This window comes from Pseudoalteromonas sp. Z9A5 (assembly GCF_011378875.1).
Classification (GTDB): domain Bacteria; phylum Pseudomonadota; class Gammaproteobacteria; order Enterobacterales; family Alteromonadaceae; genus Pseudoalteromonas.
Map to the genome: position 1 here is coordinate 1 of NZ_WTLC01000013.1, position 105,416 is coordinate 105,416.

108 protein-coding genes, 1 tRNA gene and 1 riboswitch are annotated in these 105,416 nt (G+C 37.5%); of the genes, 76 read left to right on the forward strand and 33 right to left on the reverse strand.

All coding sequences use genetic code 11. The features are described from left to right. Positions 1–106: 106 nt before the first annotated feature. A complete protein-coding gene (locus GQR56_RS08415) occupies positions 107–835 on the reverse strand; it encodes a 3-deoxy-D-manno-octulosonic acid kinase (protein WP_166110334.1) in 729 nt (242 codons plus the stop codon). A 122-nt stretch (positions 836–957) separates the two neighbouring features. Here GQR56_RS08415 and GQR56_RS08420 point away from each other — a divergent pair, with 122 nt between their 5' ends. The 6 genes from GQR56_RS08420 to glpG all read left to right on the forward strand — a co-directional run bounded on the left by GQR56_RS08420 (position 958) and on the right by glpG (position 6,219). Further along, a complete protein-coding gene (locus GQR56_RS08420) occupies positions 958–2,016 on the forward strand; it encodes a glycosyltransferase family 9 protein (RefSeq protein WP_166110337.1) in 1,059 nt (352 codons plus the stop codon). Further along, a complete protein-coding gene (gmhB, locus tag GQR56_RS08425) occupies positions 2,016–2,579 on the forward strand; it encodes a D-glycero-beta-D-manno-heptose 1,7-bisphosphate 7-phosphatase (RefSeq protein WP_121954387.1) in 564 nt (187 codons plus the stop codon). The genes GQR56_RS08420 and gmhB overlap by 1 nt, the downstream gene beginning before the upstream one ends. 169 nt (positions 2,580–2,748) lie before the next feature. Beyond that, on the forward strand, positions 2,749–3,942 hold the full coding sequence (locus tag GQR56_RS08430; protein WP_024611251.1) for a glycine C-acetyltransferase: 1,194 nt from the start codon (positions 2,749–2,751) through the stop codon (positions 3,940–3,942). A 50-nt stretch (positions 3,943–3,992) separates the two neighbouring features. After that, positions 3,993–5,018 (forward strand): L-threonine 3-dehydrogenase, encoded by a 1,026-nt coding sequence (gene tdh, locus GQR56_RS08435; RefSeq protein ID WP_007584716.1) that lies wholly within the window; start codon positions 3,993–3,995, stop codon positions 5,016–5,018. Between the two features lie 68 nt (positions 5,019–5,086). Continuing rightward, positions 5,087–5,404, forward strand: coding sequence for a thiosulfate sulfurtransferase GlpE (gene glpE, locus GQR56_RS08440; protein WP_024611252.1), 318 nt, complete (start codon positions 5,087–5,089; stop codon positions 5,402–5,404). Further along, on the forward strand, positions 5,401–6,219 hold the full coding sequence (gene glpG / locus GQR56_RS08445) for a rhomboid family intramembrane serine protease GlpG (protein ID WP_166110340.1): 819 nt from the start codon (positions 5,401–5,403) through the stop codon (positions 6,217–6,219). The genes glpE and glpG overlap by 4 nt, the downstream gene beginning before the upstream one ends. 10 nt (positions 6,220–6,229) lie before the next feature. On the opposite strand, the gene GQR56_RS08450 is transcribed toward glpG, so the two are convergent. Beyond that, positions 6,230–6,628 (reverse strand): flagellar basal body-associated protein FliL, encoded by a 399-nt coding sequence (locus GQR56_RS08450; protein WP_024611254.1) that lies wholly within the window; start codon positions 6,626–6,628, stop codon positions 6,230–6,232. Positions 6,629–6,782: 154 nt separating this feature from the next. On the opposite strand from GQR56_RS08450, the gene GQR56_RS08455 reads away from it, so the two are divergent. Both GQR56_RS08455 and ubiA read left to right on the forward strand, forming a co-directional pair. Further along, complete coding sequence (locus GQR56_RS08455) at positions 6,783–7,334, forward strand: chorismate lyase (RefSeq protein ID WP_024611255.1); 552 nt, start codon at positions 6,783–6,785, stop codon at positions 7,332–7,334. After that, complete coding sequence (ubiA, locus tag GQR56_RS08460; protein ID WP_166110343.1) at positions 7,331–8,209, forward strand: 4-hydroxybenzoate octaprenyltransferase; 879 nt, start codon at positions 7,331–7,333, stop codon at positions 8,207–8,209. Before GQR56_RS08455 ends, ubiA begins: the two co-directional genes overlap by 4 nt. A gap of 11 nt (positions 8,210–8,220) precedes the next feature. Here the strand turns inward: ubiA and GQR56_RS08465 are convergent, their stop codons facing one another. From GQR56_RS08465 to GQR56_RS08475, 3 genes are all read right to left on the reverse strand, one after another. Beyond that, entirely contained in the window at positions 8,221–8,841 is a 621-nt protein-coding gene (locus GQR56_RS08465; RefSeq protein ID WP_166110346.1) for a 2OG-Fe(II) oxygenase, read from the reverse strand. 95 nt (positions 8,842–8,936) lie between these two features. Next, positions 8,937–9,821 (reverse strand): LysR family transcriptional regulator, encoded by an 885-nt coding sequence (locus GQR56_RS08470; RefSeq protein WP_166110349.1) that lies wholly within the window; start codon positions 9,819–9,821, stop codon positions 8,937–8,939. A gap of 387 nt (positions 9,822–10,208) precedes the next feature. Beyond that, on the reverse strand, positions 10,209–10,631 hold the full coding sequence (locus tag GQR56_RS08475; protein ID WP_024611259.1) for a DUF2721 domain-containing protein: 423 nt from the start codon (positions 10,629–10,631) through the stop codon (positions 10,209–10,211). Positions 10,632–10,716: 85 nt separating this feature from the next. Between GQR56_RS08475 and GQR56_RS08480 the strand changes: the two genes are divergently transcribed. Genes GQR56_RS08480 through tsaD form a run of 3 tightly spaced genes read left to right on the forward strand, consistent with a single transcriptional unit; the run spans position 10,717 to position 12,712 of the window. After that, complete coding sequence (locus GQR56_RS08480; protein ID WP_024611260.1) at positions 10,717–11,085, forward strand: DUF2007 domain-containing protein; 369 nt, start codon at positions 10,717–10,719, stop codon at positions 11,083–11,085. After that, positions 11,069–11,659, forward strand: coding sequence for a YjaG family protein (locus GQR56_RS08485; RefSeq protein ID WP_166110352.1), 591 nt, complete (start codon positions 11,069–11,071; stop codon positions 11,657–11,659). The genes GQR56_RS08480 and GQR56_RS08485 overlap by 17 nt, the downstream gene beginning before the upstream one ends. Positions 11,660–11,698: 39 nt before the next feature. Then, complete coding sequence (gene tsaD / locus GQR56_RS08490) at positions 11,699–12,712, forward strand: tRNA (adenosine(37)-N6)-threonylcarbamoyltransferase complex transferase subunit TsaD (protein ID WP_024611262.1); 1,014 nt, start codon at positions 11,699–11,701, stop codon at positions 12,710–12,712. Positions 12,713–12,723: 11 nt separating this feature from the next. On the opposite strand, the gene plsY is transcribed toward tsaD, so the two are convergent. Beyond that, a complete protein-coding gene (gene plsY / locus GQR56_RS08495) occupies positions 12,724–13,335 on the reverse strand; it encodes a glycerol-3-phosphate 1-O-acyltransferase PlsY (protein ID WP_166110355.1) in 612 nt (203 codons plus the stop codon). A gap of 238 nt (positions 13,336–13,573) precedes the next feature. On the opposite strand from plsY, the gene folB reads away from it, so the two are divergent. Genes folB through GQR56_RS08510 form a run of 3 tightly spaced genes read left to right on the forward strand, consistent with a single transcriptional unit; the run spans position 13,574 to position 15,228 of the window. Beyond that, on the forward strand, positions 13,574–13,933 hold the full coding sequence (gene folB, locus GQR56_RS08500) for a dihydroneopterin aldolase (RefSeq protein WP_166110358.1): 360 nt from the start codon (positions 13,574–13,576) through the stop codon (positions 13,931–13,933). After that, entirely contained in the window at positions 13,934–14,422 is a 489-nt protein-coding gene (folK, locus tag GQR56_RS08505) for a 2-amino-4-hydroxy-6-hydroxymethyldihydropteridine diphosphokinase (RefSeq protein WP_166110361.1), read from the forward strand. It begins immediately after the preceding gene. Then, positions 14,419–15,228, forward strand: coding sequence for an undecaprenyl-diphosphate phosphatase (locus tag GQR56_RS08510; protein ID WP_024611266.1), 810 nt, complete (start codon positions 14,419–14,421; stop codon positions 15,226–15,228). The genes folK and GQR56_RS08510 overlap by 4 nt, the downstream gene beginning before the upstream one ends. 45 nt (positions 15,229–15,273) lie before the next feature. On the opposite strand, the gene GQR56_RS08515 is transcribed toward GQR56_RS08510, so the two are convergent. Next, positions 15,274–16,062, reverse strand: coding sequence for a hypothetical protein (locus tag GQR56_RS08515; protein WP_166110364.1), 789 nt, complete (start codon positions 16,060–16,062; stop codon positions 15,274–15,276). Positions 16,063–16,402: 340 nt separating this feature from the next. Here GQR56_RS08515 and mpl point away from each other — a divergent pair, with 340 nt between their 5' ends. Genes mpl through GQR56_RS08540 form a run of 5 tightly spaced genes read left to right on the forward strand, consistent with a single transcriptional unit; the run spans position 16,403 to position 20,751 of the window. After that, the gene (gene mpl / locus GQR56_RS08520) at positions 16,403–17,758 is read left to right on the forward strand and encodes a UDP-N-acetylmuramate:L-alanyl-gamma-D-glutamyl-meso-diaminopimelate ligase (RefSeq protein ID WP_166110367.1); all 1,356 of its coding nucleotides are present in this window, start codon (positions 16,403–16,405) and stop codon (positions 17,756–17,758) included. A 1-nt stretch (position 17,759) separates the two neighbouring features. Next, the gene (locus GQR56_RS08525; RefSeq protein WP_002961027.1) at positions 17,760–18,380 is read left to right on the forward strand and encodes a flavin prenyltransferase UbiX; all 621 of its coding nucleotides are present in this window, start codon (positions 17,760–17,762) and stop codon (positions 18,378–18,380) included. Next, positions 18,380–19,309 carry an ABC transporter ATP-binding protein gene (locus GQR56_RS08530; RefSeq protein WP_024594076.1) on the forward strand — a complete coding sequence of 310 codons (930 nt, stop codon included), beginning with the start codon at positions 18,380–18,382 and terminating at the stop codon, positions 19,307–19,309. The genes GQR56_RS08525 and GQR56_RS08530 overlap by 1 nt, the downstream gene beginning before the upstream one ends. Then, entirely contained in the window at positions 19,310–20,077 is a 768-nt protein-coding gene (locus GQR56_RS08535) for an ABC transporter permease (RefSeq protein ID WP_024611269.1), read from the forward strand. It begins immediately after the preceding gene. After that, a complete protein-coding gene (locus tag GQR56_RS08540; protein WP_166110372.1) occupies positions 20,077–20,751 on the forward strand; it encodes an SAM-dependent methyltransferase in 675 nt (224 codons plus the stop codon). The genes GQR56_RS08535 and GQR56_RS08540 overlap by 1 nt, the downstream gene beginning before the upstream one ends. On the opposite strand, the gene GQR56_RS08545 is transcribed toward GQR56_RS08540, so the two are convergent. Continuing rightward, positions 20,737–22,623, reverse strand: a complete 1,887-nt coding sequence (locus GQR56_RS08545; RefSeq protein ID WP_166110374.1) for a GGDEF domain-containing protein — start codon at positions 22,621–22,623, stop codon at positions 20,737–20,739. The two genes, GQR56_RS08540 and GQR56_RS08545, sit on opposite strands and share 15 nt — an antisense overlap. A 271-nt stretch (positions 22,624–22,894) precedes the next feature. Here GQR56_RS08545 and panP point away from each other — a divergent pair, with 271 nt between their 5' ends. Then, positions 22,895–24,520, forward strand: coding sequence for a pyridoxal-dependent aspartate 1-decarboxylase PanP (gene panP, locus GQR56_RS08550; RefSeq protein WP_166110377.1), 1,626 nt, complete (start codon positions 22,895–22,897; stop codon positions 24,518–24,520). A gap of 81 nt (positions 24,521–24,601) precedes the next feature. Here panP and argE read toward each other — a convergent pair whose 3' ends face one another. Beyond that, complete coding sequence (gene argE / locus GQR56_RS08555; protein WP_166110380.1) at positions 24,602–25,756, reverse strand: acetylornithine deacetylase; 1,155 nt, start codon at positions 25,754–25,756, stop codon at positions 24,602–24,604. A 223-nt stretch (positions 25,757–25,979) separates the two neighbouring features. Here argE and argC point away from each other — a divergent pair, with 223 nt between their 5' ends. From argC to GQR56_RS08615, 12 genes are all read left to right on the forward strand, one after another. Further along, positions 25,980–26,990, forward strand: coding sequence for an N-acetyl-gamma-glutamyl-phosphate reductase (argC, locus tag GQR56_RS08560; protein WP_166110383.1), 1,011 nt, complete (start codon positions 25,980–25,982; stop codon positions 26,988–26,990). After that, on the forward strand, positions 26,991–27,758 hold the full coding sequence (gene argB / locus GQR56_RS08565) for an acetylglutamate kinase (RefSeq protein WP_166110386.1): 768 nt from the start codon (positions 26,991–26,993) through the stop codon (positions 27,756–27,758). Between the two features lie 7 nt (positions 27,759–27,765). After that, positions 27,766–28,698, forward strand: coding sequence for an ornithine carbamoyltransferase (locus GQR56_RS08570; protein WP_166110388.1), 933 nt, complete (start codon positions 27,766–27,768; stop codon positions 28,696–28,698). Next, positions 28,695–29,897, forward strand: a complete 1,203-nt coding sequence (locus tag GQR56_RS08575; RefSeq protein ID WP_007581653.1) for an argininosuccinate synthase — start codon at positions 28,695–28,697, stop codon at positions 29,895–29,897. The genes GQR56_RS08570 and GQR56_RS08575 overlap by 4 nt, the downstream gene beginning before the upstream one ends. Before the next feature lie 48 nt (positions 29,898–29,945). Then, positions 29,946–31,811, forward strand: a complete 1,866-nt coding sequence (gene argH, locus GQR56_RS08580; RefSeq protein ID WP_166110391.1) for an argininosuccinate lyase — start codon at positions 29,946–29,948, stop codon at positions 31,809–31,811. 284 nt (positions 31,812–32,095) lie between these two features. After that, positions 32,096–32,290: a hypothetical protein gene (locus tag GQR56_RS08585; RefSeq protein ID WP_166110394.1), complete on the forward strand. Its 195-nt coding sequence runs from the start codon at positions 32,096–32,098 to the stop codon at positions 32,288–32,290. A 138-nt stretch (positions 32,291–32,428) separates the two neighbouring features. Next, complete coding sequence (locus GQR56_RS21360; protein ID WP_346775756.1) at positions 32,429–32,839, forward strand: hypothetical protein; 411 nt, start codon at positions 32,429–32,431, stop codon at positions 32,837–32,839. A 456-nt stretch (positions 32,840–33,295) separates the two neighbouring features. Further along, positions 33,296–33,808, forward strand: a complete 513-nt coding sequence (locus GQR56_RS08595; RefSeq protein ID WP_166110399.1) for a hypothetical protein — start codon at positions 33,296–33,298, stop codon at positions 33,806–33,808. Beyond that, on the forward strand, positions 33,801–34,325 hold the full coding sequence (locus GQR56_RS08600; RefSeq protein ID WP_166110402.1) for a hypothetical protein: 525 nt from the start codon (positions 33,801–33,803) through the stop codon (positions 34,323–34,325). The genes GQR56_RS08595 and GQR56_RS08600 overlap by 8 nt, the downstream gene beginning before the upstream one ends. Then, on the forward strand, positions 34,318–34,836 hold the full coding sequence (locus GQR56_RS08605) for a hypothetical protein (RefSeq protein WP_166110405.1): 519 nt from the start codon (positions 34,318–34,320) through the stop codon (positions 34,834–34,836). The genes GQR56_RS08600 and GQR56_RS08605 overlap by 8 nt, the downstream gene beginning before the upstream one ends. Then, positions 34,829–35,356, forward strand: coding sequence for a hypothetical protein (locus tag GQR56_RS08610; RefSeq protein ID WP_166110408.1), 528 nt, complete (start codon positions 34,829–34,831; stop codon positions 35,354–35,356). Before GQR56_RS08605 ends, GQR56_RS08610 begins: the two co-directional genes overlap by 8 nt. A gap of 1 nt (position 35,357) precedes the next feature. Then, positions 35,358–35,876 carry a hypothetical protein gene (locus tag GQR56_RS08615; RefSeq protein WP_024611895.1) on the forward strand — a complete coding sequence of 173 codons (519 nt, stop codon included), beginning with the start codon at positions 35,358–35,360 and terminating at the stop codon, positions 35,874–35,876. A gap of 39 nt (positions 35,877–35,915) precedes the next feature. Here the strand turns inward: GQR56_RS08615 and coaD are convergent, their stop codons facing one another. Continuing rightward, the gene (coaD, locus tag GQR56_RS08620) at positions 35,916–36,410 is read right to left on the reverse strand and encodes a pantetheine-phosphate adenylyltransferase (RefSeq protein ID WP_024611896.1); all 495 of its coding nucleotides are present in this window, start codon (positions 36,408–36,410) and stop codon (positions 35,916–35,918) included. A 198-nt stretch (positions 36,411–36,608) separates the two neighbouring features. Here coaD and GQR56_RS08625 point away from each other — a divergent pair, with 198 nt between their 5' ends. Both GQR56_RS08625 and thiI read left to right on the forward strand, forming a co-directional pair. Continuing rightward, entirely contained in the window at positions 36,609–37,262 is a 654-nt protein-coding gene (locus GQR56_RS08625) for a TetR/AcrR family transcriptional regulator (protein ID WP_024611897.1), read from the forward strand. A gap of 97 nt (positions 37,263–37,359) precedes the next feature. Beyond that, positions 37,360–38,817: a tRNA uracil 4-sulfurtransferase ThiI gene (gene thiI, locus GQR56_RS08630; RefSeq protein ID WP_024611898.1), complete on the forward strand. Its 1,458-nt coding sequence runs from the start codon at positions 37,360–37,362 to the stop codon at positions 38,815–38,817. A gap of 27 nt (positions 38,818–38,844) precedes the next feature. Here thiI and GQR56_RS08635 read toward each other — a convergent pair whose 3' ends face one another. Further along, entirely contained in the window at positions 38,845–39,747 is a 903-nt protein-coding gene (locus tag GQR56_RS08635; protein ID WP_024611899.1) for a 2-dehydropantoate 2-reductase, read from the reverse strand. Further along, complete coding sequence (locus GQR56_RS08640; protein ID WP_024611900.1) at positions 39,740–40,093, reverse strand: VanZ family protein; 354 nt, start codon at positions 40,091–40,093, stop codon at positions 39,740–39,742. The genes GQR56_RS08635 and GQR56_RS08640 overlap by 8 nt, the downstream gene beginning before the upstream one ends. Before the next feature lie 152 nt (positions 40,094–40,245). Here GQR56_RS08640 and GQR56_RS08645 point away from each other — a divergent pair, with 152 nt between their 5' ends. After that, on the forward strand, positions 40,246–40,728 hold the full coding sequence (locus tag GQR56_RS08645; protein WP_024611901.1) for a YajQ family cyclic di-GMP-binding protein: 483 nt from the start codon (positions 40,246–40,248) through the stop codon (positions 40,726–40,728). A 326-nt stretch (positions 40,729–41,054) separates the two neighbouring features. Beyond that, positions 41,055–41,241, forward strand: a riboswitch (cobalamin riboswitch). Positions 41,242–41,277: 36 nt separating this feature from the next. Next, positions 41,278–43,107, forward strand: a complete 1,830-nt coding sequence (locus GQR56_RS08650; RefSeq protein ID WP_166110411.1) for a TonB-dependent receptor — start codon at positions 41,278–41,280, stop codon at positions 43,105–43,107. Between the two features lie 250 nt (positions 43,108–43,357). Here GQR56_RS08650 and msrA read toward each other — a convergent pair whose 3' ends face one another. From msrA to GQR56_RS08665, 3 genes are all read right to left on the reverse strand, one after another. Further along, positions 43,358–43,894, reverse strand: coding sequence for a peptide-methionine (S)-S-oxide reductase MsrA (msrA, locus tag GQR56_RS08655; protein WP_024611903.1), 537 nt, complete (start codon positions 43,892–43,894; stop codon positions 43,358–43,360). A gap of 85 nt (positions 43,895–43,979) precedes the next feature. After that, positions 43,980–47,078 carry an efflux RND transporter permease subunit gene (locus tag GQR56_RS08660; protein ID WP_024611904.1) on the reverse strand — a complete coding sequence of 1,033 codons (3,099 nt, stop codon included), beginning with the start codon at positions 47,076–47,078 and terminating at the stop codon, positions 43,980–43,982. A gap of 3 nt (positions 47,079–47,081) precedes the next feature. Next, positions 47,082–48,134, reverse strand: a complete 1,053-nt coding sequence (locus tag GQR56_RS08665) for an efflux RND transporter periplasmic adaptor subunit (protein WP_024611905.1) — start codon at positions 48,132–48,134, stop codon at positions 47,082–47,084. A gap of 245 nt (positions 48,135–48,379) precedes the next feature. On the opposite strand from GQR56_RS08665, the gene GQR56_RS08670 reads away from it, so the two are divergent. From GQR56_RS08670 to GQR56_RS08695, 6 genes are all read left to right on the forward strand, one after another. After that, positions 48,380–49,087 (forward strand): DUF2982 domain-containing protein, encoded by a 708-nt coding sequence (locus GQR56_RS08670; RefSeq protein WP_166110413.1) that lies wholly within the window; start codon positions 48,380–48,382, stop codon positions 49,085–49,087. Between the two features lie 22 nt (positions 49,088–49,109). Continuing rightward, positions 49,110–49,442 carry a hypothetical protein gene (locus tag GQR56_RS08675; RefSeq protein ID WP_024611907.1) on the forward strand — a complete coding sequence of 111 codons (333 nt, stop codon included), beginning with the start codon at positions 49,110–49,112 and terminating at the stop codon, positions 49,440–49,442. 68 nt (positions 49,443–49,510) lie between these two features. Then, positions 49,511–51,160, forward strand: coding sequence for a DUF1566 domain-containing protein (locus GQR56_RS08680; RefSeq protein ID WP_166110416.1), 1,650 nt, complete (start codon positions 49,511–49,513; stop codon positions 51,158–51,160). A gap of 9 nt (positions 51,161–51,169) precedes the next feature. Then, positions 51,170–51,688, forward strand: a complete 519-nt coding sequence (locus tag GQR56_RS08685; RefSeq protein WP_166110419.1) for a DUF1566 domain-containing protein — start codon at positions 51,170–51,172, stop codon at positions 51,686–51,688. Positions 51,689–51,842: 154 nt separating this feature from the next. Next, positions 51,843–52,760 (forward strand): AAA family ATPase, encoded by a 918-nt coding sequence (locus GQR56_RS08690; protein ID WP_166110422.1) that lies wholly within the window; start codon positions 51,843–51,845, stop codon positions 52,758–52,760. 11 nt (positions 52,761–52,771) lie between these two features. Continuing rightward, positions 52,772–53,890 (forward strand): general secretion pathway protein GspB, encoded by a 1,119-nt coding sequence (locus GQR56_RS08695; RefSeq protein ID WP_166110424.1) that lies wholly within the window; start codon positions 52,772–52,774, stop codon positions 53,888–53,890. A 59-nt stretch (positions 53,891–53,949) separates the two neighbouring features. Here the strand turns inward: GQR56_RS08695 and GQR56_RS08700 are convergent, their stop codons facing one another. Both GQR56_RS08700 and putA read right to left on the reverse strand, forming a co-directional pair. Further along, on the reverse strand, positions 53,950–55,143 hold the full coding sequence (locus GQR56_RS08700; protein ID WP_024611912.1) for an HD-GYP domain-containing protein: 1,194 nt from the start codon (positions 55,141–55,143) through the stop codon (positions 53,950–53,952). 118 nt (positions 55,144–55,261) lie between these two features. Then, positions 55,262–59,065 (reverse strand): bifunctional proline dehydrogenase/L-glutamate gamma-semialdehyde dehydrogenase PutA, encoded by a 3,804-nt coding sequence (gene putA, locus GQR56_RS08705; RefSeq protein WP_024611913.1) that lies wholly within the window; start codon positions 59,063–59,065, stop codon positions 55,262–55,264. Positions 59,066–59,234: 169 nt separating this feature from the next. Between putA and GQR56_RS08710 the strand changes: the two genes are divergently transcribed. Next, positions 59,235–59,717, forward strand: coding sequence for a winged helix-turn-helix transcriptional regulator (locus tag GQR56_RS08710; protein WP_024611914.1), 483 nt, complete (start codon positions 59,235–59,237; stop codon positions 59,715–59,717). Positions 59,718–59,781: 64 nt separating this feature from the next. Here the strand turns inward: GQR56_RS08710 and GQR56_RS08715 are convergent, their stop codons facing one another. The 4 genes from GQR56_RS08715 to GQR56_RS08730 all read right to left on the reverse strand — a co-directional run bounded on the left by GQR56_RS08715 (position 59,782) and on the right by GQR56_RS08730 (position 62,609). After that, a complete protein-coding gene (locus GQR56_RS08715) occupies positions 59,782–60,618 on the reverse strand; it encodes a mechanosensitive ion channel family protein (protein WP_166110427.1) in 837 nt (278 codons plus the stop codon). A 37-nt stretch (positions 60,619–60,655) separates the two neighbouring features. After that, positions 60,656–61,399, reverse strand: coding sequence for an LrgB family protein (locus GQR56_RS08720; protein ID WP_166110429.1), 744 nt, complete (start codon positions 61,397–61,399; stop codon positions 60,656–60,658). Next, on the reverse strand, positions 61,392–61,745 hold the full coding sequence (locus tag GQR56_RS08725) for a CidA/LrgA family protein (RefSeq protein WP_166110431.1): 354 nt from the start codon (positions 61,743–61,745) through the stop codon (positions 61,392–61,394). The genes GQR56_RS08720 and GQR56_RS08725 overlap by 8 nt, the downstream gene beginning before the upstream one ends. 72 nt (positions 61,746–61,817) lie before the next feature. After that, entirely contained in the window at positions 61,818–62,609 is a 792-nt protein-coding gene (locus GQR56_RS08730; RefSeq protein WP_166110434.1) for a crotonase/enoyl-CoA hydratase family protein, read from the reverse strand. A gap of 254 nt (positions 62,610–62,863) precedes the next feature. Between GQR56_RS08730 and GQR56_RS08735 the strand changes: the two genes are divergently transcribed. Genes GQR56_RS08735 through GQR56_RS08745 form a run of 3 tightly spaced genes read left to right on the forward strand, consistent with a single transcriptional unit; the run spans position 62,864 to position 64,554 of the window. Further along, on the forward strand, positions 62,864–63,184 hold the full coding sequence (locus GQR56_RS08735) for an HI1450 family dsDNA-mimic protein (RefSeq protein ID WP_024610599.1): 321 nt from the start codon (positions 62,864–62,866) through the stop codon (positions 63,182–63,184). A gap of 42 nt (positions 63,185–63,226) precedes the next feature. After that, entirely contained in the window at positions 63,227–64,039 is an 813-nt protein-coding gene (locus GQR56_RS08740) for a DUF481 domain-containing protein (protein ID WP_166110437.1), read from the forward strand. A gap of 26 nt (positions 64,040–64,065) precedes the next feature. Continuing rightward, positions 64,066–64,554, forward strand: coding sequence for a hypothetical protein (locus GQR56_RS08745; protein WP_166110440.1), 489 nt, complete (start codon positions 64,066–64,068; stop codon positions 64,552–64,554). Between the two features lie 42 nt (positions 64,555–64,596). On the opposite strand, the gene GQR56_RS08750 is transcribed toward GQR56_RS08745, so the two are convergent. Together GQR56_RS08750 and ygfZ are read right to left on the reverse strand one after the other, a co-directional pair. Continuing rightward, positions 64,597–65,082, reverse strand: a complete 486-nt coding sequence (locus GQR56_RS08750) for a peptidylprolyl isomerase (protein WP_024610596.1) — start codon at positions 65,080–65,082, stop codon at positions 64,597–64,599. Between the two features lie 12 nt (positions 65,083–65,094). Further along, entirely contained in the window at positions 65,095–66,006 is a 912-nt protein-coding gene (gene ygfZ / locus GQR56_RS08755; protein WP_166110446.1) for a tRNA-modifying protein YgfZ, read from the reverse strand. 164 nt (positions 66,007–66,170) lie between these two features. Here ygfZ and GQR56_RS08760 point away from each other — a divergent pair, with 164 nt between their 5' ends. After that, complete coding sequence (locus GQR56_RS08760) at positions 66,171–66,422, forward strand: succinate dehydrogenase assembly factor 2 (protein WP_024610594.1); 252 nt, start codon at positions 66,171–66,173, stop codon at positions 66,420–66,422. A 55-nt stretch (positions 66,423–66,477) separates the two neighbouring features. Next, entirely contained in the window at positions 66,478–66,819 is a 342-nt protein-coding gene (locus GQR56_RS08765; RefSeq protein ID WP_166110451.1) for a hypothetical protein, read from the forward strand. On the opposite strand, the gene nadB is transcribed toward GQR56_RS08765, so the two are convergent. Then, entirely contained in the window at positions 66,800–68,404 is a 1,605-nt protein-coding gene (nadB, locus tag GQR56_RS08770) for an L-aspartate oxidase (RefSeq protein WP_166110456.1), read from the reverse strand. The genes GQR56_RS08765 and nadB overlap by 20 nt on opposite strands. 246 nt (positions 68,405–68,650) lie before the next feature. On the opposite strand from nadB, the gene rpoE reads away from it, so the two are divergent. The 10 genes from rpoE to pdxJ all read left to right on the forward strand — a co-directional run bounded on the left by rpoE (position 68,651) and on the right by pdxJ (position 77,358). Then, a complete protein-coding gene (gene rpoE / locus GQR56_RS08775; RefSeq protein ID WP_024610591.1) occupies positions 68,651–69,232 on the forward strand; it encodes an RNA polymerase sigma factor RpoE in 582 nt (193 codons plus the stop codon). Between the two features lies 1 nt (position 69,233). Further along, on the forward strand, positions 69,234–69,851 hold the full coding sequence (locus GQR56_RS08780) for an RseA family anti-sigma factor (protein ID WP_024610590.1): 618 nt from the start codon (positions 69,234–69,236) through the stop codon (positions 69,849–69,851). 4 nt (positions 69,852–69,855) lie between these two features. Then, entirely contained in the window at positions 69,856–70,806 is a 951-nt protein-coding gene (locus tag GQR56_RS08785) for a MucB/RseB C-terminal domain-containing protein (RefSeq protein WP_166110459.1), read from the forward strand. Between the two features lie 19 nt (positions 70,807–70,825). Then, positions 70,826–71,275, forward strand: coding sequence for a SoxR reducing system RseC family protein (locus GQR56_RS08790; RefSeq protein WP_166110462.1), 450 nt, complete (start codon positions 70,826–70,828; stop codon positions 71,273–71,275). A 275-nt stretch (positions 71,276–71,550) separates the two neighbouring features. Continuing rightward, complete coding sequence (gene lepA, locus GQR56_RS08795; protein ID WP_024610587.1) at positions 71,551–73,338, forward strand: translation elongation factor 4; 1,788 nt, start codon at positions 71,551–71,553, stop codon at positions 73,336–73,338. Between the two features lie 15 nt (positions 73,339–73,353). Beyond that, entirely contained in the window at positions 73,354–74,289 is a 936-nt protein-coding gene (gene lepB / locus GQR56_RS08800; RefSeq protein ID WP_166110465.1) for a signal peptidase I, read from the forward strand. Positions 74,290–74,291: 2 nt separating this feature from the next. Continuing rightward, the gene (rnc, locus tag GQR56_RS08805; RefSeq protein ID WP_024610585.1) at positions 74,292–74,969 is read left to right on the forward strand and encodes a ribonuclease III; all 678 of its coding nucleotides are present in this window, start codon (positions 74,292–74,294) and stop codon (positions 74,967–74,969) included. Further along, complete coding sequence (gene era / locus GQR56_RS08810; RefSeq protein WP_024610584.1) at positions 74,959–75,891, forward strand: GTPase Era; 933 nt, start codon at positions 74,959–74,961, stop codon at positions 75,889–75,891. The genes rnc and era overlap by 11 nt, the downstream gene beginning before the upstream one ends. 20 nt (positions 75,892–75,911) lie before the next feature. Further along, entirely contained in the window at positions 75,912–76,604 is a 693-nt protein-coding gene (recO, locus tag GQR56_RS08815; protein ID WP_166110468.1) for a DNA repair protein RecO, read from the forward strand. Positions 76,605–76,626: 22 nt separating this feature from the next. Next, complete coding sequence (pdxJ, locus tag GQR56_RS08820) at positions 76,627–77,358, forward strand: pyridoxine 5'-phosphate synthase (RefSeq protein WP_166110471.1); 732 nt, start codon at positions 76,627–76,629, stop codon at positions 77,356–77,358. A 26-nt stretch (positions 77,359–77,384) separates the two neighbouring features. Here the strand turns inward: pdxJ and barA are convergent, their stop codons facing one another. Then, a complete protein-coding gene (gene barA / locus GQR56_RS08825) occupies positions 77,385–80,171 on the reverse strand; it encodes a two-component sensor histidine kinase BarA (RefSeq protein ID WP_166110474.1) in 2,787 nt (928 codons plus the stop codon). Positions 80,172–80,295: 124 nt separating this feature from the next. Between barA and rlmD the strand changes: the two genes are divergently transcribed. From rlmD to eno, 5 genes are all read left to right on the forward strand, one after another. Beyond that, positions 80,296–81,621, forward strand: coding sequence for a 23S rRNA (uracil(1939)-C(5))-methyltransferase RlmD (gene rlmD / locus GQR56_RS08830; RefSeq protein ID WP_166110477.1), 1,326 nt, complete (start codon positions 80,296–80,298; stop codon positions 81,619–81,621). Between the two features lie 8 nt (positions 81,622–81,629). Continuing rightward, complete coding sequence (gene relA, locus GQR56_RS08835) at positions 81,630–83,786, forward strand: GTP diphosphokinase (protein ID WP_166110480.1); 2,157 nt, start codon at positions 81,630–81,632, stop codon at positions 83,784–83,786. A 2-nt stretch (positions 83,787–83,788) separates the two neighbouring features. Continuing rightward, positions 83,789–84,586 carry a nucleoside triphosphate pyrophosphohydrolase gene (mazG, locus tag GQR56_RS08840; protein ID WP_166110483.1) on the forward strand — a complete coding sequence of 266 codons (798 nt, stop codon included), beginning with the start codon at positions 83,789–83,791 and terminating at the stop codon, positions 84,584–84,586. A gap of 634 nt (positions 84,587–85,220) precedes the next feature. Then, positions 85,221–86,855 (forward strand): CTP synthase, encoded by a 1,635-nt coding sequence (locus tag GQR56_RS08845; RefSeq protein ID WP_166110486.1) that lies wholly within the window; start codon positions 85,221–85,223, stop codon positions 86,853–86,855. A 113-nt stretch (positions 86,856–86,968) separates the two neighbouring features. Further along, on the forward strand, positions 86,969–88,267 hold the full coding sequence (eno, locus tag GQR56_RS08850; RefSeq protein WP_024610627.1) for a phosphopyruvate hydratase: 1,299 nt from the start codon (positions 86,969–86,971) through the stop codon (positions 88,265–88,267). Between the two features lie 196 nt (positions 88,268–88,463). Here the strand turns inward: eno and mutH are convergent, their stop codons facing one another. Then, on the reverse strand, positions 88,464–89,135 hold the full coding sequence (gene mutH, locus GQR56_RS08855) for a DNA mismatch repair endonuclease MutH (protein WP_024610626.1): 672 nt from the start codon (positions 89,133–89,135) through the stop codon (positions 88,464–88,466). 563 nt (positions 89,136–89,698) lie between these two features. On the opposite strand from mutH, the gene rppH reads away from it, so the two are divergent. The 13 genes from rppH (at position 89,699) to GQR56_RS08920 (ending at position 100,647) form a co-directional block, all read left to right on the forward strand. Next, entirely contained in the window at positions 89,699–90,217 is a 519-nt protein-coding gene (gene rppH / locus GQR56_RS08860; protein WP_024610625.1) for an RNA pyrophosphohydrolase, read from the forward strand. 30 nt (positions 90,218–90,247) lie between these two features. Next, positions 90,248–92,512 (forward strand): phosphoenolpyruvate--protein phosphotransferase, encoded by a 2,265-nt coding sequence (ptsP, locus tag GQR56_RS08865; protein ID WP_024610624.1) that lies wholly within the window; start codon positions 90,248–90,250, stop codon positions 92,510–92,512. 87 nt (positions 92,513–92,599) lie between these two features. Beyond that, the gene (locus tag GQR56_RS08870) at positions 92,600–93,409 is read left to right on the forward strand and encodes a sulfite exporter TauE/SafE family protein (RefSeq protein ID WP_024610623.1); all 810 of its coding nucleotides are present in this window, start codon (positions 92,600–92,602) and stop codon (positions 93,407–93,409) included. Positions 93,410–93,422: 13 nt separating this feature from the next. Beyond that, positions 93,423–94,226: a prolipoprotein diacylglyceryl transferase gene (gene lgt, locus GQR56_RS08875; RefSeq protein ID WP_024610622.1), complete on the forward strand. Its 804-nt coding sequence runs from the start codon at positions 93,423–93,425 to the stop codon at positions 94,224–94,226. 13 nt (positions 94,227–94,239) lie between these two features. Further along, positions 94,240–95,091 (forward strand): thymidylate synthase, encoded by an 852-nt coding sequence (locus GQR56_RS08880; RefSeq protein ID WP_024610621.1) that lies wholly within the window; start codon positions 94,240–94,242, stop codon positions 95,089–95,091. A gap of 25 nt (positions 95,092–95,116) precedes the next feature. Then, on the forward strand, positions 95,117–95,995 hold the full coding sequence (gene galU, locus GQR56_RS08885) for a UTP--glucose-1-phosphate uridylyltransferase GalU (protein ID WP_166110489.1): 879 nt from the start codon (positions 95,117–95,119) through the stop codon (positions 95,993–95,995). Positions 95,996–96,339: 344 nt separating this feature from the next. Continuing rightward, positions 96,340–97,023: an SPOR domain-containing protein gene (locus GQR56_RS08890; protein ID WP_166110492.1), complete on the forward strand. Its 684-nt coding sequence runs from the start codon at positions 96,340–96,342 to the stop codon at positions 97,021–97,023. Positions 97,024–97,148: 125 nt separating this feature from the next. Then, complete coding sequence (locus tag GQR56_RS08895) at positions 97,149–97,739, forward strand: SPOR domain-containing protein (RefSeq protein WP_166110494.1); 591 nt, start codon at positions 97,149–97,151, stop codon at positions 97,737–97,739. Between the two features lie 59 nt (positions 97,740–97,798). After that, a complete protein-coding gene (locus GQR56_RS08900) occupies positions 97,799–98,392 on the forward strand; it encodes a FlgO family outer membrane protein (RefSeq protein WP_166110497.1) in 594 nt (197 codons plus the stop codon). A 13-nt stretch (positions 98,393–98,405) separates the two neighbouring features. Then, complete coding sequence (locus GQR56_RS08905; RefSeq protein ID WP_166110500.1) at positions 98,406–99,104, forward strand: FlgO family outer membrane protein; 699 nt, start codon at positions 98,406–98,408, stop codon at positions 99,102–99,104. 11 nt (positions 99,105–99,115) lie between these two features. Beyond that, a complete protein-coding gene (locus GQR56_RS08910) occupies positions 99,116–99,793 on the forward strand; it encodes a FlgO family outer membrane protein (protein WP_166110503.1) in 678 nt (225 codons plus the stop codon). 69 nt (positions 99,794–99,862) lie between these two features. Further along, positions 99,863–99,937, forward strand: a tRNA-Arg gene (locus GQR56_RS08915). Positions 99,938–100,086: 149 nt separating this feature from the next. Next, complete coding sequence (locus GQR56_RS08920; protein WP_166110507.1) at positions 100,087–100,647, forward strand: sce7726 family protein; 561 nt, start codon at positions 100,087–100,089, stop codon at positions 100,645–100,647. On the opposite strand, the gene GQR56_RS08925 is transcribed toward GQR56_RS08920, so the two are convergent. From GQR56_RS08925 to GQR56_RS08955, 7 genes are all read right to left on the reverse strand, one after another. Next, positions 100,637–101,698, reverse strand: a complete 1,062-nt coding sequence (locus GQR56_RS08925; protein WP_166110510.1) for a hypothetical protein — start codon at positions 101,696–101,698, stop codon at positions 100,637–100,639. The two genes, GQR56_RS08920 and GQR56_RS08925, sit on opposite strands and share 11 nt — an antisense overlap. A gap of 2 nt (positions 101,699–101,700) precedes the next feature. Continuing rightward, positions 101,701–102,546 (reverse strand): ImmA/IrrE family metallo-endopeptidase, encoded by an 846-nt coding sequence (locus GQR56_RS08930; protein ID WP_166110513.1) that lies wholly within the window; start codon positions 102,544–102,546, stop codon positions 101,701–101,703. After that, entirely contained in the window at positions 102,546–103,229 is a 684-nt protein-coding gene (locus GQR56_RS08935) for a GNAT family N-acetyltransferase (RefSeq protein WP_166110516.1), read from the reverse strand. Before GQR56_RS08935 ends, GQR56_RS08930 begins: the two co-directional genes overlap by 1 nt. Before the next feature lie 351 nt (positions 103,230–103,580). Next, the gene (locus tag GQR56_RS08940) at positions 103,581–103,856 is read right to left on the reverse strand and encodes a hypothetical protein (RefSeq protein WP_166110518.1); all 276 of its coding nucleotides are present in this window, start codon (positions 103,854–103,856) and stop codon (positions 103,581–103,583) included. A 72-nt stretch (positions 103,857–103,928) separates the two neighbouring features. After that, entirely contained in the window at positions 103,929–104,423 is a 495-nt protein-coding gene (locus GQR56_RS08945) for a replication endonuclease (RefSeq protein WP_166110527.1), read from the reverse strand. Between the two features lie 44 nt (positions 104,424–104,467). Continuing rightward, positions 104,468–104,734 (reverse strand): hypothetical protein, encoded by a 267-nt coding sequence (locus GQR56_RS08950; RefSeq protein ID WP_166110521.1) that lies wholly within the window; start codon positions 104,732–104,734, stop codon positions 104,468–104,470. Between the two features lie 97 nt (positions 104,735–104,831). Continuing rightward, positions 104,832–105,116: a hypothetical protein gene (locus tag GQR56_RS08955; RefSeq protein ID WP_166110524.1), complete on the reverse strand. Its 285-nt coding sequence runs from the start codon at positions 105,114–105,116 to the stop codon at positions 104,832–104,834. Positions 105,117–105,416 lie beyond the last annotated feature (300 nt).

Here is a 105,416-nt window from a genome sequence, read left to right on the forward strand (position 1 = left end):
AATATGCACGAAGAGCGAACCCAAAAAGAGATAAAGAAAAAGGACGATTAAAATGCGGCCTGAATCCAATTATCTCTTAATGTCTAACCTATGAACTTATATTAGGTTAACTTATATTAGCGAGTGTTTTGAGGTAGTTGCTATGCAGGGTTTGCCAGTCACTCGCTTGCCAATTAAATGGCTCGTTTCGACCTTGTTCTTTTAAAAACGAGCGCTCAAGGCGTGCCATATTACTTTGTTGCCACTGTGGGTTAGGCGCTCTTATTTCACCTCTATCAAAGTCGATAATATACACATCACCAGTATCATTAAATAAAATGTTATTAATGTTTAAATCGGCGTGGTACACACCTTTTGAATGAAATAGCGCGATTGTTTTAGCTATTCCCTCTAACTCATCTTCAGTCAATGAGCGTTCAATTAATATGTCGAGTACACTTTTAGCGCCTTTAACAGCTTCTGTAATAATATCACCACGATAAATTAATCCGCTACGCGTTACTTTAGCTGCAATAGGGGTTGGTACGTTTAAACCAAGCTCTATAAGTTTACTCATTAAGCTAAACTCTTTATACACACGGGTTTGTTCAAGCCCAGGGTATAAATACTGATCGCTTAGCAATTTACCCACTAAGCCACCGCGCCAATAATGCCTAAGTACGGCTGTTAATTCGTCTTGCTTAAAAAACCACGCAGTTGCTCGACCTTTTTTAGCGCCCACAATTTTATTTTGTTGTTGCCAATAATTTGCATCAAACCAATCGAGGGTAATTTGGCTTGTGTATTTAGGGTGGCTTAATAGAGTGTGGTTGCCTTGCACGTGTTGTTTAAACATAGCTCTGCGTAATTGCTAAATAATGTGCCTATATTAGCGCGTTTTAAAGCTGAGGATAAGTGCTTGCAATAGCGTGATTATAATTTAAGATCGGCTTTTGTATTTAATACCTAAGGGAATGCGTGACTCAAGCTCCTAATTATTCATCTATTTGTATATTAAGACTCTCAGCCATTGGTGACGTATGTCATGGTGTGAGTGCTGTACAAGCTATTCAAAAAGCACACCCTAATGCAAAAATTACGTGGGTTATTGGCAAAATAGAAGCCATGCTACTTGCCGATTTACCGGGTGTTGAGCTGGTGGTATTTGATAAAAAACAAGGCAAAGCAGCGCTTAAAAGCTTAAAGCAACGCTTTAAAGGTCAACAGTTTGATGTACTACTTAACATGCAAGTTGCATTAAGGGCTGGGTTTGTAGCGCGCTGTATTCCGGCAAAAGTAAAAATAGGCTTCGATTGGGCGCGTTCAAAAGAATTACATAGCTTATTTATTAATAAACGAATAGCCCCAGAAGCTCAGGCGCATGTGCTTGAGGGCTTTAAAGGTTTTGCAAAAGCCATTGGTGTAGCTGATTATAAACCGAGTTGGAACATGCCATATACAGAGCAAGACCAAGCGGTTGCAGATGAGTTACTAACACCAGAATACCTAACTAATAAACTATTAGTAATATCGCCAGCAGCAAGTAAAGCACAGCGCAATTGGCTCGCTGATCGTTATGCCACATTGGCTGATTATGCAAGCGAGCAAGGCTTTAAGGTGGTATTGACGGGTGGTCCAACAGAGCTTGAAATTAACCTAGCAAATAGCATTGTAGAGCATAGCAAAACACCTATTTTAAATTTAGTGGGCAAAACGAAACTCAAAGAATTGTTGTGCGTGTTAAAGCGTGGCAGCTTAGTGCTCGCGCCCGATACAGGCCCTGCACATATGGCGGTAACTGTTGGTACGCCGGTTATTGGTTTATATGCACATTCAAACCCAGCACGAACAGGCCCTTACTTATATCAAGATTACGTGGTTGAGGTTTATCATCAAAATTTGCTTAAGCAAACAGGTAAAAAAGCTAAGCAAGTACCGTGGGGTACGCGCGTAAAAGGCGATGACTTAATGAGCCAAATTACGGTTGATGATGTAAAAGCGATGTTTAACCATGTTGTACAAAAAGAGTCTTTGTAATGAATGTACAACAAAAAAATAAAGCGCTTTTTTTAGATCGAGATGGCGTGGTAAACGTTGATCATGGTTATGTGTATCAAAGCGATAAATTTGAATTTATTGAAGGTGTTTTTAGCACTTGTAAAGCATTTTATGATGCGGGCTATAAAATCATAATCGTCACTAATCAATCTGGAATTGGTCGAGGTTATTACACCGAAGCTGATTTTTTAGCACTAATGCAATGGATGAAAGCCCAATTTAGCGATCACAGTATTGAAGTTACCGATGTGTACTTTTGCCCTCATCACCCTAAAAAAGCGCACCCTGAATATTTGAAAGAGTGCAGTTGCAGAAAGCCTGCGCCAGGTATGTTATTGCAAGGCATACAAGAGCATAACATCGACCCTGCTTGCAGTATTATGGTGGGCGATAAACTCAGTGATATGCAGGCTGCGAAAAAAGCAGGGATCACTACCCGCGTTTTAGTGCGTTCAGGTCAAAGCTTTGATGAAAGTGCCAAGCAAGAGGCTGATTTAATTATCGATTCTATAAACAGTTTACCTGCGCTTTTAAAGACATAAATAAACTAAACAGATTAGCCTGTAAACTGGCAGGAATTCCTTCCAGTTTAGGGCGTTTGCGACGAACTGCAAACCGTGCATTTTCCCCATTAAACTTTTACAATACCCCCCATAATAAACAGTCGCTTAAATGTGGTTGTTTACCCGTTCAAATAAATGGAGAACACAGATGAGAGCATCTGCTTTTTTTAGCCAGCTACAACAGCAAATTGAAGACGTAAAAACCGAAGGTTTGTATAAAAGCGAACGTATTATTAAATCTCAGCAGCAAGCTCAAATCGAAGTTGCGTCAGGTAAAGTAATCAACTTTTGTGCTAATAACTACTTAGGTTTAGCTAATAGCCCAGAGCTAATTGAAGCTGCGCAAAACGGTTTAAATAATCATGGTTTTGGTGTTGCGTCTGTTCGTTTTATTTGTGGTACGCAAGATATTCATAAAACACTAGAGAAAAAAATCAGTGAGTTTTTGGAAACTGAAGACACGATTCTATATTCTTCGTGTTTTGATGCAAACACCGGTTTGTTTGAAACTATTTTAGGCGCAGAAGACGCTATTATTTCTGATTCATTAAACCATGCATCAATTATTGATGGTGTACGTTTGTGTAAAGCCAAGCGTTTTCGTTATGCAAATAACGATATGGCTGATCTTGAAAAGCAACTTATTGCAGCAGATGAAGCCGGCGTTAAAACTAAGCTAATAGCTACTGATGGCGTGTTTTCTATGGACGGCGTTATTTGTAATTTAGAAGCAGTGTGCGACCTAGCCGATAAATACGATGCACTTGTAATGGTTGATGACTCTCACGCAGTTGGCTTTGTTGGCGAAAACGGTAAAGGTACACCTGAGTACTGTAATGTATTAGACCGTGTAGATATTATTACCGGCACATTAGGCAAAGCGCTAGGCGGCGCTTCAGGTGGTTATACTTCAGGTAAAAAAGAAATTGTTGAATGGTTACGCCAACGTTCGCGCCCATACTTGTTCTCAAACTCATTAGCGCCTTCAATTGTTACTGCATCAATTAAAGTACTTGAAATGCTAGAAAGTGGCGGCGAGCTTCGCGCTAAACTTTGGTCAAATGCTAAATATTTCCGTGAGCAAATGGAAGCTGCTGGTTTTACGTGTGCAGGTAAAGATCATGCAATTATTCCAGTAATGCTGGGAGATGCAAAAGTAGCCTCGTTAATGGCTGATAAGTTACTTGTTGAAGGTATTTACGTAACCGGTTTTTCATTCCCAGTAGTACCAAAAGGGCAAGCCCGCATTCGTACACAAATTTCAGCGGCGCATAGCATTGAGCAACTCGATATTGCTATTGATGCATTTACCCGTATTGGTAAAGAAATGGGCGTTATTTAATTTTATTTTAAACCGAAGCCTCGCTTCGGTTTTTTAGTTGAGTGTGAATTATGAAAGCATTATCTAAATTAAAAGCAGAACCGGGCATTTGGATGACAGATGCGCCAAAGCCAGAAGTGGGTCATAACGACTTACTGATTAAAATTCGTAAAACAGCTATTTGTGGTACCGACGTACATATTTACAAATGGGATGAATGGGCAAGCAAAACGATTCCTACTCCTATGGTTGTTGGTCACGAATATGTTGGTGAAGTCGTTGATATGGGCCAGGAAGTTCGTGGCTTTAAAGTAGGCGATCGCGTATCGGGTGAAGGTCATATTACATGTGGGCATTGTCGTAACTGTCGTGCTGGGCGTGTACATTTATGCCGTAATACAACGGGTGTTGGCGTAAATCGTGAAGGTGCATTTGCAGAGTATTTAGTTATTCCTGCATTTAATGCATTTAAAATTCCAGATAATATTTCTGACGAACTGGCTTCAATTTTTGACCCGTTTGGCAATGCAGTTCATACCGCATTATCGTTCGACTTAGTTGGCGAAGATGTACTTATTACTGGTGCCGGCCCAATTGGTATTATGGCTGCGGCTGTAGCAAAACACGTTGGTGCTCGCCACGTCGTTATTACCGACGTAAACGAATATCGTCTAGACTTAGCCCGCAAAATGGGTGCATCACGTGCTGTAAACGTGGCAAGCGAAAAGCTTGAAGACGTAATAAAAGACTTAGGTATGACAGAGGGCTTTGATATTGGTCTTGAAATGTCAGGTGTGCCAAGCGCTTTTAATTCAATGCTTAATAACATGAACCACGGCGGTAAAATTGCCATGCTAGGTATTCCACCATCTGATATGGCGGTTGATTGGAACCAAGTTATTTTTAAAGGTTTAGTGATTAAAGGTATTTACGGTCGCGAAATGTTCGAAACGTGGTACAAAATGGCAAGCTTGATTCAATCTGGTCTTGATTTAAACCCAATCATTACACATCAGTATTCTGTGGATGACTTCCAAGCTGGCTTTGATATGATGATTTCAGGTCAGTCAGGTAAAGTAATTTTAAACTGGGATTAGTTCCTCACTAAATTACAAGAAGGGCGGCTTTAGCCGCCTTTTTTATACTATTAATTAAAGAGACTTCAATGGCATTTAAATATATTTCTATAGCGCAAACGTTAGAGCTTCTAGATAAAGAAGACGTTGTAATTGCAGATATTCGCGATCCTAATTCGTATCAAGCTGGTCGTATTCCTGGTTCAGAAGCACTTTCTAACGGTAATATTGCACAATTTATGATGGAAAAAGAATTCGATCAGCCAATTATTATTGTGTGTTACCACGGTATGAGCTCTCAAGGCGCAGCTAGTTATTTAGTTGAGCAAGGCTTTGAAGATGTTTACAGTATGGATGGCGGTTTTACTGCTTGGGAAGCGGCTTATAGCGAGAAAGTAGAGCGATGATAGAGCTTGGCAGTTTAAATAACCCGCGCGCCGCACAGGGCTTTATAGATTATTTAAAAAGCCAAGGTTTGAAAGGGCAATTACATTCAGCAGATGGCAGTAATGTCATTGTTAGTGTGCTTGAAGAGGATTTTCATCAAGTTCAGCCCTTATGGATTGAATTCACACAAAACCCTAATCATGAAAAATACCAGCAAGCATCTTGGGATGTAGGTGGCACACAGTCGCCACTTAAGTATCAAGGGCAATCACTTAATTTAGTTGAGCGTTTTAAAGCGCTTAGTTGGCTTAATCAAACTGTTAGCATATTAAGCATTGTTATTTACGTTGCTTTTTTATTAGGTGGATTTGAGCAAATTTATACGGTGCTGCAATTTAATCCAACTCAACCGCTTAGTTGGTTAACACCTGCGCTTGTGCATTTTAGCGCTATGCACATTGTGTTTAACTTAATTTGGTGGATGTCGCTTGGCGATAACATTGAAAAACAGTGCGGAAAATTAAGTTTAGTAGGGCTTTTTTTAGTAACAGCGCTGTTAAGTAATTGGGCGCAATATTTAATGGTTGGACCCAACTTTGGTGGATTAAGTGGCGTTGTGTACGGCTTACTTGGCTTTTGTTGGATTCATAGCTTTTTAAACCCTAACAAACCAGCTCTGGTTAGTACGGCTATTATTGGTTTTATGTTGATTTGGTTAGTGCTTGGTTTTGCTGATGTATTGTTTATAGGTATGGCTAATTGGGCGCATTTAGGTGGGTTAATTAGCGGCATGGCTTACGCATATACCGCGAATATATTTAATGCAAAACGTTAGTAGTTAAATACTAATGGTATAAATACTTAGTAAACAGGACTTCACGGATGATCTCTTTTCCTGTTTCTTCTTTTAGTAGGCTTTTAATTTTTTCAGCACATTTTGCGCGTATTTCTTCACGGCCAGTAAGGGATTTTATTTTTTCTTCAGGTTCTTTCGAAAATATTTCGACTAAGGCATCGCGTAGTAAAGGGGTGTGGTGCTCAACAATGGCAATGTCTGATGTGTTATTAAGCATTAAATCAATAGTAACGCGCACATAGCCCATTTTTTTACTTGATGCGCCAATGTAATTAGTAATTATATCTGGTTCAAAGCCAAAATAACCAACAGTTGATTCTGCACGCGCTGTTAAGCTCATAAAGCTTGTTATGAATGTAAAAATGCCTACGTATACTATTTTTTTCATATTTAAAGCGTTTTCCTAAACCAGTTACAAATAGTTTATACTTAATAGAGTGTAATAAACAGCGCAGAGCAGTTATTTATGGCAGTAAATCATCACTTTTTCAAATGCATTGGCGATGTTATTATTGCCTCGGTTTTTATTAAATTGAGTTATTGTGACTACTTACCCTATTTTTTTATCCGCCAACTGGCAACATACCTCACAGGTAAATGACTTATCGGCTGTAGAATGTGATTGGTTATTTGAACAGCATTCATTAACAGCTAAATTAAAAAGTCGAGCACAGCTTTTTAGTGTAAAAGTACTTAGCGAGCAGGTTTTTAATTTATCGCAAGAGCAACAAAAGCTACTTAATTGCACTGCATCATCGGCATTAAATAGGGAAGTACTTTTAATGTGCGATGAAATACCAATGGTTTATGCACAAAGCTGGTTGCCTGATAACCAATTGTTAAACCAATCAAAAAATCCTTTGCATAATATGGGGGAGCGCCCTCTAGGCGATGTTATTTTTCAAAACCCAGATCTTGTACGTAAAGATATAGAGATAGCTCGTTTTAATACACATCATTCATTACAACAATTAGTATTAGATCTAGGTTTACCTAAACAAATGTTATTAGGTCGACGCAGTGTATTTTCGCTTAAAGACTACAGCTTTTTAGTCTGTGAAGTATTTTTACCTGGAGCATACCTTTACTCATGAAACTAGCCTATTTAACAACAAAACATCTCCCTTACTATATACAGCTTATGCGTGTAGATAAGCCTATTGGTACCTTATTGTTACTTTGGCCCACTTACTGGGCTTTATGGCTTGCTAATAACGGAATGCCGAGCTTGGTTAACTTTATTGTTTTTACGCTTGGGGTTATTGTTATGCGAAGTGCTGGGTGTGTAATAAATGACTTTGCTGATAGAAAAATAGATGGTTCTGTAAAACGAACGGCTCAAAGGCCACTTGCTTCAGGATTAGTAAGTAGTAAAGAGGCAATTAGTTTATTTGTTTTATTAATCGTTATTGCATTTTTATTGGTATTAATGCTTAGCACTAATACCATTTTACTTTCGTTTGGTGCTTTAGGATTAGCATTTTGCTATCCATTTATGAAACGTTACACACAACTGCCTCAGGTTGTATTAGGTGCAGCTTTTGGCTGGGCAATACCTATGGCTTATATGGCATCAGTAAATGCATTACCGGCGCAGGCATGGTTGTTATTTGTTGCTAATATTTGTTGGACAGTTGCCTACGATACTATGTATGCAATGGTCGATAGAGATGATGATTTAAAAATAGGAGTCAAATCGACCGCTATTTTATTTGGTAAATACGACCGTCATATTATTTTTTTACTTAATGCAGTATTTATTGCTTTAGTGGTTTTTATTGGTTTTGTTAATGAGTTATCAATTGTATTTTGGATTAGCTTAGGGTTAGCAACTAGTTTATTAGTTTATCAGCAAAAGTTGATTCATCAGCGTGAGCGGGATGCATGTTTTAAAGCTTTTTTGAATAACCATTATGTAGGCTTAGCTATTTTTATTGGTTTATTGTTTTCATACCCAATCACATTCTAATATGTGGAATTTTACCTTGGTGGGTCAATAATGCCGCTTATAGATGCGTTTTTTCTAAACCAACCGGCTATTGAATAGCGTTTATCTACAGCGGGTAATACTTCGTGAACAAAGCGTTCGCTTTCAAATAATATTAAGGTGCCAGCCGTTGGTTTAATAGTAATTTCTACTTCTTTACTTTTAGGTTTATAAATAACGAGCTCACCACCCTCCGCTGGAGTATTTAAATAAAATACACTAGTAATAACTCTATTAGAGCGACCTTTAAAGGCATCTACATGTTTTTTATAAAAATCGCCATGCGTGTATTTTGCATAATGACATTCGTAATCAAACAGTCCCATAAATAAAGTGCGGTTGAGTGTTGTTTTAATACTTTCCATAACGGCTTGATAAGTTAGTTGAGCTTGAGAAGTGCCATCAAACCAGTAGGTTTTATCTTTACGAATAGTATCGTCAATTTGAAGGTTATTTAAGCGACCAATGCCAGCGAGTGTAAAATGTGGATTTATACGGTAACAATCAGCCATTAAATCAACAATAAGCTGCTCATTTATTGCATTGTTAATAATGCAGTAGCCTTGTTGTTCTATTTCGGTTAGATAATTGTCGTCGGCTGGTAGGTTAAACATTCATATCACTAATTTTTTGAAGGTGCGACAGTGTAGCCGGAAAGATTACAAAAGCTATTACTTTTATGTCGCACACATTTTAAAAATAGTGTTGTTTAATTGATTGCAGTTGCTGCTTTTTTTATAAGCGATAACAAGTGCTCTACATGTTCGCCAACCGCTGTTTGTTGGCTAGTTTGTATCACTAGTTGCTCATGGCTTAAGTCTTTATTTGTTTTTAATTGAACTAGTTCTGAATGTTCAGCTACTGTGTTTGCATGCTCGATGCTTGCAATAGCAAAATGATTAGACTTAGCAAGCCCCATCATCACTTGATCAATACTACCGACCTTAATGCTCGACGATTTATTTAAAGAGTCAATTGCCTCATTAAGCATAGTCTGTACTTGTTTTGACTGAGAAAAACAGCCAAACATAGGGTAACTATCTAAATCGTGTTTACTAATATCATTTTTGTGAGCAAGAGGATGATTTTTAGAAACAAACAAAATGAGTTGGTCAGGTAAATGTATATCACTGCCTATGCTATTAATAGCTTGTGAGTAGACGCTAATATCTATTTCACCCTGTTGTAGCTTACGGGTAAGCTCGTGTTGATCTTGCAATTGCATTTCTATTTTTACATGAGGGTACTGTGCTAAAAATTGCCCACAGGAAATAGGTACTATGCTGCTTGCTTTATTAGTATATCCAATCACTAATTTTTCATCAGTATTTCCATTAATAGATTGAAAAATACGTTTTTTGGTTAATTCAAGCTCAGACAATGTGTTTTTGGCGTACTCAAGAAAAAGCTCACCTTCAGGAGTTAGTTTTACTGAACGAGTGGAGCGTTTTACTAATTCATACCCCATTTCATCTTCAAGTGTTTGAATGCTACGAGTAAGCGCTGAAGTGCTGATTTTGGTTTGTTCAGCAGCTTGTCTAAAATGATGCAACACGCCAAGTGCTACAAATTGTTCTAATTGTTCAAATCTCACTTTATAGTCCCTTTTTATAAGTAAGTCGCATATAACGCAAACATCAATAATATTAATTTTTTACTTAAACAATTCTGTAAAATCTAATATTTAAATGTGTTTGCAAGTTTATGACAAATTTTGGTCAGGATATCCCTCTTTTGTTATTAATTAAAGGGGTAAACTGTTACAGAGTATTATTTTTTAGGCCTAGGCCTAATGATTTATTATTTACCTTGTATCCTTTTTCGGGATGAATAAATCATACTAAATACTTGTAAATCAGATTGATAAGTTTTTTATTTAAAGCTAATCATTCTATTTAATGAAAAAGTATGCCACATAATGGCGCATTGATTAAAGCATAATTTATTATCAGTTGAGCAATAATTGATTTGTATCAGCTTTTTATTTAACAAAGTTACGATTAATACGGTTGCTTAGAGGCTTGTTTTCTATGCTTTGTAATTCTATTTCTATAGCATCACACGAGATATGAATTTCAAACAAAGAGGTTAGCAGTGACAAGCTTAAACACGCTAAGCTAATCCCAAACAAAATAATCCCAGTCGTATTAAACTCAATAAACAGAGCAAACATTGATAACGTACATAATAAAAATGATGCCACGCCATACACTTGCATTGTTCTAATTAGATTAATGCGTTTTCTTAAATTAGTGATTTGTGCAACAACTACAGGGCGTATTGATTCACCTTCACGCGCATTTAATTCTCTAATTAATTGCGCTAGTACTAAAAATCGGTTTGTATAGGCAAGTAACAACAGCGATATTGCCGGAAATAGTAAGCCGGGAGTTGTAAGTGTCATGTTTATTCCTGTGAAATATTGGCTGCTAAATAAGTTTAGTAGACTAGCGTAGGATATTGTATACCCAAAATTAATGAGGTGAAAATTGCAAAATACTAATATTAATACTGATAACTTAGCAGACAGTCAATTTCAGTGGATTACTATTTATCGTGCTGAAAATATATTAGAAGCCAATATTATTAAAGGCTTAATACAAACAGATGGTATTGAGTGTCAAATTAAAGGTGAAATGTTGCAGGGCGCATTGGGTGAAATACCGTTTGAACAAGCTCAAGTTAGTGTGCAGGTTTATACGATTAAAGAGCGCCATGCGCGCGAAATATTGGTAAACTACCAACAAGTAAAAAAATCAGCTCCAGATTGGGTATGTCCTAATTGCAATGAGCATAACGGATCAACATTCGATTTTTGTTGGTCGTGTGAGACATTAAAAAATGACAAAAGCGAATAACTTCCAGCGTATTAGAGATCTAAACTACTTACAGCAAGCTGTTTTAGCGGGTGCTTTAATTGAACGCATGTTGCCTAATTATGGTTTATTTAGTGAAGCGACTGGGTTTGGTGATGAAACCCTACTTCGTAATTCACTTAATGTATGTTGGGAAAAAATACTACTTCCTAAAAGTAAAATAGATCTTGAAAAGCAAATCGAAAAAATAGAGCCAAACGTCCCTGAACTTGCTGACTTTGATATGTTTGGTACTTACCCTGCTATTGATGCTGCTACCTCTCTACTTAGCTTAATGCATGGTTTAATGGCACAAGACGAACAAGAATTTATTAGTATAAGCAAAATATCACAAGCAACAGTTGCTCGTTTTATTGAATATCAGATGACGGTAGAAGGTGAGGTGGCAGATAATAAGGCTATACGCGAACATCCGTTAATGCAGTACGAAATGGAAGTGCTTGGTGAGTTAATTGATTTTGTTGAAGCTATGGGGCGTATTACCTCTGATAGCGTAAAAGCACTTAAAAAGTTTGCCCTTGAAGATGGTCAAACAAATATTGGTCTTTCGTTATAAAAACAGCAAAGTAAAAATTTAAAAGGCAGGAGAAGTACAGTGCGAATTTTAGGCATTGAATCGTCATGTGATGAAACGGGTATTGCAATTTACGATGACGAAAAGGGTTTGTTGGCCCATCAATTATACAGCCAAGTAAAAGTACATGCTGATTATGGTGGTGTAGTGCCTGAGCTTGCATCTCGCGATCATGTTCGTAAAACATTACCACTTATTGATGCTGCATTTGCACAAGCTGGTTGCGGTCCTGAAGATTTAGACGGTATTGCTTACACCGCAGGTCCTGGTTTAGTTGGCGCATTACTGGTGGGCACGTCTATTGGTCGTTCGCTCGCATACGGTTGGGATATTCCAGCAGTTGCAGTGCATCACATGGAAGGGCATTTACTTGCGCCGATGCTTGAGGAAAACATTCCAGAATTTCCATTTATCGCACTATTAGTTTCTGGCGGTCATACGATGATGGTAAAGGTGGCTGGCATTGGTCAATACGAAGTATTGGGTGAGTCGGTAGATGACGCCGCAGGTGAAGCATTTGATAAAACAGCTAAGTTACTTGGTCTTGATTACCCAGGTGGTCCACGTTTGGCTAAAATGGCAGAGCAAGGGGTTGCTAAGCGTTTTGTGTTTCCTCGTCCGATGACTGATAAACCGGGTCTTGATTTTAGCTTTAGTGGCTTAAAAACTGCTGCATCAATCACTATTAGGCAAAATAGCGATGACGAGCAAACTAAAGCTGATATAGCACATGCATTTCAAACAGCCGTTATTGATACGTTAGTTATTAAGTGTAAGCGAGCGCTAAAACAAACAGGTATTAAGCGCTTAGTTATTGCCGGTGGAGTAAGTGCAAATACACAACTACGCTTACAACTTGAGCGCGTAATGAAAGGTATGAAAGGTGAAGTGTTTTATCCTCGCACTGAATTTTGTACCGACAATGGCGCTATGATTGCTTATGCAGGTATGCAGCGCTTGAAGGCAGGTCAGTTTGCAAGCCTTGATATGAAAACAAAACCTCGCTGGCCAATAGATAGCCTTGAGGCGATTTAATTGCCCATATTTTACAGGTTTTTGTTTTTATCAGTGGGTGCTTTTTTAGCATCCACTTTTGGTTCGTCACCAGTAAATAAGCGAATAATATTAGTACGGTGACGAAAAATAATTAATAAAGTAATAAACGTTACAGGTAATGTGTAGAGTGGTTTTATTAGCCAAGTATATAAAGGCGCTAAGGATACAGCCACAAGAGCCGCAAGTGATGAATAACGAGTTATTGCTACTACAACTAGCCAAGTACAAACAAGTAACCCAGCCAACGACAAACCAATAGGTAATAAAGATCCAAATGCAGTAGCGACTGCTTTACCACCTTTAAAGTTAAAAAATATAGGGTACATATGCCCTAAACAAGCTGCTACTGCAACTAAACCTAACTCTAGTGGTTCTAACTTTAAAAAATAGGCTCCCCAAACTGGAATAGTGCCTTTTAAAATATCAAATACTAAAACCAAGCAAGCAGGCAACGTACCGCCTAACCTGTAAACATTGGTTGCGCCTGGATTATTAGAGCCGTTACTGCGAGGATTAGGAAGTTTGAATAACCGCGACACTAAAATAGCCGATGAAATCGATCCGAGTAAATAAGCTAAAACAAACATTAAAATCGCTAACACGCACTTCCTTAATTTTTTATCATTATACTAACCACATTTAATGTAATTGGTATTGCTTTTGGGCTATTATTGGCGGCAAAATTTATCGTGAAAATGATTATGCCTATTTAATTTTTAGCTAACAAAGTTATTTTGTTATTGTAAAAGTAATTTTTGCATATTTAAACACTGATTAAAGTATATGCAGTATTAATTTAATTGATACTTAACATAATTAGCTCAGTCATTTGGAGTATCAATGGACAAGGTATTTATATCTCAATTGCATGTCGACACTATTATTGGAGTGTACGACTTTGAAAAAGAAAGTAAACAGAGCCTGTATTTTGATATTGAAATGCTAAGTGATATTAAACCAGCAGCCGCTAATGACGATATTAATTTAGCACTCGACTATTCAAAGGTGAGTGAGCGCGTTATAGAGCACAGCACTGCAAAACCCGTTGAATTGCTAGAAACTTTAGTTGAGCAATTAGCGCATATTATTTTGACTGAATTTAATACCCCTCAGGTTACTATTAAAGTAAGTAAACCCGCTGCAGTACCACAAGCTCAAACAGTGGGTGTTGAAATTACACGTACTAAGGCAAAAGACTAAATGCCGCAAATTTACATCAGCCTAGGCTCAAATATAAATAAAGCGCACTATATACAATGTGCATTGATTGCACTTAAGCAACACTTCAAAAAAATTATGCATTCGTCTGTTTTTGAAAGTGAAGCGGTTGGTTTTGCTGGCAATAATTTTTATAACTCAGTCGTTGCTGCAACTACTGATATGTCATTAGCTGATGTATGTATTTTACTAAAAAACATTGAACGTGATAACGGTCGTATGGCTAGCGATAAAAAATTCAGCCCACGCACGCTCGATTTGGATTTACTGTTTTATGATGATGTAATTTGCGACTCCCCAGCGCAATTACCGCGTGACGAAATAACTAAAAATGCATTTGTATTACAGCCATTGAGCGAGGTTGCACCTGATTTTTATCATCCTGTAGCTAAACAAACAATTGCTCAGTTATGGAATGCATATAATAACCCTCAACAAAAACTATGGAAGGTGGAGTTTTCTAACCCATGAGTATTATCGAAATAATTATTTTAGCCCTCATACAAGGGTTTACTGAATTTTTACCTATATCGAGTTCGGCGCACTTAATTTTACCATCGCAAATTTTAGGCTGGGAAGATCAGGGCCTCGCATTTGACGTGGCAGTACACGTTGGTACTTTAATTGCCGTTGTTATTTATTTTCGTAAAGAAGTAGTAGATATACTAAGTGCATGGTTTAAATCATTTGGTAAGCAAGGCGCTACCGATGACAGTAAATTAGGCTGGTGGATAATTTTAGGTACTGTTCCTGCCGCCATTTTAGGTTTACTTTTAAAAGACTTTATTGAGTTATACCTGAGAAGCGCATGGGTTATTGCAGCAACGACCATCATTTTTGGCTTGCTGCTGTGGTACGCCGATGCAAAGGGTAAACAAATTAAAACCATTTACCAACTAAATTGGAAAACAGCGCTTATAATTGGTTTTGCACAAGCGGTGGCTATGATCCCAGGTACCTCGCGTTCAGGTATTACTATGACTGCTGGTTTAATGTTGGGTATGAATAAACAAAGCGCAGCGCGTTTTTCGTTCCTACTGGCAATACCTATTATTTCTATGATGGGGCTTTACTACACTATAGAACTTGCATTGGGTGACCATGTTGTTGATTGGAACACGTTATTGTTAGGGGTGGTGTTATCGTTCTTATCGGCTTATGCATGTATATTTATGTTTTTAAAAGTAATAGAGCGAATGGGGATGTTGCCATTTGTAATATACCGTTTATTGCTCGGTGTTGGTTTAATCGTATTTTTAACTTATAGATTAACATAAACAAAAAAAGCACCGAGAGGTGCTTTTTTACTTTATAAATCAATATTATAAATTCAATAAGTAAGCTTTAATAAACCGCCCTTGGTTAGGAGCTTCAGATGATGTTTTAAACGTTAACGTTTTATCTAATTTACGTAACTTTAGCTGATCAGTAAACTCGCAGTTAATGGTACTAACATCTGCTATTTTACTTTTAAAACTATTGTCTTCTTTACACATATAAGCAATTTCTTTTGCTACTTGCGCGCAGAAGGAACCCACTGCATATTTTTGTAAGCTTTTATCATCAACCGCTTCCCAATCAACATTAGTCTTTATTGTTGAACCGCATTGTTTATTAACTTGCTGGTCGGCGTCAGTCATATTCATTTGCTGATAATTTAAATGTTTATCACGATTAAATATGGCAAGTTTAGCTTGAATTTCCTTACTTACTTGCTGTTCGTATTGCTTTTCTAAACTTTCAGTTATACCTGATGTAGATTCTTCGTTTTTTCTTAAATAAACTCCATCTCGGCTATCAGGAATATTTAGAGTATATGAGCAGCAGCGGTAGTTATCATTAACAGTAACAATGCTGCGTTTAGAACCATCAAACGTATATTTATAAGCTTTATTGCTACCGTGAGGTTCTAGGTTAGTTAAAAATACAATGTCATCAATTTCGTTATTAATGCCTTTAACTCTTACTAACGCTTGTTTTTTATCTAGCGTAGTTGCAATAACTACATTGATACCCTCTGCAGAGCTAAGCTCTATAGGATATTTAGTAAGTTCTAAAGCAAAGATTTTTGTTGATAAAAGAATACAGGCTACAAAGAATAGCTTTTTCATATTACGTCCCTTTAAGTATTAAAAAAATAAGTATTTAAAAACGGTGTGTTTTATAACATTTATAAGAGTTTCTTAAAAGTAAGCCATGCTTTTTACTTAATTTTAATGACGTATTCGTGTTCTTTGTACCAACCTTTTCTGGCTACCGTTCAATTTAAAAATGACTTAGTTGCGCTATAACATAAATGTTTATTTGTTAGGGTGGTTAAACCTTAGATTAAAGCTCTTTTGGCAAGAGTGAAATGCTTACCTGCAATGGTAACTAAGCGCAAATTTTGGCATTATAGCGCCATTAAACTTTGCAGAGCTGTAAAGTAAGCGCACGATTTAAGGAAAGTATATGCATATACATATTTTGGGGATTTGTGGCACGTTTATGGGCGGTATTGCAGCCATTGCAAAATCGCTGGGTCATAAGGTTACAGGCTCTGATCAAAACGTTTACCCTCCGATGAGTACGCAACTAGAAGAGCTTGGTATTGAGTTGACTCAAGGCTACGACGTATCTCAATTAGAGCCTAAGCCAGATATGGTGGTTATTGGTAATGCAATGAGTCGTGGAAACTTATGTGTTGAATATGTTTTAGATAAAGGCTTACCTTATACCTCAGGTCCTGAATGGCTCAAACATAACTTATTGCAAAACTCATGGGTACTTGCTGTAGCTGGTACCCATGGCAAAACCACAACAGCAAGTATGCTCGCATGGATATTAGAGTACGCTGGCTTAAAACCAGGGTTTTTAATTGGCGGCATAGTCCAAAATTTTGGTGTGTCGGCAAAAGTGGGCGAAACGCCATTTTTTGTTATTGAAGCGGATGAATACGACACTGCCTTTTTTGATAAGCGCAGTAAGTTTGTGCATTACTTACCTCGCACACTCATTTTAAATAATCTTGAATTCGATCATGCTGATATTTTTGAAGATTTAAACGCAATAAAAAAACAATTTCATCACTTAATGCGTACATTACCTCAAAGCGGCAAAGTAATTTGGCCAAAGCAAGATATAGCGCTTAATGATGTAATAAAGCAAGGGCTTTGGAGCGAAAGCGAAACTCTTGGTGATGATTGGAATTATGAGTTATTAAAAGCAGATGGCAGCGAGTTCAATGTATTGCTAAATAACGAAAATCAGGGAACTGTGCGTTGGCAAGCAATAGGTGAGCATAACGTTAAAAATGCAATTATGGCGATAGCCGCTGCACGTCATGTTGGTATCGCTATTGACCATAGTATTGATGCTTTAGGTGAGTTTATTAGCCCCAAGAGGCGAATGGAGCTCAAAGCTGATATTAATAACATAAAGGTGTATGACGATTTTGCGCATCATCCAACAGCAATTAAAACAACCCTTGCGGGGTTACGTGCAAAAGTGGGCGATGAAAAAATTATCGCTATTTTAGAGCCTCGTTCAAACACGATGAAAATGGGTGTGCACCAACATACATTATTAGACTCATTACGTGATGCTAACGATGTGCTACTTCTTGAGCCTGATAATCTAAATTGGTCGCTCAAAGAGCAAGCTGAAAAAGCCGATATGCAGTGCTTTAGTTCTACACAAACAATTATTGATACAGTGCTTGAAAGTATTGAGCCTAATCAACATATTTTAATTATGAGTAATGGTGGCTTTAATGGCTTACATCAACAACTTATTGATGGTTTAGCTGATAAATACAGCGGAGAATAATGTGCAATTTAAAGATAGAATTACGTTAGCTTTTAGCGGTGCATCGGGTGCGCCTTATGGTTTAAGGTTACTCGAAGTATTGTTAGAACAGCAATTTCAAGTATACGTACTTATCTCAAGTGCTGCGAGAGTAGTGCTTGATACAGAATCAAACATAAAGCTCTCAGGCAATGAAGATAAAGCAACTGAGCAGTTAAGTACGCTGTTTAATGCCAAGCCTGAACAGTTAAAAGTATATGGTAAAGATAACTGGTTTAGCCCTGTGGCATCGGGCTCTGCGGCACCTAAAAAAATGGTGGTATGCCCGTGTAGTGCAGGATCGGTTTCTGCAATTGCGGTAGGGGCGTCAGATAATTTACTAGAGCGCGCCGCCGATGTTGTAATAAAAGAACGCGGGCAGCTAATTTTAGTACCGCGCGAAACACCATTTAACGAAATTCATTTAGAAAACATGCTTAAGTTATCTCGTTTAGGGGTAACTATTATGCCAGCAGCACCTGGTTTTTATCATAAGCCACAAAGTATTGAAGACTTAGTCGATTTTATGGTGGCAAGAATTTTAGATCATTTAAATATTGAACATAACCTAACAAAACGTTGGGGTTATGGTGAGGGTAAGTAATGGTTAAGCAAAATATTGCTTTAAATATAGAAGGCCTTACTAAGGTTTATAAAAATGGTGTTGAGGCCATTAAAGGCGTTGATTTACAAGTTTACGAAGGTGATTTTTTCGCTTTGCTTGGCCCAAATGGAGCTGGTAAATCAACTACTATTGGTGTTATTTCCTCACTTGTTAATAAAACAAAAGGCAAAGTAGAAGTATTCGGTTGCGATATTGATACTGACTTAGAAGCCGCAAAAGCGCATTTAGGCTTAGTGCCGCAAGAGTTTAACTTTAGTCAGTTTGAAACGCTTAGCCAAATACTTGTTAACCAAGCTGGTTATTACGGTGTTCCACGCGCTGAAGCCCATAAGCGTGCTGATAAATACCTAGCTCAACTTGGTTTACTTGAGAAAAAAGACAAGCAAGCGCGTACGCTTTCAGGTGGTATGAAACGCCGCTTAATGATTGCACGTGCGCTTATGCACGAACCAAAGTTGCTTATACTTGATGAGCCAACAGCAGGTGTAGATATAGAGCTTCGTCGCTCAATGTGGGATTTTTTACGCCAAATAAATCAGCAAGGCGTTACCATTATTTTAACCACACATTACCTTGAAGAAGCAGAGTTACTGTGTAAAAACATTGCGATTATCGATAATGGTCGAATTGTTGAAAACACCACAATTAAAGCACTGCTTGCAAAGCTTGATAAAGAAACGTTTATTTTAGATTTAAAAACGCCAGCAAATCCTGTAACGCTTGATGGCTATAAATTTACCATGACAGACGATCGCACTGTTGAGGTGGAAGTTGCTAAATCACAAGGGTTAAATGCTGTGTTTAGTGCATTAACAGCTCAAGGTAATACTGTATTGAGTATGCGAAATAAAGCAAACAGACTAGAAGAGTTATTTGTAGGATTACTAGAGCAAGGGCGGGGCGAATAAATGTTTAAATATGGCGTAGCCTTAAAGAGTTTATGGATTAAAGAGTGTATTCGTTTTTTACGTATTTGGGTGCAAACCTTAGTACCGCCAGCAATTACAATGAGCTTATATTTTGTTATTTTTGGTAACTTAATTGGTTCACGAATTGGCGATATGGGCGGTTTTAGCTACATGGAGTTTATTGTACCGGGCCTTATAATGATGTCGGTTATTACAAACTCATACTCGAACGTAGCCTCTAGTTTTTATTCAACAAAGTTTCAAAAAAGCATTGAAGAGCTTTTAGTTGCACCTGTACCTAATTACATAATAGTACTGGGTTATATGGGCGGCGGTATGACGCGTGGCATTATGGTGGGCTTTATAGTTACCTGTGTATCGTTATTATTTGTTGATATTCAAATTCATAATGTTTTTGTGATTATGGCTACAGTTATTTTAACTTCTGCCGTATTTGCTTTAGGTGGTTTGATTAATGCAATTTACGCAAATAGCTTTGATGATATTAGTATTATCCCAACCTTTATTTTAACGCCATTAACCTACTTAGGGGGTGTGTTTTATTCCATTACATTACTGCCAGAGTTTTGGCAAAATGTATCGCAAATTAATCCTATAATTTATATGGTTAACGCGTTCCGTTATGGCTTTTTAGGTGTGTCGGATGTTGATTTAAGCGTGGCTCTTGGAGTTATTTTAGTATTTATAACAGCGTTATTTACATTAGCGCTTACATTGATCAAAAAAGGTGTGGGGCTAAGACATTAATGAATGATGCAAATTCACGTAGTATTGTATCTAACCAAGCGGGTATTCACGAAAAGCTTGATGAAATAGTAAATAAGCATTTAAGTGCTGAATTTAAAAAGCCAATTGCAGAGCATACACAACTCGCGTTTGATGAAGTTAACGCTAAAGTACACGCTTTTAAAGGTCCGCTTATTTTAGATTCGTGTTGCGGTGTTGGCGAAAGTACGGCTAATTTGGCTAAGCGTCATCCCGATGCGCTTGTTATAGGTATTGATAAATCGTCGCACCGCCTTGATAAACATGATGTTGAGTATAAGCAAACCGACAGTGGGCAGTACATATTAGTACAAGCCGATTTAAACGACTTTTGGCGTTTAGCGGTTGATGCTAATTGGCAGCCTAGCCATCATTACTTGTTGTATCCAAACCCATGGCCAAAGTCTAAACATATTCGCAGGCGCTGGCATGGCGCAGCTATCTTTCCATTTATTGTTAAGTTAGGTGGCTTGTTAGAGGTAAGAAGTAATTGGGATATTTACGTTAAAGAGTTTGCAAGAGCCCTTGAACTAACTGGTAACTCTTGCGATGTAGTACCTTATGAATCAGATGATGCTATTACGCCTTTTGAACGTAAATATTGGGCCAGTGGCCAACAAAGCCACCGACTTATTATTAATTTAGCTGATCGTTAATACGTCTTCATTTTGTGAGTTAACATGTGACGCTGGGTGAGCAAAGTAATTACCTTGCATCAGTGTCACATTTGCTTTTTTAAGTGCAGTTACAATTGTTTTGTTCTCTACCGATTCGGCTATTAGTTGTAAACCTAACTGATTAGCAAAACTCGCTATGTGCTCTATAAATAAGTAAATGTCTTTATCGTTTACAATTTGCTTTATTAAAGCGCCATCTAGTTTAATGCCATCTACTTCAAGTTTTAATACGTTTGATATGTTTGAATAGCCACTACCAAAGTCATCAATAACAACTTTTACACCTTTCGTTTTAACCATGCCTATAAATGCTTTTACTTCTGAAAAGTTAGCAATTGCTTGTGTTTCTATAAGCTCAAGAGTGATATTACCCGGATGCGGGTAACGTTTTAATTCATAAGCTATATATTCACTTAAACTGGGATCAAGCATGTCTTGGGCTGTTATATTTAAGCTCCAGCAAATATTTGTTTTTCTAAATCGGCTAACACATTGTGAGAAAATAGTACGCGTTAATAAACCATCCATTCTTGAGCGGGTTACAACATTTAAAAATGCGTCAGGTTTTAATATTTCACCTGTGCTAGTTACCATGCGAGCTAGGCATTCATACTGCACTATTTGATTTGTATCTATATCAATAATAGGCTGAAAATAAGGCACTATACGGTTGTTATCAAACGCCTCGCGTACTTCTTTAGCCATTTCTACGTTGTATTGATATTGCACTTTTACATCATGTAGTGCTTTGGAGTAATTAACGACTGTATGCCGACCTTGTTTAGCCTGTAAAGCCGCGATATGTGCATTCTCTAGTAAGAGTGACTTATTGCCACTGGCAATGCCTGCACATAGCGTAATATAAATAAAAGGGTCGGTTAGTAATGGGGTATTAAAGTTATAGGTTTCGATAAGATCGTTAAATTCGATATACGGAATTTCTTTTGGTGCAAGGAGCACTAGTTTATTTGTTGCTAAGCGATAAATATGACAGCGTGTAGAACAGCGGTTTTTAAAGTGTATTAATAAGTTTTTCATCACTTTATCGCCAACTTCTGTACCGTAAAAACTATTTATATCTTCTATTTCGTTAATCCAAATAACCGCTAACTGCATATGATGAGCGCTACTCTTTTTAAGAAAGTACTCCAGAGCTATATGATTCGCAAAACCAGTGCTTGAATCAGTTGCTAAAGAACGTTTGAGTAAATATATATAAATAGCAGCAACGAGTATCGCAATAAAAAAGAAGAAGCTTGCCATGGCTACAGCTTTAGATACGCTTTCTTTCAGTTTTTGATTCAAATCGTAAATAGTTATATCGGCACCGGTTAAATAGGTTTTGCCGTTAGTTTCATCAATATAAGGAATAAAAATAGTTTTAAAGTGTCCCCATTGATCACTCGATATTTCAAATACGGGTTCTGTTGAATAAAAAGCACTTATATTTGCTTCTGTTGCCTCTGGGTAAAGGTCTAAAAACTGGGTTACTTTTCCGTTATTTTGATCGTCTTGTGTGTAACTAGATGCACCAAAATAAACTTTTCCATTTTTTAGTATCATCGAGTAAACATACGCAATATCGAGTGCCTGAGCGAACTCTGAAAGCTTTTTGCTTTTATCTTGATAGTCAGAAAAACTAATCGTGTCATTTTGATTAACAGCGTTAAGGTACTCATCACCTAAAATATGTTTTACGCTGGTGGCTGCATTAAGTAGGCGAGTGTCGACCGATTGCATTATTTCTGCACGGGTAGTTTGGTAGGTGTAATAAACGTAGGCGAATAAGCTAATTAAAAACACACTAAAACCAGCCATTAACCAACTTATTCTTACTCTTCCTTTAAGCATATATGTCCCTTTTTTATTATCGTTTTATTATACGCAAAATATATAAATGCCCAATAATTAATTCGAATTTATTATCTTGAGCTGAATATTAATTAAATTATCATTTTTTTGTCATGCATTTGACTGCTTTTATGGCTTTATGCGAGACATTTTGGTTGGATTGCAGTAAAGTTAGCGCAATTATTTAAAACACTATTCTTTAAAATAGTGCCAAAATATGGCCTTTTTTATAGATAAACATGTTTTTTAGCTACACACACTAGGTATTAAGATGGATCAAAAGCGTTGTGCCGTCGCCTCTAAAGAAAGCCTTAAGCGTATATTTACTGTACCTGAAGCGCCAGACTCAACTTTAAGCAAAATCGAGCTTGAAATTTCGAGTAATTTAGCAGGTTTCTTAAACGAAAATATAGCGGCAATTGAAAAGCCATTGCATGAAATCGAAAAAGATTTTCAATCAGCTGTGATCCCTGAGGATCCAACGTTTGTATCTGCTTATGCACAAGACATAATGGAGCAACTTGTTGCGCATTCTGTGCATACCGCTGCTCCTAGTTTTATTGGTCATATGACCTCTGCCTTACCTCATTTTTTATTACCACTGTCAAAATTGATGGTAGGGCTAAATCAAAACTTAGTAAAAATAGAAACATCTAAAGCATTTACTCCTCTTGAGCGCCAAGTTTTGGGGATGATGCACCATTTAGCTTATGGACAAGAAGACTCGTTTTATTCTAAATGGATGCATAGTGCTAAAACATCATTAGGTGCTTTTTGCTCCGGTGGTACGATTGCTAATATTACTGCGCTTTGGATTGCCCGAAATCGTTTATTAAAACCAGATGGTGATTTTAAAGGTATTGGTGCACAGGGCCTTATTGCTGGCATGTTGCATTATGGCTATAAAGGTTTGGCTGTTTTAATATCTGAGCGCGGACATTATTCATTAGGCAAATCAGTTGATTTATTAGGTATTGGTCGTGAAAATTTAATTGGTATAAAAACCTGCGATAACAATAAAGTAGATGTTGATGCTATGCGTGAAAAAGCGCTTGAGCTTGAAGCTAAAGGCATTAAAGTTATGGCCATTATTGGTGTCGCGGGTACTACCGAAACCGGTAATATTGACCCATTAGATGCAATGGCTGATTTGAGCGAAGAAATTGGGTGTCACTTTCATGTAGATGCTGCATGGGGAGGAGCAACTCTTTTATCTAATACGCACCGTCCTTTATTAAAAGGAATTGAACGAGCTGATTCAATTACTATTGATGCACATAAGCAAATGTATGTGCCAATGGGCGCAGGTTTAGTTTTATTTAAAGATCCGACTGCAACTGACGCTATAGAGCACCACGCAGAATATATTTTACGTAAAGGCTCTAAAGATTTAGGTAGTCATACGCTTGAGGGTAGCAGACCCGGTATGGCAATGTTAGTACATGCTTGCTTACGAGTTATAGGTCGTAAAGGCTACGAAATGCTAATTGATCGTAGTATTAAAAAGGCACATTATTTTGCCGATTTAATTAAAGCAGACGAAGACTTTGAACTTGTTTCAGAGCCTGAGCTGTGCTTATTAACGTATCGTTATGTACCAAAAAAAATCAAACAAGCAATAGCTGATGCTGATGCTGCAACTAGGTTAGATATATTTGCCTCATTGAATCGTTTTACGGCCAGTATGCAAAAGCGTCAACGTGAATCGGGACGCTCGTTTGTGTCGCGTACACGTTTAACGCCTTCTAATTATGATAATCAACCTACGGTTGTATTTAGAGTCGTGCTTGCAAATCCGCTTACTTCAGGTGCTATTTTAAAAGATATTTTAGCTGAGCAAAAAGAGTTAGCTAAAACCGATCCTGTCTTTAAAAAGTACTTAAGTAAATATATGTAATTATAAACATCGTTATTTATAATTAACAAAGGCGCTCTTATTCAAGTTAGCGCCTTTTTTGTTGGTTTTTAAAAAGAGTATTTAAGAAAGGCTAAAACAGCTCGCTTTAATTATATTGCTGATAATTTGTTGTGATGGTTTTATTTTTTCTGTCGCTAAAAATTCATCAGGTTGGTGCGCTTGGTTAATAGAGCCTGGACCCATTACAATTGTTTCGCACCCTAGTTGTTGAATATAAGGCGCTTCAGTGCAGTAATTTACAGCAATCGCTTTTTGCCCCGCTATTTTTTCAGCTAACTTAACAAGCGCACTATCGGTGCTGCCGCTAAATGCCGGAATGGGGTCATGCAAATCGATAACACTAACCGCATTAGGGTATTGCTCGTTTATTTCTTTAATTGCATCAAGAACTAAAGCTTGTAACTCTTTAATACTTAAACCCGGTAACGGACGCATATCTATGTGCATTTCACAGCAACCACAAATCCTATTTGCGTTGTCGCCACCATGAATATTTCCAAAATTTAAAGTTGGGTAGGGTATTTCGAAGTGTTCTATTGAATACTTATGCTTTAATTGTTCTTTTAAGATCAGTAATTTTGCAATCACTTTATGCATAACTTCAATGGCGTTAAGACCACGTTCGGGATCGGAGCTATGACCTGAACGACCAACTACTCTAATTGCTGTGCTCATGTGTCCTTTATGAGTAAATACCGGAGTCATATCAGTGGGTTCGCCTATAATACAGCGCGCAGGTTTTAAATTTGGGTGTTTACATATTTGTTGTGCGCCTGCCATTGTTGTTTCTTCGTCGGCAGTGGCGAGTATTAAAATAGGTTGAGTTTGCTGTTTTTCATCAAGCTCACTGACAGCCTGTAATACAAAAGCAAAAAAACCTTTCATATCAATGCTTCCTAACCCATACAATTTATTATCGAGTTCGGTAAGTTTAAATGGATTATGGTTCCAACGGCTGTCGTCAAATGGCACTGTATCGGTGTGACCCGCGAGCATTAATCCGCCATCACCATTCCCTCGCTTTGCCAATAAATTATAACGTCCTTTTCCGCCTTCCAATTCAATTATTTCACAAGTAAAACCAAGGCTTTCACACCATTTTGCAAGTAGCTCAATTACATTTTTATTGCTCATGCATTCACTATCTTCAATCGAACTTATAGAAGGAGCTGCAATTAATTGTTGGTACATAGAAATAAACGATGGCAAAGGCATAAAAAAATCCAAAATAAGTATTCAATTTAATTGCATAACAATATAAAAGTATTTACTATGAATATCAATTCACTTTTTAAGCATAAATATATTAAAGTAATACTATGAAAATAATGCGACGATAATCAAAATTCATTAATAAAAAAGACTTAATTAGCGTCTAAGCTAGTTTAAGCGAACATTATAAGTAAGTAGTAACTAATTTTAAGATAACGAGTAATAAATGAATGTAGTGATTATTGGCGCAAGCGGTTACAGCGGCGCAGAGTTAGCAAGTTTAGTTGCGAAACACCCAAATTTAACTTTAACAGGTTGTTATGTATCAGAAGGCAGTTTGGATAAAAATAAGCTGCTTAGCGATTTGTACCCTGAGCATTTAGGTTTACTTGACCAACCTTTGTTGCCTCTTAGTGAATTAGCTTTAAGCGATATTAGTAATACTGCTGATTACGTATGTTTGTGCACTGATCATAAAGTAAGTGTAGATTTAGCTCCGCGTTTTTTAGCCATGGGTAAAAAAGTATTTGATTTGTCAGGAGGCTATCGCCTCGCTAGCAATGATGATTATGTTACTTATTATGGCTTTGAGCATCAGCACCCTGAATTATTAAATGAAGCAGCTTACGGTTTAGCTGAATGGAATAGCGAAGCAATTATTGCTGCACAGCTAATTGCTGTTGCAGGATGTTATCCAACAGCTGCGCTCAATGCATTAAAGCCTCTACAACAAGCTGGTTTATTAAGCGATCAAAGTATTATTATTAATGCCGTATCGGGTGTTACGGGAGCAGGGCGTAAAGCGAGTGTTGGCACTCATTTTTGTGAGGTATCGCTTGCTCCTTATGGCTTGTTTAACCATCGCCACGGTCCTGAAATAGAACAGCATCTTGGTCACAAAGTGCTATTTACACCGCATTTAGGTAATTTTCCTCGTGGTATTTTAGAAACTATTTATGTGCAATTAAAGCCAGAGGTAACAAGTGAGCAAGTAACACAAGCGTATCAGGTACTTGCTGATGAGCCTCTTATTCGTTTACTAGGCGATAAAATCCCATCAATAAAAGGTGTAGCTAAACAACCATTCGTTGATATTGGTTGGCAGCAACAAGGATCGCAATTAATTGTTATTGCAGCAATTGATAACTTACTCAAAGGTGCTGCAGGACAAGCTTTACAATGTATTAATTTATCAATGAATTTAGAACATACCACTGGTTTAAAAGGAGCGTTTTAAATGAGTAAAAAAACGTGGGTTATTAAACTAGGTGGTGCAGTACTTAATATAGAAAATGCAGCTAAAGCATTATTTGATGTACTTAATGAGCAACAAAATGCTCAGTTTGTAATTGTGCACGGTGGCGGTTCACTTGTTGATACTTGGTTAAAAGAAGCTGGTTTTGCCAGTGCTAAACACCAAGGTTTACGTATTAGCCCAGCAGAGCAAATGCCTTATATAGTGGGTGCGCTTGCAGGTTGTGCAAATAAACAATTAATGACTCAGGCTATTAGTGCAGGGCATAAACCTGTTGGTTTAAGTCTTTTTGAGGCGGGTGTTACTGCAACTCAAAAATTAAAAGCGCTTTGCTTAGTGGGTAAATGTACAAGCAACGATGACTCTATTATTAACGATTTACTTAAAATTTCTCGTTTACCAATTGTGAGCTCCATCGGCTTTGATGAACAAGGCTTGTGGTACAACGTAAATGCAGATGAAGCAGCGGCAGCTATTGCTAGTAATTTAAATGCAGAACTTATTTTTATGACCGATGTAGAAGCGGTACTTGACGCAAATAAACAGCCGCTACATCAACTTGACACAAAACACATTGATACTTTAATAAATGAAGGAGTAATTGTGGGCGGGATGGAGGTCAAAGTTAAGACCAGCCTTCACGCTGCCCAACACTTACGACGCGGTGTGTATATTTCCAGCTGGCAAAAGCCAGAAAATTTAACTGACTTGCTTGAAGGCAAGCATGTCGGAACTAAAATTACACCATAGGTTTATTATGTTTGAAAATTTTTTAACGGGTTTAGAATTAGACCAAGAAGGCGCACTTAACTTATTAAAGCTAGCGCGTGACATTAAAGCAAAACCAGAAAAATACAGTCAAGTATTAGCTGGTAAATCAATCGTAATGTTATTTGAAAAACAAAGTTTACGTACGCGTTTGTCATTCGATATTGGTATTAATCGTTTAGGTGGTCATGCTGTTTATTTAGATCAGCAAAATGGTGCAATGGGTGCACGCGAATCAATTAAAGATTTCGCACTTAATATTTCTACATGGGCAGACGGTATTGTGGCACGTGTAAACCAGCACAGCACATTAACTACGTTAGGTGAATATTCATCAGTACCAGTAGTTAATAGCTTGTGTGATTTGTACCACCCGTGCCAAGCACTTGCTGACTTTTTAACGCTTCAAGAAGTACATGGCGATGTAAGTGAGCTTAAAGTTGCTTACTTAGGTGAAGGCAATAACGTAACTCATTCATTGATGTTACTTGCTGCTACTTTAGGGACTGACTTTGTAGCTGTAACACCAAAAGGGTGCTCACCAGATTCACAAATACTTAAAAAAGCTGAGCAAATTGCAGCAATGAATGGCGCATCAGTCATGGTGAGCGATAGGGTTGAGGCTGCCGTTGGTGCAAACGTTGTATACGCAGATACATGGGTATCAATGGGTGATACAACACCGCTTGAACAGGTAAAAGAAAAGTACATGCCTTATCAGTTAAATCAGGCATTACTAAATCAAACTGGTGCGACTACGGTATTGCATTGCCAACCGGCACACCGTGAATTTGAAATTACCTCTGAGGTAATGGACGGTCCAGCATCTAAAATTATTCAACAAGCAGAGAATCGTATGCATGCGCAAAACGCTCTGTTAGTTACATTATTAAATCCAAATTTTGTTAAGGAACACCTATGAGTTCAATTAAAAAAGTCGTTTTAGCCTATTCAGGTGGTCTTGATACGTCGGCTATCGTGCCATGGTTAAAAGAAAACTACGGTTGTGAAGTAATCGCGTTTGTTGCTGATGTAGGTCAAGGGGCTGAAGAGCTTGAAGGCGTAGAAGCTAAAGCAATCGCGTCTGGTGCATCTGAATGTTACGTAGTTGACTTAAAAGATGAAATGGTAAGTGATTACATTTACCCAACGCTTAAAACAGGCTCAATTTACGAAGGCACTTATTTATTAGGTACGTCTATGGCGCGCCCAATTATTGCTAAAGCACAAGTTGAAATTGCACGTAAAGTAGGCGCTGACGCACTTTCTCATGGTTGTACTGGTAAAGGTAACGACCAAGTTCGTTTTGAATCATGTTTTGCAGCACTAGCTCCTGATTTAAAAGTAATTGCGCCATGGCGTGAGTGGGACTTATCGAGTCGTGAGTCATTACTTGATTACTTAGCAGAGCGTGACATTCCGTGTTCAGCATCGGCTACAAAAATTTACAGCCGTGATGCTAACGCATGGCATATTTCGCACGAAGGTGGAGAGCTTGAAGACCCATGGTGCCAACCAACTGAACAAGTATGGACATGGACAAACTCACCAGAGCAAGCGCCAGATAAATCAGAGCTAGTAACATTAAAAGTTGTTGAAGGCGAAGTGGTTGCTGTAAATGGTGTAGAGCTTAAGCCATACGACTGTTTAGTTAAATTAAACGATATTGCATCACCTCATGGTGTTGGTCGTGTTGATATTGTAGAAAACCGTTTAGTAGGCATGAAGTCACGCGGTTGCTATGAAACGCCAGGCGGTACAGTAATTATGGCTGCGTTACAAGCAATCGACGAGCTAGTGCTTGATAAAGCAAGCCGTAAATGGAAAGAAGTACTTGGCGGCGAGTTTTCGCATTTAGTATACGACGGTCGCTGGTTTACGCCGCTCAAAGATTCTATTTTAGCCGGTGCTGAAGCACTTTCTAAAGTGGCAACAGGTGAAGTGGTACTTAAGCTATATAAAGGTCAAGTAACTGCAGTACAAAAGCAGTCACCAAATAGCTTATACAGCGAAGCATTCGCGACATTTGGCGAAGATGATGTGTACGACCAATCACACGCTGAAGGCTTTATTCGTTTATTCTCGCTTTCAAGCAGAATTTCAGCACTCGCTAAAAAGTAAATTATTACGCCCCTGTAAAAGGGGCACTACAGGGTTTGGAGATATTTCATGGCATTATGGGGCGGACGTTTTTCTACGGGTCCAGATGAGGCGTTTAAGCAATTTAACGACTCTCTTCCCTTCGATTACCAGTTAGCAGAGCAAGATATTATTGGCTCTGTGGCATGGGCTGGCGCACTTGAGCAAGTAAATGTGTTATCGAGTGATGAGCACAAAGAACTTGTTGCAGCATTGTATGAGTTACTTGAAGAAGTAAAAGCTGATCCACTCGCTGTAGCTACATCGGGTGCAGAGGATATTCACTCGCATGTTGAAGCTGCATTAATCGAAAAAGTAGGTGATTTAGCTAAAAAATTACATACAGGCAGAAGCCGTAATGACCAAGTAGCCACTGACTTTAGGTTATGGTGTCGTGATACCGCAGAGCATATTTTAAAAGCAATTGAGCAACTTAAAGGTGAATTTGTATCTTTAGCTGAGCGTGAACTGGGTACAATTTTACCTGGTTATACACATTTACAACGCGCTCAGCCAGTATTATTTAGTCACTGGTGTATGGCTTATGTAGAAATGCTAGAGCGTGATGAAAGCCGCTTACAAGATGCAAAAGCACGTATGAACTTTTGCCCACTTGGAAGTGGTGCATTAGCCGGTACTGCTTACCCAATTGATCGCCAAATACTTGCACAAGGTTTAGGTTTTACGGCCGCGACTAAAAATAGTCTTGATGGCGTGTCTGATCGCGACTTTGTTGTAGAATTATTAAGCTGTGCTTCTATTTCGATGATTCACTTATCGCGTATGTCAGAAGATTTAATATTTTATAACTCTGGTGAAGCTGGTTTTATAGAGCTTGCAGATAACGTGACATCGGGTTCATCGCTCATGCCACAAAAAAAGAACCCTGATGCATTAGAGCTTATTCGCGGTAAAACAGGGCGTGTGTTTGGTGCCTTTAGCGCGATGATGATGACGTTAAAAGCGTTGCCACTTGCTTATAATAAAGATATGCAAGAAGACAAAGAAGGCATATTTGACGCAATGCCAACATGGCTTGCGTGTATTCATATGGCACAGGCTTGTATTAAAGGCGTTAAGGTAAGAGGCGATCGCACTCTTGCCGCAGCTAAAGGAGGTCATGCAAATGCAACTGAACTTGCGGATTACCTTGTTGCTAAAGGCGTACCTTTTAGAGAAGGCCATCATATTGTAGGTGTGCTGGTACAGCTTGCTATTAGCGAAGGCAAAACACTTGAAGATCTTTCGCTTGAGCAATATAAATCTGTAAGCGACGTGTTTGAGGATGATGTTTATCCGGTACTTGAAATTGACGCGTGTATAAAAGCACGTCAAGCGCTTGGTGGCACGTCTATTGAGCAAGTAACAAATGCAATAAAAGAAGCGAAAAAAAAACAGCAAATAACGGTTCGTGATGCCAACTTAGATGATGTTGAATCAATAGCTAAATTGGTTCAGCACTGGGCAACCGTAGGCGAAAACCTCCCGCGTGCTAAAAGTGATATGGTGCACTCTATAAATGAGTTTGCTGTAACTGAAATTAACGGCAGAGTAACTGGGTGTGCATCGTTGTATATATACGACACTGGCCTTGCTGAAATACGCTCATTAGGTATAGACCCCCAAAGTGCTGTTTCAGGGCAGGGTAGGCAGTTAGTTGAGCACTTATTAGTTAAAGCCAAAAAATTGGCGCTAAATCGGGTAATCGTATTAACACGTGTCCCTGACTTTTTCGAAAAGCAGCGTTTTACGTTTTGCTCTAAAGAGAGCCTGCCTGAAAAAGTAATGAAAGATTGTGAATTATGCCTTCGTAAAGAAAATTGTGACGAGGTAGCAATGGAATATATTTTAAAGCTAAGTAAAAGTACGGAGATCCCGTGTAAATACGTAGCTTAAACTCCCTGGATACAAAAAACGTACGGTTACCCCTGTGCGTTTTTTTATGTCTGCAGTAATTTGGTCTTGTCTTGTCTGAGTTGTTTTGTTTTATTTGATTGGTTGTATAAATATTTTATAGGTCTATTTAGCGTGTCAAAAAAAGTTGGCACATTGGTTGCTTTGTATTAAGTAAGATAGCAGAACTGCTATCGCTACTTTAAACAGGTGATGCATTTATCTACATAATAATGTGGTTAAAAGTTGAACCAAATATAATTAAAACTTTTACAAGGATCAATCACATGCAAGTTTCAGCTAATAGCCAAGTACAAATGCAAGCATACAACAAAACACAACAATTAAAGCCTGCAATGGAACAAACTGCTAGCCCTAAAACCCTGCAATCTGATACAGTAAGCTTCTCTCAAGAGGCTATGAGTGCTGCGAGTAATGAATTACAGCGTGGTAATGCAATACTTTTACCTCGACCTAAGTGATACAAAAGGTAGTGAATGTTTTTAACTGATTTTTTTGGTTTGTTCTCTTTATCGGCCCTAGTGACATGGGGGTTTTTAATGGCTTTCTTTTTTAATATCTTCGTCTTTTTCTTAGGGATAAAAAAGAGAACAACTTTATTGTTCAGTTCTTTTATAATGGTCGTGTCTTATTCCGCAACTGATTATTTTTACACATGGCTTTCTTATTACAACACTACTTATCTCGACTGGGCAATCCACGATATTGCGACTATATTCTTTCTTGCTATTATTTATAAAATAAAAAAAATAACTTCAGCATCATTTTTGTATTTATTGGTTGGTCTTTCGATAAATATGACATTAGCACTTTTAATGTATTGGGATATTTTTATTAATAGAAATATAGAACCGTGGTTTTTTTGGGATATATATACGTTTGGTGTAACAGCTATAGATTTAACAATGATTGTTGCACTCATTGTTGATAGAGACTTCCTAGGTCTTCATAAGTTAAAAAACAAAACCCTTAGCTACTTCAAATCAAACGATACCCACAAAGTAACCTAGCTTAAATGTATGTTACTGAACCCCTAATGGTTTATGTACAAGCTTTCACTCAGTGGGGCTTTTTAATGGCCTTCCTGTATTGTTTAGCCTCTACTATAAATAAAGAAAATAAATCCACTGTTTATTTATCTACACTTATGCTTTTCTCATATATTTCCAGTGGTTACATAAGCTTATTAGAAAGTTTATATTTAAACTCGGCGCTCTACGACTTTTTTACAATTTTAGCTTTGTTAACTTTACAGCACTTTAAAATACTTCAGCGCTCTACAGCTTTTCACTTCATCATCTTTGCATTAACAATAAATGCTGTACTCGCCTTAATATTGCATTACGATCTATACGTTTTATATAACTATGAGCCTTGGTGGTATTGGAGTGTTTATTCTATTGGTGTAAATATGTTCGATGTTTTAATGATTCTGTCACTAGTATTCAATAAAAATACCAAAAATAATGGATAATATTCTAGTTAATCCAGCAATTTCTTTTTACATAGGTGCATTTGTACAGTGGGGCTTTTTAATGGCTTTTTTGTACTCATTAGTTATAAGTATTAACGAACCTAGAAAAGAAGCTGTATGGTTATCATTGGTTATGACAATTTCTTACTCCTCAAGCCTGTTTATCGATATACAAGATATATCGTACCTTCAACTCTTTTTGTTTGATATAACAACTATTTTCGCCATTATTATTTTAAGGTTTTTCATTATTGAAAATCTTATATCGATCTACTTGTTGTTAGGGTTGACTATAAACTCATCATTATTTCTTGGTATGTATATAGATGTGTCAGTTTTTAATAATTACGAACCTTGGTGGTTTTGGTCATTCTATTCAATAAGTATTAATGTGGTCGATTTATCAATGATAGCTATATTCTTTATAAACAAAGATTTCTTGGGTTTAGACATGGCTAAAAAATGGCTAAAAAATAGTACTGTTAAGGGAAAAGTTAATGGCTGACATACTTTGGAGAATTGTTGATTTAGGGTCCAATGTAGGCATACTATTTACTTGGTTTATCTTAATCGCATTTTTATATAACTTGTCTGCTAGTATAAATAAAGTTGATAAAAGCAGAGTTCATTTGTTACTTATAATGTTGGTATCGTATGTTTCTAGCTTGTTTATGGATACAAGTACTGCAACCCCTCATTTGAATTACTTTTATTATGACTTTGTTATCATTGGTATTTTACTGTTTTGGTTATTCGCATATAAAAAAACAGTACCAACTGCTTTTTACTACTTAATTGTAGGTCTTTCTATCAACGCATTCTTGTTTTTAGGTATGCATTACGACATTGTAATTGCTGAAACACGCTACTATTGGTGGTTTTGGACGGTCTATGTCTTTGGTATGTATTTTATCGACTTCACCATGGCATTGGTGTTGATCATAAACAAGGATATTTTAGGTTTGTATAAACTAAGTGGGTGGTTGCGAAATAATAAATTTATAAAGCGAAATAATGGCTGACATACTGTGGGATTTAGTAGCGATTAGAGATTATGTAGGTATTTTTATTACATGGTTTTTTGTAATTGCATTTCTTTATAATTTATCAGCAAGCATAAACAGTCCTTATAAAAATACAATGTACCTTTCTGGTATTATGATGATTTCGTACACCTTAAGTACACTGTTCGATATGGTTATAGTGTCTCATTTAAACTATTTTTACTTCGATATTGTAACTCTAATTATTGTTTTTACGTTTAGGTATTACAGTCGAGACCCAATTCCAAACGCATTTTATTATCTTGTTTTTGGACTTAGTATTAATGCATTTTTATTTTTAGCTATGCATTATGATATAGAGGTTTTAGGCACTTTATATTATTGGTGGTTTTGGAATGTTTATGTATTTGGTATGTACTTTACAGATTTGATAATGCCATTAGCGCTTATCTTTAATAAAGATTTTTTAGGCTTGGTTAAGCTTACTAACTTTTTAACTGAAAAATTTAAAAGGTCACGCAATGCTTGATTTTTTATGGAAGCTGGCTGGTTTATACGACTATATAACCATTTTTATAACATGGTCTTTTGTTATTGCTTTTTTATATAATCTTTCCGCAAGCATTAACAAGTATGACAAAAGTTGCACACAGCTTGCATTCATTATGATGGTATCTTACACCTCAAGTGTTTTTATGGATCCCCTGAGCGAGACACCCCATTTGACTCTTTTTATATTTGATATCGTAACTATATTTGTTTTGATTTTATGGCGTATCTATTTTAGTAAAAACTTTCCTGTTGCTTTTTATTATCTTTTAGTTGGACTTAGCTTTAATGCATTTGTTTTTTTTGGAATGCATTACGACAGCATTGTCTTAGGGAATTTAGATTACTGGTGGTTTTGGGCTTTATATGCGATAGGGCAAATAATTTCTGATTTAACAATGCTTTTAATTCTTCTAATTAATAAGGATTTTTTAGGTTTGGTTGCATTAAAACGACATTTACTTAATCCTAAAAAATGTAGTAATGAAGAGGTTAAGTAGTATGGAGGAGTTATTTTGGCAATTAAATTCAATTAACGAATATTTTGGGATATTTATTACATGGCTTTTTGTTTTTGCTTTTTTGTACACTCTATCAGTTGCTATTAATAGGCAAGATAAAAGCCGGGTTCACCTTTCTTTCATTATGATGATTTCGTACACATTTAGCTTATTTATGGACATAAGTACAACGGCTCCACATTTAAAGTTGTTTATGTTTGATGTACTAACAATTGTAGTTATTGTTATATGGCGTATTTGTTTAGGAAGTAAAATACCTTACGCATTTAGCTACCTTGTTGTAGGGCTTAGCATTAACGCTACATTATTCATAAGTATGTATTTTGATAATACGATCTATGATAACTGGGACTTTTGGTGGTTATGGATGCTGTATGGTTTTCTTATGCCTATTATTGATATTGTTATGGCACTTGTACTTATTATAAACAAAGACTTGTTAAAATTAGTATGGCTAATCAAAAAGCTAAAACCTAGTTTTGTTACAAAAACGAATTAGCGTATATTTTTATACGCTAATGTAAGGTAAGAGTGTAATTTAATTACTGGCGCCATCACCAAGTTTAGTTTTAAGCGCTTTGACTATTATAGGATCTACAAACTCACTAACATCCCCATTGTGGCGGGCTACTTCTTTAACAAGCGTTGATGAAATAAATGAGTTTCGCTCTGCAGGTGTTAAAAATACACTTTCTAAATCCGGATTTAGGCGGCGATTCATATTAGCTAATTGAAATTCGTAGTCAAAGTCAGATACAGCTCTAATTCCACGAATTAAAACATTGGCGCTATGCTCTTTTGCTAAATCAGCGAGCAGACCTGAAAAACCAATTACTTTAACATTATCTAAGTGGCTTAAAATACTGTTTGCAAGTTCAACACGTTCTTCAAGGCTAAAGCAGGGCTTTTTACTCGGATTATGTGCAATAGCGACTAGCACGGTATCAAACATTTTTGCAGCACGCTGAATAAGATCGGTATGACCATTTGTAAGCGGGTCAAAAGTACCTGGATAAATTGCAGTAATGTTCATAAAGTTCACTATCTATTATTTTTTCGCTAGTCTAACAGTGTTTTTTACACAAATCAGCTTTGCTAAAAAACAGGTGTTTTACTAATACGCTAAAGGGTGGGAAATAGTGTTAGAGTGTTTTAATGGTAAATATTTGTTTATACTGCATAGCTTGTTATAAGTGTAATGTAGTCCATAAGATAATTAGAGTGTTAGCATATGAATACCAAGGATAAAATAATACACACCAGTATTTCGCTATTTAATGAGCAAGGTGAACGTGCAATATCAACTAATCATATTGCATCACATTTAGGGATGAGCCCGGGTAATCTTTACTATCATTTTAAAAATAAAGAAGACATTATCCGTCATATTTTTGCGCTTTACCGCGAGCACCTAAGTACACACTTTAAGCCAATTAATAAAGATGACGATGCTTTTAGTCATTTAACCGCTTACCTAGATTCGTTATTTGAATTGATGTGGCGCTATCATTTTTTTTACGACAACCTTGGCGACATACTTTCCAGAGACAGTGATTTAAAACAAGCCTATATTGATTTTCAGCTTGAGCTATTAGAACAAGTTCGCAAAATAATTATTGGCTTACGCGATAGTGAAATGATTGCTATTGATGAGCAAGATGTAATTGAATTAGCACATACCTTAAAATTAACGGTTAGCTTTTGGACGCCTTACATTAAAGCGCGTAGACCAAGTGGCACACTAGCCGAGCAAGATATATATCATGGTATTTTAAAAGTACTTACGCTGTTTAGGGCGTACAGCACGGATAAAAGTATCGATAAAATGAATCTATTACGAGAAAAATACACAGAACTAGCACAGCAAGCTTCAGCGGTTGTATAACAACTGCCTTTTGGCTATTTCCTAGACGCTGAATTTTTTGCTATAATCGCGCGCCAAATGCCTGGGAGCGCGAATTCCCGCAGTCTAAGAGTGAACTATGCTTAAATTTATCGTCAAACTACATCCTGAAATAGCCATTAAAAGCCGTTCGGTACGTAAACGCTTTACTAAAGTGTTAGAAAATAACATTAAAATTGTATTACGCCGTGTTGACGAAAAAGTACAAGTAAGAAATAACTGGGACAACATCTCAGTTGTAACCAAAATTGAAGATCCACAAGTTCGTCTTGATTTTATCGACAGCCTTAAGCGCATACCTGGCATTGTTCAGTTTATTGAAGTAACTGAAACACAATTTGAAACTCTTGATGATATTTACCAAAAAACAATAGCGCTAGTTGGGCATACAATTATAGGTAAAACATTTTGCGTACGTGCAAAGCGTATTGGGCAACATGATTTTACGTCTACTGATTTGGAACGTTATGTTGGAGGTGGTTTAAACCAGCATATTGAAGGCGCAAGTGTGAAGCTTAGCCACCCAGAAGTAACAATACGCCTAGAGATAAAAGACGATAAAGCTTACATCGTTTCGCAAACACATTACGGCATGGCAGGCTTCCCGTTACCAACTCAAGAAGATGTACTGTCGCTTATGTCGGGTGGTTTTGACTCGGGTGTAGCCAGTTATCAAATGATCCGTAAAGGTGCACGTACACACTTTTTATTCTTTAATTTAGGTGGCGCGGCACACGAAATTGGTGTTAAACAAGCAAGTTATTACTTATGGAAAAAGTACAGTTCAACTCATAAAGTTAAGTTTGTAACTGTTGATTTTGAACCTGTAGTGGCAGAAATCCTCGAAAACGTTGAAAACAGCCAAATGGGTGTTGTACTTAAACGTATGATGATGCGCGCAGGTAGTGTTGTAGCGCAAAAGTTAAATATTCAAGCACTTGTCACTGGTGAAAGTATTGGTCAGGTATCTAGTCAAACATTAGCGAACTTAAGCGTGATTGACCGTGTAACCGAAACGCTTATTTTGCGCCCACTTATTCAACATGATAAACAAGAAATTATTAATATTGCTCGCCAAATTGGCACAGCTGAAATGGCTGAAACGATGCCTGAGTACTGTGGTGTAATTTCTAAAAAACCAACAGTTAAAGCTAAAATTGACGTTATTCTTGGTGAAGAAGAGAAGTTTGACTTTGATGTGCTTGATACTGTTGTAAATAACGCGCGCATCATGGATGTACGCGATATTGACGTTGAAGCTAAACAAGAATTAAAAGAAGCTGAATCAGTCGCAGATTTACCAGTAGGGTCTGTTGTTGTTGATATTCGTTCACAAGAGGAAGAAGAAGCCTCGCCTCTTGAGATTGACGGTATTGAAGTTGTGCACTTACCGTTTTTTCGTTTAGCGACTAAGTTTGGTGACTTACCAAAAAACACTGACTACTACTTGTATTGCGATAGAGGTGTAATGAGCCAACTACAAGCGCTTATGCTACACGAGCAAGGCTTTGAAACTGTAAAGGTGTATCGCCCGTAAAGTTGAGTTAAATTTTATAAGCGTGGTTTAGACCACGCTTTTTTTTGCCTGCATTTTAGCAAGTAGATCATCGTTATATGGTGTTTTAATATTATAGAGCTTACCTTGCTCGCTAATATAACCACAAATTGCCATTATTTCTGTTGATCTATTATGAGCTGCGTCTTGTTGCATTGAAGAGTAGTTTTCTGAGGTGAGGGTCATTACTTTATAAGCAGTTGTAAGTGCGTTAATTAAAGTTATATTGAGGTTTTGTGCTTTAGCTATGTTACATGCTTCAGTTAATAAGTTAATAATGGTTGAGTTGTATTGAGGCGCACGTAACTCACCGTTTTTAACATTATGCAAAGCACTAAGCGGATTAATTGCAATGTTAACCATCAACTTTTCAAAACGTAATTGTTGAATGTTGTTAGTTACAGTTAAGCGAGGAATTTCTTTTAATAGCTCGGTTATATCTGCTGCATTTTTAAGTGCTAATTCATTACACCCACCAATAACACTCTGCCCATCACCAGTATGCTGCACAATATATTGATTTGATTTAAAACCAGCCATAGTCGTGGTTAAAAAGTATAGTGCTTGATGATTACTTAGCTGATTGTTTAGCGTTTTAACATTTCCCATACCGTTGTGCGAGAGTATTACGCTAGTATGTTTTGATAAAAAAGGTTTTACTTGTTCAAATGCACTTTGCACCTGAAAAGCCTTAACGGTAAATAAAATAATATCAAATTCGGCTAAACTATTTAGTTGATTTAACGAAACAAAATGAGCATTTATTTTTTTTGAAGCGTAGCCATCTCGGCTATAAAAGCGTGTGTTATTGGTATTTTTACGTGTTAAAACATTTACATTATGCTGTGCGCTTAAAAAATGGCTAAATAATAAGCCTATCGCACCATCACCTACTACAAGAATATTAGTCATATGGGTTCTTTTTGCGAGTAATAAAAATAGCTTTAATTAAAAAGTAGCTTGCTGCACCTGCAAAATCAGCAAAAAAATCACCTAGTGATGCTTGTCTATAAGGAAGGGTATCTTGCATTATTTCTATTGAAGCGCCATAGCCAGCTAATAAAAGTATTTGCACATACAAAGGTATTTTAAATGCTCTATCCATTATTATGGCAAGTATAAAAAAAATCCCAAAATGAGCTACTTTATCAACATGAGGAAATAAGTTTACAACACTACCTTTTACTTCTTTGGCAAATAAAAAGGTAAACGCTACGATACTGACTAAAAAAATTGCTTGATAAACACGCCTTGTCACGACAAATCCTAAAATCGCTTAAAAAAGAAACTTAAGTATATCAAACTAATTTAGTATCGCACCTGAACAAGATGCAGAAAAATGTAAAGATTTATAATTTTAGCGTTATAATTGCGGCATAAAATTAAGATTAAATAGTTAGGAGCAAACCAATGCCTTCATTTGATATTGTATCTGAAGTAGAAATGAACGAAGCTAAAAACGCAGTTGATAACGCAAACCGTGAGCTAGAAACTCGCTTTGACTTTAGAGGCGTTGACGCATCTATTGAGCTAAACGATAAAACAATTAAGCTTAAAGCTGAAGCTGATTCTCAGGTTATGCAATTATTTGATATTTTGGCTAACAAAATATCTAAGCGTGGTATGGATGTATCAAGCTTAGAACTTCAAGATATTAGCCGTGCAGGTAAAAATGTTTTTCGTAATGTAGGCTTAAAGCAGGGCATCGAAAAAGACATGGCTAAAAAGGTAGTTAAAGCCATTAAAGATTCGAAAGTTAAAGTTCAAGCAGCCATTCAGGGTGAAGAAGTTCGCGTAACAGGTAAAAAGCGTGACGATCTTCAAGAAGCAATGCAAGTAGTTCGCAGTGCTGATTTAGGTCAACCTTTCCAGTTTAAAAACTTCCGCGATTAATACACTACATTTAAAGCATAAACTATTTGGTTTACATGCTTTGCTTCAATCGTTTTATGTATTTAGTACATAGCGATTGAAGCTCTTTTTACTTCTAAAATCACCACTTCTTCTCATACATCATCTTTTGATAGCACCTAACATAATGACCAAGCGTGTTTTTTATAAAAAGATTAAAATGTATGAAGCCCAACCTTAAGTTACAAAAAGTTATTAGCTTAATATAAATTCGTAACAAACATCATCTATAAAAATGTGATCTAATATACTTTAGTTGACTTTGGCTATATAGACGTCCATTGACATTTGTAAACAAAATACTCACAATAGCGACATATTTTCAAGGTGCTTAATAGATGCTTCACACAGTGAATTATCTAGCTAGATAATCGGGAAGTTGGTGCGTTTTATTCAAATAACAATCCCAACACTGCCCCCGCAACGGTAAAGTATTAACACATATTAATAGGTGTTTACTGAGTCCGGAGACCGGCCTTGATACAATCTTACTTACTTAAATCTTTGCGGTGGGCAAAGGTAGGGGACATCATGTTAAACAAAACAACTCTAGGCGTTGCAATTTCTGCTGTGCTTTCATTTTCTGTGTCTGGTACAGAACAATCAATTGAAAAAATAACCGTTACAGCTAATAAATTTGAGCAATCAATCAATGACGTTTTAGCAAGTGTAAATGTTATTGAGCGTGCTGAAATAGAAGCAAGCAACGTACGTGATCTACCAACATTATTAAGCAAGCAGGTTGGTTTTCAGGTTAATCCAAACGGTGGTTTTGGTCAAAATACAGGTGTGTCACTTCGTGGTACTGGCTCTGGCGATACGTTAATTTTGATTGACGGTGTGCGAACGGGTTCTGCAACACTTGGTCAAAAAGCGTTAAGTAATGTGCCGCTAAATAGTATTGAGCGTATTGAAATTATTAAAGGTTCACGCGCAGCTGTTTATGGCTCTGATGCATTGGCTGGTGTTATAAACATTATAACGCGAGAGTCTGATAATTTATCTGTAAGTGCTACGTTTGGCTCAGATGCTTATCAAGATTATCAGGTAGCTGGCTCTGTAAAGTCAGGCGATGTTACTACTGCGTTTAATGCAGGTTTTGAAAAAACAGATGGCTTTGATGCACTGCAAGGTGTAGCACCCGATGAAGATGGCTATGAAAATAAAAACCTTGGTTTTAAAGTAAATTACACCGATGCACACTACGGCGACTTTAAGTTATTAGGTCAATACAGCGAAGGTTTTGCAGATTACGATAGCCGATTTAGTTCAGCCGATAGCAATATTGAGCGAGGGGACTTTAAAAATTATCAACTTTCTGCTGGTTGGAATAAAAGCTACACAAATCAAATGCACAGCATTGATATTGCTATTTCAACAGATGACTCACAAGATACCGCATCATTTGGTGTGAGTGATTTTATAACTAAGCGTGTGCAATTAGATTATAACGGTCAATATATATTATCAGAAGAGCTTAGTATTAGCGGTGGTGTTAACTGGTACAACGATGATGTATCGCACAGTTCAACGCAGTATGATATGCAAGAACGTGATGTATTGGCAGTATTTGTTGGTGCTTATTACAATGCTGAAAAAGTGTTAGCTAATTTAACAATTCGCCAAGACGATGATGAGCAGTTTGGTGACGAAACAACATATACAGCCGCTGCGGGTTACCATTTATCTGAAGACGCCACGTTCCGCATAAGCCAAAGCACTGGTTTTAAAGCGCCTACATTTAACGATTTATACTTTCCAGCTTTTCCTGGTTTTCCACCTTCATCTAATCCTGATTTAGAGCCTGAAAAATCATTAAATCGAGAGATTGGGTTAAATGTAGATTTTGATATAGCAAGTGTTGACGTTGCTATTTTTAGAAATGATATTGAAGATAAAATATCTTTAGATTCTAACTTTTTTCCTATCAACTTAAATGAAGCACGCTACGAAGGGGTTGAGTTTAGCCTGTCACAGCAAATATTTGGTTTTGATAGTAACCTTAATTTTGCCTACTTAAGCGCCGAGGACAAAGAAACGGGAGCTGAGTTACGTAATGTTGCTAAACGTACTTTTAATTGGGAAGTTGCAAAACAGTTTGGTGCTTTTGACGCAAGCTTAGATATGCAATATCGCAGTGATCGAGAGGGTGCTGTAACGCGCTTAGGCTCTTACACACTTTGGGACCTAGCGGGCAATTATCAAGTAAATGAACACATTGAGGTTTCGCTTCGAGTAGAGAACTTATTTGATAAAGAGTACAACGCGGTTGACTCTAACGCTGACTTTACAACAGGCGAAATATATTACTACAACACGCCAGAACGTCGCTTTTTTGCAGGTGCTAGCTACCAGTTTTAACAATGTTTAATAATTAAATATTATTAAACTAAGTAGAAAAAAAACAAAAGCCCGGAAAGTTACCGGGCTTTTTGCTGTTTATTTTTAAGTTATACCAACCAGCATAAACCTCTAAATAATTTAACGGGTTAAATCACACGCTAACGTCGTTAAAATTTTTTATTTAGAACCACTAAATATAAAGTTCTTTGTCTAGTTAAAGCGCAATTTTATTATCCTTAAATAGCTCCTATACTTATGCCGATTGGTATTAATCAGTTAAAAACTCTTTAAATACAGTTTCAAACTTATGCAGTTTAGGTGCAATCAAAATACTACAGTAACCTTGCTCTGGGTTTTCGTTATAGTAATCTTGATGATAATGCTCTGCTGGGTAATAAATAGTAGCAGGGCTGATTTCTGTCACAATAGCTTCAGTTACATGGCTTTGTAGTTGAGCTATCATTTCGTTAGTTTGTTTTAGTTGGATTTCATCATGGTAATAAACAACGCTTCTGTATTGCGTACCTACATCGTTGCCTTGCTTATTTAGCTGGGTTGCATCATGCAAAGTAAAAAACATAGCGAGTAGAGTCTCATAAGTAACAACTGAGCTATCAAATTCAACTTTAACTACTTCTGCATGACCTGTGGTGCCAGAACAGACTGATTTGTAGGTAGGAGTATCTGTATTTCCACCTGTGTAACCAGAGCTTACATTTAATACACCATTTACACGTCTAAATGCAGCATCTATACACCAAAAACAGCCGCCACCAAATGTTGCCACTTGCGTTGTTGAGCTCATAAGTATTCCTAAAAATATGTAGAAGGGTTATGCAGAGCATAAATTGTATACGCCGCAACAACAAGGTTACGGCGCTATACGAAGGTTAGATCTCTTCTAAAGGTTTTTCTGTGGCTTGCTTGTCGAGTTTTTGCTGTAAAAACTCTGGTGATTGCGTATTACGCGCCAATGCATAATAAGCAGCAGGCACTACAAAAAGAGTAAGTAAAGTGGATACAACCACACCGGTGAATATTACAACACCAATTACCATACGACTTTCAGCGCCAGGACCTGAGGCGAGTACTAATGGTACAGAGCTCATTACCGTTGTTAGTGAAGTCATAATAATTGGACGCAAACGTTGAGTAGCCGCTTGTAATATTGCTTCACTAAACTCAATGCCTTTATCGCGTAACTGGTTAGTAAATTCGACTATGAGTATACCGTTCTTAGCACTTAACCCTATGAGCATTACAATACCTATTTGGCTGTAAATATTAAGAGTAAGCCCTGTAGCCCAAAGTCCGAACATAGCGCCCATCAAACCAAGGGGTACAGTAAGCATAATCACAAATGGGTGCATAAAGCTTTCAAACTGCGCAGCAAGTACCAAAAAGGTAACCGTTAGAGCAAGTATAAATACGTAGGTCATTGCTGAAGCACCTTCGTAATATAACTGCGATTCGCCTTTGTAATCTATTGCACCATCAATGTCGTTTTCCTCCGCAGCTACTTCATTTAAAAAGTTAAGTGCTTGTTCTAATGTATAGCCTTCGGCTAAATTAGCACTAAGTGTAATTGCACGCATACGGTTATAACGGTTTAAACGGGATGCAGTTGCTTCTTCTTTTAAACTAATAAGACTATCAAGTGGCACAAGTTCGCCGCTACGAGATTTAAGATAAATATTTGAAATGTCAGTAGGGTTCGTAAAGTCTTCTTTTGTACCCTTTAAAATTACATCATACTCTTCGCCACGGTCAATAAAGGTAGTAACACGGCGCTGACCCAACATTGTTTCAAGCGTTGTGCCAACATCTGATACAGATACACCTAAATCAGCCGCTTTGTTTTTATCAATACTGACTAAAAACTGCGGGAAGGTTTCTTTGTAGTCGTGGTCTAGTTTTAGCAAGCCTGGGTTTTCTTCTGCACGTTTAATAATACGGTCGCGCCAATCGGCAAGTTGATCATAGTCGTTACCTTGCAGTACAAATTCAAGAGGCTGAGATATACCTCTACCGCCAATGCCGCGTCGCATAATTGCAAATGCGCGTACGTCAGTAACTTCTTGCATTTTACCGCTTATTTCGTCCATTACTTCCCATGTTGAACGTTTGCGTTTATCCCAATCTGCCATACCAACAATTGCTACACCACCACTACTACCAAAGCCAGGAACTCGAACAAGCACACGGCTTAATTCGCCAGCTTCAGAGTAGGGAATAAGGCGCTCTTCAATTTTAGCCATGTTAGCCGCATTGTTTTCGTAACTAGCACCTTCAGGACCATTCATTAGTATGAAGAAAGTACCACGGTCTTCTTTAGGTGTGAGTTCAGATGGAACTTGTAAAAATAGTGAGTAACTTACAAATCCTGCAAGCAATAGGCTGACCATTAAGCCCCATTTACGGGTCATGTTAGTGGTAAGTGAATTACGGTAGCTTGATTCTATTTTGGTAAATTGACGGTCCATCCATTGACTAAATTTATTTGGCTTGTCAGATACTTTTAATACTTTAGAGCACAACGCAGGTGCAAGTGTTAGTGCCGTAACACTTGAGAAAAATACAGCGGCACTCACCGCCATTGCAAACTCAGTAAATAACGCACCAATACGACCATCCATAAATACCAATGGTACAAATACCGATATAAGCACAAGGGTAGTTGCTACAATTGCAAAGCCCACTTCGCGTGCGCCTCTGTATGCAGCAAGTAGCGGTGGCTCGCCTAATTCGATACGTCGGTGAATGTTTTCAAGCATTACAATCGCATCATCAACAACTAAACCAATAGCAAGCACTAAGGCAAGTAGAGTAAGTAAGTTGATTGAGTAACCCATGGCTAGCAAAAACATAAAGCTACTAACTAACGCTACAGGTACGGTTACCGCAGGAATAAGTGTTGCTCGTATATTACCTAAAAACAAAAATATAACTAAAACTACTAACCCCATCGAAACAGCTAGGGTGCTATATACTTCACTTATTGATTCTTTAATAAATACAGATGAGTCGTAACTATCTTGAATCGTTGTGCCTTCTGGCAAATTGCGTTTTATTTTTTCGAGCTCACTACGGGCATTATCTACTACCGTTAATGTGTTGGCTTTGGCTTGTTTTACAATCCCTAAACCAATCATGTTACGACCATTACCGCGAAATAAACTTTCGTCATCTTCAGCTTCTAGACGTACATCTGCAACTTCGCCTAAGCGAACTAAATAACCTTCTTCACCTCGTTTAACTACTAAGTTATTAAAGTCGCGCTGATCTTTGTAACTACGTGCTGTACGTACTGTAAAATCACGATCGATTGATTCTATTTCACCGGCTGGTAATTCTACGTTTTCAGTGCGTAATGTATTTTCTATATCGCTTGAAGTAATGCCTCGTGCAGCCATTGCTTGGCGGTTTAGCCAAATTTTCATGGCGTATTTACGTTCACCACCAATGCGCACATTAGATACACCATCAACAACCGCTAAGCGGTCTACTATAAAGCGCTGTGCATAGTCAGATAGCTGTAATGAGTCCATTTTATCGCTGTTTAATACAAACCAAACAATCGGGCTTTCATCACTATTTGATTTAGATACTTCAGGTGGGCGTACTTGGTCTGGCAGGCTGTCTAGCGCACGCGCTACACGCTCACGTACATCGTTAGATGCTGCATCTATGTCACGATTAATATCAAACTCAATAGTAATATTGGAACGACCATTTTGACTCGATGAGTTAATACTTTTAATGCCTTCAATACCCGATATACGGTTTTCAATTATTTGGGTTATTTTAGTTTCTATAATTTCGGCAGATGCACCTGTGTATTCAGTACTAATATTTACTATTGGGGTTTCAATATCTGGGTACTCACGTAGTGGCAGCATCGTAAATGCTACCATTCCAAAAGTAAGAAGAAGTAAATTAATTACAATCGCAAAAACGGGGCGCTTTACACTCGTATCGGTAATTTTCACTAATTACCCCTTAACGCTTACTTTACTTCCAGTGCGGATTTTTATCAGCCCTTCAGTAACAACTTGCTCACCACTTGCTAGACCTTCATCAATAGCAACCCAGCCATTATTTCGACCTGAAACATGCACTTCAATTCTGTTAGCAATACCGTCTTTAATTTGAAATACATAGTGTTTATCTTGTAAAGGGATAACTGCTTTTTCTGGCACCATCAATGCTTGATTACTGCTTAGTTCTAACGCTGTGTTTAACAGCATACCTGGGCGTAACAAACCTGATTTATTTGCAAAGCTTGCAGTTACTTCTACGCTGCGTGTTACAGAATCAATACGTGAGCTAATATGAGTTACTTTACCGGTAAAGGTTTGACCAGGGTAAGCATCATTTTGGGTTAATACTTTCATACCTATAATAAGTTGCGCTAAGTATTTTTCAGGAACTTTAAAATCAACTTTAATAATGCTAACGTCATCAAGAGTTGTAATAACCGTTGTGTTATCAAGGTAAGCACCAATTGATATTTCACGTTTACCTAGAAGACCTGAAAAAGGAGCGGTGATTAGCATTTCATCTAATTTTGTTTTAGCGTTTTCTAGTTGAGCTTCTGTTGCATCAACGCGAGAGAGCTGCTCCTCTAATAACGATTTAGCTGTTGATTGCGAACGCGAAAGCTCTGTTAAGCGATTAAGTTGACGTTTTTCTTCTTGTAAGTTAATACTAAGTTCTTTAACGGTTAGTTGTTCTTGCTTATTTTGTAATTGAACTAACTTTTGACCTTTACTGACTAAGTCGCCATCTTTAAAATAAATATCTGTGACATAATCGTTTTGCGCACTATTAATGTAAATCGCTTGGTTAGCGCGCGCGCTACCAATTGCTTCAATCATTACTGCGTTTTCTTGTGAGCTTACTGTATGCGCAGATACCTGCGTAGATTTTTGAGATGGATCTGCTTGCTTGCCATGGCTTGATGGTAAATATAAATAAACACTAAATATTAAAAGTAACGCAATAATAAATGGAAAAAGCGCTTTTCCTGATTGTCTTGAGTACATCGTTTTCACACCTGAAAATTAATTGTAAGTATTGTACGAAATAAGACCGGAAAAAGGCTGTTATGTGTCTCGTTAATTTGTGCGTTAAGCGTAAAAGTAATTAATATTTATGGGGTGTACCTTTTTTTATATATCAATAGGTTAATATATGAACTTTAAAACATCCTGTAAGGTTTGTTTAACAACTCGAAAAGTAGTGCTGTGGGCTATAATTATGTTTGTATTTTATATGGTGTTTTACCAGCATGGATAATCAAGATAAACAAAATGTTAAATACAGAGCGCAAGGTGCTCGTAATGGAATGGAAGTATTAATAACGGGGGCTATCGGATTGATTTTTATAATGGGATTTAACTTATTACGCCCTGGCGAAATTAGTATCATCGAAATATTTTTAGTCAGTGTTTGTATTGTGGCTGTTTTTGTTGGTTTTTTAAAAACTCAAGAACCTTTTTATAGTTTAATGCTTAGCGAATCTTCGCTGGTTTATAAGCATAAATACGGCTATTGGAGCTTGGCTCATCATAATTTTCATCACAGCGGTATCCCTAAAGTTGAGGATGGATTTGAGTATTTAGAATTAAATGCTGTAGGCGTGAAAGTAAATGATATTGATGAGTTTTTAGCAAGTATTGCCCCTCGTATAGCAGGTAAATTACTCATAGAGCAACGACATTTATTTATGCAAGTTGTTCAAAAACATTGCAAAAATGGCAATTGCCCATCAGAATGGTTAATAGAAGATACGCAACATACATCTCAAAATGGGATTAGCTATAACGGACTTATTGCTATGTTTGCAAATAGAACAAAGCATCTTCAACAATTAACAGGTTACGATTTGTTATTACCTGCCAGTGTTTTAGATACAGATATTTGGGGGTTTAGCGCTAACTTAAATAAATGGAAGCGCGAACCCTCTCAGTTTATAGCATCGGAGCTAGGTGATTAAGCTACGGTAAGTAGGAACAGTAATGAGCCAAGAAAGATCCTTCATTAAAAGTGGTAGAAACACCATAATACATAAAGATAAAAAACTTGATTTAGTGATTGTAAATTCTGAGATTCATCCTCGAATTAAAGTAACACAACATGGTTTAGAGCCGTTTAAAGAAGAACTACCAAAAAATAGACGCGACGCAAAAGAGCGCTACCTCGAAATGGTTTATATTAGTAGTGCCGATATTTTTGGTGAAGAAAAACAATTATTATTTATTCAGGCATTAGATGGGCGCGAATATAAAATAGATTACAGTAAAGTAGGAACAAAGCTGTTTGTGCGTATTCATCAAGATGCTTATATGTAATGTTTGATGGCATCTTTATTGCTTGTAATTACATTATAGTAATTATTTGACATAAAAAGGTGCTGCGTATGAAAGCGTTTGCTTTAATCCCTCTCATTTCTTGCGGTTTACTTAGTGCGTGTGGAGGCGGTGGTGGTAGTAGTGATAGTACAGCTGTAGAAACATCTGTTAACGCTGGAATTGATTTACAAATTATCGAAAAAACCGAATTCACCATTACTGCACAGGGCTCTCCCGCTAATGGCACATTTACTTGGCAGCAAGTTAGTGGTCCTAGTTTAGAGGGGTTTCCGCTTGACGGAGCAGAACAAACAATTACGGCTCCTGATATAAAAGCCGATAGCAATATTATTTTAAGGGTGAGCTATCAAAGCTCAGGAAGTAACGTTGTTACAGACGATATTTCTATTTCTGTAAGTTCTAATAATCAACTGCCCCTTGCGGTTATAACGCAAACACTGCCCGAAACACTTCCTTCAGTATATAAAGATACCGTAACCCTCAGTGGTGTTGAGTCAAATGATCCGGATGAAAATGGTCAAATTGATAGCTATTTTTGGCAATTATTATCTGGTCCTGATTTAGATATTACGAGTTTTAATGAGTCAACACTTAGCTTTTCTCATCCTTTATTGGAAAGTAATGTGAATTTATCTTGGCAGTTAACGGTAACCGATGATGAAGGCGGTGAAGCAAGTACCCAATACTCAATTACACTTAATAAAACAAATGAGTTAGTGGATGCAAATGCGGGTGAAGATCAGGATATTGAAGAGTTTGAACAAGTAACGTTAGATGCCACCAGTAGTGAAACCGTTACAGATACATATCAATGCCGCTGGCAACAACTTACCGGTAATGCCGAAACATTAAGTAACAGCAATCAATGTACAACTACATTTACTGCCTCTGATGTTGATACTGACACCATATTGAGTTTTGAAGTGACAGTAACTGATTCAAAAGGGCGCACCGATACAGACTCTTTATTTATAGATGTATCGCCAAAAGCGCTGGGGCTTATAAATGATAGTGGTGTTGGCGAATGTTATAATAATACACAGCGTATTAACTGTGCCAGTGATGACTTTCCTGCTCAAGATGCAGAGCTTGGTCGTGATAGTTTTGCTAATCGATTAGATAAAGTTGGCAAAGGTAATTTAGCATTTGATTACACAAAGCTAAATGAATTTGCTGATGAGGTTTCAGATGACAGCAACTCCTTTAGTTGTGTGCGTGATAATGTGACCGGGTTGGTTTGGGAAGTGAAAAGTGTGAATTCTGGGACTTTACCAAATACGTCCGTGCGTGATGGTCAAAACCATTATTTTTGGGATTTAGGCGACACTGAATTTACAGATACAAGTACTGCTAATACTACTTGTCCAAATGGCACTAGTTGCGGAATACAAACGTATGTAAATGAAGTTAACGCGCTTGATTTTTGTGGTGGAACAAATTGGCGAGTCCCTACTTATACAGAGCTATTAAGCTTAATTGATTACGGTAAGCAAGCTCAAAGTGTATTAATAGATACTGATTTTTTCCCTAATTTACCAGATGAAAGTGCACTTAACCACTTACGTTATTGGACCTCACAAACGGCGGCCGATGGTACAAGCTTATCGCAAGCGTACATTATTGATATGAGTGATGGCAACGACCTTGCTTATCCAAAAAATAATACGGCGTATGTTCGTTTAGTTAGAAGTCGTTAGGAGAAAGCTATGAAATTTAAATTACTATTAACAATAGCAGCGATGGGTTTTAGTTTTAATGTTGCTGCTGAGCAAACGTGCTATGCCGGCGCTGATACAACAACACCGACAGATCAGTTTACTATAAATACTGATGGCACAGTATCTGATAGCGAAACAGGTTTAATGTGGCAGCGTTGTAGCTACGGCCAAGTTTATAATAGTGAAACAAGTGCGTGCGATGGCTCAACGCCCTCGTTAACATGGCAAGAAGCGCTTCGCGGCGCGCTAAATGATACCACTGCAGATTATGATGATTGGCAAGTACCTAATATCAAAGAGCTCGCCAGTATTTTAGAGCACAGCTGCACAGAACCAAGTATTAATGAAAATGTGTTTTTTGGTACTAAGCTGCAAAATTATTGGTCTAATACTTCAGGTGTCAGCAATATGAGTTCTGCTTGGGTGTATCAGTTTGATAGTGGACTAAATAGCCTGCATGCAAAAACAAGCAGTGTGTATTTACGATTAATGCGTTACGAAAAATAAATGTTTATTACTCATGCGCAGCACAATATTGTGTTGCGTATTTTGTCTTTTACATAAATTTACGTTATTTCAATAATAAAGCACTCACAGTGTTGTCACTGAGCGTGTTTTTTTGCCATTATAGGCCGTGATTTAATTACGAAGGAACATCACGGTGTATTTAAGCTATTTTGGTCTGAATGAAAAACCTTTTTCCATCTCACCTAACCCTCATTATTTATTTTTAAGTGAACGACACAAAGAAGCCTTAGCACACCTTACCTACGGATTAGGGGAGGACGGTGGTTTTGTATTATTAACAGGTGAAGTAGGAACCGGTAAAACCACTATTACCCGAAGTATGCTTGAACAGTTACCTGAAAACACGCAAGTGGCAATGATCCATAACCCAGCGCTTTCAGAATTAGAATTGTTAGCAAGTATTTGTGACGAGTTAAATATTAACTACGATACACAAAATGCAACGCTTAAAAGCCTTACGGATATTATAAAAAAGCACCTCGAGACAAATAATAAAGCGGGTGGGCACACCATACTTATTATTGATGAAGCGCAGCTGCTAGCGCCTGGCGTGTTAGAACAGTTACGCTTATTAACTAATATAGAAACTGACCATAAAAAATTATTACAAATTGTTTTAGTGGGGCAACCTGAGCTACAAGAATTACTAAAACGGAATGAACTGAGACAACTCGCTCAAAGAATAACGGCGCGTTATCATTTACTGCCCCTTACACAAGGGCAAACCATTGCATACATTAAACATCGGTTACATATTGCAGGATGTGATAAAGGAATATTTTCGTTGGATGCTATGCAAGCGGTTCACCAGTTAACTGGTGGTGTTCCTCGGCTTATGAATTTAGTTTGTGAGCGAGCTTTAGTTGGCACATTTGCTAAGCAACAATTAATTGTTGATATTGATATTATTAAAAAATCAGCTCAAGAATCTCTTCCAATGGATTTTATCGCTTCAACTAATACGCCACAAAAAACAGTGCCGCTTTTATCATATAGCTTTAGCTTTGTTGCTTTGTTTGCAGCAGGTGTTGGGCTTTCATTTATATTATAGTTGGGTTAGTTATGTCTTATTTATTAGATGCTTTAAAGCAATCGCAACAAACAGATATGAGCGCTGAGCAATATGATTTGCAATCGGAACAGTTAAAACAACAGCAGGCTTTAACACGTTACCGTAGACTAGCTTTAGTTTTTGGCACAAGTTTAGCTGCATTTATTGTTGTAGCGGGTGGTTTTGCTACAGGTAAGTGGCTACAAAGTGAAAGCGTTGAAAATATAACAACGACTACAAAAATACAGGCAGCGCCTGTTAAAGTAGCATCTGAAAAAGAATCTAAAGCTTTAGATGAATCAGATAGTAATGCTCAGTCGCCTTTACAAGGCGTTGCTCAAAAGACGGTTCAGCAGCAAGCACCTCAGCAAGTAGTAAATAGTCAAACTTTGCAAGGGCAGTTAGTTTTTGTACAAACACCAAATGGTGTTCAGCAAATGTTATTAACACCGCAAGGGCAATATATGCCAATGGCGCCTAACCAAGGCAATGTTACACCAACGAGAAATCAACAAGTTTATAACTCTCAAGCTTATGGTTCGTCAGTTCAGGCTAATCAGCAAGGTTATAGCCAAGCTAACCCTAATCAGCAAAGTTATCAGCAGCAAACTCAAAGTGTACCTGAGCTTCAATATAATCAACCTCAGAATAATCAACCTCAATATAATCAATCGCAAAATAATCAACAGCAGAATATAGAATCTGCGCAGCTTGATATGAGCAAATATAAAGTATTGGGTCGTCAGTTAAGTAATAAACAAAATACGGTAAATGATCCAGAACTTGATGCAGTGTCTAACAAGCTTAAAGATGCATTTGCCCAAGCAGTTCAAGAAACTCAAGAATCAAATGATTATGAAGTAACACAAGGGACGTACCATTCATCAAGAGTTAGACCTGTAGAATTATTACCTGATGGACTAAAAATTATGTTGCCGCCTATAAAGTATCAAGCACATATTTACTCATCGAGTAACGATAAGCGCTGGATAAAACTTAATGGACGAGAGCTTCATGAAGGCGAAAGCATTGGAGCGCTTACAGTACAAGAAATTACACCAGAGCAAAGTGTGCTGGATTTTGATGGGTATGAATTTAGTTTAAAAGCCTTACAAGACTGGCCTGAATAAAACTGTTGGAGCTACTTCAATATGCAGTTAACTGCGTTCAATGAAGTAGCTTAATACACTTAAGGTAAAATAGAATTTTTGTAAAAACGCTCTAAATCAATATTATATTCTTTGGGTTTAACCGCAGCCTCAAGCGAATCTGAAGTTTTTTTGCTTGATAAATCAATGTCCTGAATTTGCGTGTAACGGCTATGTTTAGCGCTATAGAATGTTTTAACCACCGGTTTTAATGGTGCTGTTGGGTTGCTTTCTGTTACTAACCCTACTTTTTGGCTGGAGAGTTTAACTAATGTACCCACTGGGTGAATACCAATACATTGAATAAACTTAGTTAGTAATACAGGGTCAAAGCTGTCTGGGCATCCATCTTTCAATATTTTAAATGCCTTGATTGGCTCCATACCGGCTTTGTAAACACGCTCTGCTGTAAGTGCATCATAAACATCTACAATAGAAGCCATGCGTACATACTGGCTTATTTCATCGCCTTTTTTACCAAATGGATAGCCTTTACCATCCAATCGTTCATGGTGCATACCCGCTATATCAACAGCAACACCAGTTAATCCTGACTCTTCTAAAATCTCTTTACTATAAAGTGCATGATTTTTCATTATCGTAAATTCATCATCGGTAAAGCGACCTGGTTTATTTAGAATTTCATCAGGGATTTTTATTTTACCAATGTCATGTAATAGAGCACCCGTTGTTAGCTGCTCTATAATTTCTTTTTCTATTCCTAAATGCTTTGCAAAAATACTCATTAAGATAGATACATTAATAGAATGTTCGAGCAGATAGGCATCTTTTTGACGCATTTGTGTGAGGCACGCTAGTGCATCTTGGTTTCTAAAAACGGAGTCCATAAAGCCACTAGCAAGTTCTCTAAATGGTGCAATATCTATATCTCGACCCGCTTTTATATCTTTAAATGCTTTTATTTGCAGTGTTTTTGCTTCGTCGTAAAGTTTTTTGGCTTTTCCCATTTCTTGCTCGGCACTATGCGCTTTTTGCCAAGGATCTCGTTTGATTTTTACTGAAGGTGTCTTAACTGGTTCTTTTTCAGGAACTGAGTCAATGAGTGTTTTGTCAGGGTCAATTTCTACTTCTAAAATGCCTGCTTTTATCAGTTTATCTATACTTGTTTGGGTTTTAACCCAGCCTTGGCTTTTTACTTTTATTTTGCCCGTTTGCTTAGTAACGTTTTGGACAAACATGCCAGGAAGTAATTGTGAGATAGGGAGTATTTTCAATTTTATTACTTATATGACTAATCTATATACAAAGTAACAAAGTTATACGGTGTTACCAAATAAAAAAGGCACTTTGCAGTGCCTTATTTTATTTTTAACTAAAAAAGTATTAGATTAATTATTCATCGTCTTCGACGAGTGTCATTAGTGATGTGTTACCACCTGATGCCGTTGTATCAATACTGATAGTTTTTTCGGTAATAAGGCGTTTAATTAGCGTATCGTAATACTCTGAGCTAATTACCGGTAAAATAGCACCTTTACGTTGTGCAAGCTGTTGGCTAAAGTAGCCTAAACGAGACGAACGAGCAGCAACTACCGCACCCGCTAAATGAGGGTGAGCCAAAATAGCTTGTAACTGATTAGGTTTAGCTACTTGGAAAACACCTTCAGCAACACCGGTAGAGATAAATTTATCTTTAAAGGCGACTGCTTCATCATAAAACAACTCAGACGCTACTGTAATTACCGTATTACCCGCTGCAATAGCGGTAATAATTGATAATGCCCAGAAGTTAAATGAAGTGCTCTTATCTGCATAACATACTACACAACCACGTGCCTCTAGATGAAGTGTATTAGACTCACCCGTTGGTCCAGGAAGGGTTGTAAACTTACGCATGTGTTTTTCAAGGCGATTAAGTTGTGCGCGCGCTTCAGATAATGTTAATGCTAAATCGTCTGCTAAATCGTCGATAATTTCTACCGTAGCAACTTTAGCAAGCAATTGACGCACAGCTGAAACTCGGTCGTTTAATGGAGTTGCACGCCAAATTTTTTCATCTCGCATTGAATTAGCCATTAGCTTTTTAACTTGCTCATTTGCACCGCTGTAGTGGTGTAAATCAAGTTCGTCTGGCGTTAGGTTAGTCATTTGTACGTTATCTGGTGATGCTTTTTCTTTCACTAAGCGTTGTAGGTAGTTAGGGCCACCAGCTTTAGGACCAGTACCTGATAAACCACGGCCACCAAATGGTTGCACACCAACAATTGCACCAATCATGTTTCGGTTAATGTAAACATTACCTGCACGTGACATTTTAGCAAGGTACTCACAACGCTCTTCAATACGTGAATGCACACCCATTGTTAGACCATAGCCCGTGTTATTTATTTGATCCATTACATCGTCTAGTTCGCTCGATTTAAAGCGAACAATATGAACACATGGACCAAATACTTCGCGCTTAAGTACTGATAAGTCTTTAATTTCATATAAACGAGGCGCAAAAAAGAATGCACCGTTTTGCGTATTGTCAGGAATTTTGCACTCGTAATGAAGTGTTGCATTGCCTTTTAAATACTCAACGTGATCGTTTAAGTTTTTAAGTGCTTTTTCGTCAATTACAGGTCCTACGTCGGTAGAAAGTAACGATGGGTCACCAATGTGTAATTCAGCTAATGCGCCTTTAAGCATTTCAATAATACCATCGGCTACGTCTTCTTGAATGAATAAAACACGAAGAGCTGAACAGCGTTGACCCGCACTTTGAAAACCAGAGCTGATTACATCATCAACTACTTGTTCAGGAAGGGCTGTTGAGTCAACAATCATACAGTTTTGACCACCAGTTTCTGCAATTAGCGGTACTTGAATGTCGTTACGAGCAGCGAGTGTTTGTGAAATGATGGTACCTGTTTCGGTAGAACCCGTGAACATAATTGCTTGAATTCGCTCATCAGGCACTATCACTTTACCTACTTCGCTACCGCGAGCAATAACAGGCTGAACAACATGCTCAGGTAAACCAACAGATAGCATAAGTTCAATTGCACGTAATGCGATTAAGCTTGTTTGCTCTGCTGGTTTTGCAATGACTGTATTACCAGTAACAATCGCAGCAGCAACTTGACCTAAGAAAATAGCGAGAGGGAAGTTCCATGGGCTAATACATAAAATAACGCCACGGGCTTCAAAACGCTCATCTTGCGATAAGTCTTCTGCGCGCGCTGCATAGTAACGACAAAAGTCTACGGCTTCACGTACTTCATCAATACCGTCTTGCGCTACTTTACCTGCTTCTTTAATACATATAGCAACGAGTTCGTCATGATGACGCTCTAAAATATCAGCAATTCGACGCAGCAAATTAGCACGCTCTTTTACTGATGTTTGCGACCATGATTCAAAAGCAGCTTCAGCATTAGCAAGCAATACTTTCATTTCTTCGCCAGTTTGCAATTTAACGTGACCAATAATTTCTTTATGGTTAGCTGGGTTTTTAACTGCAAGCGAGCCTTCAGGTACTTGGCTTTGCTCAATTAAATTCTCGTTAAACCAGATTTCAAGGTTTTCTTTGAAAGGGGTAATAACGTTTATGTCGGTTAAATCCATGCCTTTAGAGTTAGCGCGTTCTTCACCGTATAAATCAATTGGCATTTTAATTTGCGTATTGTACTTATTACGTAAACCTTGCAGTGTTTCAACTGGATCTGGCAGTAACGATTCAACAGGTTTAGTTGTATCTACAATTGCATTTACAAATGATGAGTTAGCGCCATTTTCTAGTAATCGACGTACTAAGTAAGCGAGTAAGTCTTCGTGCTGACCTACGGGTGCATATACACGACATTGGATTTTTTCTTCGTTAACGATTTGGTCAAATAAAGATTCACCCATACCGTGCAAACGTTGAAATTCAAAGCCTGTGTTATCACCTTTTGCAACTTCTAAAATAGTGGCAGCAGTATAAGCGTTATGTGTAGCAAATTGCGGGTAAAGTACGTCGCGCGCTTCGAGCATTTTAATTGCACATGCTTTATAAGAAACGTCAGTTGTCGCTTTACGTGTAAATACGGGGTAGTGGTCTAAACCGTCTTGCTGTGTGGTTTTGATTTCTGTATCCCAGTAAGCGCCTTTAACCAAACGTACCATCATTTTACGACCAACACGGGTCGCAAGTTCTGTTAGCCATTCAATAACAAAAATAGCGCGCTTTTGATACGCTTGCACAGCTAAACCAAACCCTTGCCAATCGCCTAAATCTTTATCGCTAAATACGGCTTCAATAACATCAAGAGAAATATCTAGACGGTCTGCTTCTTCTGCATCAACGGTAAAGCCGATATCGTATTTTTTAGCAGCAAGCGCAAGCTCTTTTAGCTTTGGTACAATTTCTTTCATTACACGGTCTTTATGAGTGAATTCATAACGAGGGTGGATTGCTGAAAGCTTAACTGAAATACCTGGGCTTTTTATTGGACCACGACCATTTGCCGCTTTACCAATAGAGTGTATTGCATTCATGTAGCTGTCAAAGTAACGCTTCGCATCTTTCATTGTGCGCGCGCCTTCGCCTAGCATATCGTAAGAATATACATAACCCTTTTGCTCTGTATCGGCAGCGCGTTCAATTGCTTCGTCAATGGTACGACCCATAACGAATTGCTTACCCATAATTTTCATAGCAAAATTTACAGATTTACGAATAACGGGTTCACCTAAACGACCAATGGTCTTTTTAAGCATACCAAACTGCTGTTCTTTCGTTTTGTCTGTGTAGTTAACCATTTTACCGGTAACTAGTAGACCCCAAGAAGACGCATTTACGAATAAAGAATCGCTGCTTCCTAAGTGAGAACTCCAATCACCTTTAGCTAGTTTGTCACGGATTAAAACATCCTGTGTTGCTTTGTCTGGAACGCGAAGTAAAGCTTCGGCCAAACACATTAATACTACGCCTTCTTCACTAGAGAGTGAGAATTCATTTAAAAGCGCATCAACACCGCCTTGCCCATCTTGCTCTTTACGAATGTTTAAAACAATCTGGCGAGCTCTTTCCCATGCACGACTTCGTGCTTTTACACCTACTTCTGCAAGCGGTAAAATATGATCAATAACCGCATTCTCGTCAATGCGGTAAAAGTCACGAATTTTCTGTCTAATAGGACAGTGTGTTGTCAAATCGCCTTTGAATAACATAAGCAACTCCCAGGAGTGTTTAGATTTAAAGTAAAATTAATTACCAATAAATTACCAGTGATATAGTGAGTGCATTCTAATTAAATTTCAGCAGAATATGCTGGTTAAATTTCGCGTTTTACGATAATTTACAGGGCATAAATTTAACTTATCCGCATAAAATTCTGTTATGACAATTCCAAATAGATTACGCATGCTAGATCGTATCGATTTAGCCATATTAGACGTTCTACAAAAGAACGGCAGAATTTCAAATGTTAACCTCGCAAAACAGGTTAATTTGAGTGCAAGCCCATGTCTTGATCGTGTAAAACGATTAGAGCAAGAAGGCTATATCGAAGGCTACTACGCTAAGCTTAGCGAAGCAAAACTTAATCAAAGTTTAGTTGCACATGTGCAAGTATCACTTGTTGCTTCTAACACGGCTGTGTTTAAGGTATTTAGAGAACATATTTTAAGAATACAACAAGTAGTTGAATGCGATATGGTTGCTGGTGGTTATGATTACTTATTAAAAATACGTGTTTCTAATATGGAAGAATATAGACAAGTTCTTGGTGATTTAGTCGATATTCCAGGCGTTGGTACGCATCATACTTATATGGTGATTGAAAAAATTAAAAAAGACGACGGATTAATAATAGATATTTAATTTATTCTAAAAAGTACAGATAGTGTGAGCTTGCGGATAAAACAAGCTCACAATTAAAATTAAACTAACTTTCTAAATCGCTTTTATTCATTGTAATAACGCGTTGTGGGAATGGGATTTCAATATCAGCGTTATTAATTGCTTTATAAACACCACCGTTAATTGCAAGCTTGGTTTCGATGATCTTTGTAGTAGGTACCCAGTATCGGTAGCTTATTGTAACGCCGCTATCGGCAAAGCGTTCAATACCAACTTGTGATAATGGAGTTTGCGCTACTAATTCATGTGCTTTAAGTACGTCTTCAATAAGGCTAATCGCGTTATCAGAGCAAGCGCTATAAGCAATATCTATTTCACCTTTTACTAATGAGTAACTAAATGAGTTATGAAGAATCTCGCCAACAATGTGTTTGTTAGGGATAGTGATCTCTACTTTTTCTTCATTAATTAAAATAGTGTATCCCAGCTCTATTGTTTTAACCTGACCACTTACATTTTTAACTTCAATAGTGTCGCCAACTACAAAAGGGCGAGTAGCTATAATAGCAAGACCGGCACCATAGTTAGAGAGCATCCCTTGCAGTGCTAAACCAGCACCTAATGATGCGGCACCAATAGCAGCTACAAAGGGTGTTACGCTTATCCCTATTTTGCCCAGCGCAATAATTATAACCATTACAATTAGCAACACTTTTACAACGCTACTCACAAAATTAGTGAGCGTAATATCAACGTTATGGCGGGTCATTAAGCTTGCTACAATTTTTGCAAGCTTTTGGGCTATCCACAAACCAATAAGGACGATAAAAATAGCGCCAACAATTTGCATACTGTAGGTAACCATATACTCAGTAAGCATGGTGTAATATTTTTCAAATTGTTCAATTTCAGAACTGATCATATAGCGCTCTATGTTTGGACTATGTGGTATTTACTTACTATAGCAAAATGGAGATTAAAATTGGATATAACAACGGTACTATAATTGCGGTTAGTAAAGCGCTTAATGCCATTGCGACCGATGCAAATGCGCCAACTTTAGGGTGCTCTGCAATTGCAGCTGCGGTACCAATTGCATGGCATGCCGTGCCTATTGCAACACCTTGCGCTTCATGGTTATAAATTTTAAACAGTTTAAAAAGAATAAAACCAAATAAAGCACCTAATAAGCCGATAAAAATAACTAAAGCAGCAGCAAGGGAGCTAATTCCACCTAAGGAGTCAGTAACAATTAAAGTTATAGGGGTGGTAACGCTAAGTGCAGCAACTGATGCACTTAACTGTGTTGGTACATCAAATAACATACTTAATAAAAAAGCGACAAAGGTGGCGTTAATAATACCTAAACTGCAAGTAGTCACTATTAACAGTAAGTTTTTACGTACGTGAACAAATTGCTGATATAAGGGCAGGGCTAAAGCGACAATCGCAGGCTCTAATAGCCAACTTAATAATTTACTATGTGATGCAAACTCAGTGTAAGGTAAATTTAAATTAACGAGTAATAAAGCAATAATACTGATACTTAAAAATACAGGATTGGTGAGTGATTTTAATGCGCCGTTTTTTACACGTTGATTTATAGCTCTTAGCACTAAAAATAACGTAATAATAAAAGGGACACTGAACCACCATAAGTCAGGCGTGAGGTTTAACACTTCTTTGCTTATTAGCTCAATCATTGTTTTCTCGCCCTTTAAAATAAGCAATAACACCACTGATAAGCAATAAAGAGGTAATAGGAATTAAAACAAGAACAGAAACTAAAAAAGGCCATTGTGATTTTATTATGCCAAGGTGCTCAATAAATCCAATACCAGCAGGTATAAAAAATATAGGCATAATGTTTAAAATAGGTGAGGCGCATGGTTTTACATAATGCTCCTTTACGATACCTGATAAAAGTAAAACTAATAGAATAACCATGGCAAGTAGTGGTGCAGGAAAGCTTCCGCAAATAAAATGCATGATAAATTTAGCCAACGCTAAGCACAGTAAAATAATAGTGCCACTGAGCAAATATTTCATCAAAGTGGTTCTCAAAAAATATAAGAGCTTCACTTTACCAAACCCAAGCATTTTATGCATTGTGCATTAGTCTTACCAGCGCTTTGAGTCACTATAAGTTATATCTGTTTTTCCTTTAGCTTTAGCAATCGCCTTTTTAGTATTAGAGCTTAGTAACAAGCGGATTTGGCTTAACGTTTCTTTGGCGAGTATTTTGCGTTGCAGTGGTTTATAGCTTTGTTGAGTCACTCGTTTGATAGCTGCTAGTGTATCTGGGGAGCGCTCAAGTAATATGTTAAGCATATTTTGTGTGGCTTGTTGGGTATTATCGGTAAGTTGAGTAACTAACCCAAGTTCGTTTGCCTGTAATGCCGAAATAGGGTTTGCATGACTCGCAAGCCAAAGTGCTTGGTCACGTTTTACTAAACCACTCATCATTACATTAGCCCCCATATCGGGGCATAAACCCCAGCGAGCTTCCATAATGGCAAGTTTCGCATCGTGATGTACTATTCTGTAATCGGCACCGAGCGCAATCTGTAATCCACCACCTAAGCAATTGCCATTAATTTGTGCAATAACGGGCACACTCAGTGATTGCCAACCAAGGACAACTTTTTGTGCTAAGTTTTGATTGCCAGGTAACCATTTAAATAATAATTTTATAATATTAAATGGAGATGCCATTACCGACGATATATCAAGGCCTGCACAAAAATGCTCGCCATCACCGGTTATTACAACAGCGCGAATACTGCGATCTTTTTTTATGCTACGAATTGCCTTTTTTAACTCAATAAACATTTCAAAGCTCAGCGCATTTTGTTTTTGTGCCCTGCAAAGTGTGACAGTAGCAATTCCATTTTGTTTTTCTAATTTAATCATTACACACTCCTCTGACCTGTTGTTTGAGCTTATGTTGTTATGAGTATTAAGTAAAGGTAGGGTATTTTTATTAAAAAATGGAATTTTTTTATAAAGGAGTAGTCTTAATTAGTTGATTTTACTTATAACAAAGTAAATGCTTAATAAAGTATGACTCAGTTACAAAAAAACTGAATATTTAAATGTTTTATGAACAAAATAGTTGTCATATTTGATAATATAGCAGGACTCCAAAGCTTAAAGGTTAAGCGAATATGTCAGGTCCGCGTTTATACACTGTAGAAGAAGCAACTCATCAAGCTTATGATATTTTTTTAGAGCTAGCGCCAAATAACTTAAGCGAAAAAGATGTTGAAGACTTTAATGAGTTTAGAGAAGATCTTGGCTTTATTGAAGAAGACGAACCAGATGAGCAATGGCAAGATTTTGTAGCGCTTGAAATAGAGCCTGAGCATTTTATTCAGGTTTTAGTGGGTTTAGAATTTGAAAACGATGATGTTCTATTTGCCAAGATTTTAATTAGCCGTGATAAAGACGCGCCGTTTTGTCATATTTTATGGAAAGAAAGTGAATAAGTCAGTCTGATTTATTTATAATTATGTTCAAGAGAGAGTACTGTGCGTAAGTATTTATTATTAATTCTTTTAATTATTAGCTGCCCAACCTGGGCTGTTGATCCTTTTGAGGACTTTCATGAATATGGACAACTCTCTGATGAAGAAATTCATGATTTGCATAAAGGTGAAATGCTGTACGGCGACACCGAATTTGGTTTTATTTTAAGTAAAGGCAACACCAATTCGACCAGTTTCAAGTTTAAAGGTAATTTATATCAAGACTTTGAAAAATGGCGAAACCAATTCAAAATAGATACCCTTTATAAACGTGATCACAACGACGATACAGGTGAAACCGACGTAACCGCTAACCGTATATTTTTATCGGCACAAGGTAACTATAAAGTAGGTGTTAAAAACTCTTCATTTTTTATTTACGGTGATTATGAAGAAGATGAATTTAGTGGTCTCGACTTTAAGGGCACAATCGCGACTGGTTATGGCTCACGTGTATATCAAGGAAGCAAAAATAAAGTTGATATAGACATAGGTCCTGGTTTGTATCGATCAGTTGCTGCAGATGACTCTGAAGCAAGTGAAGATGAACTTGATAAAGTAGGTTACCTAGTCCGTATTGCCATGCAATGGGAACGCTTAGTATCTAAACGCACGCGCTTTAACCAAGATGTAAGTATAGAACAATCTCTTTCTGGGCTTAATTCTCGTTTGAAATCAGAAACGGCGCTTATTAGCCAAGTGATTGGTGCTGTATCGCTTAAATTTGCTTACATGTATCGTTATAATTCAAAACCTGAAGATGATAAACTCAAGTTCGACTCAGAGCTTAGCGCCACATTGGTATATAGCTTTTAAGTATTTATTTAATTTTAGAGAGTATTATGTATCAGCATAAGCAGTATGCGGTGTTTATCTTTTTTGTATTAGCATGGATTGGTGGCTTTGTTGCTCTTGCGTGGAATTTACTGGGCGCAGATGGACCATTAATAATATTTGCTGGCATTTTGGTGCTGGTGGGTTTTTTGTTCCATGGATTAACTGTAAAAGTAGATGATAAAACAATTAGCTGGGCATTTGGTCCCGGAGTTGCAGGTCAAAGCGTAGAGCTTCTTGATATTGCAGAAGCAAAAGCAGTTCAAAATTCGTATCGTCATGGTATTGGTATGCGTATTACCCACGATGGTTGGATATATACAGTATCTGGGTTTAGTGCAATTCAACTTACACTTAAAGATGGCACAATGTACCGAGTAGGTACTAATGATCAGCAAGGTTTATTAGCAGCCCTAAAAGAGAATAAGGTATTAATCGCGCTCCCAAAGACACCCAAAAGCGAATCTAAAGCGGTTAAACCCAATAATATGATATAAAAAAAGCGCCTTAGGCGCTTTTTTTATCAGCTTTACATAATCTTAGTGATCGTGACCACAACCACCTTCACCATGTACGTGACCATGAGTTAGTTCTTCTTCTGTTGCATCACGTACTTCAAGTATTTCTACATCAAAGTTAAGTGTAGTGCCAGCAAGTGGATTATTGCCATCTACAATTACTTCTTCATCTTGAATGTCGATAATCATTACAGATTGGTCGCCATCATCTGTTGATGCACGAAATTGCATACCCACTTCAATTTCCATGCCTTCAAACATAGATTTAGGCACCGCTTGCATTAGGTTTTCGTGACGCTCGCCATAACCTTCATCAGGTTCAACTTTTACACTTAGTGTATCGCCAGCTTGTTTGCCTTGTAGAGCATTTTCTAAACCTGAAATTAAATAGCCTGTGCCAATAATAAAAAGTAGTGGTTCACCACCGAACGAGTTATCAATGCTATTACCATCATTATCCATAACAGAATAATGCATCTTTACTACTTTGTTTTGCGCAACGATCATAGTCATTCCTATTTATTCATCTTCAAGAGAGTAAGGTAGAGGCAGAATGCTTAGCTCTACCTGAGGTGTGTGTTTTGCACGAAATACCTGAGTTACATCAGTATCGTTTGGCAACACAACAAGGCCCGTTAATCTGTTTGTTTGCTCATCAAAGCTTTGCGCAATAAGCTTGCCTGCACGACGCCAGTTTTCGCCTAATTGAATTTCTAAATCAGGTTCACTGAGCAGCCCTTCGCTTTGCCCAGAAACGATATACATTGCACGTTTGTTTTTACCTAGGTATTTCATACGTGCCACGGTTTCTTGACCTGTATAACAACCTTTTTTAAAACTAATACCATTAATAGCATGTAAATTAACCATTTGCGGTACGTACTCGCCAATAGCTTCAGAGCTTAATTGAGGTTCTCCAGCTAAAATTTCCGCTTGTTTCCATGGGGCATCTGTATCAAGAGTCGATACATTATCAGGAACACTAAATTGGCTATCAACCATTAATAATACGCGGTTACTTGCTAGTTTTAATGCTTTACCATGGCTAAAGTCGCATGCTGTAGCATCATCTTCAAAATTGATATTGAGTTGCGTAAGTATCTCGGTTAAGTCATCGCCAATAAGACCAATTAAGCGCTGTGAAGCGGCGCTTATATCAACCCTTGCAAATACGGCATATTTTTTAAGCTCAGCTAAAGACTTTTCTACTTCAGCGTCGCTACCAGCTAAATAGTAGCTGTCTTGATGGGCGAATAATTTAAACACCCCCCAAAGTTTTCCTTTTGCACTACAATGACCAGCCCATAAATAATTGCTGTTAGTTAGTTTATTGAGATCTTGAGTGATTTGTCCGTGTAAGTAAGATAATTTATCAGCACCATTAAGGCTAATAAGTTTATGAGATAATGGACATGCATAAACGCTCGACATAAAAACCTTCTTTGCAATATAAATGAAGTGACATAATAACGCAGTTAATACGTATGGTACAGACTAGCAATAGGCAGCGTCGATTTATTCTTTAATGAGAGATTAATAGCTGCTAAATAGGCTTGTATTTGTTAAACTTGGGGCAATTAAGTATGAGGTTTAAAATGGTCGAGATTCATAGTAAAGCACGTATTCGTTGGGCTTGTCGTCGTGGTATGTTAGAGCTAGATGTTTTGTTTATGCCGTTTGTTGAAGACGCATACGATTCTTTGAGCGCAGAACAACAAGCTATTTTTCAACGTTTATTAACAGAAGAAGACCCTGATTTGTTTGCATGGTTTATGGGTCATCAAGAATGTAAAGATGAGCAGTTAAATGCCATGGTTCAGCTTATTCTAGATAGAGTTCGTGTATAGATTTACGGTTACAGAAAATAAAGCAGACCACAAACCGATTGTGGTCTTTTTTTGTATGCTTGCTTTAATATTATGTTTATTTTTAAGCTCAATTACGGCAATGATTTTCTGCATCGTTGTTAATGCGTTAAGTGGGTTATTTGTTTGGCGTAAAATATTAGCTGCACACCCACTGCAAGGTACAATTATATTAGAGCCTAACCAATTTAGATTTGAAAGTACTACGTTAAAAATTCAAGGTGAGATAAGCATTAAAAGTCGCTTATTTGGTAATAGTATTTGGTTGTATATTAAAGGTTTTAATACAAACCATTGGCTAATAATATCAGCCAATGGTGTTAATGAACAAAGCTATGTAAGGTTAAAACGTGCGTTATTTAACGCGGCGTTAAAATAGTAGGTTTTGGGTTTTTATTTTGCTTTGGATAGTCAATAGTATAATGCAAACCTCGACTTTCTTTACGTTCCATTGCACTTCTAATAATTAATTCAGCAACTTGTACTAAATTACGTAGTTCTAATAAGTTATTACTTACTCTAAAGTTAGCGTAGTAATCGTGTATCTCTTGCTGTAGTAACTCAACTCTGTGAAGCGCACGTTCTAAACGTTTGGTTGAGCGAACAATTCCCACGTAATCCCACATAAACAAACGTAATTCATGCCAATTATGAGTAATTACAATTTCTTCATCTGAGTTACTAACACGGCTTTCATCCCAGTGAGGAAGAGCAATCGGTTCTGGTGCGCGTTCAATTTTGCTTAAAATATCTTTTGCAGCAGCGTGAGCAAAAACAATACACTCTAATAGTGAATTACTTGCCATACGGTTTGCACCATGTAAGCCTGTGTATGCAACCTCACCTATAGCATATAAATTGTCTAAATCGGTTTTACCGTTAAAGTCTGTCATTACGCCGCCACAAGTATAGTGAGCTGCGGGTACAACCGGAATCGCTTCTTTTGTTATATCAAGACCTACACTTAAACATTTTGCGTAAATAGTAGGGAAGTGCTCAATAATAAATTCTTGATCTTTATGGCTTATATCAAGGTACACACAGTTAGCGCCAAGGCGTTTCATTTCAAAGTCGATTGCGCGAGCAACAATATCGCGCGGAGCAAGTTCTTCTCGTTCATCAAAGTCTTTCATAAAACGAGTGCCGTCAGGGCGTTTTAAATAAGCACCTTCGCCACGCATTGCTTCAGTAATTAAAAAGTTTTGTAATTCTGGATGATATAAACTTGTTGGATGAAATTGATTAAATTCCATATTGGCGACTTTACACCCAGCGCGCCAAGCCATAGCAATACCATCACCACTTGAAACGTCTGGATTTGATGTATACAAGTACACTTTGCTAGCGCCACCGGTTGCAAGGGCCACAAATTTTGCTGAAATTGTTTCTACTTTTTTAGCTTTTTTGTTCCACACATACATACCTTCAATGTGTGAGCCAGTTTTACCTGCACTTTTATCTGTAATTAAGTCAATTGCGTTATATTGCTCAAGAAGCGTAATGTTTTTATGAATTTTAACTTGGCTAATTAGTGTAGTTTGCACCGCTTTACCAGTCGCATCAGCAGCATGCAAAATACGACGATGGCTATGACCACCTTCGCGCGTTAAATGAAAACGCTCTTTACCTTTGCTATCAAACTCCATATCAAAAGGCACGCCTTGATCAATTAACCATTGCAGGCAATCATGAGCGTTACTCGCAGTATAATGAACGGCGTCTCTGTCGCACAAACCGCCACCTGCATCGAGGGTATCTTCTACGTGAGACTCAATGCTGTCATTTTGTTTATCAAATACTGCTGCTATGCCACCTTGAGCATAAAGTGTAGAGCCTTCGGTAAGCGCTCCCTTACTGATCACGGTAACGTTACAATAGTTAGCTAAAGACAAGGCAAGTGATAAGCCCGCTGCGCCGCTACCTATAATAGCGACATCTGCAATATGATGTTTATTTTGGTTCATGTCAGGGGTACTTTGCGGTTACAATGCTCGTAATAGAGCAATATTTGTTTTTAATATATGTAGTTGTACCATATTTGTCATATTACTACGTAGTGATTTTAATGGCTTAGCGTCGTTATTTAGAACTAATTTATATAAAAATAATATTAAGCAGAACTTTTTATTCATATGGAAGTCATAGTATTTGTGAACAATGGCGATAATATAAATAACAAGCAAAAATCAGACATAGGAGTACCGGCTCGAATGAGCGAGCAGGAATTGGATTTAGTGCTAGTAAAAAGGGTTCAGGAAGGCGATAAAAATGCCTTTAACCTATTAGTAAAGAAGTATCAAAACAAGATTGCAGGTTTGATCTCACGTTATGTGTCGAATCAAGGTGATGTTGCAGATGTAGCACAAGAAGCATTTATTAAAGCTTACCGTGCGCTTCCTAACTTTAGAGGTGATAGTGCCTTTTATACTTGGTTATACCGTATTGCCGTTAATTGTGCTAAAAATTACTTAGTTGCACAGGGTCGTAAACCGCCAGCAAATGATATAGACGCTGAAGAAGCAGAGTTTTATGACTGCGCGGATTCGATGCGCTCAAATGCATCCCCTGAAAATTTGCTGTTAAGCGAAGAAGTACGCGCTGTTATTTTTAGTACGATTGATAGTTTGCCTGAAGACCTTAAAACTGCGATCACCCTCAGAGAAATTGAAGGGATGAGCTATGAAGAAATAGCCGTAGTAATGGATTGCCCAGTCGGTACGGTACGTTCGCGTATATTTCGTGCCCGCGAAGCAATAGATAATAAATTACACCCATTAATAGGCGAGTCTTAGTATGACAAAAGCACACCTTAACAAGTTAGATAACGAAGCGTTATCAGCATTACTTGATGGCGAACAACATCTAACAGATGCAAAAATTGCAGAGCAAGATGTAACTACGTTTGGTCGTTATGCGTTAATTGGTGATGCGATGCGTGCTCAAAAAAATAACGACGACATACATATTGATATAAGTGACCGCGTTGCATTCGCACTTGAAAGCGAACCTGTTTATGCTGACTTTAGTCAGTCAAACAAACAACCTCAGCCAAAAAGTGATACAGAGCAAGATAATAAAGTCGTTGCTTTTAATTGGCGTAAACCAGTTGCTCAACTTGCAATTGCCGCTAGCGTAGCAATGTTTGCTATTGTTGGTGTTAACACATTACCGCAAGGTAATAACGAGCAACAAAGCGAAATACCGCTACTGCAAACAACGCCTCTTGCAGGTATGGCATCGCCAGTGAGTTACTCATCTGAACCTGCACTTGAAAATGCAGAAGAAGGCTTACGTGAATTACAGCAACAGCGTATTGGAGCACTTGTTTTAGAGCATCAACGCCAAGCTCGTGTTGCTAACTCGCTGCAAACAGCGCAAAATGATACGAAAGCACAAGAGGAAAAAAACTAATTAAATGAAAGTAATCACTTTTGTTCTGTCGTTTGCATTAAGCTTTAATGCGTTTGCGAGCGACACAAACCCCGCTAAAGATTTATTACTCAAAATGGCTGATGCTGTTCATAATCGTAATTTTGACGCTTCATTTGTAGTTGTTAAAGGTAAAACGATGGAACCGTATCGCTGGGTTCATGCAAAGCAAGGTAATACCGAACTTGAACACTTAAGCTTACTCAATGGCGCAGGTCTTGAAATGGTGCGAGTTGATGATCAGGTTACTTACTTTGAGCCACAATCAGAACCTTATTCACTTAAAACAGATTCAATTGCAGGACCTATTCCTGAAGTACTATTTAAAGATATAGATCGCCTAAGCGCGCACTATGATTTTGTACTTGGTGGCAAAGGACGTATAGCAGGGCGAGCAGCTCAATTAGTACGCATTGAATCTAAAGACGAATACAAATATAACTACTGGATTTGGCTTGATATGGAGTCGTCTTTATTATTAAAAGCGGCCTATGTAAATCATGAAGGTGATGCATTAGAGCAGCTACAGTTAACGCATATCAGCGTAACTGAGCAGCCTGCAAACATGCTTCTTGAAGTGCTAAATCGTAATTTCCCAACGCCTTTACCTGAAAGTGTTCTTGAAAATACAGAAAATGAAGCAACTAATTGGGAAATAAGCTGGGTACCTGATGGGTTTAAATTATTAAAATCAGATAGACATAAGTTAGATTTAAATAATGAATTAACAGACTATTACCTATATTCAGACGGGTTTGTTGAAGTATCAGTATTTATACAAAGACCTTTACCTGGCAAGCGTTTAAGCGGAGCATTAACTTCTGGTGCAACGACTGTATATGTGCATAATGGCGGTAATTTTGATGTATCGGTTGTTGGTAATGTACCGAGTATGACCGCAAAAGCAATTGCAGAGTCAGTAACTCGCGCGTTATAAACGATTCGTAAGGATTGTTATGATTGAACAAACTCTCACCGTTGTGGCCATTAACGGCCACATTGCAGATTTAGAAGCAGAGCAAAAGCAAGCTTGTGCAGGCTGTAATGGTCGTTGTGGCTCACAAGTCTTTAGCAAATTATTTGGTACTGCTAAAAAAACACTTCCCTATAAATTTGACTCATCTGTTTCGATAGGTCAAAAAGTTACTTTATCGTTAGACGACAGCCATGTAGTTAAACATGCCTTTGCTGTGTACATGGTTCCACTATTTTTAAGCCTTACTTTTGCTTTAGCTGCGTCTGAACTTTTTAAAGTTGCAGAAGGGTGGCAAATTTTAGCTGCTGCATTTGGCGGAATTACAGGCTTTTTTATAGCTAAAACTCAGGTTAAATCGCTCAAACACGATATAAAAGTAATAAAAATTCACCCAATTAGTATCCCTTTAACTCAAATAGATGGTGATTGACGCCAATTAAATGTAAAATTGTCGTTTTATACCAAAGTAACTTGGAAATACAGGGAGTGGTGGTTTTTAATATCGTTTTATCTTATATAACAAGGCAAGTTTATTTTATATAACTTGTTGTTTAATAATAAATAAAATATTTATAACCCATCTTAAAAAGCGCAAGCGGAATCTGTGTTTTACGCACTGAGTTTGTGGCATCCTACAGCAAGTATTTTCAAGTCACTTCGGTATTCATAATTAGTCCATTAAAATAGAAGTATAGAATCCAGTTTATGAAGCATATCCGTAATTTTTCGATCATCGCCCATATTGACCATGGTAAATCGACCCTTTCAGATCGTTTGATCCAAGTTTGTGGCGGTTTAACAGACCGTGAAATGCAAAAACAAGTTTTGGATTCAATGGATATTGAGCGCGAACGTGGTATTACCATTAAAGCGCAAAGTGTAACGTTGAATTACAAAGCGAACGATGGCGAAACCTATCAGCTTAATTTCATTGATACTCCAGGACACGTCGATTTTACTTATGAAGTATCACGTTCTTTAGCTGCGTGTGAAGGCGCACTACTTGTTGTTGATGCAGGTCAAGGTGTTGAAGCACAAACATTAGCTAACTGTTACACCGCTATTGAAATGGAATTAGAAGTAATTCCAGTACTTAATAAAATAGATTTACCACAAGCAGATCCTTTGCGTGTTGCAGAAGAAATTGAAGAAATTATTGGTATTGATGCATTAGATGCAGTGCAATGTAGCGCTAAAACAGGCGTAGGTATTGCTGAAGTACTTGAAATGATTGTTAGAGACGTTCCGCCACCAGTAGGTAACACAGATGGACCTCTACAAGCTCTTATTATAGATTCTTGGTTTGACCCATACCAAGGCGTGGTATCACTAGTGCGTATTAAGCATGGTGAATTACGCATTGGCGACAAAATAAAAATAATGTCGAACGAGCATATACATACAGCTGACCAAGTAGGTGTGTTTACACCTAAGCAAACTAATACCGGTATTTTAAGAACGGGTGAAGTAGGCTTTGTTATTGCTGGCATAAAAGAGATACATGGTGCGCCAGTAGGCGACACTATTACTCATCAAAAAAATGCTGCACCACTTCGTTTACCAGGCTTTCAAAAAATTAAGCCACAGGTTTATGCAGGTATGTTTCCAATTGCATCAGATGAGTATGAATCATTCCGCGATGCGCTTAATAAATTAAGCTTAAACGATGCGTCGTTATTCTTTGAACCAGAGAATTCAACAGCGCTAGGTTTTGGTTTCCGTTGTGGCTTTTTAGGTATGCTGCACATGGAAATCATTCAAGAGCGTTTAGAGCGTGAATACGATATTGATTTAATAACAACTGCACCTACAGTAATCTATGAAATAGTTACTAAAGAAGGTACATTCCAGATTGATAACCCGTCTGATTTACCTGCAGTAAACGATATTTTAGAAATTCGTGAACCGATTGTTGAAGCTAATATTTTGGTACCTCAAGAATACCTGGGTAATGTTATTACCTTATGTATTGAAAAACGTGGTAGCCAAACTAAAATGACTTATCACGGTAAGCAAGTAGCTGTTACGTATGAGCTGCCTATGGCTGAAGTGGTAATGGACTTTTTTGATAAATTAAAATCAACAAGTCGTGGTTTTGCATCGCTTGACTATAACTTTAAGCACTTTCAAACATCAGACATGGTGCGTGTAGATATTTTAATTAATAGTGAGCGCGTTGATGCACTTGCGATTATTGTTCACAGAGATGGTGCACAGTCTCGCGGTCGTCAGTTAGCTGATGCATTAAAAGAGCTTATTCCTCGTCAAATGTTTGATATTGCGATTCAAGCAGCTATTGGGCAACATGTTATTGCACGTACCACGGTAAAACAATTACGTAAAAACGTAATTGCTAAGTGTTACGGTGGTGATGTAAGTCGTAAGAAAAAGCTACTTAAAAAGCAAAAAGATGGTAAAAAACGTATGAAACAAGTAGGTAATGTTGAAGTACCTCAAGAAGCGTTTTTAGCTATTTTAAAAGTTGGTAAATAAAACAAAGGATTATAAATGGCTGGTTATTTTTCAGTTTTTTTGGTGTTATTAACTTTAGGCTCAGGTTTAATATGGTTAATAGATCACTTAATATATGCACCTAAAAGGCAAGCGCTTCTAGATATGGCGCAAAAGTCTGCAGGTGCTCCGTTAGATGAAGAGACAGTGGCGTTAATAGCGCCAGAACCAGTAGTAACTGAAACGGCAAAGTCAATTTTTCCTATGATTGCAGCAATTACTATTTTTAGATCGTTTATTTTTGAACCGTTTCAAATTCCATCGGGTTCAATGATGCCTACACTGTTAGTAGGTGATTTTATTTTAGTACAAAAATACGCTTATGGAATAAAAGATCCTGTTTGGCGAACGCAGTTGGTAGATGTAGATAAACCATCACGCGGTGATGTTGTTGTTTTTAAATTTCCGTTAAATGAAAATATCGACTATATAAAAAGAACGATTGGGCTACCTGGCGATAAGATTGTTTATCGTGATAAACGTTTGTTTATTCAGCCAAATTGTAAAGAGGGTGAAACACAACAAGGTAACTTGGTGTGTAATGAGTACAATAAAATTGATATGGAAATCATCAAAAACGGCGAATTCAATTTAAATGGAAAGACCTCTGTGCGTTTAACTGAGTCTTTAACTGACGATGGTCATGATATTTTAATTTATCCTGAACGAGCTGAAAGAAAAGGGCGATACTATAAACAACCAGGCACACCTTCTGATGAATGGGTTGTACCTGCGGATCATTATTTCATGATGGGCGATAATCGTGACAATAGTGAAGATGGTCGCTTTTGGGGTTTTGTACCAAAAGAAAACTTGGTGGGTAAAGCTGTCTTTATATGGATGAGTTTTGAATTTGAGAATGGCCCTGATGATTTTTTACCAGGATGGGTTCCAACTGGTGTTCGTTTTGAGCGCCTAGGTAATATTCAGTAACAATGAAAAAAAATGTAACCGAACTATATAAAAAAATTGGCTATGAGTTTGCTGATCAAGGTTTACTTGAACAAGCAATGACGCACCGCAGCCACAAAGGTCAACACAATGAGCGACTAGAATTTTTAGGTGACTCTATTTTGAGCTTTGTAATTGCGAATGCACTTTATGCTAAATTTCCTAAAGCGCGTGAAGGCGATTTAAGCCGCATGCGCTCTACACTTGTACGTGGTCAAACTCTTGCTGAGTTTGGACTTGAATTTGGTCTGGGTGATTATTTACGCTTAGGTCCTGGCGAGCTTAAAAGTGGCGGTTTTCGTCGCGAGTCAACGCTTGCCGATGCAGTAGAGGCTATTATTGGTGCTGCATTTTTAGATTCAGGTATTGATAGCTGCGGCGATCTAATATTAGCGTGGTACGAATCACGCTTGGATGCTATTTCACCAGGGCTTAATCAAAAAGATCCGAAGACCCTGCTGCAAGAGCATCTACAAGGCCGTAAGTTGCCTTTACCTGGCTACACCGTTGTTGATACACAAGGCCAAGCACACAATCAAACATTCACGGTTGAATGTATTGTTGATGGAATGGATAGCATAATTTCTGTTGGTAGCTCGCGCCGAAAAGCCGAACAAAAAGCTGCTGAAAAAGCATTGAAGATAATTAAAAATGAATCTTGATACCTTAATACAACATCGCGAAGGCGATGTAGATACGTTTTGTGGCATGGTCGCAATTGTAGGACGTCCAAACGTTGGTAAATCAACTTTACTCAATGAAATTATTGAGCAAAAAGTAAGTATTACCTCACGTAAACCACAAACAACACGCCATCGTATTATGGGTATTCATACCGAAGGTAAACACCAAGCGGTTTATATTGATACACCAGGGCTACACGTTGAAGAAAAACGAGCAATTAACCGTTTAATGAATCGTGCAGCATCTAGTTCAATTGGCGATGTAGAACTTATTGTATTTGTAGTTGAAGGCACTCATTGGAATGCCGATGACGACATGGTACTCAATAAAGTATCGCAAAGTGGTAAACCTGTGCTGTTGGTTATTAACAAAATAGACCAAGTGAAAGACCGTGATCTTGTACTACCTCATATGAAGTGGTTAGGTGATAAGTTTGATTTTATCGGCATTATGCCAGTATCAGCTAAGCAAGGTAAAAACGTTGATTTAATTAAAGCTGAAGTAACTAAGCGCTTACAGCCTTGTGAATTTTACTTTCCAGATGATTACGTAACTGACCGTTCAATGCGCTTTATGGCTGCTGAAACCATCCGTGAAAAGCTAATGCGCTTTATGGGTGAAGAACTTCCGTACTCTGTAACTGTTGAAATTGAGCAGTTTAAGTGGCAAGAAAACGGTGTTTGGCACATCAATGGATTAATTTTGGTTGAGCGCGAAACACAAAAACGCATGGTTATTGGTAATAAAGGCGAAAAGCTAAAAACCATTGGTCGTGAAGCACGTAAAGATATTGAAGAAATGCTTGATAATAAAGTGTTTTTAGAGCTTTGGGTGAAAGTTAAATCGGGTTGGGCTGATGATGAGCGTGCACTGCGTAGCCTAGGTTATGGTGAAGACTAAACTCATAAGCGATATAGTTTATGGATAGCGACTTCTACACTGCTTATTTATTGCATCGACGTCCCTATAGTGACTCTCAAGTGATGCTTGATATGCTTGTAGAGGGCGTTGGTCAGCTTAGAATGCTCGCACGTATTAGTGGTCGCCAGGCCACTAAACATAAAGCACAGTTACAACCTTTCCAATCGCTGCTTGTTCATTACAATGGCAAGTACGACTTAAAATATATTAATAAGTTTGAATTACATGGCAGGTCTCTTTTTTTAAAAGGGGATGAGCTTTACTGTGGTTTTTATTTAAATGAGCTGACTAACCGAATAGTGCCAATTAATGAGCCTATTGAACAAGTATTTCATTTATATAAAACTCATTTAGAGAACTTAAATAGTGGCGCTAATTTACAAGCTGTTCTTCGCTCATACGAATTTCAATTATTAGAGCTACTTGGTTATGGTGTTGATTTTAATTTTGATGCTAGCGGTGAGCCAATAGATGAAACGAAAACGTATAGTTATTTCCCCGAAGTTGGATTTTTAATACAAGATGACACTCGTTCAGGCTTTAGTGGCTTGCAGCTTAATGCTATTGCAAACCATGACTTTAGCCAAAGTGATGTGTTATATATGGCTAAGCAATTAAGCCGATATCTATTAAAACCATTACTAGGTAATAAGCCATTAAAAAGCCGTGAGTTATTTACGGCCTCTCAATAAACGTAATTTTACAGGTAAAATAATGAAAGATATTCTTTTGGGTGTAAACGTTGATCACATTGCAACGCTTCGCCAAGCACGTGGTACAAGCTATCCTGATCCAGCACATGCAGCGAGCGTAGCAGAGCATGCTGGTGCAGACGGTATTACGATTCACTTACGTGAAGACCGTCGCCACATTCAAGATCGTGACGTTTATGTAATGGCTAAAACTATTCAAACCCGTATGAACCTTGAAACTGCCGTTACCGATGAAATGATAGCGATTGCACTCGAAGTTAAACCAGAATACGTATGCTTAGTACCTGAAAAACGCGAAGAGTTAACTACAGAAGGTGGTTTAGATGTTGCTGGGAATATTGAAAAAATAAAAGCAGCGACTAAAACACTCAGCGAAGCTGGTATTAAAGTTTCGTTATTTATTGATGCAGACAAAGCACAATTAGATGCAGCAAAAGAATGTGGTGCGCCTTATGTTGAAATTCACACTGGTGCTTACGCTGATGCAACAAACGATATTGATTTAAGCAAAGAGCTAGAGCATATTCGAAAAGGCGTTAAATATGCAGCAAGCTTGGGCTTAATTGTAAATGCCGGACATGGGCTTCATTATCATAACGTTAAGCCTATAGCCGCAATGCCTGAAATTTATGAGCTTAATATTGGTCACGCAATTATTGCCCGAGCCGCAATTGATGGATTAGATAAAGCCGTTCGTGATATGAAACGATTAATGATCGAAGCGCGTTCTTAATTATTTTTAGTTTTGAAAAGACGCGCTTATAGCGCGTCTTTTTTGTTTTTATCGTTTAACTTTGCATCTATAAGCAAGTTTTCAAGTTCATCTTGTAACTCAAAAAGTTCAGGCTCAATATTTTCAAGTACGCATTTGTTTTTAAGTGAAGTTTCGATAGTCTCGGCTAATAATTTAAGCTTTGGTACACCTGTATAACAACATGCTCCGTGAAATTTATGAACGATAGTCAGTACTTGTTGGCAGTCTTTTTCCTCAATTGCTTTAACCAGTAGGTTGAGCGTTTCTGGCACACTCAATAGCAGCATATTAAGCATTTCTGATGCGAGTTCACTTTTACCACCAGCTCGTTGTAAAGCAAGTGCCCAATCGATTCGGTTGCTTTCAAATGGGGCAGGGCTTTGCGGTATATCATTTTTTGTTTTGTCGCGATTAATAGGTGTTTGTGGGCTATGGTCACTAATAATTTGTCTTAGCATATCCTCATCAATTGGCTTAGTTAAGTAGCCTTTGAAACCATCTTTAAGAAGTTGTTCTTTTTCGCTATGCAGTGCATGCGCTGTTACAGCAATAATAGGAGTATCTTCGTTTAGAGATGACTCTTGTATAAGCTTACATGCAGTAATGCCATCCATAATTGGCATTTGTATATCCATAAAAATGATATCGTATTTATGGCTTTTACTTAAACTGTAAGCTTGTGAACCATTATAAGCTGTGTCGATCACTTCAATTTGTTCGGCAAGTAATGTATTAATTAGCTTTAAATTTGCATCGTTATCATCAGCAATAAGCACTTTAAGAGGAAGTAATTGTTGCTCATTTTGTTCAATATTATGTACCGGATGGTCTAGTCGATAAGGAGCTGCAAGCACCTCACACAGCTTACGATGATTAAGCGGTTTACTTAAACATGCATCTGCACCGCTGCCAATAAAGGCTTCACGCATATTATGCGATACTGTATTAAGCATTAAGTATAAGTAATCGGTGGATTCGCGTACCGCTTTTACATAGCTTTTTAGGCGTTGCATATCATCAACAGAAGCCATATGACCAATTAGACAAATATCGTATTTAAAGTCTTTATTTTTTATAGCATCTAAAAAGCTGGTTTCGTTAAAGCAAGCTGTAACATTAGTTTGCCACTGCGTTAATAATGATAAAACAGCATGATGAGTATGCTCATGTGGCTCTAAATATAAAATACGTTTACCAACAAGTGATTTGCTTGGTAGATCGTCTGTAAATACATGATTGGGTAATCTAAATATACTATTAAAGGTAAAGCAGGTTCCGTTACCTGGCGCTGAGTTTAATGTTATGCGCCCGCTCATTGCTTCAACAATGTGCTTAGTAATAATTAACCCCAAGCCAGTTCCACCAAATTTACGTGTAATACTTGAGTCAGCCTGACCAAAAGGGGTAAATAAAGAGTCTTGCTTATCCATAGGAATACCTACGCCTGTATCGGTAACAGCTACCAGTACAGATGCACGTTCCTCGTCAAGTAATCGATAGCTTATATCGACCTTTATTGAGCCTTTTTCAGTGAATTTAATTGCATTACTTAATAAATTTATAAGTACTTGTTTAAAGCGAGTTGGATCGCCTGTTAAATTATCAGGTACTTGTGGATTGATATAAATAGACAGTTCAAGTTGTTTATCGTGCGCACTAGGTGCAAGTAAAGTCATTACTTCGTTAATTGCATCGCGTAATTGGAACTGAATTGATTCAAGTTCCATTGCACCAGCTTCAAGTTTAGAGAAGTCTAAAATATCACTAATAATAGTCATTAAGCTATTTGCTGAGAGCATAATAGTATCAAGATAATCTTTTTGATGTTTATTAAGAGGCGTTTTATAAAGCTGACGAGTAAAGCCCATTACACCATTTAAAGGTGTACGTAATTCGTGACTCATTTTTGCTAAAAAGTCTGACTTAACGCGGTTAGCATCTTGCGCCTCTTTTTTAGCCATAGTGAGTTCAATATTTTGAGTTTCGTATTGCTCTAGTGTTTCGCGGTAGTCGCTGGTTGCTTGATCGATGTTTTTTTGCATTTCATCTTTTTGCATCACCATAGTTTGAGCAATTGTATTTAAGCCTTCACGAAGTAGTTCAAACTCACCAATCATACTATCGTTTAAGCCCGTACTTCTTTTACCTTCTACGAGTTTGTCGGTTGCGAGCACTAACTTATTTAACGGCGTCATAAACATGCGGCTTAATCTTAATGCTAAAATAGCAGCAAAAACTAACGAGATAATAATTACAATTCCGCTAATTAGCAGAGCACGCTGTTGACCTATTACAGCTTGATCTTTATTTAACTGTAAGATAACGGTGCCCAAAGGAGATTGAAATGCAGATGGGTCCCATTTTGAATCATGAGTAGAGTGATTAATGATTGGACTGAAAAAGGTAATCAACTCGTCTGAGACTTGTATTTGAGTCGTATTTAAGTTTTGCAGCGATTTTTGATTAATTAGTTTATCAAAAGAGCGATGATAATTGCTGGTCATTAGTAGCTTGTTGTCATTATCAAAAATTGCAATCGACTTTATAGCTGGAGAGTGTTTGTTATGCGTGTAGCTAATTAAACGGCTAAGTAATTGTATGTTTTTTTCTATTAAGGGCTGCTCGAGCGCAATTGCAAGAGGCTCTGAAATAGTTGCGCCTTGCTGATATAAAATTTCATCAAGCTCAATGTAACGATTTATTGTAAAATAACCACCAAGTAGTAATCCAATGATCACCGTCGGGATCAGGGTCAGTGTTAAAACAGAATCGCGTAAGCCTAATTTGGTCATAATGGAAGCATTTTTATCATTATTAGTATGCTTTGAGTATATACGGTTCAACACCTATTCTCAAAGCATCTACGATAGCAGCAGATTAATTGTTTTAACCAATAAGCATTTAAGGTAACACCTAATGGCACAAATTTTTAAAGCCAAAAAAAAGCCACTACAAAAGCAATCCGTAGTGCTCGATATAACAGCAATGGATCATCAAGGTCGTGGTATAGCTAAACATAATAATAAAGTGTGTTTTGTTAGTGGTGCTTTACCTAACGAACAAGTTAAAGCAACTATTGTTGATGATAAAGCGCGCTATAGTAGTGCGGTTACTCAAAAGGTTATCAAAGCAAGTGAGTCACGCGTAACTCCTTTTTGTGAGCATTATAATCACTGTGGCGGTTGTCAATTACAACACTTAGATGCACGCCAACAAGTTGTTGAAAAACAAGCGGCAGTAAATCAGTTGTTTGAAAAGTTTGCTAAACAAAATAATTTAAATTGGCAAGAGCCATTATTAAGCAAGCCTACGCATTACAGACGCAGCGCTCGTATAGCGGTGATGTTTGATAAAGCAGCTAAAAAAATGAGGGTAGGTTACAGAGCAAGTGGTTCAAAAAATATTGTAAGTATTAATAAGTGCGCCATATTAAGTGAAGCGTTTGTAGATGTATTTACACTATTTGATAAAATAATTAATCAGCATAAAGCGTTGCACAGTATAAGCCATCTACAATTGTGTCAAAGTGATGAGCAAAATTTTGTTGTTATTCGCCATACAAAAGCAATACCTGATGAAATTAAAGGGTTAGTTGAGCAAACAACTGCAAATTATAAATACAATATTGTGTGGCAAAGTGAAACTGATGTAATTGATCACTCACATACAGCAATGCCATTTTATTACCTGGATGAGTTTGACCTTAAGTTTGAATTTGGTTTAGGTAACTTTATTCAGGTAAATGCGCAGGTTAATCAGGCTATGCTCAAGCAAGCCGCAAATTGGCTTAATTTAAATGGTGATGAAAATATATTAGATTTATTTTGTGGTATTGGTAATTTTTCACTAGTGCTGGCAAAACAAGCGAAAACGGTAATTGGTGTTGAAGGAGTTGTTTCTGCGGTTGCAATGGCTACTCAAAATGCGCAAACTAACTCTATTGATAATACGCAATTTCATTGTTTTGATTTAACGCAAAAAATTGAAAAAGCACAATGGTTTACTGATAATTTAAATGTACTCGTACTTGATCCATCTCGCACCGGTGCAATGGCTGTATTAGAGCAATTACCTTTAAAGCAGTTTAAAACAATTTTATATGTTTCTTGCGACCCTGTTACCTTAGCCCGTGACAGCGCTATTGTTTCGCAAGCAGGCTTTGAGCTTAATAAAATAGGGCTAATGAATATGTTTCCTCATACAGGACATATCGAAACAATGGCGTTATTTCAACGGAGGTAGAGCGCATTATGGTAGCTACACGTCAATCGCATCAACAAGATGAAACAGGTGATTTTGCCTCTCGTCTTAAATCACTCGACCTTTCTACCGAAAGGTCTGAGTTATTAAATCAAGCGCAAGCACTATGTGTTAATTGCGATAACGAAAGTCGACAAAATATGGCCATTGAAATGGTCGAGATTTTAGTTGAATTAAACCTTGATGCTGAATCGCTAGCTACTGCGTATTTAACACCTTATTTTTTAAGTGACTTAGTGTCGCTTGAAACCGTTGAAGAGCAGCTAGGTAATAACGTAGCAATGCTTCTAACGGGTGTAGCACAAATGGCTACAATTAGTACTTTATCGCATCAGGGTAAAGGCAATGTACAGGTCGATAATATTCGAAAAATGCTATTAACTATGGTGGAAGATGTGCGCGCCGTGGTTATTAAATTAGCTGAGCAGGTTTGCCACTTACGCAATGTAAAAGATGCCAACGAAGAAGAACGTGTAATTGCAGCAAAAGAAACAGCCGACATTTTTGCACCACTAGCCAACCGATTAGGTATAGGGCAATTAAAGTGGGAGCTTGAAGACTTATCGTTTAGATACCTTCACCCTGATATATATAAAAGTATAGCCAAGCAACTTGACGATAAGCGCTTAGCCCGAGAAGCCTATATGGAAGATATGGTTGAACAGGTTAAAAGCCGTTTGAAAGAGGCAGGTATTGAGGCGCAAGTGTATGGGCGTCCTAAGCATATTTACAGTATTTACAAAAAAATGGCGCAAAAAAATTACGAATTCGATCAGCTTTTCGATATTCGTGCAATGCGAGTTGTAGTTGAGCGCTTACAAGATTGTTATGGCGCGCTGGGAATCGTACACACAAATTGGCGCCACCTTAATAAAGAATTTGACGATTATGTAGCGACGCCAAAACAAAACGGCTATCAGTCTATTCATACCGTAGTATTTGGACCTGAAGGTAAAACGGTAGAGATTCAAATTCGTACCAGCGATATGCATCAAGATGCAGAGCTTGGTGTTGCTGCGCATTGGATATATAAAGAAGGTGCACTGCCAGGGCGCGGCTCAGGTTATGAGCAAAAAATCAGCTGGCTACGTAAATTATTACAATGGCAAGAAGAAGTAGTCGATGGCGGCGATTTAGCTGAAGAGCTTAAAAACCAAGTGGTCGAAGACCGCGTATACATATTTACTCCAAGCGGCGACATTATTGATTTACCACTTGGCGCAACACCACTCGATTTTGCTTACTATATTCACTCAAACGTTGGGCACCGGTGTATTGGCGCAAAAATATTTGGTAAAATAGTACCGTTTACGCATCAACTTACAACAGGCGATCAGGTAGAAATACTGACCCAAAAACAACCAAATCCAAGTCGTGATTGGTTAAACCCGTCATTAGGGTACATTAAGTCATCTCGTGCTAGAGCTAAAATTCATCACTGGTTTAAACAGCTCGACCGCGACAAAAACTTAAGTGCGGGTAAAGATATTCTCGACAGTGAACTTCAAAAGCTCAATTTAACTTACAAAGATTTAGAGCCCGCCATTAAGCGTTTTAATTTTAAAGAACTTGATGACTTAATGGTTGCGATTGGTGCAGGCGATGTACGTTTAAATCAAATGCTTAACTTTGTAAGTGATCGGACAGAAGATGAGCCGGTTATTCGTATTAAAGCACCTAGCAAAGTAACGGGTGATAAAAATGGCATAGTGGTTGATGGCGTTGGTAGCTTAATGAGCCATGTAGCTAAATGTTGCCGCCCAGTGCCGGGTGATGAAATTATTGGTTATATAACTCAAGGGCGTGGTATTGGTGTTCACCGAGAAGATTGTGACTCGTTTAACAATTTAAAAACTCAGCACCCAGAGCGCGTAATATCGGTAAGTTGGTCTGATGATATTAATGGCTCCTATGCACTAAGTATTAAAATTGAAGCGAGCGACAGGTCGGGTTTAATACGTGACATAAGTTCAGTGTTAGCTAACGAAAAAGTGAACGTACTTAATATGAATGTAAACACGGTAGGAGATAATCAGTTAGCAGTATTTACCATGCAAATAGAAGTGCATGATTTGTCTGGTACCAATCGTGTGCTTTCAAAGTTACACCAAATTGAAGGCGTGCACGATGCCAAGCGTGGACATTAAATATGAATAATAATACAGCGCTTACAAAGCTACTTAATATAATGAAAACACTACGAGATCCTGAAGATGGCTGTCCTTGGGATCTCAAGCAAGATTTTAAATCTATCGTGCCGCATACATTAGAAGAAGCTTACGAAGTTGCCGATTGTATCGAATCAGGCAACTTGGGTGAGCTTAAAAACGAACTAGGTGATTTATTATTTCAAATAGTTTTTTATGCGCAACTAGCTCAAGAGCAAAACTTATTTGATTTTAATGATGTAGTAGAGCAGCTTAACGATAAACTTACGCGCCGTCATCCTCATGTTTTTGGCGATAAAAAAGAGCTAACAGATGAGCAGTTATCGTACCAATGGCAATCAATTAAAGCACAGGAACGCTGCGAAAAAGCACATAAAAGTACAGCTTCGCTTTGGCAAGATATACCTATAAATATGCCAAGCTTGAGCAAAGCTAAAAAAATTCAGCAACGTGTTGCCTCACTTGGTTTTGACTGGCCTACCTATCATGGAGCACTTGATAAAGTGAGTGAGGAAGTGCTTGAAGTAAAAGAAGCGCTTGAGCATGACCCATTTTCAGATCACACGGCAGAGGAAATAGGCGACCTACTTTTTGCTACAGTTAATGTTGCACGCCACGTAAAACGCGATCCTGAACAATTAATGCGCAACGCTAATAATAAGTTTTCAGCCCGATTTGAAAAAGTTCAAGCTTACTTAAATGCACAAGGTAAAAGCCTTGATACAGCGACTTTTGAGGAAATGGACAGCGCATGGGATGCGATAAAAAAAGCAGGCTAATTTAGGGCGTGTTGAACTTTGTGGATTGAAACTTGTTCAATCTAGAGGCGATTAAATCGCGGCGTGAGTTTTATAACCTAGTGGGCTCGGTAACTGCTCCTGCGTTACTCTTGTAACTTATACCCATGTGAGAATAAGTGAAAATCGAGTAAAGCTCCCGCGTTCTGCTCACGCCTCTTACCTATATACATCTAGGCAACAAAGAGTTAGTAGCCCTAAAAAGAACTCAAAGGGCAGTGTATGCCTTGCCTTTATGCTGCGTTATCGTCTATTTATAGGGAAAACCACACATCATAGGTTCTGTCTTGCTTAAATACCAAATAAGCTGTTGAAAATTAAACCACCAAAGATCAACACGCCTTAGTCAATTTATATACTGTAATCGCCCATTTATAGAGAGTAGCTTATTGTACAAATTCTATTTTTTATAAAAAACTAAACTTACTGCTGTAAAGTCAATCATTATAGATAAACAAGCACTTAAATAGTGTGTGTTTTTTGTGCGTGTATTTACTAATTTTAGCTGGATTGATTAGCCGTGTTTTGGTACAATTTCGCCCCGTCTTGATGATATACCCTAAGGCTCTTCTTTGGGTGTTATATTCCTTTTAATTCCTGATATTCTAGGGTTCGCATGAGTACAAAATTTATCTTCGTTACTGGCGGAGTTGTTTCTTCGTTGGGTAAAGGTATTGCCGCAGCTTCACTGGCCGCTATTTTAGAAGCCCGTGGTTTAAATGTTACCATTTTAAAGCTGGATCCTTACATCAACGTTGACCCAGGCACAATGAGCCCAATTCAACACGGTGAAGTATACGTTACAGAAGACGGCGCAGAAACTGACCTTGATTTAGGTCACTACGAGCGTTTTATTCGTACCAAAATGACTAGTCGTAATAACTTCACACAAGGCCGTGTATACGAAGACGTATTACGTCGTGAGCGCCGTGGTGAATACCTAGGCGCAACTATTCAGGTTATTCCACATATCACTAACGATATTAAGCAACGTGTATACGATGGTGCTGAAGGTTATGATATTGCTATTGTAGAAATTGGCGGCACAGTAGGTGATATAGAATCACAACCGTTTATTGAAGCAATCCGTCAGATGGGAACTGAAATTGGCCGCGAACGCGCGCTATTTATTCACTTAACGCTAGTGCCATTTTTAGGTCCTGCAGGTGAAGTTAAAACGAAACCAACTCAGCACTCTGTTAAAGAGTTACGCTCAGTAGGTATTCAACCAGATATTCTTATTTGTCGTTCAGACCGTAAACTACCAAATAATGAGCGTGCAAAAATCTCATTATTTACAAACGTAGAAGAAAAAGCGGTTATTTCATTACCTGACGTAGACAGTATTTATAAAATTCCAGCGCTATTAAAAACGCAAGAATTAGATAACTTCGTATGTCGTCGTTTTCACTTAGATCTACCTGAAGCTGATTTAGCTGAGTGGGAACAAGTACTTTATCAAGAGTCTAACCCAACGGGTGAAGTGACTATTGGTATGGTTGGTAAATACACTGAATTACCAGATGCGTACAAATCGGTTAACGAAGCCTTAAAGCATGCGGGTCTTAAAAATCGTTTAACAATAAATATTCAATACGTAGATTCACAAGATCTTGAAAGCAAAGGTGTTGAGCTGTTATCTAATTTAGACGCTATTTTAGTACCTGGCGGCTTTGGTGGTCGTGGTGTTGAAGGTAAGATATTAGCGGCTAAATATGCGCGTGAAAACAAGGTGCCTTATTTAGGTATTTGTTTAGGTATGCAAGTAGCGCTTATTGAATATGCACGAAATGTTGCCGGTCTTACTGATGCTAACTCAACAGAGTTTAATGCAAAATCTGCTGCTCCCGTTGTTGGTTTAATTACTGAATGGCTTGATGCTGAAGGCAATGTTGAAACACGCAGCGAAAAATCTGATTTAGGTGGCACAATGCGTTTAGGCGCACAAAAATGTCATTTAACACCAGGTTCTAAAGTGCATGAAATGTACGGTAGTGATGAAATTGTAGAACGTCATCGTCATCGTTACGAAGTTAACAATAACTTTGTAGAGCAACTTGAAAAAGCAGGTTTGAGCTTCACTGGTTTATCAGAAGATAAAAAACTGGTAGAAATTATTGAAAATAAAGATCACCCTTGGTTTATTGCCGCTCAATTCCATCCGGAATTTACGTCAACACCACGTGATGGTCATCCGCTATTCGAAGGGTTTGTAGCAGCCGCTCATATCCACCAGAAAGCGTCATCATAATTTAAAAAAGCCGTGCATATTGCACGGCTTTTTTGTTTTAAGGGCTGACTAAGTTATATAAAACGTAGTAAAGTTAGTCGAACTCACCATTTTGGGAATATAGAGGAAACAAGATGTCAAAAATCGTAAAAGTAATCGGTCGCGAAATTATGGACTCGCGTGGTAACCCAACTGTTGAAGCTGATGTACATTTAGCTGATGGTTCATGGGGCCGTGCTGCAGCACCTTCAGGTGCATCTACAGGTACTCGCGAAGCATTAGAGTTACGTGATGGTGACAAAACACGTTATTTAGGCAAAGGCGTATTAAAAGCTGTTGGTTTTATCAATAACGAAATCGCAGACGCTCTAGCTGGTCAAAACGCATTAGAACAAAGCGCTGTTGATAAAGTAATGCTAGATTTAGATGGTACTGAAAATAAAGAAAAACTAGGTGCCAATGCAATCTTAGCTGTATCACTAGCGACTGCAAAAGCAGCAGCTCAATCTAAAAAAGTTGAGCTTTACGAACATATTGCTGACTTAAACGGTACACCGGGTGTTTATTCAATGCCTCTTCCAATGATGAATATCATCAATGGTGGCGAGCATGCAGATAATTCTGTAGACATCCAAGAATTTATGATCCAGCCAGTTGGTGCTAAAAACTTCCGCGAAGGCCTACGTATGGGGGCTGAAGTATTCCATAGCCTTGCTAAAGTACTTAAAGCTGACGGTCATTCAACGGCTGTTGGTGATGAAGGTGGTTTTGCGCCTAACCTTGCTTCTAACGAAGCGGCACTTGCTGCAATTAAAGTTGCTGTTGCAAACGCGGGCTACGAGTTAGGTAAAGACATCACTTTAGCGATGGATTGTGCTGCATCTGAGTTTTACGACAAAGAAGCAAACATTTACGACCTTAAAGGTGAAGGTAAAAAATTCACTTCTGAAGAGTTTAACTTCTTCTTACAAGATCTTACTACTCGTTACCCAATTGTTTCTATCGAAGATGGTCTTGATGAGTCTGATTGGGATGGCTTTGCACACCAAACAAAACTAATGGGTGATAAAATCCAATTAGTAGGTGATGATTTATTCGTAACAAACACTAAGATTTTAAAACGTGGTATCGACAACGGTATTGCTAACTCAATCTTAATTAAGTTTAACCAAATCGGTTCTTTAACTGAAACTTTAGCTGCAATTAAAATGGCTAAAGACGCTGGTTTTACTGTTGTTATTTCTCATCGTTCAGGTGAAACTGAAGACTCAACAATTGCTGATTTAGCGGTTGGTACTGCTGCAGGTCAAATTAAAACGGGTTCATTGAGCCGTTCTGATCGTGTTGCTAAGTATAACCAATTGCTTCGTATTGAAGAGCAATTAGGTGATAAAGCACCGTACAACGGTCTTAAAGAAGTTAAAGGTCAGTAATTCTATTTCATATAGAATCTGATTTTTAATTTAGATTATAAAATCCTCGCACAAGCGGGGATTTTTTATGCCTGATACTTTTATTCAAAGAGGTGAGAATAAGTTGTAGGCGTTAAACTTGCTGACGCGCGCACGCAGTGCAAACAAAGGGGACACAAAAGTATAACTATTTATTGAAGCTTTCGTTTTTGCGCACTTAAAGCTGAAACTGCTGTTTTAAAATATCACCAGTAAAACTCGTTTTTAAATAGAAACCACGTGGTAAGGTTTTTATTATTTGTCCATTAGGACCAATAGCATCGGTTACTATTTTGCTATGGGCCGCTTTAGGGCGAATTTGCATTACATCGCCTAAATGCCCTGATATTTCATCAATTCGACCAAGTGCAATTAACTCCATTTGCTCCTCCCAGTCACGCTGTAGCAGTGCATCTTGCGCAGGAGTAGGTTGCCATAAAAAACCGCTGCCTATCGTCCTATCAAATGGAGCTATATCGCGTTCACTTAAAATAGGTAACCATAAAACATGGTTTAGTTTTTTACGCACACTGCTGTTATGCCAAATCATGCCGGTTACATTCATGAGAGGTGTAACCGATACAAATGTTGTTTCTAGCGGTTTACCTTTATAAGAAATAGGCAGTGTTTTAAGTTCAATTCCTAAGTCTTCAAAATCGGGAAGGGGCTTTGAGCCCGCTGTAGCTCCTAAAACATATTCAATTAATTGTCCCGTCCAGCCTTTTTCTCGTAGTAAATCGTCAGGTGTTTTAAAATTATACTCATTGGCTAATTGACCAAGTGTAAGCCCTGCAATGTTATTAACGCGCTGTATTAAGTCATTAATTGAATGTGGTTTTATCGGTCTCATATCACTAATTTAAGTTGTATAAATATCATGAGCATGATAGCAAATAGCCTAAGCCGTGGATATCTTTAGGGTTGTTTGTTTTTTGTGCAGGGTGTGTGTGCTGTAATTTTATGCACACCAAAAAATGAGAAAATTAAGTTAAGTGACTGAACTACATTATTATTTTTTAAATTTGCGTTCATAATTGATTAAGCTAATTTAGAGTTGTATTGATAAATACATATGTATAAACAAGTTTATCCACAGATTCTGTGGAGAACATGGGTTTTTAGATCTTATATTGTGGATTTGTTTGCAAAATGAGCGTGTTTTACAAAAGTTATGCACAAGCTGTGAGTAAGCATAGTAAAACTACGTGTTAAAGTTATCTTAATGCACAAATTCAATTAGCATTGTTACTATTTCGAAAATGAATGCAATTGTTGTAAAGTAACACCTTGATATTAAGCCCTTGTGAAAAGCCTAATTTTAAAGCGCAACGTGGCTTGGGTATAATAGTGTTTGCCGTATTGCGGGTAATGTGGAACAATCATAAAAAATCGACTTACAAATGAGGCACTAAGGTGATTGATGCCGAAGGTTTTCGTGCCAATGTCGGAATTGTAATTTGCAATAATCAAGGGCAGGTATTTTGGGCTAGACGTTATGGTCAACATTCTTGGCAATTTCCCCAAGGTGGTGTTGATGATGGTGAAACGCCGGAACAAACTATGTACCGTGAATTACACGAAGAAGTAGGGCTGCGACCAGAAGATGTAGAAATAGTCGCAAGTTCAAAACATTGGTTACGCTATAAATTACCCAAACGATTAATCCGCCGCGACTCTAGTCCGGTGTGTATTGGGCAAAAACAAAAATGGTTTTTACTAAAATTACGTTGTGAAGACGAAGATGTAAACTTACTTAAAACTCATCATCCAGAATTTGATGATTGGCGTTGGGTTAGTTATTGGTATCCTGTAAGACAGGTAGTATCGTTTAAACGGGATGTTTATCGACGTGTAATGAAAGAGTTTGCACCTTTCGCCATGCCTTTTAACAAGAGAGAACAACATAAAGATCATTGGCGAACTAAAAGGTAGAAAACTAAGTACAAAATAAAGGAGCAGGACATGCTGGCTACACTGAGATCTATTGCTGAGTCTGTATCGCAACAAGCGAGTTTAGACAATGCTTTAGTGTGCTTTGTGCAAATGGTAAAAGATGCCATGAAAACCCAGTGCTGCTCTATTTATTTTGCTGATTATAGCCAAGATAATTTTGTACTTATGGCAACCGAAGGGCTAAACCCCGATGCGGTAGGTAAGTTTAGAATAGGTTTTACCGAAGGTTTAGTTGGTTTAGTAGCGCAACGCGAAGAACCGATTAATATTGCATTTGCTAAATCTCACCCGCGCTTTAAGCTCTCCCCCGAAGTAAATGAAGAAGGCTACAATGCTTTTTTATCTGTGCCTGTGGTACATCAAAAAAAAGTACTCGGCGTTATTGTTGTTCAACAAAAAATGGCGCGTGTATTTAGCCAAGATGAAGAATCGTTTTTAATAACTCTTTCAGCTCAACTAGCTTCACAGTTAGCACATGCTGAGATTAAAGAAGTTTTACGCCAAGATGAATCATCTCATCAAACGTCTGTTTTAAAAGGGGTATCGAGTGCTCCAGGAATTGGTATCGGCCAAGCGTTTGTGCTTCTTCCAAAGCTTGATTTTAAATCAATAGAACTTTTAAAAGATAGTGATGTAGTAGAGCAAAGACGTTTATTTACTCAAGCAGTTGCCGCCACTCGTAAAGAGTTTAATACCCTTTCAATGACACTAAGTGACTCTATACCGCATGAAGCATTAGCAGTATTTGATGTATACCAACAATTACTTGATGCTAAAAGTTTAGGTCATAATGTTGAAATGCAATTGCAAGAAGGCTGGTGTGCTAAAAGCGCTCTAAAAATAGTGATAGAGCGTTTAATATCACAATTTAATGCCATGCAAGACCCATATATAAAAGAACGTGCTGTTGATGTTAAAGATATTGGCTTGCGTGTATTACACCATCTTGTAAACACGGAGCGAGCAGTTAAAGATTACCCGCCTAATACCATTCTTATCGCTAATACAGTAACGCCCGCTATGCTTGCTGAAGTACCTAAAGGGTGCTTGTCGGGAGTGGTTAGTGTTAGTGGCTCTGTAAATAGCCATGCGTCAATTTTAACGCGAGCTATGGGTATACCGGCAATCTGGGGTATCGAAGATTTACCTTTGTTGCAGTTTAATAATAAAACAATGATTTTAGATGCATTTGCAGGGCGTTTATATATATCGCCTTCGCAAATGTTGGTCGATGAATACACTCGATTACAACATCAAGATAACCTACTTAATAATCGCTTTTTAGAAGAACAAAACTCAGAAGCTGTTACTCTCGATGGTGAGCGTATTAGCTTACGATTAAACGCAGGGCTTGAACTCAATACAGAGCAAAGTAGTGTTGATATTTGTGATGGCGTGGGGCTGTATCGTACTGAAGCGTGGTTTATGCAAAAAGGGCAGTTTCCTTCACAATTAGAGCAAGAAAACTGGTACCGAGAAGTATTAAAAAGCTACCATCCAAAACCAGTGGTTATGCGTACCTTAGACATAGGTGGTGATAAAGTACTTGATTACTTTAATATTACCGAAGAAAACCCATTTTTAGGATGGCGTGGTATTCGTATAAGTCTTGATCATCCAGAACTATTTTTAGATCAACTCAAAGCCATGCTTAAAGCAAATATGGGCTTAGGTAATTTAAAAATAATGCTGCCAATGATCAGCGGCTACGAAGAAGTAGAAGAGTCGCTCGCTTTGTTCGAGCAAGCTTATTACGAACTAAGTGAAAAATACCCAGAGAAAACCATAGAAAAACCAGCAATAGGCATTATGATTGAAGTACCTTCTAGTGTATTTATGATCCCAGAATGGTCTAAAAAAGTCGATTTTTGCTCGGTAGGCAGTAACGATTTAACTCAATACTTATTAGCGGTTGATAGAGCCAATGCGCGAGTGGCAGATCTTTTTACGTCATATCACCCTGGTGTACTTAGAGTATTAAATAAAATAGCGTGTGAGTGCGAGCAATACAAAATACCGTTTAGTTTGTGTGGTGAGCTTGGCGGTGATCCTGAAGGTGCTATTTTACTTATAGCAATGGGTTATAGGCGCTTAAGTATGAACTTATCGTCACTCAATAAAATAAAATGGGTATTAAGGCGTTTAAAAGTGAGTGATATGGATAAATTACTTACTGAATGCTTGGCTCAATCTACCGCTAAACAAGTACTGCGTTTAACGCGTAACTTTATGCTAGATCATAAACTCGGTGATTTGTTTTATACACCTAAATAATTCGGCACTTCTAAATGTTTAGAGGTGCTATATATTATGCCAATAATCCTTTAATATATGCATTCCCAATAGGTATTAGAGATAACTATGTATGACTTAGGGCTGTTGGTCGCAAGTTGCGCACTACTAGGCTGTATTGTCGGATTTTTAGCTGGATTATTAGGCATTGGCGGCGGTTTAATTATTGTCCCAGTACTCAGCGCTTTGCTACTCTTATTCGATGTAACTTCGGTAGATCATGTATTAGTGATTGCTATTGCAACATCGCTTGCCTCAATATTATTTACCTCGACGTCTTCAGCCTTGGCTCATCATAAAAATGATAACGTGCCTTGGGCAATTGCGCCTTGGGTTATGTCGGGTGTTGCTTTAGGGGCACTTATTAGTGGTTTTGCAGCCAGCCTCATACCTGAACAAATATTACGAACTGTATTTGCAGTAAGTGTTGTCTTTATTGCAGCAAGAATGGTGCTATCTACTCGTAATAAAGCTGTGTCAGAAAAACCGTTACCAGCAGGTCCTATTTTAGGTGGCATTTCTGCTGTAATGGGCGGGCTATCGGGATTAATTGGTATTGGTGGCGGGGCGCTTATTGTGCCTATGCTTAACCACTTTTCGGTTGATATTAAAAAAGCCATTGGTTGCGCTGCAGCATGCGGAATTGTAATTGCACTGTTTGGCTCTATTGGGTACATCAGTGCTGGTTGGCAGGTTACAGATTTTAAAGACGGTTTTGTTGGGTTTGTGTATCTTCCCGCATTATTTGGGATTGTAATTACATCGTGGTTTGTCGCACCTTTAGGGGCTAAAGCAACGCACTATTTACCAGTAAATACAATAAAGAAAGTTTTCGCGGTATTGCTTGTTGTTATCGCAATTAAAATGATTTTTAGCTAAAGGTTTATTTTTTATGTCACTTGAGTTTCCTCAAATCGATCCAATTATTTTTTCAGTTGGACCACTAAGCGTACGATGGTACGGATTAATGTATTTAATAGGTTTTGCATTTGCGATGTGGTTTGCTAATCGCCAAGCGTCAAAGCCAAACTCTGGTTGGACTAAAGAGCAGGTAAGCGACTTCCTATTTTATAGCATGCTGGGAGTTATTCTTGGTGGACGTATTGGGTATGTATTGTTTTACCAGTTTAGTTACTTTATAGAAAACCCACTTTATTTATTTAGAATAGACCAAGGTGGAATGTCGTTTCATGGTGGAACATTAGGCGTTATAGCTGCCGTCGCTATTTTTTCGTGGACGCGTAAAAAATCACTTCTTCAAGTTGGCGATTTTGTTGCACCACTCGTACCTGTAGGGTTATTAGCAGGGCGTATTGGCAACTTTATAAATGGCGAGTTATGGGGCCGAGTTACCGATGTGCCATGGGCAATGGTATTTCCTACTGGCGGGCCACTTGCGCGTCATCCATCACAGTTATACGAAGCATTTTTTGAAGGCTTAGTGCTGTTTTTGATACTACATTGGTTTATTAAAAAGCCTCGCCCAGCGGGCAGTGTAGCAGGTGTGTTTTTATTAGGTTATGGCGTATTTAGGTTCTGTATTGAGTACTTCCGCCAACCTGATGCGCAATTAGGTTTATTTGCCGACTTTATATCAATGGGACAAATACTTTCGTTGCCAATGATTGTAGGTGGTTTAGGCTTATTAATTTGGGCATATAAGCAACCTAAACAAATAACCACAGCTAAAGCATAATAAGAAGTAACCTATGAAACAATATTTAAAATTATGTCAGCGCATTGTTGACGAAGGGCAATGGGTAGAAAACAAACGTACCGGTACGCGTTGTTTAACCGTTATTAATGCCGATTTAGAATACGATGTAGCTAACAACCAGTTCCCGATGATCACGACCCGAAAAAGCTACTACAAAGCTGCCATTGCTGAGTTACTAGGGTATTTACGTGGTTACGATAGCGCTGAGCAGTTTCGTAATATTGGCTGTAAAACGTGGGATGCTAACGCAAACGATAACAACGCATGGCTTAATAATCCTCACCGTAAAGGCGAGGACGATATGGGCCGTGTGTATGGTGTGCAAGGACGTGGTTGGCAACGGCCAGATGGTTCAACACTCGATCAGCTTGCTAAAGTAATTAATAACTTAAAAAATGGCATAGATGATCGCGGTGAAATAATTACCTTCTATAATCCAGGTGAGTTTGAATTAGGTTGCTTGCGCCCGTGTATGCATACACACACTTTTTCGCTACTTGGTGATACATTATATTTAACGTCGTATCAGCGTAGCTGCGACGTGCCATTAGGGCTGAATTTTAATCAAATTCAATGCTTTGTATTACTCGCGTTGGTTGCTCAAATTACAGGGCATAAAGCAGGTAAGGCGTATCATAAAATTGCAAACGCGCATATTTACGAAAATCAGTTAGAATTAATGCGTGACGTACAATTAAAACGAGAGCCGTTTACGTCTCCACAATTAAAAATAAACCCAAAAATTAAATCGCTAGACGACATAGAAACGTGGGTTACACGAGACGACTTTGAAGTAATAGGCTATGAAAGCCATGAACCGATCCAATATCCGTTTTCGGTATAATAATTAATAAATTAAGGAAAGCATAATGAAAGCAGTTATTCCAGTAGCAGGGCTTGGTACTCGCATGTTGCCAGCCACAAAAGCAATCCCAAAAGAAATGTTACCAATAGTTGACCGTCCTTTAATTCAGTACGTAGTTAACGAAGCCGTTGCTGCCGGTATTAAAGAAATCGTACTTGTAACGCACTCAAGTAAAAATTCAATCGAAAATCATTTTGATACAAGTTTTGAACTTGAAGCTACATTAGAAAAGCGTGTTAAGCGGCAATTACTTGCCGAAGTGCAAGCTATTTGCCCTAAAGATGTAACTATAATTCACGTACGCCAAGGTGAAGCAAAAGGTTTAGGGCATGCAATTAGCTGTGCTGCACCAATTATTGGTAACGAACCGTTTGTTGTAATTTTACCTGACGTAATTATTGATGATGTAGAAAGTAACCTTAAAAAAGACAACCTAGCTGAAATGATCAGCCGTTATAACGAAACAAAACATAGCCAAATAATGGTAGAACCAGTACCAGTAGAAGATGTTGATAAATTTGGTGTAGTTGATTTAGGCGATGTTACTTTAAGCCAAGGTGAAAGCTCACCAATTCTTAATATGGTAGAAAAGCCACCTGTAGACGAAGCACCATCAAACTTAGCAGTTGTTGGTCGTTATGTATTAAGTGAAAACATTTGGCCATTACTGGCTAAAACTCCACAAGGTGCGGGCGATGAGATTCAGCTTACAGATGCAATAGCAATGTTAATGCAGCACGAAAAAGTAGATGCATACGCAATTAAAGGTCGTAGTCACGACTGTGGCAGCAAAATTGGTTACTTAAAAGCGACAATCGAATTTGCACTTCGTCGCGACGAATTTGCAGGCGAACTTAAAACGTTTATTAAAACATTAATATAATTTAATTACTTTTTAAATTATTGAGGCGCCTATATGGCGCCTTTTTTAATGTTTAACTTATAACAACGACTGGAGATGTTTTAGGCATAAAAATAAAATAGTTTTTCATCATCTATACAGACATATTATGAATTATGTTGTAATGTTTATGTTAACTGGCATTAAATTTGTATTAAATGCAGTTCTCAGGGTAGAGATGGAGCAGCTTGTATCATGTTTAAAATATGATCAGCTTGTGAAGAGCTAAGTGTTATAGCTCATAACTTAAAAAGTTAAACGCTTCCTTGCAAGAATGTTTAGCTGAAATGTAAGTGTATACACACTACTTTCAGGATAACGAACACATGTTTAAATATAAAAAAAATAGCAATGGGTTATTACTCGGTTTACTAATGCTTTTATTTGGGAGTGCGTGTACGCTCACGCCTGAACAAAAATCATTGCAGCATGAACAAAGTGATGCACCAGAATATGTGTCTATAACTGCACTAGAGCTTGCGCAATTAAAAGACGCAGCAATGCAATGGCAACAAGCAAGATTAGGCATTGAGCGCATTTTAAAGCTAGAAAAAGAGATTACGTATCTCGTTAACCACATTGATATTATTAATACTAAAGCGCTGGCACAATCTGAGCAGGGATACAGTAATAAGTACGCCCGTACGCCACGCAAAACACGTACAACAAAGCCAAAGCAACAAGCAATTAAACCAACAAATAGCTATAAAAAACAAACTGTAAAATTAAACACACCTAAACATGTATTTGCATTACAGGTTGCTTCAGTCGACTCTGAAAAAAGCGTAGTGAAAGCATGGCACGACCTAAATAAACAAGCGGCTCCTTTATTTAGAGACAAAATTTTGACTAATGTTGAAACAGCTAACATTAATAATAAAACGTATTACCGATTAAAACTTGGCTCATATCAAAACCTAAAAAATGCAAAAGCAGATTGTGAAGTATTTAAGCTTTATAAACTGGATTGCATTGTGAGTAATTACACCGATAAACCAGTTAAGTTATAATTAAAATCCAAACTTGCTTATAATTTTTTTATCCATAAAATACCCTCCTTATAATTAGCTGTTTAGGACAATATTAAGTTTATTCTCCTAAAAGTGATTTAGATTGGTTATTTTAGGAAAAATAAATGCCTATAAAAATGGATTTTAAGCAGGTTGGATTATTGTGTGCTTTAACGATAACTCTTAGCGCTTGTAGTACCGTAAAACAAAAAGAAAAGCCTGAAGTTAAAGCACCTACAGTACTTATTCATAAAGCAGATTTAGAACAACTACAAAATACCGCTGAGCAATGGAAAACCGCGCAACCAAACATTGAAAAACTACTTCAGCTAGAAGCGAAGGTATCTGAACTTACTTCAAATTTAGAGCAAATAGACACCCGAAACATACGTTATGAAAATGCCATTGAAACTATTTTTAACGAAGAGAGTATTTTAAAAAGCCAACAAATATTGTTTGCTATACAAGTTGCTTCATTTAAAAATAAAACTAGCTTAGAAAGTGCGCTTGCTGCTTTAAGATTAAAAGCTCCTAAAATTATAAATGCAGAGCTACCTGTTAATATAGAACCAATTGTTGTAAATAACATCACCCTTTATCGTTTAAAGTTAGGTGCTTATATAAAAAAAGCCGCCGCAAAAAATGATTGCTCTATATTAAAAGAACAAAAAATAAATTGTTTTGTAAGTTATTACACAGAGCAACAACCTCAGTAACTATCTTTTAGGCATAATACTTGCTTTATCCTCTGTATATTTGAAAGAGGATGGCAACTATGCGCCTTTTATTACCCTTATTATTAGTTAACTTAGCTGCTTGTAGTTTAATACCTCAGCCAGAGCCGAGTGTGAGCACCAATGCGCCTAAAGCGGCAATGGCGCCTTATACAGTAAACGACTACATAAATAATTTAACTGTACAGCTTAGCCATATTAAAGAGCCGCTAAGTAGTAATACACGAATAGGTGTAAGCAGTTTTTATTTTGCAGATGCGCTCGACTCTAAGCTTATGACCGAGCAAGCCTCTGGTTTAAGTCAACAAATTCAAGAAAGCCTGCTAACTCAAATGACGCAGCTTGGCTATAACACGGTAGAGTATCGATTAGCTAATAACTTAAATTTATCGACTAATGCAGATAGCGTACTTAGCCGTGATTTAGCGCAGTTACGCAAACGTCAGAATATTGACTTGATAGTTACAGGTACAGTTACACGACAACAACATGCTTATATCGTCAATGCGCGATTAGTAAATATAAATAATAAACAGGTGTTATCTGCTGGCAGTACTGAGATCCCTATTAATGTAATGTGGGGTGATGAAAAAATTCAGCAGCGCGACGGTTACTTATACCGCAGCGAATACTAACCAGGAGCACAAAATGAGAAATCTATTAATTACTTTATGTTTGCCATTAGGCTTTGGTTGTTCGCAAATATTAGGTGTAACTAACTCAGAAGCCGAGCCAATTGTTGAGCAAAGTAACCAAAATACACAATTGGTTAGTAATCAGCGAGAAGTAGCAGCGCCTGCAGTTAATAATAACCTGTTTCAATCTGGGTTGGTTCAACAAAATAACTACACTAAATCGTCACCGCCAATGCGTAAAAATATAAATCACTACGTGCGTGGAATAATGCAAGATATGGTCGAAAATTTACAATATGTAAACGAAAAAACGCCACTCGCTGTTTCCAGCTTTGTATTTTTAGATGATGACTACACCGAAAGTAGCTTGCTAGGAAACCAAATTTCAGAAAGCTTTATGCACGAGCTACATAGCTTTGGGGTACCCGTTATTGATTTTAAAACAACCGATTATATGCGTGTATCACCCGAAGGTGACTTTGTATTTAGCCGAGATTATTTAGAGTTAAACCAAGATCAAACCTTTGACTATGTATTAGCGGGCACACTTGTAAGTCATCAAGGTGGGGTATTAGTAAATGCTCGTATTGTTGGTCTAAAAAGTAAAGCGGTTGTAGGTACTGCACAAGGCTTTATTCCGCAGTCAGTGGTTGATGCACTCAATAGCAATTACCGCACAGATGGCATAATGCTTAAACAAGCAAGTAAGTGAGTGAGGTTAAAATGTATTATAAACTAACCAATACCCTTGTTGCTTTTACATTATTAGGCTTGGGCGGTTGCTCAATAGCACAAACCCAAAACCATGAGCATGTAGAAACAACTAATCCACGCACTAATTTTGATGTGAACGCAGTATATGAGCAAAAACAAATAGCGCACAATGCTCAAATACAAAATGAGTACGATTCATCAAAGCAATTTATTCCAGGCAAACATCATAAAACATTAGCTAATTACGTAGAGCAAATGGCACTTGATTTAGTCGACACTCTAGAGTCAGAAAATGATGAAGACACGCCTAACATAAACATAGCTGTAACTACTTTAGTCGATTTAGATGCATCGCTTAACAACAGCAATCAGTTAGGTAATCAAATTTCAGAAACGTTAATTCATCAATTACAAAAGTTTGGATACAGCGTAGTCGATTTTAAAACCACAGATACCATTGACGTTAATAGCCGTGGTGACTTCGCTTTTTCGCGTGATATTGCAAAGCTGAGTGAAGATCAAATGGCAAGCCATGTACTCGCAGGTACTTTAATCTACCGCCATAACGGAGTTATAGTTAATACTCGCGTTATAAACGTTAAAACAAAGCAAATTGCAGCCAGTAGCCGAAAACTAATACCGTTATACGTCTTAGATAAAGAAGATATTTACTTATCAAGCAATTAACTTCATTTGGACTTGATATAAAAAACCAGATGCCGTTATAATTCAACCCATTAAGCACACCGCTTTAGTGGCCTCTTAGTTAAATGGATATAACGGCCCCCTCCTAAGGGGCAGTTGCAAGTTCGATTCTTGCAGGGGCTACCAATAAAATCAATGAGTTATGCTTGTTTTTGTTTTTCATCTTGTTTCTGTGTAGCACATGTGTAGCAAGGCAAAGCCTATTCTTTAATGAAAGGTATGAGTTGTTGCGATATAATTAAAATTCCAATTAAATTTAAAATATTAAGTCGAGAATGAGCTCTCAATTAAATGATCCTGTGATTCGATGTAAGTTAAAGTCTTATTTAGAATCACTACCTGTTAAGCCTAGAGCTGTAATCGATGAACTCCATGTTCATCGAGGTAATGCAATCGCCGATGTTGTTGCTGTATATAAAGAGCCACATTGTTTTGAAATTAAAGGAGAAACTGACAATATTTATCGACTTAAATCACAAGGTAAGTTTTACGACCTTGTTTTTAAAAAAATAACATTGGTTACTACTGAGAACCATCTTAAGAATGCACTTGCTAGTACCCCTAATCATTGGGGAATAATAGTTGCTTTTTTAGATCAAGGAAAAGTAAAGTTTAGGCACCTCAGAAAAACAAAATCTAATCCTCACTTTTCAAAAAAGTACGCTTTACTAACATTATGGAAGCAAGAAATGCTTAATGTAGGGAGTTTAAATAAAATTGAGCTTCCAAAAAAGATAAATAAATCAGAGCTGGTATTAGAGTTGGCAAACCATTTAACTAAAGAAAAAGTTAATACAGAAATAGCCAACTCATTATTTTCTAGAACTATATTTTGAAACCATTTAACATATAAGTTATATGTGCGTTAATTAATGCTTTGGGTATTGTGCTAGGACTGGCATCTTTCCCTATACTTTGAGCTTTTTCATCAATATACTTATCCCCAAATGAGTATAACCCACCTCTAAAATATGCTTCTTTTATCAATATTGCAGATAAATCATTATATTGCTTGTTCCCTCTTGGATGCCCATCAATTGCCCCTCCTCGCTTAATATGTAAGTATTTATCAAAGATATACATTAATTTAGGGGCAGTTACTTTCCGCATGTACTCTCCTCGAATTTTAACGTCAGAATAACTGGGGCTTACAGCTGTGTAATCACCTATGTGAATTTCGTCTATTTCATTTTTGACTTTTTTAAATAGGTTTAATTCAGAACGTTCAATTGTAATGACCGTATTTGGGTCTAGTAGGTCTTTTATTGAAGCCGTTATAGAGGAACCCGTAATAATTATTTTGTCAAATTCGGCGTCACTACAAATATCATTTATAAACTTGATTATTTGAGTCGCCCTAGCTTGAATATTAATATTATGGCAAACACGGTTATCTATTATTAAATGAAACGATGTAAAACTTTCCTTTAATTCATTGAGTAACTCTTTTATTTCTTCTTCTACCAGCGTGTATGACACTAAATCTTCAACACATATTCTCAAGGCGACTATATCGAGTTTAATTAATTTATTCTTTTTAGCTTCTATTACAACTGAGTTTCTCCTATAGCTTCTATCTAGCCCGACAACGGGTACTATTTTAGCCGTTGAAAATTTTTCCAGAGTATAAAGATAATTATCATCACCATTAATTAATATGGCGTCATTTATATCGAAGTTATCTAAATAAAAAAAAGGAAGAGAAAGTAGGTTGATTTCATACTTCCTGTACGCTGTATCTATTAATGACTTTAATGAATTACTATCTAAAATATCTTTTCGAGGTAAATCAAAAAAGGGAGTTAATCGCTTTATATCGTTTAATGATAGACTTTTTACTGCTGCAACTTCGTTAACCTTAAACTTTAAGAATGGTATGTAATTCATGACTAAAAATATTCCCTTATATCAACGTCGTTCACTATATTTGATAGTTTGTCATAACGATCAAGTTCTTTTCTCAATCTTCCAGCTACAATTGCTGGATGAATTTTGAGACCTTTAGCAAAATCAATAACCGTTTCATCAGATAAGTTATATTTTGGAGGACAGTTTCTCCATATATTTCTTGGTATAAATGAATTTAAAGCTAACTTATCAGCTTCTAATTCAACTATGCTTTCAGCGGTTCCATCTAGGTCTTCTACAATTGCCGTTTGTAGCAAGTCGCTGTGGAGACATAGATGAGCAAGCTCATGCATTAAGGTAAACCAGAAATAGTCTAATCTAGAATACCTTAAACTCAGAGCTACAACTGCTTGACCTGATTCAAGAAGAAATACAGCTCCGTCAAGTTTAGAGCCTGCGAATGATTTTTCAGTAATGAAAATAATTCCTTTGCCTGCAAGGAACCTCTCAAGAACCTGCAAATTATCAACATCATGACTCAATTTAGCAATTGTATTTAATTCATCCTTACTTATTCCTACAAACCGCTTTGTATTATTGTATAAGGAATAGAGAGTAGCTAATTCCTTTACTTTAGAAAGCCATAATACGGTTAATGCACTATTAGCATCATTTCTTTTTCTATAGAGCCTCTCTCCTTTGCGGTTAGCATGAATCTCTTTAAAAAAATTGAGCTTAGATGTTTCATTTAGAGGCTCTTTTTTTCTAGATAGTTTAGCTAATTCATTTTCATATTCGTTATATGAGTCTATTAAGTTAGTAAGAGATTCTGCTGAATTAGCTGTTACATAAAAGTCATCAATAATATTGAAATCTTTGTTATTCATTATGCCTCCATATATTTTTTTGCTATATCTTCAGGCATTTCATAGTAGTTCAAAGATTCTTTATTATTAATACAGTAATTTATCATGCCAATTTTTTCGTAAAAGCCAGCTGCTTTCGGAAGTGAGTGCAATGAAAAGCCGAACCGTAAGCCCAATGTTTCAGTTGCATATTTCATAGCGCATTTTATTATTTCTGACCCCGCGCCATGGTAATACTTTTTTTCCATTGGATTATTTCTATTCCATGGAGCAACTGCAACATATTCAATGTAGAATATTTCCCCTGAATCAATGCTGCTTTTTTTTGGATGGTAAATTAAACAGGCTGCTTGAGGTTGGCCGTTTATATCTAAAAAAAACCACTCATATTCATCGTTATTATGAATGCATGTTTTTGCTAACCAATCCCAATGGCTATCATCTAGCTGTATAGTGCTGGATAGATTAGCTAAAGCTTCGGGAGAGTAATTTTGAGATTTTATAAATTCGATTAACCGTAAGTTAAAGGTTCCCCATAACTTATCGCATGTGTTAGCTCGAATAATGTCTAGACCATGATATATTTTATAAGGTTCTTTTTGATTTGATATATTAGCTAGAGTGCCCTCAAGGATAACCTTATCTTGAACGGGTGCAATTTGGCCAGCATCAATGAGTTTTCTAATATCGTCTATTGTCACCATAATCCCTCATTTAGTAGTAATTCCGTTATTAACTCGGCTGATTATATACGATTGCTATTAAAATGAACAATGGGGCAAGAATGATCGATAGGTTAAAGTGCCTAGGTTGATTTCATATTACTTCCTTTTTCGTACAGTTATTTACAGAACTCCAAGTAAGACCTTTCTTGCCATTCTGGCAAATAGTGAACTAAAGGTTATTTTGGTTTTGTGCTGGTGTTTGATATGAGCTAAAGCTTAGTTTAGAGCTTTAGCTATTTGAAATATTGTATTTAACTATAGCTTTATAGCTTTATAGCTTTAGCTCTTTTTAGATAATAGGGAGCTTTAGCTAAACGTTATAGCTTTAGGTTATGCTTTTTCTACCTTCCATGAGTAATGCCTTGTAATTATAGCTTTACCAGCGAACCACAAGCCTTTTACTTTGAGTATTAGTTCACCATCATAATAGCTTTGCAAACACTCGCCAGTTTCCTCAACGATGTTTAAGTCATAATGTAATTTGATAGGTCTATCTTTTTGTTTTGTATGTAAACCGCCCATAGCGAGTATGTAGCCTTTCCAATCACTATTATCAGCAGCAAAGCGAGCTTGTTCTAATAGGCTATCTTTTTTATCATTAAACATAGAGCGCAAACGTCTTAATTCGCGCCATACAGAAACGCTAGCGCCGCCAATTTGTTGAAATTGGCGAATACACTAACACGATGCCCACGCATCAATACGTTGTGCTACAAGTAGCGAATCGTTACCGAATTTATCTTCGCCTACACCTTCACTATCTATATTTCTCGCTATGTATTTTAAAATATAGCCAGTTGCAGAGCCTTTGTTTGGGTCAATTTGTTTAAAGTCACAACGGTTTTCCGCTGCGCCTTTTTCGTCACCATCAACTTCTAACGCATAATGGCGAATAATTGCTTTTAATGCGTCTAGCTTTTCGCTCTCAATAAAAAACAGCATATGCCAATGCGGTGTGCCGTCGTGTTGTGGTTCTGCTACACGAAAGCCATAATGTGCTATATTTTGACGTTTAAACTCTGCACGAGCTTTTTGCCATTGGTGGTTTAAATAGCTATTGGCTTCATCAGGCATAAAACCTTCCCACTTAGGGTTAGCAACTCCCGACTTTGGAAAAGCACGATGGTACTTAGAAGGGCACGTAACCGTAATAAAAAGAGCTTCATGACCCAGCTCCTAGTATTTTGAGTCGATTTATTCTTGCTGTAAAGGACGTATCATTTATTGGCTAGATAGTCTTTTACGAAACCTGAATAAATAAAACACACACCAGCTGTAAACATAAATAATATATTACCCCAAAACCATAGAGGCTCATCTACTCTTGAAACGTCACCTGCTTTCATTGGATAAAAATCATCACTTGATCTGGTATACGCATCCCAAAGACAATAAGAGCCACAGATTAACTTAGGAAAACTTACGGATTTGAACACGGAATTATTATTTTTGTTTTTAAGTTTTTTTCTAAGCTTTTTTTTCATAATTCCATTTCTCCATAGTTACCGGACGAGCTTGTAAAATAACTTGTTTATGACTTTATTGTTAAATTAAAATACAAAGCCCTCGGTGACTTAAATATTATTTATTTTTAGGTTGCATGTGGGGGTTGAGTATTTGCAAGTAATAGCTCTTTGATTTTTTTAAATTGTTGAGCTCATCTTTTTTATAAAATCCATAGGCATAAACAGCTGCGATTGTAATTGCCACAATCCAAGAGACTAGAAACTTCTCCATCAAAACAGAGAATAAAAACCCCAATCCAATCCATAAAATAATGAAAAGTTCGTTTTTATCTTTCTCTATTTTCTCGATTGAAGAGGTAATATTAAGAATGGTTCTAGCCGTATCCATTTTATCGTCCATGATAGTAACTCTTTGAATAATTGGGCTTTAAATATAGGTTTATTTATATTTAAATTCAATTTATTGTCTTTATTATATTATTAATCAAGCCAAAGGAGTCAAATATTGACATCATATATCAAAATTATTGACCGTCCGCTTCTCGCTGTGAGTTCAACTGGTGAATGAAAAGCAAGTGTGAAATTACTTAATACCTTGGTTTACAAACTAGGGCGTGTTGATCTTTGCGGTATAAAAAACAAACAGCATGAGGATAAGGTATAATTGAATTCGCTAAAAAACGTTACACCGAACCCTCAT

Coding starts and splice junctions, on each gene's coding strand:
- GQR56_RS08695 (WP_166110424.1), top strand. CDS start 52,772: ATGTCTTATTTATTAGATGCTTTAAAGCAATCGCAACAAACAGATATG.
- GQR56_RS08645 (WP_024611901.1), top strand. CDS start 40,246: ATGCCTTCATTTGATATTGTATCTGAAGTAGAAATGAACGAAGCTAAA.
- GQR56_RS08905 (WP_166110500.1), top strand. CDS start 98,406: ATGAGAAATCTATTAATTACTTTATGTTTGCCATTAGGCTTTGGTTGT.
- GQR56_RS08570 (WP_166110388.1), top strand. CDS start 27,766: ATGTTTGAAAATTTTTTAACGGGTTTAGAATTAGACCAAGAAGGCGCA.
- nadB (WP_166110456.1), bottom strand. CDS start 68,404: ATGAACCAAAATAAACATCATATTGCAGATGTCGCTATTATAGGTAGC.
- gmhB (WP_121954387.1), top strand. CDS start 2,016: ATGAATGTACAACAAAAAAATAAAGCGCTTTTTTTAGATCGAGATGGC.
- GQR56_RS08785 (WP_166110459.1), top strand. CDS start 69,856: ATGAAAGTAATCACTTTTGTTCTGTCGTTTGCATTAAGCTTTAATGCG.
- glpE (WP_024611252.1), top strand. CDS start 5,087: ATGGCATTTAAATATATTTCTATAGCGCAAACGTTAGAGCTTCTAGAT.
- ygfZ (WP_166110446.1), bottom strand. CDS start 66,006: ATGTCGAGCGTTTATGCATGTCCATTATCTCATAAACTTATTAGCCTT.
- argB (WP_166110386.1), top strand. CDS start 26,991: ATGAGTAAAAAAACGTGGGTTATTAAACTAGGTGGTGCAGTACTTAAT.
- GQR56_RS08870 (WP_024610623.1), top strand. CDS start 92,600: ATGTATGACTTAGGGCTGTTGGTCGCAAGTTGCGCACTACTAGGCTGT.
- ubiA (WP_166110343.1), top strand. CDS start 7,331: ATGAAACTAGCCTATTTAACAACAAAACATCTCCCTTACTATATACAG.
- putA (WP_024611913.1), bottom strand. CDS start 59,065: ATGTTATTCAAAGGCGATTTGACAACACACTGTCCTATTAGACAGAAA.
- GQR56_RS08745 (WP_166110440.1), top strand. CDS start 64,066: ATGTATCAGCATAAGCAGTATGCGGTGTTTATCTTTTTTGTATTAGCA.
- GQR56_RS08595 (WP_166110399.1), top strand. CDS start 33,296: ATGGATAATATTCTAGTTAATCCAGCAATTTCTTTTTACATAGGTGCA.
- folB (WP_166110358.1), top strand. CDS start 13,574: ATGGACAAGGTATTTATATCTCAATTGCATGTCGACACTATTATTGGA.
- mazG (WP_166110483.1), top strand. CDS start 83,789: ATGAATAATAATACAGCGCTTACAAAGCTACTTAATATAATGAAAACA.
- GQR56_RS08415 (WP_166110334.1), bottom strand. CDS start 835: ATGTTTAAACAACACGTGCAAGGCAACCACACTCTATTAAGCCACCCT.
- GQR56_RS08935 (WP_166110516.1), bottom strand. CDS start 103,229: ATGGTGACAATAGACGATATTAGAAAACTCATTGATGCTGGCCAAATT.
- coaD (WP_024611896.1), bottom strand. CDS start 36,410: ATGAACATTACTGCAATTTATCCAGGTACTTTTGACCCGCTTACAAAT.
- GQR56_RS08530 (WP_024594076.1), top strand. CDS start 18,380: ATGGTTAAGCAAAATATTGCTTTAAATATAGAAGGCCTTACTAAGGTT.
- GQR56_RS08680 (WP_166110416.1), top strand. CDS start 49,511: ATGAAAGCGTTTGCTTTAATCCCTCTCATTTCTTGCGGTTTACTTAGT.
- argE (WP_166110380.1), bottom strand. CDS start 25,756: ATGCCTTTGCCATCGTTTATTTCTATGTACCAACAATTAATTGCAGCT.
- GQR56_RS08940 (WP_166110518.1), bottom strand. CDS start 103,856: ATGTTTAATGATAAAAAAGATAGCCTATTAGAACAAGCTCGCTTTGCT.
- folK (WP_166110361.1), top strand. CDS start 13,934: ATGCCGCAAATTTACATCAGCCTAGGCTCAAATATAAATAAAGCGCAC.
- GQR56_RS08665 (WP_024611905.1), bottom strand. CDS start 48,134: ATGTACTCAAGACAATCAGGAAAAGCGCTTTTTCCATTTATTATTGCG.
- rnc (WP_024610585.1), top strand. CDS start 74,292: ATGAAAAAAAATGTAACCGAACTATATAAAAAAATTGGCTATGAGTTT.
- GQR56_RS08635 (WP_024611899.1), bottom strand. CDS start 39,747: ATGACTAATATTCTTGTAGTAGGTGATGGTGCGATAGGCTTATTATTT.
- GQR56_RS08760 (WP_024610594.1), top strand. CDS start 66,171: ATGGTCGAGATTCATAGTAAAGCACGTATTCGTTGGGCTTGTCGTCGT.
- GQR56_RS08625 (WP_024611897.1), top strand. CDS start 36,609: ATGAATACCAAGGATAAAATAATACACACCAGTATTTCGCTATTTAAT.
- argC (WP_166110383.1), top strand. CDS start 25,980: ATGAATGTAGTGATTATTGGCGCAAGCGGTTACAGCGGCGCAGAGTTA.
- galU (WP_166110489.1), top strand. CDS start 95,117: ATGAAAGCAGTTATTCCAGTAGCAGGGCTTGGTACTCGCATGTTGCCA.
- GQR56_RS08650 (WP_166110411.1), top strand. CDS start 41,278: ATGTTAAACAAAACAACTCTAGGCGTTGCAATTTCTGCTGTGCTTTCA.
- GQR56_RS08610 (WP_166110408.1), top strand. CDS start 34,829: ATGCTTGATTTTTTATGGAAGCTGGCTGGTTTATACGACTATATAACC.
- GQR56_RS08955 (WP_166110524.1), bottom strand. CDS start 105,116: ATGGACGATAAAATGGATACGGCTAGAACCATTCTTAATATTACCTCT.
- GQR56_RS08485 (WP_166110352.1), top strand. CDS start 11,069: ATGACAAAAGCGAATAACTTCCAGCGTATTAGAGATCTAAACTACTTA.
- GQR56_RS08540 (WP_166110372.1), top strand. CDS start 20,077: ATGAATGATGCAAATTCACGTAGTATTGTATCTAACCAAGCGGGTATT.
- thiI (WP_024611898.1), top strand. CDS start 37,360: ATGCTTAAATTTATCGTCAAACTACATCCTGAAATAGCCATTAAAAGC.
- argH (WP_166110391.1), top strand. CDS start 29,946: ATGGCATTATGGGGCGGACGTTTTTCTACGGGTCCAGATGAGGCGTTT.
- GQR56_RS08600 (WP_166110402.1), top strand. CDS start 33,801: ATGGCTGACATACTTTGGAGAATTGTTGATTTAGGGTCCAATGTAGGC.
- GQR56_RS08510 (WP_024611266.1), top strand. CDS start 14,419: ATGAGTATTATCGAAATAATTATTTTAGCCCTCATACAAGGGTTTACT.
- lepA (WP_024610587.1), top strand. CDS start 71,551: ATGAAGCATATCCGTAATTTTTCGATCATCGCCCATATTGACCATGGT.
- GQR56_RS08780 (WP_024610590.1), top strand. CDS start 69,234: ATGACAAAAGCACACCTTAACAAGTTAGATAACGAAGCGTTATCAGCA.
- GQR56_RS08910 (WP_166110503.1), top strand. CDS start 99,116: ATGTATTATAAACTAACCAATACCCTTGTTGCTTTTACATTATTAGGC.
- ptsP (WP_024610624.1), top strand. CDS start 90,248: ATGCTGGCTACACTGAGATCTATTGCTGAGTCTGTATCGCAACAAGCG.
- GQR56_RS08545 (WP_166110374.1), bottom strand. CDS start 22,623: ATGCTTAAAGGAAGAGTAAGAATAAGTTGGTTAATGGCTGGTTTTAGT.
- GQR56_RS08750 (WP_024610596.1), bottom strand. CDS start 65,082: ATGATCGTTGCGCAAAACAAAGTAGTAAAGATGCATTATTCTGTTATG.
- relA (WP_166110480.1), top strand. CDS start 81,630: ATGGTAGCTACACGTCAATCGCATCAACAAGATGAAACAGGTGATTTT.
- GQR56_RS08845 (WP_166110486.1), top strand. CDS start 85,221: ATGAGTACAAAATTTATCTTCGTTACTGGCGGAGTTGTTTCTTCGTTG.
- GQR56_RS08430 (WP_024611251.1), top strand. CDS start 2,749: ATGAGAGCATCTGCTTTTTTTAGCCAGCTACAACAGCAAATTGAAGAC.
- lepB (WP_166110465.1), top strand. CDS start 73,354: ATGGCTGGTTATTTTTCAGTTTTTTTGGTGTTATTAACTTTAGGCTCA.
- GQR56_RS08515 (WP_166110364.1), bottom strand. CDS start 16,062: ATGAAAAAGCTATTCTTTGTAGCCTGTATTCTTTTATCAACAAAAATC.
- msrA (WP_024611903.1), bottom strand. CDS start 43,894: ATGAGCTCAACAACGCAAGTGGCAACATTTGGTGGCGGCTGTTTTTGG.
- GQR56_RS08670 (WP_166110413.1), top strand. CDS start 48,380: ATGGATAATCAAGATAAACAAAATGTTAAATACAGAGCGCAAGGTGCT.
- GQR56_RS08880 (WP_024610621.1), top strand. CDS start 94,240: ATGAAACAATATTTAAAATTATGTCAGCGCATTGTTGACGAAGGGCAA.
- GQR56_RS08710 (WP_024611914.1), top strand. CDS start 59,235: ATGACAATTCCAAATAGATTACGCATGCTAGATCGTATCGATTTAGCC.
- recO (WP_166110468.1), top strand. CDS start 75,912: ATGGATAGCGACTTCTACACTGCTTATTTATTGCATCGACGTCCCTAT.
- pdxJ (WP_166110471.1), top strand. CDS start 76,627: ATGAAAGATATTCTTTTGGGTGTAAACGTTGATCACATTGCAACGCTT.
- GQR56_RS08475 (WP_024611259.1), bottom strand. CDS start 10,631: ATGACACTTACAACTCCCGGCTTACTATTTCCGGCAATATCGCTGTTG.
- GQR56_RS08675 (WP_024611907.1), top strand. CDS start 49,110: ATGAGCCAAGAAAGATCCTTCATTAAAAGTGGTAGAAACACCATAATA.
- GQR56_RS08930 (WP_166110513.1), bottom strand. CDS start 102,546: ATGAATAACAAAGATTTCAATATTATTGATGACTTTTATGTAACAGCT.
- glpG (WP_166110340.1), top strand. CDS start 5,401: ATGATAGAGCTTGGCAGTTTAAATAACCCGCGCGCCGCACAGGGCTTT.
- GQR56_RS08790 (WP_166110462.1), top strand. CDS start 70,826: ATGATTGAACAAACTCTCACCGTTGTGGCCATTAACGGCCACATTGCA.
- GQR56_RS08615 (WP_024611895.1), top strand. CDS start 35,358: ATGGAGGAGTTATTTTGGCAATTAAATTCAATTAACGAATATTTTGGG.
- rpoE (WP_024610591.1), top strand. CDS start 68,651: ATGAGCGAGCAGGAATTGGATTTAGTGCTAGTAAAAAGGGTTCAGGAA.
- GQR56_RS08730 (WP_166110434.1), bottom strand. CDS start 62,609: ATGATTAAATTAGAAAAACAAAATGGAATTGCTACTGTCACACTTTGC.
- GQR56_RS08890 (WP_166110492.1), top strand. CDS start 96,340: ATGTTTAAATATAAAAAAAATAGCAATGGGTTATTACTCGGTTTACTA.
- GQR56_RS08925 (WP_166110510.1), bottom strand. CDS start 101,698: ATGAATTACATACCATTCTTAAAGTTTAAGGTTAACGAAGTTGCAGCA.
- GQR56_RS08950 (WP_166110521.1), bottom strand. CDS start 104,734: ATGAAAAAAAAGCTTAGAAAAAAACTTAAAAACAAAAATAATAATTCC.
- mutH (WP_024610626.1), bottom strand. CDS start 89,135: ATGAGACCGATAAAACCACATTCAATTAATGACTTAATACAGCGCGTT.
- GQR56_RS08720 (WP_166110429.1), bottom strand. CDS start 61,399: ATGATTGAGCTAATAAGCAAAGAAGTGTTAAACCTCACGCCTGACTTA.
- GQR56_RS08895 (WP_166110494.1), top strand. CDS start 97,149: ATGCCTATAAAAATGGATTTTAAGCAGGTTGGATTATTGTGTGCTTTA.
- GQR56_RS08920 (WP_166110507.1), top strand. CDS start 100,087: ATGAGCTCTCAATTAAATGATCCTGTGATTCGATGTAAGTTAAAGTCT.
- GQR56_RS08575 (WP_007581653.1), top strand. CDS start 28,695: ATGAGTTCAATTAAAAAAGTCGTTTTAGCCTATTCAGGTGGTCTTGAT.
- GQR56_RS08735 (WP_024610599.1), top strand. CDS start 62,864: ATGTCAGGTCCGCGTTTATACACTGTAGAAGAAGCAACTCATCAAGCT.
- panP (WP_166110377.1), top strand. CDS start 22,895: ATGGATCAAAAGCGTTGTGCCGTCGCCTCTAAAGAAAGCCTTAAGCGT.
- GQR56_RS08450 (WP_024611254.1), bottom strand. CDS start 6,628: ATGAAAAAAATAGTATACGTAGGCATTTTTACATTCATAACAAGCTTT.
- GQR56_RS08725 (WP_166110431.1), bottom strand. CDS start 61,745: ATGAAATATTTGCTCAGTGGCACTATTATTTTACTGTGCTTAGCGTTG.
- eno (WP_024610627.1), top strand. CDS start 86,969: ATGTCAAAAATCGTAAAAGTAATCGGTCGCGAAATTATGGACTCGCGT.
- GQR56_RS08765 (WP_166110451.1), top strand. CDS start 66,478: ATGCTTGCTTTAATATTATGTTTATTTTTAAGCTCAATTACGGCAATG.
- GQR56_RS08535 (WP_024611269.1), top strand. CDS start 19,310: ATGTTTAAATATGGCGTAGCCTTAAAGAGTTTATGGATTAAAGAGTGT.
- tdh (WP_007584716.1), top strand. CDS start 3,993: ATGAAAGCATTATCTAAATTAAAAGCAGAACCGGGCATTTGGATGACA.
- mpl (WP_166110367.1), top strand. CDS start 16,403: ATGCATATACATATTTTGGGGATTTGTGGCACGTTTATGGGCGGTATT.
- GQR56_RS08605 (WP_166110405.1), top strand. CDS start 34,318: ATGGCTGACATACTGTGGGATTTAGTAGCGATTAGAGATTATGTAGGT.
- lgt (WP_024610622.1), top strand. CDS start 93,423: ATGTCACTTGAGTTTCCTCAAATCGATCCAATTATTTTTTCAGTTGGA.
- barA (WP_166110474.1), bottom strand. CDS start 80,171: ATGACCAAATTAGGCTTACGCGATTCTGTTTTAACACTGACCCTGATC.
- GQR56_RS08585 (WP_166110394.1), top strand. CDS start 32,096: ATGCAAGTTTCAGCTAATAGCCAAGTACAAATGCAAGCATACAACAAA.
- GQR56_RS08900 (WP_166110497.1), top strand. CDS start 97,799: ATGCGCCTTTTATTACCCTTATTATTAGTTAACTTAGCTGCTTGTAGT.
- era (WP_024610584.1), top strand. CDS start 74,959: ATGAATCTTGATACCTTAATACAACATCGCGAAGGCGATGTAGATACG.
- rlmD (WP_166110477.1), top strand. CDS start 80,296: ATGGCACAAATTTTTAAAGCCAAAAAAAAGCCACTACAAAAGCAATCC.
- GQR56_RS08465 (WP_166110346.1), bottom strand. CDS start 8,841: ATGTTTAACCTACCAGCCGACGACAATTATCTAACCGAAATAGAACAA.
- GQR56_RS08715 (WP_166110427.1), bottom strand. CDS start 60,618: ATGATCAGTTCTGAAATTGAACAATTTGAAAAATATTACACCATGCTT.
- GQR56_RS08685 (WP_166110419.1), top strand. CDS start 51,170: ATGAAATTTAAATTACTATTAACAATAGCAGCGATGGGTTTTAGTTTT.